The organism is Pantoea phyllosphaerae, from assembly GCF_051025595.1.
Taxonomy (GTDB): domain Bacteria; phylum Pseudomonadota; class Gammaproteobacteria; order Enterobacterales; family Enterobacteriaceae; genus Pantoea.
Window position 1 is genome coordinate 1 of sequence record NZ_JBPFDE010000013.1, and the last position, 114,615, is coordinate 114,615.

Genomic DNA, 114,615 nt, shown 5'->3' on the forward strand with positions numbered 1-114,615 from the left:
ATATTTTTTAAGCCCGGAGGCTTTTGATATCTGCTCTCGAGTGCCCACACAGATTGTCTGATAAATTGTTAAAGAGCATGCCGCGATTATTCAGCGGCGCGGGCTGCGTATATTACGCTTTCCGCTTTATCAGTCAAGCATTTATTTTTGCTTTCCTGACGATTCGAACCTTGTCGAACCTTACTTAACACCGCATTCCGTAAGCCGTTGTGCCGTGTCAGTGGAGGCGCATTATAGGGAGTTCTTCAGGGCTGACAAGCGCTAATTTCAAATTAATTTCTGAGTGCCGATTTTTTCAGCAAAACCACCCTAAACTGCCACTTTTTCCAGCGACGGGAAGCCATAACGCTGTAAAACTGGCGATAATTGCAGCGCTTCGCCGTTGAGATCGGTACAAAACGCGCAGTTCGCCTGAGAGGAGTGTGCGCCAGGCGATTCATGCTCCAGCAGCCAGGCGGTACGACGCGCTATTGCCGCGCCCGAATCAATTAATCGCGTGCCTTCGGGCAAGACCTGCTGCAGCTCTTCGCGCAGTAAAGGAAAGTGCGTGCAGCCCAGCACCACCGTGTCCGGCGGTTCAGCCATACGTAGCCAGGGCTGGACGGTGCGTTGCACATCCTCTAGCGCGATAGTCTGACCATGCAACTTCTGTTCGGCCAGCTCCACCAGCTCCGCCGAGCCCAGCATAGTAATCCGGCATGAGGTGGCAAACTGCGCCACCAGATCGTGCGTATAAGGACGCCGCACCGTCGCGCGCGTCGCCAGCAGCCCGACCACGCCGTTGCGCGTCAGGCGCGCCGCGGGCTTAATCGCCGGCACAACGCCCACAACGGGAAAGCCGAAGCGTGCGCGCAGCGCTGGCAAGGAGACCGTGCTGGCGGTATTACAGGCAATGATGCAAAGCGAAAGTGGATGACGGCTGGCAATCGCGCCGACGATATCGACAACGCGCTCGACAATATACTCTTCGCTCTTCTCCCCATAAGGAAAACCGGCGTTGTCGAAAGCATAAAGATAGTGCAGATCCGGCAGGAGCTGCCGGACCTCATCATAAACGGAGAGCCCACCCACGCCGGAGTCAAACACCAGCACGGTGGGGCGCAGATCAGAAGCTGTAGCTGGCGCTGAGGTAATACTCCGTTCCTGGAGTTCGATAGCCATACGCTGTCTCGTAATCTTTATCAAACAGGTTGGCAATTCTACCACGAACCGTCAGCTGAGATGTGACCGGATACGACGCGGCGAGATCCCACAAACTGACGCCGCCCAGTTTAACACGACGGGTAGGATAGCTGTTGTAGTCGTTATCAAAGCGATCGCCGAGATAGTGATACGTCACCGACCAGTCGAGGTGATAAAGCGTCCAGTCGAGTTGATACTTCACCTGCTGTTTAGCGCGGCGCACCAGCTGTTGATCCGTTTCGCCGTCGCGCGCGTCAACGTAGTCATAGGCGATCTGATGCCCCAGCGGGCCGGTATCAAATGACGCGGTCGCCTCGATGCCTTTAATACGCGCCTTGCTGGTGTTGTAGTAGCGATAGGTATTCGGATCGCTGTCAATCAGGTTATCAATGTCGTTGCGATAACCGGATACCCGCCAGTTAACCGCTCCTGTCAGCCCTTCAAAGCCCCCTTCCCACTGCTTGCTCTTTTCGGGATTGAGGTCCGGGTTGCCATAGCCAGGACTATAAATCTGCGACAGGTTAGGCGCCTTAAAGGCGGTGCCATACGAGGCGAAGACACGGTAGCCTGAAATAAACTCCCAGGACGCGGCGCTTTGCCAGGTGTTGTGCCAGCCGAACTGGTTATTGTCGTCGCCGCGCAGCGCGCCTTCCAGCGTCACGCTGCCAAACTGCTGCTGCCCGGTGAGATAGAGGCCGGTGTTACGCTGCTCATAACCGTCCGCCAGGTAGTTGGTGCCTGGTTCGGTGGTCTCTTTCTGCCAGTCGATACCGCCGCTAATCGCGCCCTGGCCAACCTGCACGGTATTGCCCCACTGCAAATTGTACTGAGTGACGTCGTCAAAGGTCGATGCGGCGCCGTAGCGGCCGTTACGCGGATCGTAGTTGATATCTTTAGTGCGGCTATAGCTGGCGATCAGCTGCGTCGAATAGCTTTCCCGGTTGAAGCGCAGGCCGCTGTCCCAGGTCTGGCTGTAGAGCTGACGCGTATCGGCCACACCGATAACGTTAAAATCCCTGTCGTAGGTCCAGGATCCATCATAGGCGGTGCGGTTGTCGAAACCATAGCCGCGCACAAATCCGCTCAGCTCATCGCTGAACTGGTGCTCGAGGTTGCCATAGAGGGTCTTGCTCATAAACCCGTCTCTGTCGCCCTGCGCCGGGCCATAGTCGTTAGGATAGCCTGCGCCAACGTCGAAGCCGCGGGTATAGGTGTAGTTGCCGGCCAGCGTCAGTTTTGTGGCGTCGCCCAGCATCTGCTGTGTCGAACCTTCCCAGGACTGATAGCCTTTCGAACCAACGCCTGCGGTGAGCGTGGTGCCAGGCTGCGCACGGCCGGTAATAATATTCACTACACCGCCAATAGCGTCCGATCCATAAACCGCCGAGCGCGCGCCGCGGATATATTCGATACGCTGCACCAGCGAAAGCGGGATTTGGCTAAGGTCAGACGACCCGGAGATGCCCGCCTGATTAAGGCGAATGCCGTCAATCAGGATCAGCACGTGGCTGGAATTGGTGCCGCGAATAAACAGCGAGCTGCTCTGTCCCAGGCCGCCGTTCTGCGCCACGTCGACGCCAGGCAGACGACGCATCACATCAGTCAGGCTTTTCGCCTGCCAGCGGTCGATCTCGGCGCGCGTCACCACCGTGGTGGGCGCCAGCACCGAGGAGGCCGGCTGGGCGAAACGGTTGGCGGTAACAACTTGCGTATCATCATTAGCCCGAGCGAAACCAGGTTGCGCCCAGAGAGCAAGCGCCGTTGCGCTAAACGCGAACAGCGAAGCGGAGTATTTTTTCATTGTTATGAGCATCCAAAAGACGAAACAGGATGCCGCAGGTATACGATCGATAGCACGCGATGACCGTACGAGTTGCGACGTCACGCCGGCAGGTCTTCGGGCTGGGAATCATTAAGTGGCGAAGACTTCCCATCCCGCTGGACAGTGTCTGCAAGGCGATCGCCACGACATTCCTTACCGCTGCGCGTCAGCTCCAGATTCGCACTGGATTCCCTATTAACTCAGGCTGAGGCCGGCGCAGGCAGTCTACAGGAGTCGTAATGGAAGTCCAGACAGCCATACTGACCAGCGTGCGCAGGACTGGACAATGCCAGGTGAATGCCTACAATCGCCCGGCAAGTTTGCTATTAACCAGGATCGAACATGACACCCGAACATCTCCCGACCGAACAGTACGACGCGCAACTGGCCGAGAAAGTCAGCCGTTTACAAACGATGATGACGCCATTCGCCGCGCCTGAAGCGGAGGTGTTTCGCTCGCCGGTCAGCCACTATCGGATGCGCGCAGAGTTTCGCCTCTGGCATGATGGCGACGATCTTTACCACATCATTTTCGATCAGGCGACGCGCGAACGCATTCGCGTTGATCGCTTTCCCGCCGCCAGCGAACTGATCAATGCGGTGATGCCAGAGATGATCGCGGCGATCCGCGATAACCGCGTGCTGCGCCATAAGCTGTTTCAGATTGACTACCTCTCGACGATGAGCGATGAGATCGTTATCTCGCTGCTCTACCACCGCAAGCTGGAAGCGGACTGGGTAGACGCGGCAAGCGCCCTGCGCGACGCGCTGCGCGCCAAAGGTTATAAGGCACAGCTGATAGGCCGCGCCACGAAAACCAAAATTTGCCTCGACCGCGACTTTATCGACGAGCGCCTGCCGGTAGCGGGCCGCGAGATGATCTACCGTCAGGTAGAGAACAGCTTTACGCAGCCCAACGCGGCGATGAACATTCAGATGCTAGAGTGGGCGCTGGACGTCACCCGCGGTTCGCGCGGCGACCTGCTGGAACTCTACTGCGGCAACGGCAACTTTTCGCTGGCGCTGGCGCGCAATTTCCGCCGCGTGCTGGCGACCGAAATCGCCAAGCCGTCAGTGGCGGCGGCGCAGTTCAATATCGAGGCCAACCAGATCGATAACGTGCAGATTATCCGTATGGCGGCGGAAGAGTTTACCCAGGCGATGAACGGCGTGCGCAGCTTTAACCGCTTACAGGGCATCGATTTGAAGAGCTATGAGTGCGAAACCATTTTTGTCGATCCGCCGCGTAGCGGGCTGGATGATGAGACGGTAAAAATGGTGCAGGCCTATCCGCACATCCTTTATATCTCATGCAACCCCGAGACGCTGTGCAACAATCTGCAGACGCTGGCGCAGACGCATGAGGTTTCACGCCTGGCGCTGTTCGATCAGTTCCCCTATACGCACCATATGGAGTGCGGCGTGTGGCTGACGCGCAAAGACGGATAACAGCTTGCAGATTAGCGTAAAAAGCAGGTGATGCGGACGGCAGAGTAAAACGTCGGGACAAAAGCGCCGGAACGTTTTGAACAATGCGTAGCGTTGTCCCCTTTGCGGACGCACCTCAGGGATGAGGTGCGTACTACGCGGGCCGAGCGAGCATAAATGCGTTAAGGGACGTGGCGATCCGTCCCCACCGCCTGCGTCGACACGATCAGCAAACGGCAAAACGGGAACCTCAGGTTCCCGTTCTTATTTATTAGTCGTTATTCTTACGACGCTTCATCTTCACGCCGATCCAGAACACCAGCGCCACCATCAGCAGCGTTGGAATAAAGTTGGAGCCGATATCCGGATACTCGGCGCGCACCAGCGCGCTATACACCAGAATGCCCAGCAGGAAAAACGCTGCCGCTAGTCCCGGCATGCCATCCGGCATATTGCGGTTTAAATAGCGCTGATGCAGGCTCCAGACCGCAAGCCCCAGTGCGATAAGCGGAAAGATAGAAAAAGGCACAAAGGCGCTGAACAGCACGGAAAATGAGCCGTTAATCGCTAAACCGGTAATAAAAGCCAGCAGCAGCGTGCCTTTGTCGCGGGAAGACGGTTGTGTCATGGCATTATCCTTATCATTTACTCTTCGGGTTTTTCCAGGGTGACCGCCAGACGCTCCTGCTCGCGGCGATACCAGTAATAGGCGCCTTTAGCGATCATGCGCAGCTGCAGTACCAGGCGATCTTCAAGCTTGCGACGCTGCTCAATATCCACATCCAGCGCTTCCGCGCCTGCGCTAAAGACAATCGTCACCATCGCTTCCGCCTGCGCCTCGGTAAAGCTGCGCGGCATGCGGTTTTCGACTTCAAGGTAGTCCGCCAGTTCGGCGATAAAATGCTGGATTTCACGCGCCACGGCGGCACGAAAGGCGGCAGAGGTGCCGGAACGTTCGCGCAGCAGCAGCCGAAACGCGTTGGGATTATTGCCGATAAATTCCATAAAGGTGGAAACCGACGTTTTAATGATGCTGCCGCCTTTGGCGATGCGCTGACGTGCCTGACGCATTAGCTGACGCAGCATCAGGCCGCTCTCATCGACCATGGTCAGACCAAGCTCATCAACATCTTTAAAATGACGATAAAAAGAGGTGGGCGCAATACCGGCCTCCCTGGCGACCTCACGCAGACTCAAACTGGTAAAGCTGCGCTCGGCGCTGAGCTGGCTAAATGCCGCCTCTATCAGCGTACGCCTTGTACGTTCTTTTTGTTGCGCTCTGACGCCCATTCTCTCTGCCTTGTGACGAGTTAAGAGGGCACTATAACAAAATTTTCAGCGTACACAGGCCAAAGTTTGTGACTGCCTGTGAACCTCACGCTTTGTCAAACCGTGGGGAATTTCACTGTTAGAATTCAGATGTGCGCGGCGAGATGTTAGAATCTCGTTGTAAAAATGTATAGAAAATAGGACGTACTGGTATGCAAAAGTCTTACGATTACGATGCCATCGTGATTGGCTCCGGTCCTGGAGGTGAAGGTGCAGCCATGGGCCTGGTAAAGCAGGGAGCGCGCATCGCAGTGATCGAACGCTACCATAACATCGGCGGCGGTTGTACCCACTGGGGCACCATTCCCTCCAAAGCGCTTCGCCATGCAGTCAGTCGCATTATCGAATTCAACCAAAACCCGCTTTACAGCGACCATACTCGCCTGCTGCGCTCTTCGTTCGCTGACATCCTGAACCACACGGAGAATGTCATCAGCCAGCAGACTGCGATGCGTCAGGGCTTTTATGAGCGCAACCGCTGCGAACTGTTTCAGGGCAACGCCCATTTCATCGATGCTAACACCATCGAAGTCGAGCATTACGATGGTACGCGCGAGCGCCTGACGGCGGAAAAATTCGTTATCGCCTGCGGTTCCCGTCCTTACCATCCGGCGGATGTCGATTTTACCCACCCGCGCATTTATGATTCCGACTCCATTCTTAACCTGCATCATGAACCAGGCCACGTCATTATCTATGGCGCAGGCGTCATCGGCTGCGAGTATGCGTCGATTTTCCGCGGCCTGAACGTCAAGGTCGATCTGATCAACACCCGTGACCGTTTGCTGGCGTTTCTCGATCAGGAGATGTCCGATTCGCTCTCCTATCACTTCTGGAACAGCGGCGTCGTTATCCGCCACAACGAAGAGTTCGAGAAAATCGAAGGCGTTGAAGACGGCGTGATTATGCACCTGAAGTCGGGCAAAAAAGTGAAAGCGGACTGCCTGCTCTATGCCAACGGCCGAACCGGCAACACCGATTCGCTGGCGCTGGAAAATGTTGGACTGGAGGCGGACGGACGCGGCTTGCTGAAGGTAAACAGCATGTATCAGACCGCGCAGCCGCACATCTATGCGGTGGGCGATGTCATCGGCTATCCGAGCCTGGCGTCAGCCGCCTACGATCAGGGCCGCATCGCCGCCCAGGCAATAATCAAAGGCGAAGCCAGCGCGCACCTGGTGGAAGATATCCCTACCGGTATCTATACCATTCCGGAAATCAGCTCGGTGGGCAAAACCGAACAGCAGCTGACGGCGATGAAGGTTCCTTATGAGGTGGGCCGCGCGCAGTTTAAGCATCTGGCACGCGCGCAGATTGTCGGCATGAACGTGGGCAGCCTGAAGATTCTGTTCCACCGCGAAACCAAAGAGATTTTGGGCATTCACTGCTTTGGTGAGCGCGCGGCGGAAATCATTCATATCGGCCAGGCGATTATGGAGCAGAAAAACGGCGGTAATACCATTGAGTACTTCGTGAATACCACCTTCAACTACCCCACCATGGCCGAAGCCTATCGCGTGGCCGCGCTGAACGGCCTAAACCGCCTGTTTTAACGTGGTGTTGAGATAGCCCTGCATATGCGTGCGAATCGCTTCTGCCAGCTGCTCATAGCGGCTGCGCAGAGGCGAACCAGGACGATAAACCAGCGCGATGGTGCGCTGCGGCACAGGCTTATAGCACGGCAGATAGCAGACGCCATCGCGCACGCGCTCCTGCGGCACCGCCAGCGCAGGCAGCAGCGTGATACCGCTTCCGGCCGCCACCATATTGCGTAGCGTCTCCAGGCTTGTGGCGCGGAAATGCGTATCTTCGTCAGCACCCGCTTCAAAGCAGAAACCCATCGCCTGATCGCGCAGGCAGTGACCATCTTCCAGCATCAGCAGCTTTTCCCCCGCCAAATCGGACATGGGCACGCGATCGCGATCGTGCCAGGGATGATCCTGATAGATCGCCAGCTTCATCGGCTCGTCAAACAGCGGCACCTCAATGAAGGCTTCGCTCTCTTTTACCAGCGCCAGAATTGCACAGTCGAGCTTGCCGCTGTCGAGCTGGGCCAGCAGCTGCTGCGTCTGAGCCTCGTGCAGATACATCTCTAGCTTGGGGAAAGTCTGATGCAGCATAGGAATGATTTGCGGCAGCAGATAAGGACCGGTCGTCGGGATCAGGCCAATATGCAGCGGGCCGGACATCGCTTCGCCCTGTTGGCTCGCCATCTCTTTTAAGACTTTAACTTCCCGCAGTACGGTGCGCGCCTGATCGACCAGCAGCAAACCCGCCTGGGTGAACAACACTTTACGGCTGGTTCGCTCCAGCAGCATCACGCCCAGCTCATCTTCCAGCTTGCGGATCTGTCCGCTCAGCGTCGGCTGGCTGACGTGGCACGCATCTGCCGCGCGGCGGAAGTGGCGATGCTCGGCAAGCGAAACCAGGTATTCAAGATCGCGAATGTTCATTGTTATCCTCCAGACCACGATAGCCCGTGGCGATAGATAGGATAGCAATGAACGATTAGCCCTATCAAGCAATGATCAGAATAATGCACGCATCAAATTCAGGCGCTCCTTTTGAGCGTTCTGAGGCCGACGCCCTGCTGCCCTTTTTAACGTTTGAATTCAACGTGCAGGCGTCCATCTCTCTTTACCAGGCTGGCTGCCCGACCAGCCCCAAAACAGACAGATGCTGACTGGGAACAATATGTTGTTTGAAGAGATTGTAATGGGTCAGGATGTTACCTCTGCCAGCCTGCTTGCCGTATCGGGCCGCGCTACGGTGTCGTCGGTTTTTATCGGCGGCAGAGAGAATCTGGAGCAGTACCCGCTATCAGCGTAAACGAATCACTGTGTCAGCCGGAGCGCTGGCCCTCTGATGATGTGCCTAAAATAAAATGAAATTCCGAAGCTAGAGGTTAGCGGGCAATTATTGCCCGCCTTTTTTTGCGCGTGGTTTGCGCGAAACCCTGCCTGACTGATGCAGCAAGAGCGCAGCGTTTCTCACCGATAAAACCTGTCTGAAATAATGGCCCTTCAGAAGAACCTTTCTCTCTTCCCTTAAAGCGTTCCAGCCTGGATAACCGTAATCAGGCATGACCTGATCAGCACCAAAAAACGTATTTAATATTCCATTCCTCTTTCACTCTCTTTCTTACCGTCGTTAACACTCCGCAATTAAATAGCAACTCATAAAAAGCGCCATACGTTTGTTATCGCTACTGCCGTAAAAATAGTAAATATACTATATACCCTGAGAAGATATTTTATTATTGTGCCTTCGCGTTACAGAAACCGCTTTTATATCGGCGGTTTCCCTCTGGAAAATGCAACTATATAACTCTTTAAAGGGAAAAATCATGCGCACATTATCACTCGAAGAAATGAACGCGGTAAGCGGTGCTGACTGGGCTGGTGCACTGATGGGGCTGGTTGATGGAGCGGCTACCGGTATGGCTATTGGGGGTAAATGGGGAGGGGCTGGCGGCCTTCTGGCTGGCGCAGTTTCTCAGCTGGTTGGCATTATTGTGCCTACCATAATGGGCGGCCTGATGGGCTTTGTTGCTGGCGCAGCAACTGACGTTGAAACTGTAGGCGCGCTAATTGCCAATTACCGTGAAACTTTCGGTCCAGGTGATGTCAACCACGGCACCCTTGCTTAAACAATATTAATAATAAAGGGCAAGCTTATCTTATAAAAGTGATAATCTTGCCCTTCTTTATCCATTTAGGCTCGCTGGAGAGGAAATGGCTTTGAGAATATTAACTTTGGCTGAACAGCCCTGTGTTAGCGGAGCGGCAGAAGTTACCACAGAAGTCTGGACATATTTAGACCAGGTTCTGAGCAATACGCTGGATGGCTTTTCTACAGGCATGGCTATTGGCGGCAGATGGGGAGGCGCAGGAGGCATTATTTTTGGTGCTGTCTCTCAATTAGTTGGATTAGCTATTCCAGGCATAATGGGCGGCGTGCTGGGTCTGGTCAGTGGCGTCACCCTGGGGTATGAAGCGACAAGTCAGTTGCTAACTGACTATCGTGAAAAATTTGGCACTGAATAAACCGATTTTATACCTGTAGTCAGGCGCATTAAAGAAAGCGGGAACAGCCAACAGGTTATTACAGCTGGCAACGCATTCGCATTGCCAGCTGACTTATCTTACAAAAGACGTTTTTTTGCCTCTTCGATAGCAAACGCCACCTGCTGAGGCGCAACGCCGCCTTTGGCATTCCGTTTTTCCAGGCAGGAGTGCAGCGCCAGAATGGCGTAAACGTCCTCTTCAATCGCCGCGCTAAACTGCTTTAGCTGCGCCAGCGACAGCGCTTCCAGCGCCACGCCCTGTTTGATCGCTTCCACCACCGCTTCGCCAACGATATGGTGCGCTTCGCGGAAGGGCACGCCCTTCGCCACCAGATAGTCAGCCAGCTCGGTTGAGTTGGCGTAGCCCTGCTCCGCCGCTTCCTGGCAGCGCGGGCGTTTCACCTGAATGCCGTCCAGCACCAGCGCCGACATATGCAGACAGTCGAGCCAGGTATCGAGCGCGTCAAACAGGCCCTCTTTATCTTCCTGCATATCTTTGTTGTAAGCGAGCGGCAGCCCTTTCAGCGTCATCATCATGCCGGTCAGCGCGCCCTGCACGCGGCCGCATTTGCCGCGGATCAGCTCTAGCGCGTCCGGGTTTTTCTTTTGCGGCATTAGCGATGAGCCGGACGTCACCTTGTCGGAGAGCTCAACGAAGCCCGCTTCACCGGTATTGAAAAAGATTAAGTCTTCGGCGAAGCGCGACAGATGCACCATGCCGATAGAGGCGTCAGCCAGCAGCTCCAGCACGTGGTCGCGATCGGACACGGTGTCCAGGCTGTTGCGCGTAGCGGAAGCAAAGCCCAGCCAGCCGGCCAGCTGGTCGCGATCGATGGCGTAGGCGGTGCCCGCCAGCGCGCCGCAGCCGAGCGGGCTGACGTCGAGACGCTTGAGCGTATCCTGCAGGCGGCTTTCATCGCGCGCCAGCATTTCCACATAGGCCAGACACCAGTGCGCGAAGGTTACCGGCTGCGCGCGCTGCAGATGGGTATAGCCCGGCATCACCGCATCCTGATTGGCTTCGGCGGTCGCCGTCAGCGCCTGCTGCAGTTCGCGCGTGGCGCCCAGCAGCGCCTCAACCTGCGCTTTACACCAGAGTTTAAGATCGGTCGCAACCTGATCGTTGCGGCTGCGGCCGGTATGCAGCTTTTTGCCTAGCGCGCCGACTTTCTCGATCAGCTTGCCTTCAACCCAGCTGTGAATATCTTCGGCATCGCTTTGCAGAATCTGTTCCGGATCCGCCTGCACCTCGGCCAGCAGCGCATTCAGCGCCTGCTCCAGCTGCTGCTGCTCGTCGGCGCTCAGTACATTGACCGTCACCAGCGCTTTGGACCAGGCGATAGAGCCGACAATATCCTGCTCCGCCAGACGATAGTCGAAGCGCAGCGAGTCGTTAAACTGTTTGAAACGTTGGTCTGCTGCCTGGGTAAAACGTCCGCCCCAAAGTGCCATGTGAAACTCCTTCAATCCTTAAAGCAGAGGCGGCCCGAAGCCGCCTCTGCGAAATCTGGTCAGGCGAGGCGCGCGCCTCGCCGGTTATTACTTCTTCTGCTCGTTCAGGGCGCGAATGCGCGAAGAGAGCGAGAACAGGCGGATAAAGCCGCCTGCGTGACGGTGATCGTAAACCTCGTCTTCGCCGAAGGTGGCGAACTCTTCTGAGTAGAGGCTGTTGGAAGAGCGCTTCTGGATCGCCGTCGCCTGGCCTTTATAGAGCTGCAGCACCACTTCGCCGTTAACCTCTTCAGCCAGCGACTCGGCAGCAGCCTGGATTGACTTACGCAGCGGCGCGAACCAGCGGCCGTCGTAAACCACATAAGACATCTCATGGCCCAGCTGTTCGCGCCATTTAAAGCTGTCGCGATCCAGCACCAGCTGCTCAACCGCGCGCAGCGCGTTCACCATAATGGTGCCGCCGGGGGTTTCGTAGCAGCCGCGCGACTTAATGCCGACCAGACGGTTTTCCACGATGTCGATACGGCCAACGCCGTGCTTCGCGCCGATAGCGTTAAGCGCTTCCAGACACTGGAACGGGCTCAGTCTTTCACCGTTAACGGCCACCACGCGGCCTTTTTCCACGGTAACGGTGACGTTTTCCGGCTGATCCGGCGCTTCCAGCGGATCCACGGTCCACACCCAGCAATCTTTGTTCGGCGCATTAGCCGGGCTTTCCAGCACGCCGCCTTCGGTCGAGATATGCCAGGCGTTCTCGTCGCGGCTGTAGATTTTTTCCAGCGACGCGGTGGTCGGAATGTTACGCGCTTTCAGATAGTCCAGCAGCGCTTCGCGCGAACGCAGGTTCCATTCACGCCACGGGGCCACCACTTTCAGCTGCGGCGCCAGCGCAGTGTAGGTGGTTTCGAAACGCACCTGATCGTTGCCCTTGCCGGTCGCGCCGTGGCACAGCGCATCCGCGCCGACTTTCAGCGCCAGTTCAACCTGCGCTTTGGCGATAATCGGACGCGCCATTGAAGTGCCCAGCAGATAAGTGCCTTCATAAAGCGCGCCGGTCTGCAGCACCGGGTAAACGTAGTCGCTAATAAATTCTTCACGCAAATCGACCACGTGGCACTCGGAAGCGCCGGACTGCAGCGCTTTCTTCTCCACGCCTTCCAGATCGCTACGCTCCTGGCCGATATCCGCCACGAACGCCACGACCTCACAGCCGCCGTAGTTCTCTTTCAGCCACGGAATGATGGCGGAAGTATCCAGGCCGCCGGAATAGGCCAGTACGATTTTTTTGATATTTTGCGTGCTCATGTCGTTATCCTAAATCTAAGTCGTTAAGCGAGGATCCGGGTGCCGATCGACACGCCGTTAAACAGGTCAGGCAGTTGCTCCGCGTGGCGCCAGCTGGCGATATCCACCGGACGGCCCAGCGTGCGCGCCGCGTCGAGCGCCGCGTGCACTTTTACAATCATGCCATCGGTAATGATGCCTTGCGCGATTAGCTGCTCGGCTTTGGCGGCCGTCATCTCTTCGATGCGCTGGCCTTTGCCGTCGAGGATGCCGCTCACGTCGGAGAGCAGCACCAGATCGGCGCCCAGCGTAGCCGCCAGCGCGGTCGCCGCCTGATCGGCGTTGACGTTCATCAGTGCGCCGCCGTCTGTGATGCCGATAGAGCTGACGATCGGCATATAGCCCGCGGCCAGCAGCGTGTTAACCAGCGCCGGATCGCCCGGCTCGGCGTGGCCAACGTGTCCCAGCTCTTCATCGAACTGCGCCACGTTCACCAGGTCTGCGTCACCCAGGCTCAGCCCGACCGCCTTGATGCCGTGCTTTTTCGCCCAGGCAAGCAGGGTTTTGTTGGCAGTGCCCGCCAGCGCGCCGGTGATAATGTCGATCTGATCGGCAGGCGTCACGCGCAGGCCGTTCTTCTTCTTCACCGGCAGCGACAGCTTTTTCATCAGCTCGTCGACCACGCAGCCGCCGCCGTGAACGATCAGCAGCGGACGCTGATGGGCGCTGCGATAGGCCAGCAGCGCGTCGAACAGGCGCGCCAGCGCCTCTTCGCTGTCGAGCAGCACGCCGCCCAGTTTGATAATTAATGGCGTTGTCATAGGAAATGCGTCCTTGTCCGTTAAATCAGCGACTGCGTTTCAGGGAAGCCGAAGCGAATATTCATACACTGCACCGCCTGTGACGCGGCGCCTTTTAGCAGGTTATCTTCCGCCGCGACGACGATCAGATGCTCGCCCTGCACCGCGAAGCCGATATCACAGAACGGCTGGCCGATAACCGCCTTCAGTGCCGGCACGCCCTGCTCATAGACGCGCACCAGCGGCTTGTCGTGATAGGCGCTGTGGAATGCCGCCGCCACGTCGTCGTGCGTGACGCCCGCCTTCAGGCGGCAGGTAATGGTCGCCAGAATGCCGCGCGGGAAGTTGCCGAGGTGCGGCGTAAAAATCACCGGCGCGCCGAGGTGCGCGACGATCTCCGGGTGATGACGATGATTGAACAGGCCGTAAGGCTGCAGGCTCACTTCGCAGAAGCTGGTGGCGACGCTCGCTTTCCGTCCCGCGCCGCTTACGCCGCTGGTGGCGTTGATCACCGGCCACTGGTCGGCGTTAAGCAGATCGCCTGCGATCAGCGGCTTCAGCGCCAGCTGCGCCGCAGTGGGATAGCAGCCCGGCACCGCCACCAGCTGCGCCTCTTTGACCTGCGCGTGGTTCCACTCCGCCAGGCCGTAGACCGCTTTATCGAGCCAGTCGCCGTGCTGATGGGTAAAGCCATAATAGCGCTGATAAAAATCGTCGTCGTTAACGCGGAACGCGCCAGAGAGATCAAACACCACGCAGCCGGCTTTCAGGAATTCCGGGGCCAGATCGTGACTGACTTCGTGCGCCGTCGCCAGAAACACCACATCGACTTTATCCGCCCACTCGGCCGCGCTGCTCAGCGGCTGCAGCGGCAGATCCACCACGCCTTTCAGCTGCGGATGCAGATCCGACAGAGGCTTTCCAGCATCCGGGCTTTGCGCTGAAACCGCCAAAGCGGTTATGTTCATATGTGGATGGCGATGGATGAAGGTAGCGAGCTCTACGCCAGCGTAACCACTGGCACCAACGATCAGCGTATTCAACATCAGGCTGTAACCCTTTTTACAGTCACACGTTCCGGGTCGCGGCGTTGCCCCGTTGCCCACGATGCCGTTTGCGAAGGATTTCTGCTTCCCAGCCAAGCGGCGTTAATGTATTTTTATTCACTATTAATGCATGAATATTGATACATCCTAACTCAAGGACCGTCAACAGTGAAGACAAAATTACCGCCTTTTATCGAACTCTACCGCCAGCTGATTGCCACTCCGACCATCAGCGCAACCGATGCGGCGCTCGATCAGAGCAATGAAACTTTAATCAATTTGCTGGCAGGCTGGTTTCGCGATCTGGGCTTCAGCGTCGAGGTGCAGCCCGTGCCCGGTACGCGCCATAAATTCAATATGCTGGCGCGCAGCGGCAGCGGCGCTGGCGGCCTGCTGCTGGCGGGTCACACCGACACGGTGCCGTTCGACGACGGGCGCTGGACGCGCGATCCCTTTACCCTGACGGAGCATGACAACAAGCTCTACGGCCTGGGCACCGCCGACATGAAAGGCTTCTTCGCCTTTATTCTCGACACGCTGCGCGACGTGGACGTCAGCAAACTGAGTAAGCCGCTCTATATTCTCGCCACCGCCGATGAAGAAACCACCATGGCAGGCGCTAAGTACTTCTCTGAAACGGCGAGCATTCGCCCGGACTGCGCCATTATCGGCGAGCCGACCTCGCTGAAGCCGGTACGCGCGCACAAAGGCCATCTCTCCCACGTGATTCGCGTGCAGGGCCAGTCGGGCCACTCCAGCGATCCGGCGCGCGGCGTTAACGCTATCGAACTGATGCATGATGCCATCGGTCACCTGATGCAGCTGCGTAACACCCTGAAAGAGCGCTATCACCACGACGGCTTCGCCATTCCCTATCCGACCATGAACTTTGGCCATATTCACGGTGGCGACGCGGCAAACCGCATCTGTGCCTGCTGCGAGCTGCATATGGATATTCGTCCCCTGCCAGGCCTGTCGCTAAATGACCTGGAAGGGCTGTTAAACGACTCGCTGGCGCCGGTCAGCGCACGCTGGCCGGGACGCCTCACCGTCGGCGAGCTGCATCCGCCGATCCCGGGCTACGAATGTCCGGTTAATCACGAGCTGGTCGCCGTAGTGGAGAAACTCCTCGGCACGCCGACTGAGGTGGTGAACTACTGCACCGAGGCGCCGTTCATCCAGGCGCTGTGCCCGACACTGGTGCTGGGCCCGGGATCGATCAACCAGGCGCATCAGCCGGATGAATTTATCGATACCGCATTTATTAAGCCCACTCGCGACTTAATCGCACAGGTTGTTCAGCACTTTTGCCAATGATTCGCAATAAACAGGGCAATTCACTGTTAAGAAAGTAAATTTCCTGATCTCTGCGCGGGATTTGTTGATAAGAATAACTTATCCCGCTTCTTTTAAATTAAAATCTTTGAATTTCCGTCAGTTAGGCGGCTGTTACCGGCCGCTTATGCGCATTGACGCCGCCCGGTTTACGTGGCTAGATAAAAGGCGATGTTATGCCCGGTGGGTGATTACTCATGCAGTTTCTGCGCGATTGCAGGCTGTGGGTGTAGAAGTTTACAAAGACGATAAGGGTGTCAGGGTCACATGAACGAACAATATTCCGCAATGCGAAGTAATGTCAGTATGCTCGGCAAACTGCTCGGGGATACGATCAAGGATGCACTAGGAGAGAACATCCTCGACCGGGTGGAGACCATCCGCAAACTCTCAAAGTCATCCCGCGCAGGAAATGACACGCATCGCAAGGAACTGCTTAACACGCTGCAAAACCTGTCGAACGACGAGCTGCTGCCGGTAGCGCGCGCCTTTAGCCAGTTTCTTAACCTGACCAACGTCGCCGAACAGTATCAGACCATTTCACGCAGCGGTGACGGTGCGAACCATCCCGAACTGCTGAAGACCACCTTTGATCGTCTTAAACAACAGCCCGACGTCAGCGAAAGCGCCATCCGTGAAGCCATTGAATCGCTGTCGCTGGAGCTGGTGCTGACGGCGCATCCGACGGAGATCACCCGCCGCACCCTGATCCACAAGCTGGGCGAGGTCAATAGCTGCCTACAGCAGCTCGATCACAGCGACATCTCCGACTATGAGCGCAATCAGATTATGCGCCGCCTGCGTCAGCTGGTGGCGCAGGCGTGGCACACTGACGAAATCCGCAAGTATCGTCCGACACCGATCGACGAGGCCAAATGGGGTTTCGCCGTGGTAGAGAACAGCCTGTGGGAAGGCGTGCCCGCCTTTCTGCGCGAGCTGAATGAACAGGTTGAAGAGGCGTTCGGCGTGAAGCTGCCGGTGGACTTCGTGCCGGTGAAATTTACCTCATGGATGGGCGGCGATCGCGACGGCAACCCGAACGTGACCGCCACGGTCACGCGCCACGCCATGCAGCTCAGCCGCTGGAAAGCCGCTGACCTCTTTCTGCGCGATATTGGTGTGCTGATCTCTGAACTCTCAATGTCCGAATGCAGCGAAGAGGTGCGCGAGCTGTGCGGCGATCCTGAAGCCATTGAGCCTTATCGCGTCATCCTGAAACGGATGCGCAGCCAGCTGATGAATACCCAGGCTTACCTTGAGCGCCGCCTGAAGGGCGAGCGGCTGCCGCGCCCCGCCGATCTGCTGGTCTCTAACGATCAGCTCTGGACGCCGCTTTACGCTATCTATCAGTCGCTGCAACAGTGCGGCATGGGCATTATTGCCAATGGGCAGCTGCTGGACACGCTGCGCCGCGTGAAATGCTTCGGCGTGCCGCTGGTGCGCATCGATCTGCGCCAGGAGAGCACGCGCCACACCGAAGCGATCGCCGAAGTCACCCGCTATCTGGGTCTTGGCGACTACGAAAGCTGGTCGGAAGCGGATAAACAGGCCTTCCTGGTGCGCGAGCTTAACTCCAAACGTCCGCTGCTGCCGCGCCACTGGGAGCCGAGCGACGAGACGCGCGAAGTGCTGGAAACCTGCCGCGTCGCCGCCGAAGCGCCGCAGGGCTCTATCGCCGCCTACGTTATCTCAATGGCGAAGACGCCGTCCGACGTGCTGGCGGTGCATCTGCTGCTGAAAGAGGCGGGCATCACCTTCGCGATGCCGGTAGCGCCGCTGTTCGAAACCCTCGACGACCTCAACAACGCCAACGACGTCATGAGCCAGCTGCTGAATATCGACTGGTATCGCGGCTTTATTCAGGGCAAGCAGATGGTGATGATTGGCTATTCCGACTCGGCGAAAGACGCCGGCGTGATGGCCGCAAGCTGGGCGCAGTATCAGGCGCAGGACGCGCTGATCAAAACCTGCGAGAAAGCCGGCATCGCCCTGACGCTGTTCCACGGACGTGGTGGCAGCATCGGCCGCGGCGGCGCGCCTGCACACGCGGCGCTGCTCTCTCAGCCGCCGGGCAGCCTGAAAGGCGGCCTGCGCGTGACTGAACAGGGCGAGATGATCCGCTTTAAATATGGCCTGCCGGAAGTCACCATCGCCAGCCTGTCGCTCTACACCGGCGCAATTTTGGAAGCAAACCTGCTGCCGCCGCCGGAACCGAAAAAAGAGTGGCACAGCATTATGGACCAGCTCTCACAGCACTCCTGCGCCATGTATCGCGGCTACGTGCGTGAAAATCCCGACTTCGTACCCTACTTCCGCTCCGCCACGCCGGAACAGGAGCTGGGCAAGCTGCCGCTCGGCTCGCGTCCGGCGAAACGACGCCCGACCGGTGGCGTCGAGTCGCTGCGCGCCATTCCCTGGATTTTCGCCTGGACGCAGAACCGCCTGATGCTGCCCGCCTGGCTCGGCGCAGGCGCGGCGCTGCAAAAAGCGATGGACGAGGGCCATCAGGATCAGCTCGAAGCGATGTGCCGCGACTGGCCATTCTTCTCGACGCGATTAGGCATGCTGGAGATGGTATTCGCCAAAGCTGACCTGTGGCTGGCGGAATATTACGATCAGCGTCTGGTAGACACCACGCTGTGGCCGCTGGGCAAACAGCTGCGCGACCAGCTTGACGCCGACATTAAAGCGGTGCTGACCATCGCCAACGACGCACATCTGATGGCGGATCAGCCCTGGATCGCCGAGTCGATCGCGCTGCGTAACGTCTACACCGATCCGCTCAACGTGCTGCAGGCGGAGCTGCTGCAGCGTTCGCGCGCGCAGGAAGCGCGCGGCGAAGAGGTCGATCCGCGCGTCGAGCAGGCGCTGATGGTGACCATCGCGGGCGTCGCGGCAGGCATGCGTAATACCGGTTAATCCTTCCGACCCTTCCGGGCAGGCAACTGCCCGGCTACCGCGCTTGCTGGCGTTGTGCCTGAGCGCTACTTTGCTCTATTCTTTAGGACCATTCCTCGGTTATCCACATTCTCATTTACAGGAGTTGCCCTTATGGCATCAGGAATTTCTCGCATCTGGATGCGTACCGGCATGTTGCTCGGCGCCGCGTTGCTGGTGCTTAACCTCACCGCGTGCGGCGACAAAGAGGGCGACCAGCGCAAGGCCTTTATCGACTTTCTGCAAAACACCGTCATGCGCAGCGGCGAACATCTGCCGAGCCTGAGCGAAAGCCAGAAGCAGAATTTTGGTAAATTCGCGGGCGACTACGCCATTCTTTACGGCTTCTCCCAGCAGGTGAATAAGGCGATCGATCAGGGCATGCGTCCAGTGGTCGATGAGCTGTCGGCCATCCGCGTGCCGCAGGACTACCTGACACGCCGCGACGCGCTGCGCCAGGCGAACGGCGCGCTGGTGATTGTCACGCAGCAGCTTGAGAGCGCCAAAATGCAGGCGGACAGCAGCAAAGCCTCGCTTAAGCAGGAGGAGGATCTGAAAAAGGTCTATGACGCCGCTTACGACAAAGTGGTCACGCAGCCAGCAAATCAGCTGGTGCCGCTGCTGCCGAAGCTACAGGCGCTAAGCCAGGGCGCGGCGCAGGCGGGCGACTTCCTGCAGCAGCAGGGGCAGCGCGTCAGCTTCAACAATGGTGCCGTTCAGTTCCCGACCCCCGATCAGGTCACGCAATATAATGCGCTGATGAGCACGATCTCCGCCAACGCGCAGGCGTTAACGCAGGCGCAGACCGCCGTTCAGAACGGCTTGCAGTAATCTCTCTTCCGAGACAAGCCGCCGCGCTTGTCTCGGCCTTTCCGCTGTTGCTTCCTTTCAGACTATCGCCAGCCGGAGAAACGCACCGACAGGAGTGTGATCTGGCGCATTTTCGACCAAAAATACTTTGTGATCGCAGTCACATATATGAAACAAACAGAACCGATCTAAATGTGATATCAGTCACATTAACCCCTGTTTTGTGGTGAAAAAATAGTCTTTGTGACTTTTTTACACCGCTATTATGTGATCTGAATCACTAAAACAGCCCCTACCCCCACCTTTATCAGGTGACATGGATCACACTTAAGCCACCCGCTACGCAGCGTCATATTCGCGTGCTAGAGTCCGCCTGCATACAGTAATAGCAACGGCTCGCCGCCGTGCTGGCTTAACAAAAACAAACGCGCTCTCTTATTGCAGCGCGTCTCGATAAGGGGTGGTTTTATGTCCTCATCAGTCAAGGTCAAGGTTCAAAGCTTTGGTCGCTTTCTGAGTAATATGGTGATGCCTAACATCGGTGCGTTTATCGCCTGGGGTATCATCACCGCGCTGTTCATCCCGACCGGATGGATTCCTAACGAGACGCTGGCGAAGCTGGTCGGCCCGATGATCACCTACCTGCTGCCGCTGCTGATCGGTTTCACCGGTGGACGTCTGGTTGGCGGCGATCGCGGCGGCGTGGTCGGCGCGATCACCACCATGGGCGTCATCGTCGGCGCCGATATGCCGATGTTCCTTGGCTCGATGATTGCCGGTCCGCTGGGCGGCTGGGCGATCAAATCTTTCGACCGCGCCGTTGACGGCAAAATCAAAAGCGGCTTCGAAATGCTGGTCAACAACTTCTCCGCCGGCATTATCGGCATGTTGCTGGCGCTGCTGGCGTTTCTGGCTATCGGTCCGCTGGTGGAAGGTCTGTCGCATATCCTCGCCGCAGGCGTTAACCTGATGGTGCAGAACAACCTGCTGCCGCTGACCTCGATTTTCGTTGAACCGGCGAAAATCCTGTTCCTCAACAACGCTATTAACCACGGCATCTTCTCGCCGCTGGGCATTCAGCAGGCAAGCGAAGCGGGCAAGTCGATCTTCTTCCTGATCGAGGCGAACCCGGGCCCGGGCATGGGCGTGCTGGTGGCCTATATGATCTTTGGCCGCGGCAGCGCTAAACAGTCTGCGGGCGGCGCAGCGATCATCCACTTCCTGGGCGGTATTCACGAAATCTACTTCCCGTACGTGCTGATGGCGCCGCGTCTGCTGCTGGCGGTGATTCTGGGCGGCATGACCGGCGTCTTTACCCTGACGCTGCTTAATGGCGGTCTGGTTTCTCCCGCCTCTCCGGGCTCAATTCTGGCGGTACTGGCGATGACGCCAAAAGGCGCCTACTTCGCCAATATTGCGGCGATTGTTGCAGCCTTTGCGGTCTCCTTCGTGATCTCCTCTATCCTGCTGAAAACCAGCAAAGTCAAAGAGGAAGAGGATATTGAAGCGGCGACCAAACGCATGCATGACATGAAAGCGCAGTCGAAAGGCCAGGCCGTCGCGGGCGCGCCGGTCGTCGCCGACGCCAGCAGCGTTGACGTCAGCCACGTGCGTAAAATCATCGTCGCCTGCGACGCCGGTATGGGCTCCAGCGCGATGGGCGCGGGCGTGCTGCGCAAGAAAGTGCAGGATGCGGGCCTCACGAACGTGTCCGTTACCAACAGCGCGATTAACTCGCTGCCGGGCGACGTCGATCTGGTGATTACCCATCGCGACCTCACCGAGCGCGCGATGCGTCAGGCTCCTCAGGCGCAGCATATCTCCCTGAACAACTTCCTCGATAGCGCGCTTTATACCAACCTCACCGATCGCCTGGTCGCGGCGAATCGCAGCGAAGCGCACCGTGAAGTCGTACAGACCGCGCTGGCGGACAGCTACGATACCAGCAACCCGCACCTGTTTAAGCTGGGCGCGGACAACGTCTTCCTCGGCCTGAGCGCCAGCAACAAAGAGCAGGCGATCCGCTTTGCCGGCGAGCAGCTGGTGAAAGGCGGCTACGTTCAGCCGGAATATGTTGAAGCGATGCTGGCGCGCGAAAAACTCACCCCGACCTATCTCGGCGAGTCGATCGCCGTGCCGCACGGTACGGTGGAAGCGAAAGATCGCGTATTGAAAACCGGCGTGGTGTTCTGTCAGTATCCGCAGGGCGTGCTGTTTGGCGACGATGCGGATGACGTTGCCCGCCTGGTTATCGGCATCGCGGCCCGCAACAATGAGCATATCCAGGTGATCACCAGCCTGACCAACGCGCTGGACGACGAGAGCGTGATTGAGAAGCTGGCGCACACCACCAGCGTGCAGGAAGTGCTGGATCTGCTGTCGGGCAGCCCGGCGACTGCTTAAACGTCCTGCGTGAATTTCCCTGGGGCGGGTAAGCCCGTCCCGATTTCCGGGGCGGGCGTGCCCGCCCCATCGTCATTTGATATGGGTCAATATTATGAAAGCGTTACATTTTGGAGCAGGTAATATCGGTCGCGGCTTTATTGGCAAGCTGCTGGCGGATGCAGGCATTGAAATGGTGTTCGCCGATGTTAACCAGGTGGTGCTGGATGCACTGAACGCACGTCATGAATATCCAGTACAGGTGGTTGGCGAGCAGGCGAAAGTGGAAATGGTGAAGGGCGTCAGCGCCGTTAACAGCACCAGCGACGATATTATTGCGCTGGTGGCGAAGGTCGATATGGTGACTACCGCCGTCGGCCCGCAAATCCTGGAGCGCATCGCAGGCAGCGTGGCAAAGGGTCTGGCAAAACGCCATGACGATAACAATACCCAGCCGCTGAATATTATCGCCTGTGAAAATATGGTGCGCGGCACCAGCCAACTGAAGCAGCACGTGCTGAACGCGCTGCCGGAGCAGCATCACGCCTGGGTTGAGCAGCACGTCGGCTTCGTCGACTCTGCCGTGGACCGCATCGTGCCGCCGTCCGAAGCGGGCAGCAACGATCCGCTGGAGGTCACCGTTGAAACCTTTAGCGAGTGGATTGTCGATAAAACCCAGTTCAAAGGCGAGCTGCCGACCATTGCGGGCATGGAGCTGACCGATAATCTGATGGCGTTCGTTGAGCGCAAGCTGTTTACCCTGAATACCGGGCATGCTATTACCGCCTATCTCGGTCAGCTCGCGGGACACCAGACCATTCGCGACGCCATCCTGGATGAGAAAATCCGCGCGGTGGTCAAAGGGGCAATGGAAGAGAGCGGCGCGGTATTAATCAAACGCTACGGTTTTGACGCCGACAAACATGCTGCTTACATTGAAAAAATCCTCGGCCGTTTCGAGAACCCTTACCTGAAAGATGACGTAGAGCGCGTTGGCCGTCAGCCGCTGCGTAAGCTGAGCGCGGGCGATCGCCTCATCAAACCCACGCTGGGCACGCTGGAGTATCAGTTGCCGAACACGCATCTGGTACAGGGCATTGCCGCCGCGATGCACTACCGCAGCGCGCAGGATCCGCAGGCGCAGGAGCTGGAAGCGCTGATTAACGAGAAAGGCCCGCAGGCGACGCTGGCACAGGTATCCGGCCTGGATGCCAACAGCGATGTGGTCGCGGCGGTGGTCAGCGCCTACAACGCGATGGCCTGACAGGCGCGTGTCCATCACGCACAAGCGGTACGGGCACGGCGACGCGGTGCCCGTTGGCGGTATCAGAATTTTGCAGGCGATAATGGAAGAGAAGCAAGCTTTTGAAAACCAGGTGCTTGAACGCCTGAACGCCGGACGCTCGGTGAGAAGCTTTCTGATCGCCGCCGTCGAGCTGTTGGCCGAAGCAGTCAATCTGCTGGTGCTGCAGGTGTTTCGCAAGGACGACTATGCGGTGAAGTATGCGGTTGAGCCGCTGCTGCTGGGCGGCGGCCCGCTCGGCGAGCTGCCGGTGCGCCTTAAGCTTATTTATGGGCTGGGGGTGATCAGCCGCCACGAGTATGAAGATTGCGAGCTGCTGCTGGCGCTGCGCGAAGAGCTGAACCACGATGGAAGTGACTACCGTTTTACCGACGATGAGATCCTTGGCCCGTTCGGCGAGCTGCACTGCGTAGCCGCCTGGCCGCCGAAACCGGATTTTCATCCTGATGACGTCGAGCTGCGCGCCATGCAGCAACAGCGCTATCTGCAAATGGTGCGCTCGACCATGGTGCTCTCGTTAACCGAGCTCATCTCGCGTATCAGCCTGAAACAGGCGTTCAAACGCCCAGGCGCCTGATAATCAGGCGCCCTGCTTTCTCGTCGCGCGCGAATTTGCGCCGCTTTTCGTGTATCCTCTGCCTGTTTTCCACAACGAGTTTTCGCCATGAAAGAGCAAGAAAAAGCCGAGATTAAACGTCTGAGCGACCAACTGGACGCCCTGAATCGCAAAGAGCCGCAACTGCTGGAAGCGGGCGACGCCGAGAAGCTGGGCGCGCTGCTGAAAGAAAAAGAGAAGCTGGTGACCGAGATTGAACGTCTGCGCGACAAGCGGGACGACAAGCTGAGCAAAGAGGCGCAAAAGCTGATGGATCTGCCGTTCAGCCGCGAGATCACCAAAAAAGAGCAGGCCGATATGGGTATGCTGAAGAAAAGCGTGCGCGGCCTGGTGGTCGTGCATCCCATGACCGCACTGGGCCGCGAAATGGGCCTGAAGGTCATGACCGGCTTCGCGAAGAAGCCGTTCTGAGTGCGGGATCAGGCGGCCGCATGATCCTCTTCGCGCTGGCCGACGGCAGCTGACACCTGCTGCGCCAGCGCATCCAGCAGTTCATAACGTCGCCGATACTCTGCGCGCTTCTTGCTGGCGATCTCCTCCAGCGCTTTGCGCGGCAGGCTAAGCGGCAGCTGATAAAGGTCATCTTTGCGCGCCTCGCCGCCCAGCGATGTCCAGAACTCGCTATAGCTGGCGAAGAAATAATCGCTTTTGCTGTGGCGATAGCGCAGGCTGCGGAACACATGCGTGGTATCGCCAACGGCGATAATCTTCTCTGCCGCGCAGCGTTGCGCCAGCATACAGACCACCTCCATAACCAGACGCTTAGGAAACAGCCCGTGCGCCGCTTTCGTCGCCTCGCGGATCACCTCGTTGGAGATATGTTTGCGCGGCCCCTGCAGGCCGCCGATCAGCAGAGTGCGCAGCCCCGCTTCCTTGATCAGCGAAAACGAGAGCGAGGCGATAGCTTCATTCTGATAGCGCAACACCAGCGTTATCTCCCCTTCACGATCGAAACGCCCTGGGCAGGAGAAGAGCTCGAACGTCTCGCTATTTTTCCCGCTCAGCGTCGCCAGTAAATTATCGCCGGGGCTTTGCAGCAGCTGACGTAATTTGCTGTTTTGCAACGCGGCAACCAGCTGATAGTGGTCCAGGATCGCCTGCGCGCGCGCCGCTACGCTGAACCCCGCGCGCAAATAGGGGCGATGCGGCTTCGCGGGTAACAGCCCCTGCACGCTCATCACCTGATACAAATCAGGCAGATGCGATAGCTGGTTTAAATAACGCAGCGTCGTCACGGGGAATGCCACCGTCCGCAGCGCGAACTTGAGGCGGAATTGTTTACTCAACCACAGTTTATTCGGAATATATTTTCCGCTGATTAACTGAAAAAACAGCGAAGCCGACGACTCGGCGGTCGGCGCAGGCGTAGTTATAATGGACATGATGTAACATTCTCTGGTGGAATGTTATTTAGCCTACCCGGATGAAATTCAACGAAAGGTTAATGCCTCGGAAAGATTAAAAGCCAACTATGCGGATGTTTAGCTGCGGTTTAAATAACCCTGTTTAAGCCATAAAAAAACCGGCGAATGACGTCGCCGGTTTTTTACTTATTAACGCACAAACTTATTTAGCAGAGGCGAAACGCGCTGCGGCTTCGTCCCAGTTCACCACGTTCCAGAACGCCTTGATATAGTCAGGACGTTTGTTCTGATACTTCAGGTAGTAGGCGTGTTCCCAGACATCCAGGCCCAGAATCGGGTAGCCTGACGCGCCGGAGATCGCTTCGCCCATCAGCGGGTTGTCCTGGTTAGCGGTAGAGACCACGGCCAGCTTGTCGCCTTTTTTCACCAGCCACGCCCAGCCTGAGCCAAAGCGGGTAGCAGCGGCTTTCTCAAACTCTTCCTGGAATTTCTCAACGCTGCCGAAATCTTTTTCGATAGCCGCTTTCAGGTCGCCCTGCAGCGTGGTGCCGGTTTTCAGGCCTTTCCAGAACAGGCTGTGGTTAGCGTGGCCGCCAGCGTTATTGCGCAGTACGGTTTTTTTGTCTGCCGGAACCTGATCCAGCTTAGTGATCAGCTCGTCAACCGGCAGGTCAGCGAATTCGGTTCCTTCCAGCGCGGCGTTAGCGTTATTAACGTAGGTCTGGTGGTGTTTGGTGTGATGGATTTCCATCGTCTGCTTGTCGAAGTGCGGTTCCAGTGCGTCGTATGCGTAAGGCAGGGATGGCAGTGAATAACTCATGTTCTTCCTCTCCATTTCATATTTGAGCGGCAGCGCCAGATGGCGCGCCACGTAAGCAGTCGAACCATTATAGTTAAATTCATGATCCGGAAAAGGGTAATCAATGCCCCATTAAACATAAGGAATTTACAAATTTGCTATAAACAAGCTGTTGTTTTTACAGCCTGCCGCCGCTGAGCGTCTCTTAGCGCAGGCGCTGCGGATGCGTGTAAACCGTGGCGCGCCCCGGTTTGCTAAAGCCGACCAGCGTCAGGTTGCAGCGCGCCGCCACCTCGACGGCCAGACGCGTCGCTGCCGAAACGGCGAACAGGATTTCGACGCCGCACATGGCGGATTTCTGCACCATCTCATAGCTGGCGCGGCTGGAAACCAGCACTGCACCATCGCCCCACGCCGCGCGGCTGCGGTAGCCGAGCAGCTTATCCAGCGCGACGTGGCGACCTACATCCTCGCAGCCGCCGGCCAGATCGCCGTCCGGACGCAGCCAGGCCGCCGCATGGGTGCAGCCAGTTTTCTGGCCGACAGGCTGAAAAGTCTTTAGCTGGCTCAGGCCACGATCCAACTGTGCCAGCTCGAAGGTCTGCGTAAAAGGTAGCGGCTGCACCGGCTTGCCAATCTGATCCAGCTGCTCGACGCCGCACACGCCGCAGCCGGTACGCCCCGCCAGCGCACGGCGCTGCTCTTTCAGCGCCATAAAACGTCGGCTGGAGAGTTCGATCTGCACCTCAATGCCGTTACAGCCCGGCACCACATCCAGACCAAAAATGTCGCCCGGCGCGTCGATAATGCCTTCCGACAGGGAAAAGCCGATGGCGAACGCCTCCAGATCTTTCGGCGTTGTCATCATTACCACGTGAGAAATGCCGTTATAGACCAGCGCGACCGGCACTTCATCCGCCAGCCAGTCGGGCTGCGCCACGGTCAGATCGGCGCGCTGCCACACCAGCGTTTCGCTGGCACCGGTCTGAGTTGTTAAATTTTCGCCGAGGGTTTGCGGGGTAACGTTCAAGGTGTACGACCTGTTATTAACAAGAAATTAAATTTTCGCGGCCACGATGGGGGTCAGCCGCGCGCTTAAGTTTGCCCTGGTGTCACCGGCAGCGCAAAAAAACCGCTATACAAATTATGCGGCCAAAAGATAGCCAGCGGCACGGCGGCGCGCCCTGGCGAGATAAATGAGAATGATTTCCCATTGCGCTTTAACATCGGTTTTAATAAAAGAATATAATTTTTACCGCCCTCCTGAATAAGATCCGCCGCGTACCTCGCTCTCCAAACAAATTTAAACAGAATTTAAAAAAAGGATTACTAAAGGCTAACTTATTGACCTTAATCAAATAAAATGCAGACAGGCTTGTTATTTTGCATAGCTTCGCAATGGAGCCAATAAAGAAGAAAGATAAATGCAAATTACCAGACGGCGTTTTTTCAAAATCTGCGCTGGCGGAATGGCGGGAACCAGCGCGGCGTTGCTGGGCTTCACCCCGGAATCCGCGCTAGCCAGCGTCAGGGAATATAAGCTCGTACGCGCCAGAGAGACGCGCAACAACTGCACTTACTGCTCTGTCGGCTGCGGCATGCTGATCTACAGCCTCGGCGACGGCGCAAAAAATGCCAGCGCTGCGATCTATCATATCGAAGGCGATCCCGATCATCCGGTCAGCCGCGGCTCGCTCTGCCCGAAAGGCGCGGGCGTGCTTGACTATATTCACAGCGACCAGCGACTGAAATATCCAGAATATCGCGCGCCGGGCAGCGACAAGTGGCAGCGCATCAGCTGGCAGGAGGCTTTTGAGCGCATCGCCCGGCTGATGAAGCAGGATCGCGACGCCCACTTCCAGCAAACTAACGCCGCCGGCGTCACGGTCAACCGGTGGCCTACCACCGCCATGTTCTGCTCCTCGGCCGCCAGCAATGAAACCGGTCTGCTCGACCATAAATTCGCCCGTGCGCTCGGCATCGTGGCGCTGGAGAATCAGGCACGGCTGTGCCACGGACCGACTGTCGCCGCGCTGGCGCCCAGCTTCGGCCGCGGCGCCATGACCAATAACTGGAACGATATCAAAAACGCCAACGTGGTGCTGATCATGGGCGGCAACCCGGCGGAAGCGCATCCGGTCGGCTTTAAGTGGGTGATCGAGGCGAAGACGCGCAATAACGCGCAGGTCATCGTCGTGGATCCGCGCTTCAACCGATCGGCGTCGGTGGCGGATCTCTATGCGCCGGTGCGCGCGGGCAGCGACGTGGTATTTCTGATGGGCGTCATCAACTACCTGCTGCAGCACAATCAGATTCAGCAGCCGTACGTGCGCGCCTTTACCAACGCCGCGCTGATCGTCAGCGAGGGCTATCGCTTCGAAGAGGGGCTGTTCAGCGGCTACGACGCAGAGACGCGCCAGTACGACCGCGCCAGCTGGCACTATGAGCAGGATGAAAACGGCCACGCGCGCCGCGACGATAGCTTTAGCCATCCGCGCTGCGTGCTGAATCTGCTCAAGGCGCACGCCAGCCGCTACACCCCGGAGATGGTGACACGCCTGTGCGGCACGCCCCATGAGACCTTTCTCGCTATCTGCCGTCAGCTGGCGTCCACCAGCGCGCCCAACCGCACCGCTACCATCCTCTACGCGCTGGGCTGGACGCACCACACCAACGGCTCGCAGATTATCCGCACCGCGGCGATGATCCAGCTTCTGCTGGGCAATATCGGCATGCCGGGCGGCGGCATCAACGCGCTGCGCGGCCACTCCAACGTGCAGGGTTATACCGATCTCGGCCTGCTGTCGCAAAGTTTGCCGGGCTATCTGCCGCTGCCGTCGGAAAAGATGGCGACGCTGGCGGACTACCTGCAAAAAGCGACGCCTGTGGCGTCACTGCCGGGCCAGGTCAACTACTGGCAAAACACCGATAAGTTCTTTATCAGCCTGATGAAGAGCTTTTACGGCGACGCTGCCACGGCGGACAACCAGTGGGGCTACGACTGGCTGCCCAAGTGGGATAAAAGCTACGACTGCATGGCGCAGGCGGAGATGATGGAGCAGGGCGAAATAAACGGTGCGCTTATTCAGGGCTTTAACCTGCTTGCCGCCTTCCCCGACAAGAACAAAGCCTGTCGCGCCCTTTCGCGCCTGAAGTATATGGTGGTGATCGATCCACTCAGCACCGAAACCGCCAGCTTCTGGCAGTCTCACGGTGAATTTAACGACGTCGATCCCGCGCAGATCGCGACGGAAGTGTTCCGTCTGCCCTCTTCCTGTTTTGCCGAAGAGGATGGCTCGGTCGCCAACTCGTCGCGCTGGCTGCAGTGGCACTGGGCGGCGGCCGAGCCGCCGGGCGAGGCGCTGCATGACGGAAAAATCCTCGGTAATCTCTTTTTGCGTCTGCGCGAACTCTACCGCGAGGAAGGGGGCGTCGCGCCGGCGCCGCTGATGGCGATGCGCTGGGACTACAGCAATCCCGCCGATCCCTCGCCGGAAGAGGTGGCGCAGGAGAGCAACGGCCGCGCGCTGCAGGACGTTTACGACGCCAGCGGCAAGCTGCTGCTGAAAAAAGGCCAGCAGCTGAACTCCTTCGCCGAACTGCGCAACGACGGCAGCACCGCCAGCGGCTGCTGGATCTATACGGGCAGCTGGACGCCGCAGGGCAACCAGATGGCGCGCCGCGACAACGCCGATCCCTCCGGGCTGGGCGCCGTTTCCGGCTGGGCCTGGGCGTGGCCAGCCAACCGCCGCATCCTCTATAACCGCGCCTCCGCCGATGAACAGGGCAAAGCCTGGGACCCGAACCGTCGTCTGATCGAGTGGGACGGCCAGCGCTGGCAGGGTATCGACGTGCCGGACTATCCGCTGACGCTGGCGCCGCAGCAGCAGGCGGGCCCCTTTATCATGCAGCCAGACGGCATGGGCCATCTCTTCGCGCTCGACAAAATGGCCGACGGCCCCTTCCCCGAGCACTACGAGCCGATGGAGAGCCCGCTGGCGGCTAATCCGCTGCACCCGCAGCAGAGCCATAGCCCGGTGGCGCGCCTTTTTGCGCGCGACGCCGCACAGCTGGGCGAGGCATCCGAATATCCCTGCGTCGCCACCACCTACTCCATTACCGAGTTGTTCCGCCACTGGACGAAACACGCCCTGCTGAACGCCATCGCGCAGCCGGAGCAGTTTGTCGAGATCGGTGCGGAGCTGGCGGCAGAGAAAGGCATTAAGGCGGGCGACAGCGTCAAAGTCTCTTCCCGCCGCGGCTATATCAAAGCCAAAGCGGTGGTGACGCGGCGTCTGCAGCGCCTGCACATCGACGGCAAAGCGGTCGATACCGTCGGCATTCCCTGCCACTGGGGCTTTGAAGGCGCAACGCGCAAAGGCTTCCTCGCCAATACGCTGACGCCGTCAGTAGGCGATGCTAATTCGCAAACGCCGGAGTACAAAGGATTTTTAGTGAAAATAGAAAAGGCGTAACGGAGAACGAACATGGCTTACCCCACACAGGACATTATTCGTCGCTCCGCGACCAGCTCGCTCACGCCCGCGCCGCAGGCGCGCGATCACCGGCAGCAGGTCGCCAAGCTGATCGACGTCACCACCTGCATTGGCTGTAAAGGCTGCCAGGTCGCCTGCTCGGAGTGGAACGATATCCGCGCCGAGGTAGGACACAATATCGGCGTTTACGACAACCCTACCGATCTCGATGCCAAAGCCTGGACGGTAATGCGCTTCTCGGAGGTTGAGGAGAATGGCCGTCTGCAATGGCTAATCCGCAAAGATGGCTGCATGCACTGCGCCGATCCCGGCTGCTTAAAAGCCTGCCCGTCGGCGGGCGCTATCGTGCAGTACGCCAACGGTATCGTCGACTTTCAGTCTGATCACTGCATCGGCTGCGGCTACTGCATTGCGGGATGCCCCTTCAATGTGCCGCGCATCAGCCAGGAGGACAACCGCGCCTATAAGTGCACGCTTTGCGTCGATCGGGTCAACGTCGGGCAGGAGCCCGCCTGCGTCAAAACCTGTCCGACCGGCGCGATTCACTTCGGCAGCAAAGAGGAGATGCAGCAGCTGGCGGCGGAGCGCGTTGCCGAGCTGAAATCGCGCGGCTTTGAAAACGCTGGCCTGTACGATCCAGCAGGCGTTGGCGGCACCCATGTGATGTATGTGCTGCATCACGCCAGTAAGCCGCAGCTCTACCACGGGCTGCCGGAAAACCCAGGCATCAGCCCGACCATGACGTTCTGGAAAGGCGTCTGGAAACCGCTGGCGGCAATAGGCTTCGCCGCCACCTTCGCCGCATCGGTGTTCCACTATGTCGGCGTAGGCCCGAATCGGGTCGACGAGGAGCAGCATAAGAAGGAGGAGGAAGAATGAAAAAAGACGAGCGCATCATACGCTACCGCGCGGCGGAGCGTATCAATCACTGGATTGTCGCCCTCTGTTTCGTGCTACTGGCGCTGAGCGGGCTGGGCTTTCTGTTCCCTTCGTTTAACTGGCTGATGAATGTATTGGGCACCCCGCAGCTGGCACGCATCCTGCATCCCTTTATCGGCGTCACCATGTTCGCCGCTTTTCTGCTGATGTTTTTCCGCTACTGGCATCACAATCTGGTGAATAAAGAGGACCTGCTGTGGGCGCGCAATATCCATAAAATTGCCCTCAATGAAGAGGTCGGCGATACTGGCCGCTATAATTTTGGCCAGAAGTGTGTGTTCTGGGCTGCTATCATCAGCTTAGTGCTGCTTCTGCTCAGCGGCGTGGTGATCTGGCGTCCCTGGTTCGCCGGCGCCTTCAGCATTCCGCTGATCCGCGCGGCGCTGCTGGTGCATTCTCTCTCCGCCGTGGGCCTGATGGTGGTGATTATGGTGCATATTTATGCGGCGCTGTGGGTCAAAGGCACTATTACGGCGATGGTCGAAGGCTGGGTCAGCCCCGCATGGGCGGAAAAGCACCATCCTCGCTGGTATCGCGAGCAGCTTAACCGCTCAACACAACAGGAAAAACGCCCCTGATGAGTATTCGCATCATCCCGCAAGACCAGCTGGAGAAGAGCGAAAAAAACACGGCGGATACTATTCCGCCGTTACTTTTTCCACGGCTGAAGAATCTCTATAGCCGCCGTGCCGCGCGGCTGCGCGAGCTGGCGGCTAAAAACCCGCTGGGCGACTATTTACGTTTCGCCGCCAAAATCGCGCAGGCGCAGGAGATCGTCCTGTACGACCATCCGCTGCACCGCGATCTTTACGATCGCCTGGTGCAGAGCGCCGCTGAGGGTAAACCGCCGCTCGATATTCACAGCCTGCCGCGCGATGCGCACTGGCAGCAGCTACTGCACTCCCTGATCGCCGAGCTGAAACCGGAGATGACCGGCCAGGCGCTGGCGGTGCTGGAAAACCTGGAAAAAACGGCCGCAGGCGAGCTGGAAACCCTGGCCAGCGCACTACTGTCAGGCGAGTTCGCGCTGGTCAGCAGCGACAAAGCGCCTTTTATCTGGGCAGCGCTGTCGGTTTACTGGGCGCAAATGGCGGCGCTGATCCCCGGCAAAGCGCGCGCCGAATATGGCGAGCAGCGCCAGTTCTGCCCCGTGTGTGCCAGCATGCCGGTGGCGAGCGTGGTGCATATCGGTACGCAGCAGGGCCTGCGCTATCTGCACTGTAACCTGTGCGAAAGCGAATGGTATGTGGCGCGCAGCAAGTGCAGCAACTGCGAGCAGACGCGCGATCTCCACTACTGGTCGCTGGACAGCGAACACGCGGCGGTAAAAGCGGAGAGCTGCGGCGACTGTGGTACCTATCTGAAGATGCTCTATCAGGAAAAGGATCCGGCGCTGGAGCCGGTGGCGGACGATCTCGCCTCGCTGGTACTGGATGCGCGCATGGAGCAGGAAGGATTCTCCCGCAGTAGCCTGAACCCTTTTCTTTTCCCGGATGAGAGCTAAACAACCCCTTTGAAGGCGGAGGAGTGCGATGAAACTGATCGGCAGCTATACCAGTCCTTTTGTACGGAAAATATCTGTCATGCTGCTGGAAAAGGGCATCGTGTTTGAATTTGTTAACGATGCGCCTTACAGTCCAGACAGCCACGTCTCACTCCACAATCCGCTGGGCAAGGTACCCGCGCTGGTTGACGACAACCAGCAGGCCTGGTTCGACTCCTCAATTATTGCGCAGTATCTGGAACTGCGTGGCGACACGCCCGCCCTGCTGCCGGACGACGCGCTTGCATCGCTCACTATTCGTCAGCTGGAGAAGCTGGCGGATGGCGTCAGCGACGCCGCGCTGGTCGTTGTGCGTGAGAAGATGCGCGCGCCAGAGCAGCAGTCTGAAGAGGTGCTGACGCGGCATCGCGAGAAGATTCTGCGCAGCCTGGATATGCTGGAAGCGAAGGCGGCTGAAGGGAAATGGCTGAACAGCGGCCAGCTGAATCTGGCGGATATCGCCACTGGCTGCATGATCGGCTACCTTAACTTTCGTCACGTCGTGCCGAACTGGTGCGTGGACCGCCCGGCGCTGGTGAAGCTGGCGGAGAAGCTGTTTCAGCGCGAGAGCTTTGCGCGCACTGCGCCACCGGCTGCGTAGCGCATATCGCAAACGACCATGCTTAGCGCTTAAAGTATAAAGCGCTATCTGAGCGCAGTAGCCTGACGGCAAGCGAACTGAGGCGCAACCTGATTATTTTGCGCTTTTAAGGAAATGAAGGTGGCATGCGCAGCGAAAAACGCTGTTAGCTCTTTTAGCTGACAGCGTCCTCAACACATAAATATCTCCGGACCTTTATCAGAAATCATATTAATAATGCGCAATACAGCCTGATTCGGTTTACTCTCTCCACGCTCCCATTTTGAAACGCTTTCAACGGACATGCCGGTCGTACGCGCCAGAACTGACTGAGAAAGCTTCCAGCGCAAGCGAACCGCCCTAATTTCTTCGCCCGTCATTGGACGAACCTCGGGAATATCCTTAGCTTTGATGCGAGCTTCAATCTTTTTAAGGGTTTCATCTTTGACAACGCCATGCTGGTTATAGCGCTTCGCCATAGCATAGATATTTTTCAAATCATCACTCATCGCAGTTGACCTCTAATAGCTCTTTCTCTTCAAGAAGCGCTTTTATTCTGCTCTCAGCCATTTCTATAAAATCCGACGCGATGCTACAAAAAATGTCTATTTCAGCATCTTCAATTTCTCTACCCTTTTTTTTAGTGAGCGAACTTTTCGCGTAAAGGTAAAAAAAGTACAGGTGCTCGCCGTCATTGAAGAAAACGATTGAGCGCGCGCCATCTCTTTCGCTTACCTTCGGCAGAGCAATGCGTCTTTTATAGGTAAACTTTCCCAGTTGACTGCCCTTCAGCCCGCTAAAAACCTTTCGGGCAGTTTTACAAAGAATTTTATCCGTAATGCCCAGTCGCCTGCGCTCCGCGTCGAACTCAGGCGTTAAATAGACGCCCATATATTCCTCAACATCCTTGTAACCCGTAACGGCTACTATAGTCTTCCTTACGGGTGAGATCAAACATCCTGCAGCGCTTCTCTGAAACAAAAAGGCCGACAGAAATGTCGACCTTTTACGTTTACAACTGGTTTAACGCTAATGACAGGCTTACTGCAGCAGCGAAATATCCGCCACCTGCAGGAACAGCTCGCGCAGCTTCGCCAGCAGCGTCAGACGGTTGACGCGCACCTCAGGGTCGTCGGCGTTAACCATCACCTTGTCGAAGAAGTTATCGACCGCCTCGCGCAGCTGCGCCAGTTCGATCAGCGCATCCTGGTAGCGGCCTTCTGCAAAGTATGGCTGCAGTTTATCGCCGAGCGCAGTGACGAAGGTTGCCAGCTGGATCTCTTCGTTCTCTTTCAGCAGCGACGCCTGCACGCTCTCATTCAGCGTTTCGGTCGATTTTGCCAGGATATTGGAGACGCGCTTGTTCGCCGCCGCCAGCGCTGCCGCTTCGTCGAGCGTGCGGAAGTGCGATACCGCCTTCATACGCGCGTCGAAATCAGCCGGGCGGGTCGGACGGCGCGCCAGCACCGCCTGCAGCGTATCGATGCTGTGGCCCTCTTCCTGATACCAGCTGCGGAAACGGCCCAGCATAAAGTCGATGACCTCATCGACCACGTTGCCGTTGCTCAGCTTGCTGCCGTACAGGCGCACCGCTTCTTCCGTCAGGGTCTGCAGATCGAGCGGCAGGTTCTTCTCAACGATAATGCGCAGCACGCCCAGCGCGGCACGGCGCAGCGCAAAGGGGTCTTTGTCGCCCTTCGGATGCTGGCCGATGCCAAAGATGCCCGCCAGGGTATCCATCTTGTCGGCGATCGCCAGCGCGCAGGCCACCGGGTTGGAAGGCAGATCGTCGCCGGCGTAGCGCGGCTGATACTGCTCGTTGAGCGCCACTGCCACATCCTCGGCTTCGCCGTCGTGACGCGCGTAGTGCATGCCCATCACGCCCTGGGTGTCGGTAAACTCAAACACCATATTGGTCATCAGGTCGCACTTAGAGAGCAGGCCAGCGCGCGTCGCGTGATTCACGTCCGCGCCGATCTGCGCGGCGATCCAGCCCGCCAGCGCCTGAATGCGGTCGGTTTTGTCGCGCAGTGTGCCGAGCTCTTTCTGGAACAGCACCGTTTCAAGGCGCGGCAGATGATCTTCCAGACGCTTTTTGCGGTCAGTATTAAAGAAGAATTCAGCATCCGCCAGACGGGGACGCACCACCTTCTCGTTACCGGCGATAATCTGCTGCGGATCGCTCGATTCGATATTGGTGACGAAAATGAAGTTCGGCAGCAGCTTGCCCGCGTCATCGTAGACCGGGAAATATTTCTGGTCGCCCTTCATGGTGTAGACCAGCGCTTCCGCCGGCACCTTGAGGAATTTCTCTTCGAAGGTCGCCGTCAGCACCACCGGCCACTCCACCAGTGAGGTGACCTCTTCCAGCAGGCTGTCGCTCAGGTCGGCGTTGCCGCCCAGCTGGCGCGCCGCCGCTTCGGCATCGGCTTTGATCTGCGCCTTGCGCACCGCGTAGTCGGCGATAACTTTGCCACGCGTTTCCAGAATCTCTGGATACTGGTCGGCATGGTCGAGGGTAAATTCAGGTTCGCCCATAAAACGGTGACCGCGAATGGTGCGCCCTGACGCAACGCCAAGGAGGGTCGCCGGGATCAGCTCGTCGCCCAGCAGCAGCGTCACGGTGTGCACCGGGCGGACAAACTGCACGTCGCTCGCGCCCCAGCGCATCAGTTTCGGGATCGGCAGTTTGCCGAGCGCGGTGGCGATCATGTTGGGCAGCAGTGACTGGGCGGATTCGCCCTTCACCTGTGCACGGTAAACCAGCCATTCGCCTTTGTCGGTGCTCAGGCGCTCGGCCTGATCGACGGTGATGCCGTTACCGCGCGCCCAGCCTTCCGCCGCTTTGGTCGGCTTGCCGTCGGCATCAAAGGCGGCGGAGACTGCCGGGCCGCGTTTTTCGACTTCGCGATCGGGCTGCGCGGCGCTTAAGCCTGCGATTTTCAGCGCCAGACGGCGCGGGGCGGCGAACCAGCGTACGTCGCCGTGAGCCAGGCCAGCGCTGTCCAGCTCGGCGGTGACCTGTGCAGCAAAGGCTTCGGCCAGGCTGCGCAATGCTTTCGGCGGCAGCTCTTCGGTGCCGATTTCCACCAGAAACGTTTTTTCAGTCATGGCTGCCTCTTACTTGTTGTTATTGCACATCGGGAAGCCCAGCGCCTCGCGGGAGGCGTAGTAGGCTTCAGCCACGGCTTTGGTCAGGGTGCGGATGCGCAGAATATAGCGCTGGCGCTCGGTCACGGAGATCGCCTTGCGCGCGTCCAGCAGGTTAAAGCTGTGCGCAGCTTTCAAGATGCGCTCGTAGGCCGGCAGCGGCAGCGGTTTTTCCAGCGCCAGCAGCTGCTGCGCCTCTTTCTCATACTGCTCGAAGCAGGTAAAGAGAAAGTCGACGTCGGCGTATTCGAAGTTGTAGGTAGACTGCTCAACTTCATTCTGATGGAAAACGTCGCCATAGGTGGTTTTGCCCAGCGGGCCGTCGCTCCAGACCAGATCGTAAACGCTGTCGACGCTCTGGATATACATCGCCAGGCGCTCAAGGCCGTAGGTAATCTCGCCGGTCACCGGCCTGCACTCCAGGCCGCCCACCTGCTGGAAGTAGGTGAACTGCGTCACTTCCATGCCGTTGAGCCATACTTCCCAGCCGAGGCCCCACGCGCCGAGCGTCGGGTTTTCCCAGTTATCTTCCACGAAGCGGATATCATGCACGGTGGGATCGATGCCCAAGGCTTTCAGCGATCCGAGATACAGCTCCTGAATGTTGTCCGGCGACGGCTTGATGATCACCTGGAACTGGTAGTAGTGCTGTAGGCGGTTCGGGTTTTCGCCGTAGCGCCCGTCGGTCGGACGGCGCGACGGTTGCACGTAGGCTACGGCAATCGGCTCAGGTCCGAGTGCGCGCAGGCAGGTCATAGGGTGTGAAGTGCCAGCGCCCACTTCCATGTCCAGCGGCTGAACGATGGTGCAGCCCTGACGCGCCCAGTAATCCTGCAATGTCAGGATCAGGCCCTGAAAGGTTTTGGTATCAAACTTTTGCATGATGATTTCGCACGCGATTCGGGTAGATGAAAAAAGAGTGCGCCAGTATACCCTTTGACCGCGCGATGTGCAGCCGGAAATCCTGCCGCGCGCGGGCGGGCCAGACGGCTCCGAATCCTGCCGTGAAAAGTTGTCGCGTGCATCGCAACTGTCTACCCTTCTTCGCACTATCGTGATGTGCAAGAGGGCCCGATGTCGCACAAGATTTGCTGGATCGACAATTTACGCGCGGTCGCCTGTTTAATGGTGATCGTAATCCATACCACCACCTGGTATATTACCGGCCCGATGGCGGTGACCGGACACTGGTGGGATATCGCCAATCTGCTCAATTCTGCGTCGCGCGTCTGCGTGCCGCTCTTTTTTATGATCTCCGGCTACCTGTTCTTTGGCGAACGCAGCGCGCAGCCGCGCCATCTGTTGCGGCTGGTGCTCTGTCTGCTGTTCTATAGCGCGGTGGCGCTGGCCTACATCACCTGGCTGACGCCCATCAGCGAAGGGCGCTCGCTGCTGAAGATGCTGCAGAAGCCGGTGTTCTATCATCTGTGGTTTTTCTTTGCGCTGATCGGCATCTACCTGCTGTCGCCGCTGATTCAGGTGAAAGCGGTGCGGGCGCGCTATGTAGCACTGCTGGTCATTGTGCTGGCGGTGCTGGCGAACCCGAATACGGTGGATCAGGCGGTGGGGCCGTTTCACTGGCTGCCGGTGAATCTCTACGTCAGCGGCGACAGTATCTATTATCTGCTCTATGCCCTGCTGGGGCGCGCCATCGGCACCATGGAGACGGCAAAGCGCGGCGTGACGCCGCTGGCCGCGGGGCTATTCGCCGCCTGCGTGATCGGCATTACCTTAGGCACGAAACAGGCGCTGATTGCAAACGGCGCCTTCAACGACCGCTGGTATCTCTACTGCGGTCCGCTGGTGTTTATCGCCGCCATCAGCCTGCTGGTGCTGTTCAAGAACGCCCTGAACGCGCGCACGCTGCCGGTGCTCGGCATGCTGTCACGCTACTCGCTGCCGATCTACGGCTTTCACGCGCTTTTTATTCACTTCCTGCGTACCCGCCACTATGACGATATGTCGCGACCGCTGCTCGACATGCCCTGGGTATTCGGCATCACGCTGGCGGGCAGCCTGCTGCTGGCGATGGGCCTGCAGCGCCTCGACAGGCGTCACTGGGTAAGCTGATCGCGCCAGCGCTCGCGGGCGCGCCGCAGCTGGCGCGCCGAAGAGAATCCTGCCGCCAGCGCCGCTTTTTCCGCGCCTTCGCCCTGCTGCTGGCGCTGGCGCGCGATGCCCAGCCGCAGCTGCTCGTGATAGTCGCGCACGCTGATGCCCAGATGCTGACGAAAAAGCCGCGCCAGGTGGCGGCCGCTGACGTGGACGCGCGCGGCGAGATCCTCCAGCGACCAGCCGTGCTCGGGATGGGCGATCATCGCGTCCTGCGCGCGGTGGATCGCCGGATGCAGATGATTGCGGTAGCGTAGCCAGGGCGATAGCTGCGGATCGTCGCCGGAGCGGCGGAACCATACCACCATGTCCCGCGCTACCTCCAGCGCGGTCTGCGCGCCACACAGCCGGTTAATCAGGTGCAGCGAGAGGTCGATTCCGGCGGTGATGCCTGCGCTGGTCCAGATATTGTCGTCGTCGACGAAAACGCGGTTCTCCTTCACCAGCGCGGCAGGCGCGGCGGCTTTCAGCCTTGCGAGCACCTCGTGATGGGTGGTGCACTGCACGCCGTCGAGCAACCCCGCCTGCGCCGCCAGCAGCGCGCCGGAACAGACGCAGATCAGGGAGAGCTGCCGCGCGCGCAGCTGCGGCTGCTGGCGCTGCAGCCAGCGGCGCGCCGCTTCCGCCTGCGGCGTGGCGAACCAGATGGCGGAGTCACAGACGCCCGGCACCACCAGCAGGCAGTCGGGCGGCAGGGTTTCCGGCAGCGGCTCAATACCGGCGATGGTCATCTGCGTGGAGCTGACAACCGATTCCTGCGGGCCGATATAGCGCAGCGCGAAGCGATCTCCCGCCAGCCGCAGCGTCTCCGCCGGTCCGGTCAGATCGAGCGCCATCACGCCAGGCAGGGTAAGAAACAGGACGGTTTGCGGCATTGCGCCACTCCTTGTGATTAAACGCGCGCCAGGCACGCTTCCACGCTCACCACTTCGGCAAAGCGGTTAACCAGTACGGTTTCGGTACGGTGAACCAGTTCGGCGCTGCTGAGGGTGACGCCGTTATGCGTCATCGGGAAGGTCAGCGTCGCCTCAGAGACAAACAGTACCTTAAAACCGAGATCGGACGCCACGCGCGCGGTGGTTTCGCAGCACTGTTCGGTGCGGATACCGCTAATAATCAGGGTATCGACTGAACGTTCCTGTAGCCAGGCGAGCAGGCCCGATTCGGTCAGGGCGTTATGCACCCGCTTCTGCACGCTGAAGGTCGCCTCGTGCTGCAAAAAGTCCATCCGCTTCACCCAGCCGGACGCCAGCGAAAAGGGGCCCTGCGGCGCGACGTGGAACACGTCCACCACCGGTATACCTTTCGCCTGACAGCCTTCGATCAGCGCGCTGATATGGCGCTGAAACGCCGGAACATCGGTTTCCTGCCAGAAGTCGCGGTGTAAAAAAGAGTGCTGAACGTCTATGACCAACAGTGCTGCCTGTGCCATTTTCGGCCTCCTGAGAAATGAATTCCTGCCCATCATGACGGGCATGACGCGCAGGAAGAAGGCCAAATCGGGACAAGATAGCGACAGGGCGGGACAGGCTACTGCATCAGCGGCGCCAGCTGCGCGTAGAGGCGGGCAAAGGTGTCACGCAGCGGCTGATAGCGCTGATGGCGCGCCGCATCGGGCTGATGGCGCTGTACCCGCGTTAAGGGGGGCAGCGTCGTCTGCGGTTCGATCGCCAGCTGCGCCAGCCGCGCCGCGCCCAGCGCCGGACCGACCTCGCCGCCCTGACAGTAGTCAAGCGTCTGGCCGCTGATATCCGCCAGCATCTGCCGCCACAGCGCGCTGCGCGCGCCGCCGCCGATCAGCATAATGCTGGAGGGCGCAACGCCGCACTCGTGCACCGCGTCCATGCCCTGCGCCAGCGCGTAGCCGACGCCTTCCAGCACCGCGCGCGCCAGCTCTGGCCGACCGTGCTGGTGCGTCAGGCCGAAAAAGACGCCTGTCGCCTGCGGGTTGTTGTGCGGCGTGCGCTCGCCGGAGAGGTAGGGCAGAAACCACAGCGGCGGCGCGTTTTCATCGGCGCGTTCCGCTTCCGCCAGCAGCTGCGGCACGTCGGCGCAGCCGGTCAGCGCCGCCGCCCAGTCAAGGCAGGCGGCGGCGCTGAGAATAACCGACATCAGATGCCAGCGCTGCGGCAGCGCATGGCAGAAGCTGTGCACCGCGCGCTGCGGGTTGCTGAGGTAGCCGTCGCTGACCACAAAATAGACGCCGGAGGTGCCGAGCGACAGCATACCCTGCCCCGGCTCGGTCATGCCGACGCCCACCGCGCCCGCGGCGTTGTCGCCGCCGCCCGCCACCAGCGGCACCGGCGGCATGTTCCAGCGCTCAGCTATCTCGCCGCTCAGCGAACCGGTAACACCATTGCCTTCGAACAGTCGCGGCATCTGGTCGCGCGTCAGGCCGCAGGCGTCGAGCATCTGGTCGCTCCAGTCGCGGCGCGCCACGTCCAGCCACATCGTGCCCGCCGCATCAGACATGTCGCTGGCGAAGTCGCCGCTCAGCCGCCAGCGCAGGTAATCTTTCGGCAGCAGCACCTTCGCCACCTGCTGAAAAATGTCGGGCTCATGCTGTTGCACCCACAGCAGTTTGGGCGCGGTAAAGCCGGGCATCATCAGATTGCCGGTGATCTGGCGCGATGCGGGCACGCGCTGCTCCAGCTCGCGGCACTGTTCACCGCTGCGCCCGTCGTTCCATAAAATGGCCGGGCGCAGTACGCGATGCGCGCTGTCCAGCAGCGTCGCGCCGTGCATCTGACCGCTCAGGCCGATGGCCTTCACCTCGCTGAGCGCATGCTGCTGCGCCAGCGTCTGCATTGCCTGGTCGGTCGCCAGCCACCAGCTTTCGGGATCCTGCTCGCTCCAGAGCGCGTGGGGACGCGATACCCGCAGCGGCGCGCTGCTGACCGCCGCTACCTCGCCCTGCGCATTCAGCAGCACCACCTTAACCCCGGACGTGCCTAAATCGATCCCGATATACATGCCTTGCTCCCGCTTATCTCAGAAATCATAAAGATAGTGGTTCACCAGATTCTCCAGCTGCTCCTGGCGACCGCTGTGATGCTGTGGATTGAACTGCTGCTGCTGAGCATGCGCCGCCAGCGAGGCGAGAGAAAACTCTCCTTTCAGGATTTGCTGGCCGAACTCACCATTCCAGCCGCTGTAGCGCTGCGCCACGCGCTGGTCCAGCTCGCCCGCTTCCACCATGCGCGCCGCCACTTTAAGCGCCAGCGCCAGGGTATCCATCGCGCCGATATGGCCGTAAAAGAGGTCATATTTGTCGGTGCTCTGGCGACGCACTTTGGCGTCGAAATTGAGGCCGCCGGTAGTGAAGCCGCCCGCTTTAATAATCTCGTAGAGCACCAGCGCGTTCTCTTCGACGCTGGTCGGGAACTGGTCGGTATCCCAGCCGCACTGAACGTCGCCGCGGTTAGCGTCCACCGAGCCGAAAATACCGAGCGCGATAGCGGTGGCGATCTCATGATGAAACGAATGGCCCGCCAGCGTAGCGTGGTTCGCCTCGACGTTGACCTTGATCTCTTTCTCCAGCCCGAACTGCTTCAGGAAGCCGTACACCGTCGCCACGTCATAATCATACTGATGTTTGGTCGGCTCCTGCGGCTTCGGCTCGATCAGCAGCGTGCCCTGGAAGCCGATTTTATGCTTATGCTCTACCACCATCTGCATAAAGCGGCCAATCTGCTCGCGCTCCTGACGCAGATCGGTATTAAGCAGGGTTTCATAACCTTCACGACCGCCCCACAGCACGTAATTTTCGCCGCCCAGCGTCTGTGTCGCCTGCATGGCACTGCAGACCTGGCTTGCCGCCCAGGCGAAGATTTCGGGATCGGGGCTGGTCGCCGCGCCAGCGCCGTAGCGCGGATGGGTAAAGCAGTTGGCGGTCCCCCACAGCAGCTTCACGCCGCTCTCCTGCTGTTTTTCCAGCAGCTTATCGGTCATTACCGCGAAATTTTCCTGATAGCTGCGCAGCGAATCCCCTTCTGGCGCAACGTCAACGTCGTGAAAGCAGTAGTAAGGCACGTTCAGCTTGTGAAAAAACTCAAACGCCACGTCCGCCTTCAGCTTCGCCAGCTGCAGCGCGTCGCCGCTCTTTTGCCAGGGACGGTCGAATGCGCCGACGCCAAACATATCCGCCCCGTTCCAGCAGAAGGTATGCCAGTAGCAGGCCGCGAAACGCAGGTGTTCGGCCATGGTTTTGCCGAGGATCACCTCGTCAGGATTGTAATGACGAAAAGCCAGTGGATTAGTGCTCTTTACCCCTTCAAAACGAACGCGTTCGATCTGGTCGAAATAGGCGTGCATGTTTCGCTCCTCAGCGTGAAAATCTGGACAGTCGGCCGTGAGCCTTTATATTGCTTGCGCCTTTTCCGCTGGCTCAATTACGATATTTCACACCACGCTTGAGATAATTAATATTTGTGCGCCCGTTCTCAAATTAATAATTCAGCCGGGCTAATTTGTCCTCCACCGCTCTTAAAAGCGTTAAATCTCGATCCCGCTCATAAAAACAGAAATAAACCAAAAAACGTAATCGCCGGATAAAAATCAGTAATTGATGTTGCCGGAAAGCCAGGTCAACAATTCAACCGCCTGGACTCATGCGATAACGACAACCGCCTCAACCTACAGACAGGATGACACCATGAAAATGAAACTTACGCTGTTAGCCGCCTGCGCCGCGCTGGCGCTTTTCAGCCACGCCGGCGCAGCGAAAGAAGTGAAGATCGGCATGGCGATTGACGACCTGCGCCTGGAGCGCTGGCAAAAAGATCGCGACATCTTCGTTAAGCAGGCGGAATCGCAGGGCGCGAAAGTGTTTGTGCAGTCGGCCAACGGCAATGAAGAGACGCAAATGTCGCAAATAGAAAATATGATCAACCGCGGCGTCGATGTGCTGGTGATCATTCCCTATAACGGCCAGGTATTAAGCAACGTCGTCGCTGAAGCGAAACGCGAAGGCATTAAAGTGCTGGCCTATGATCGTATGATAAATAACGCGGATATCGATTTTTATATTTCGTTCGATAATGAAAAAGTCGGCGAACTACAGGCGGAAAGTATTGTTAAGCAGGTGCCAAAAGGAAACTATTTTCTGATGGGCGGATCGCCGGTGGATAATAACGCGCATCTGTTTCGTGCCGGTCAGATGAAGGTGTTAAAACCCTACATCGACAACGGCAGCATTAAAGTCGTCGGCGATCAGTGGGTTGACGCCTGGCTGCCGGAAAACGCGCTGAAAATCATGGAAAACGCCCTGACCGCCAACAGCAATCACATCGACGCTGTCGTCGCCTCCAACGACGCCACGGCAGGCGGCGCGATCCAGGCGCTCAGCGCGCAGGGGCTGGCGGGCAAAGTCGCCATTTCCGGTCAGGATGCCGATCTCGCCGCCATCAAGCGCATCATCAACGGCACGCAAACCATGACGGTGTATAAGCCGATTACCCAGCTCGCCACCGAAGCCGCCAACATCGCCATCGAACTCGGCAACGGCAAAACGCCCGCCAGCAACGGCAAGCTGAATAACGGCCTGAAAGAGGTGCCGTCGCGCCTGCTGACGCCGATCCCGGTCAATAAAGAGAACATCGACAGCACCGTGGTGAAAGACGGTTTCCATAAAAAGAGCGAGCTCTGAGCGCGCGCGGCCGCGAAGAGGAGAGATCGATGCTGCTGGAAATGAACAACATCACCAAGCGTTTCGGCGCGGTGAAGGCGCTGGATAACGTCAGCCTGCGGCTGGACAGCGGCGAAGTGATGTCGCTGTGCGGCGAAAACGGTTCGGGCAAATCCACGCTGATGAAAATTCTGTGCGGGCTCTACCCGCACGGTGAATTCGAGGGCGAGATTCAGTTTGCCGGAGACAAGATTCAGGCGCAGAGCATCCGTGATACCGAACGCCGGGGCATTGTGATTATCCATCAGGAGCTGGCGCTGGTGCGGCAGCTGACGGTCATGGAGAACATCTTTCTTGGCGCGGAGCTGGGCCGCTTCGGCATCGTCGACGACGAAACCATGACGCTGCGCTGTCAGCAGCTGCTGGCGCGGGTCAGGCTCGACGTCTCGCCCAACGCCCGGGTCGGCGATCTGGGCCTGGGGCAGCAGCAGCTGGTCGAAATCGCCCGCGCGCTGAATAAGCAGGTGCGGCTGCTGATCCTCGATGAGCCGACCTCGTCGCTGACCGAGCGTGAAACCGAGGTGCTGCTGAGCATTATCAACAACCTGCGCGATCATGGCATCGCCTGCATCTACATCTCCCACAAGCTGAACGAGGTGAAAGCGATCTCCGATACCATCTGCGTTATCCGCGACGGCAACCCCATCGCCACCCGGCCAGCCGCCGGACTTAGCGAGGATGACATCATTACCATGATGGTGGGACGCGAGCTGACCGCGCTCTATCCGCATCAGCGGCACGCCATCGGCGACACCGTGCTGCGCGTTGAACACCTTACCGCCTGGCATCCGGTTAACCGGCACATATGCCGCGTCAGTGACGTCTCCTTCACTCTGAAGCGCGGCGAGATCCTCGGCATCGCCGGGCTGGTCGGCGCTGGCCGCACCGAGACGGTCCAGTGCCTGTTCGGCGTCTGGCCGGGGCGCTGGCAGGGCGATATCTGGATTAATGATAAGAAAGTGCAGATTCGCGACTGTCAGCAGGCGATGGCCCAGGGCATCGCCATGGTGCCGGAGGATCGCAAAAAAGATGGCATTGTGCCGCTGATGGGCGTCGGCAAAAACATTACCCTCGCGGCGCTGGATCAGTTCAGCCGCCGCTTCGCGCCGCTGGACGAGACGCGCGAGCAGCACGTTATTAATGACGCTATCGCGCGGCTGCGGGTCAAAACCTCGTCGCCGGAGCTGCCGATCGGCCGACTGAGCGGCGGCAACCAGCAGAAGGCGATTATCGCCAAATGTCTGCTGCTGAACCCGCAGATCCTGATCCTCGATGAGCCAACACGCGGTATCGACGTCGGCGCGCGCCAGGAGATCTACCAGCTGATCAACAGCCTGGTGCAGCAGGGGATCGCCGTGATCGTCATCTCATCCGAACTTCCTGAAGTGCTGGGCCTGAGCGATCGCGTTCTGGTGATGCACGAAGGGCGCATCAAAGCCGATCTGATAAACAACAACCTGACACAGGAGCAAGTGATGGAAGCGGCCCTGCGGAGTGAACATTATGCTTAAAACCGAAAGTCGTCAGGGCACGCTGCCGGGCGCGCCGTCGCCGGGAAAATTCTCGCTGCCCAACCTGCAGGTGCTGGTAATGCTGGGCGCCATTCTGGTTATCGCCCTGTTTTTCACCTGGACCACCGACGGGGCGTGGCTCAGCCCGCGCAACGTCTCGAACCTGCTGCGGCAGACCGCGATTACCGGCATTCTGGCGGTCGGCATGGTGTTCGTCATTATTTCGGCAGAGATCGATCTGTCGGTAGGCTCGATGATGGGCCTGCTGGGCGGCGCGGCGGCGATTTTCGACGTCTGGCTCGGCTGGCCGCTGCCGCTGACCATCGCGGTGACGCTGCTGATGGGGCTGCTGCTGGGCACCTGGAACGGCTGGTGGGTCGCCTACCGCAAAGTGCCGTCGTTTATCGTTACGCTGGCTGGCATGCTGGCGTTCCGCGGCATTCTGGTAGGGATCACCAACGGCACCACGGTTGCGCCGACCACACCGGCTATGTCGCAGATCGGGCAGAGCTATCTTCCAGACGGCGTCGGCTTCGGTTTCGGCATCGCCGGTCTGGCGCTGTTTATGCTGTGGCAGTGGCGGCTGCGGCTGCGCCGTCAGCAGCTCGGCCTGACGCAGTCCGCCGCCAGCGGCACCGTGGCGCGCCAGGCGCTTACCGCGGTGCTGGTGCTGGGCGCAATCTGGCTATTGAATGACTACCGCGGCGTGCCGACGCCGGTGCTGCTGCTGGCGCTGCTGCTGCTGGGCGGCATGTTTATGGCGACGCGCACCGCCTTTGGCCGCCGCATTTACGCCATCGGCGGCAATCTGGACGCCGCGCGGCTCTCGGGCATTAACGTGGCGCGCACTAAGCTGGCGGTGTTCGCCATCAACGGCGTGATGGTGGCGATCGCTGGGCTGATCCTCAGCTCGCGCCTCGGCGCTGGCTCGCCGTCGGCGGGCAATATCGCCGAGCTGGACGCCATCGCCGCCTGCGTCATCGGCGGCACCAGCCTGGCGGGCGGCGTGGGGTCGGTCGCGGGCGCGGTCATGGGCGCTTTTATTATGGCCTCGCTGGATAACGGCATGAGCATGATGGACGTGCCCACCTTCTGGCAGTACATCGTCAAAGGGGCAATTCTGCTGCTGGCGGTGTGGATGGATACCGCCACGCGCCGCCGGGTCTGATCGCGTCGGAGATCACAACCTGGCGCAAACAATTTCTGCTGTTCATCCGGCCGTGCTATGCATTGCGCTGGGATTCAGGAGAGCGCGCCACTATGCATGAAAAACGCTATCGCATTACGTTGCTGTTCAATGCCAATAAGGTCTACGACCGTCAGGTGGTAGAGGGTGTCGGCGAGTATTTACAGGCGTCGCAGACCGACTGGGATATTTTTATCGAGGAGGATTTCCGCTGCCGCATCGACAATATCCGCGAATGGCTGGGCGATGGCGTGATTGCCGACTATGACGACAGCTCGATCGAGCAGCTGCTGGCAAACGTCGAGGTGCCGATTGTCGGCGTGGGCGGCTCTTACCATCGCCAGCAGGATTATCCGCCGGTGCACTATATCGCCACCGACAACGCGGCGCTGGTGGAGAGCGCCTTTCTTCATCTCAAAGAGAAGGGCATCAACCGCTTCGCCTTTTACGGACTGCCCGCCTCCAGCGGCAAGCGCTGGGCGCAGGAGCGCGAACACGCCTTTCGTCAGCTGGTGCAGCGCGAACGCTATCAGGGCGTGGTCTATCAGGGCATGCATACCGCGCCGGAAAACTGGCAGCATGCGCAGAACCGGCTGGCCGACTGGCTGCAAACGCTGCCGCAGCAGACCGGCATTATTGCGGTCACCGACGCCCGTGCGCGTCATCTGCTACAGGCCTGCGAATATCTTAAAATTCCGGTGCCGGAAAAGCTGAGCGTGATCGGCATCGACAATGAAGAGCTGACGCGCTACCTGTCGCGCGTCGCGCTCTCGTCGGTGGCGCAGGGCACGCGGCAGATGGGCTATCAGGCCGCCAAACTGCTGCATCGCCTGCTGGACAAACAGCCGCTGCCGCTGCAGCGCATTCTGGTGCCACCCATGAAAGTGATCGCCCGGCGCTCGACCGATTTCCGCTCGCTGCGCGATCCGGCGGTGATTCAGGCTATGCACTATATCCGCTTTAACGCCTGCAAAGGCATCAAGGTCGAGCAGGTGCTGGATGCGATCGGCCTGTCGCGTTCTAATCTGGAGAAACGCTTTCGCGATGAAACCGGCGATACCATTCACGCCATGATCCACCGCGAGAAACTGGAAAAAGCGCGCGAGCTGCTGGCCTCCTCCTCGCTGAACATCAATGAAATTTCACAGATGTGCGGCTACCCTTCGCTGCAATATTTTTATTCGGTGTTTAAGAAAAGCTATGCCAGCACGCCAAAAGAGTACCGACAGCATCACGGCGAAAGCCTGATGTAAAATGGCGGTGGCGTGTTAAAGGCGTCTCTCTTTATCCCTGACGTTGCTCATACTGCTCAATCACCGCCAGCGACAGCCCTACCGCCGGATCGAGACGCGTCTGTAAAAAATGCAGCGTGGTGTTCTGGAAGATGAAGGCTGGCGTACTGGACGCAATCCGTTTGCGCACCGTGTCGCAAAATGTCGGGTGCACATTCCAGGGCGCGTCGATAATAATCGTGGCCGGATTGAGCAGCAGGATAATCTGGCTCATCGCCTTAGCGAGAAAACCGCCCGCCTGCTGCATCACCTCATCCACGACTTTCGGCGCCTCGTCACGCGTCTGCCAGTTTAAACCGGGACATCGCTGAGCCAGCTGCTGCTCTATCGCTGGTTTGCTGAGCAGCGCTTCGGCGCACCCCTGACGTCCGCAGCGACAGCGCGGGCCGTCCGGCTGCACGCTAAGGTGTCCCGCTTCGCCCGCCGTCCAGCTGTTGCCAGTCACCACTTCACCCTGCTGCACCAGCGCGCCGCCCATGCCTTCGGCAATCCGCAGGTAGAAGTGGCTGCCCGCCGCTCTCAGCCCGAGCTGATGCACCGCCAGCAGCGCCGAAGCCTTGACGTTATTCATCACGCGCAGCGGCACGGTGACCTTTTGTCTGACCGGCGTCAGCAGATCGACATCCTGCCAGCCGAGATGGGTCGAAAGGTGCATCCAGCCGCGATCGGGATCGACGATGCCGGGAAAGCCGAGCCCGATGCCCAGCAGCTGCGGATGCTTCTCCACCAGGTCGCCGCACAGGCTCGCCACCTCATCCAGCAGCTTTTTAGGGTTAGCGGTATCGATGCGGCGCGTCTGCTCCACCATCACCTGCGAAAAGTAGTCGCAGACGCGCCAGTAAATGGCGTTGCGCTCCACCATCACGCCCGCGCTTTTCAGCTGTTCCGGGCGCAGGGCGATCTCAATTTTTGGACGTCCGGCAGCGCCTGCGCTAATCGTCCCCAGCTCCTGAAGCAGCGACCTTTCCAGCAGTTCGTCTACGATCAGCGACACCGTATTTTTGCTGAGCGACAAGATGTGGGCTAAATCCTGACGCGACGTTACGCGCAGCCGGCGAAGCTGCGTCATCACGCGCTTCTGGTTGTTAAGTCTGAGTAGTGCAGGGCCTTTACCTGTATTCATTACAGCGTTCACCTGACGGACAACATATCTTTCAGTGTAACAGCGCCAGGATGCCTCTTATCTGGCACTTTTGGGCGCTGTTTCACACAAGTCACAGCAGAGGGCGGCGGAGAAAAATCAGCGGTAAAAAAACCGGGTCGCGCCCGGTTTCTGGTAAGAGAAAATTAATATTCGTCGCCGCGTACCCGGCTACGGTAGCTTTCCCAGTCGAAGCGCACCCACATGCTGTTGCCGAGGCGCATGCGGTCCATCACGCGCTCGCCCAGCAGGCTATTCATACCGGCGGGATCGAGGTTAGAGAGCATGCCGGTTGGGCGTTTCGATGAAGAGCGGCGGTCAACGATCTGGTTGATTATCACCTTTTCATAACGCGACTCGCTCTGCATGCCAATCTCATCAATTACCAGCAGATCGACGCTGCTGAGATCCTGCAGCAGTCGCTCTTCGGTAATATCGCTGCCGCCGCTGAAGGTGCCTTTCATGCTCGACATCAGGTCTGCGACGGTGACGATCAGCACGCTTTTGCCGCGCAGGATCAGATCGTTGCCGATCGCCGCTGCCAGATGGTTTTTGCCGGTGCCGGGACGCCCGGAAAAGACGAAGCTGGCGATGCTGCCCTCAAAATCGTCCGCATACTGGCGCGCCATCATCAGGGCTCTGCGCTGCCCTTCATTCTCGACGCGATAATTATCGAACGAGCAGTTCATATGCAGCTCGCGAATGCCGGAGCGTCCCATCACGCGCTGCATTTTCATCGCGCGGTTCTCACGCACGATAGACTCCGAACGCAGGCGGCCCTGCTCCTGGTTCCAGGCCAGCAGCTCTTCACCGCTGGTGAATTTTGGCTGGACGTTGGCGGGCATCATCTTTTTTAGACGGCTGAACAGATCGGTCGGCGTTTTCATCACTCACCTCGAAACCCATCGGGAATGTTGTAATCAGTATTGCTGATTTGCGTGATATCGCGTTTGGGCTGGCCGCCGCTGGCCGCGCGGTTCATCTGCACGCTGCGCGCCAGCTTTTGCTGCCACTGCACATGGTGGAACAGACGGCCTTCCGCCTGCCAGTAGGCGACGAACGCGGCCAGCTCGGCAGGCGTTACCGGCTCGCTCAGGGCCACGCCCCAGATAGCGGCCTGGCGCTGAAAATCGGCGTCGGGCTGCCAGCCAGCATACATTGCGAACTTACCCGCTGGCGTCGGCAGAGAGGCTGGCAGGTCGTCATATAAGCTGTCGTCCAGCGTTACGTCACTGGGATGCGCCGCCGCCGCCTCCAGCGCGAGCAGATGCGCCAGCCGCTCGGGCGTCACGGCGTAAAACGCCGGCGCGTAGTTATCCAGCACCGCCAGCGTGCCGTTTTCCGCCTGCTGAAGTGCCTGACGCGGATCCTGACGGAAGGCGTCCAGACCAATAAGCGTAGAAGTAAGAATTTTGACTGACATGATGAAACCTGACGTTGACCTGCACGCTGCGCCGGCAGAGCACCGGCGCACAAGTCTTTATTGTACCTTTTTTGGCGTCCTGGATCGCCATAAAAGGCGTCTGTCAGGAGGACCAGGAGGCGGACTCTGCGGAAAGGGCCGTCTGAAGCGGTTCGGCGGCTTCTGCCCGGACGCGCGCCGGGCGGGTTTGCCACAGATAGCGCGCTGAGGCGAGCCAGCAGATGCTGTAGCCCAGCAGCTCGGTGCCTTCTTCGGCGATATTTTTTACGACGCGGTTGTAGCCGTCCAGCATCAGGTGTTGCCACAGCTGATGCATGCCGAAAAGCCGGGAGAACACCAGTACAATCAGCATGCCGCTGGCGGTCATCAGCCAGCAGCGATCCGTCACGAAGGCAACCAGCCCGTCCAGCGTGCTGCGCGGCGACCGCAGCGCCATCGCCAGACAGGCCGCAGCGGTCGCCAGCGCGAACCACACCCAGCTGCCGTGTTCGACGACGTCGAATACAAAGTCCAGCTCGCGGATTAGCATACAGCTGTAGAAACCGCCGATCAGGATCAGCGCGCCGCGCTGCGTGGGACGCCGATATGCCGACCAGAAAAACATCGCCGCGACGGAGGCGAGCATCACTTCCTGCAGCGTCTCCGTAATCGACGTTTCATGCAGGGCGTTGTTCATCCAGTTTACGTCGATATAGATGCCCGACATCATCAGCACAAGGAACAGTGTTGCAAATAAAAAAGCCGCGCATTCACGGCCGAGGATTGAAATTTGTTCGCGCATATTATTACCGATATTATGATTAGCGCGCTTATTATATGGGGTTACCTACCCGCCCTTTCTCATTTTATGCCCCATGTTAAAAACTGGCGCTAACGCCGAGGCTGTAAATAAACTGCTCGCCGCTGCTTTGCGCGTCGTTTTGCGAAAAGGCCGCGAACGCCGCGACGTTGTGATTTAGCGGCATCTGCGCGCCCACGCTGACGTCGACCCAGCTCGCTTCGCGCGCGGTCGGATCGACCGGTGAGCGATCGCGCGACTCCTCAATCAGGCTATCGCCGGGCTGATAGCTATAGCTAAGCTGCGCGTAAGGCGCAATCGCGCCCAGTCGGGTATCGACCCGCCAGCCTAACGTCGCGACATCATCGCGGCTGAAGTTACACTGCGGACAGCTAAGCGGGGCCGTCGCAGGCGCATACTGCGCCACCGGCCCGGTCGTCAGTGACGCGCCCAGCGGCATCTCCCAGCCGGCGCTGTAGCGTGTGCCGGTTGATACCGGCTCGGCGCGCAGCGTAAAGGCGGAGAGGGGCGAATTGAGCGCGGCGTCCAGAAAGTTCATCCCCGCGTCGCTGCCGACGATCAGATGATTTCGGGAAATCTTTTCCGCAAGGATAGTGTCGTAATCGGGACGATCGCGCACGCGCTCGCCCGGCGATGACAGGGTCTCGCCGCTCCAGGCAAACCGGGGCGTCACAGAACAAAAAAGCAACGCACTACTCAGCCCCAGCGCCGCAAGGCGCTGGCTGGCACACTGACTTTTCTGCAACATGAAAAACTCCAGACAAAGCTGAAGAGAACGATCGGCGCTATTCAGGAAACGGTTTTATCACGCCTGCTGTTTAACTATTAACCGGCTAATCGTAAGATCAAGCAACGTCACAAAATTTTCTCTTTATCAGGATAAAGAACATGCAACGATGCGGCTGGGTCACTCAGGACCCGCTTTACCTCGCCTACCACGATCGGGAGTGGGGCATTGCGCAAAACGATAAGCAGGCGCTGTTTGAGATGCTCTGCCTGGAAGGTCAGCAGGCGGGGCTCTCCTGGATTACCGTCCTGAAAAAGCGAGAGCATTATCGCCGCGCTTTTCACGCCTTCGATCCTCAGGCGGTGGGCTTAATGGATGAGGAAGATCTGGCGTGCCTGATGCAGGAGAGCGGCCTGATACGCCATCGCGGCAAGCTCGCCGCCATTATCGGCAACGCACGCGCTTATCTGGCGATGGAAGCAAAAGGTGAAGATTTCGCGCGCTTCGTGTGGAGTTTTGTCGATAACCAGCCGCTTGTGCATCGCTATGCCCACTACAAGGAGGCGCCGACCACTTCAGAGCAGGCTATCGCGCTGTCGAAGGCCTTAAAGCAGCGTGGTTTTAAATTCGTCGGCCCGACAATTTGCCACTCCTTTATGCAGGCCTGCGGGCTAATCAGCGATCATCAAACAGACTGTTTTTGCCATCCTGACAACCTTTTAGGTGTAAACCAGGCAAAATAAGAGTTTCCCTCACTCCTTCTCTCTTTTAAAGCGGCATAATCTCGCCGCTTTAAAGACGTAATGTCTTTGTTTGATTTAGGGAATGAGCATGTATAAAAAATCGTTTTCACTTTGCCTGTTACTGAGCGGCAGTCTGGTACTGTCAGGTTGTACCGTTAATCCATACACCAACGAATCCCAGGCCGGGAAATCTGGCATCGGCGCGGGCCTCGGTGCGCTGATGGGCGCTGGCGTCGGCGTTCTCTCCTCATCGAAGAAAGATCGCGGTAAGGGCGCGCTGATTGGCGCGGCGTCCGGCGCGGCGCTGGGCGGCGGCATCGGCTACTACATGGATGTGCAGGAAGCCAAACTGCGTGAAAAAATGCGCGGCACCGGCGTCAGCGTGACGCGTCAGGGCGACAACATCGTGCTGAATATGCCGAATAACGTCACCTTCGACTCCAGCAGCAGCAGCCTGAAAGCGGCGGGCGCCAATACCCTGACCGGCGTGGCCATGGTGCTGAAAGAGTATCCGAAAACCGCGGTAAACGTCGTGGGTTACACCGACAGCACCGGCTCGCGCGCGCTAAATATGCGTCTGTCGCAGCAGCGCGCTGAGAGCGTCGCTGCTGCGCTGATTACCCAGGGCGTCGCGGCGGATCGTCTGCGCACCCAGGGTCTGGGTCCAGATAATCCGGTCGCCACCAACAGCACCGAAGCAGGCAAGGCGCAAAACCGCCGCGTGGAAATTACGCTTAGCCCGATCGGCTAAGGTGAAAACGCCCCGCACAGGGGCGTTTTCGTCGCAGCACCGTTTTTTGGCCTTTTTACGCGCTTTTTCCAACGAAAAAGAGCGGATGCTACGCAACCTGTAGTGCCAAAACAGACTTTATGTTAGCGTAAAAAAAACGTGTTCAGCGAGTTGTCCAGCATGTCACTAAAAGCCATTGCCCGCGAGTTAGGGCTCTCCGTTACCACGGTTAGCCGGGCGTTAAACGGCTATGAGGATGTGGCGGAGGAGACCCGTAAACGCGTTGAAGCAGAAGCGCAGCGACGCGGCTATCGTCCCAATGCCGCCGCGCGTCGTCTGAAAACCGGCCGCGCCAATGCGGTAGGCCTGGTTTTCCCTGTCAGCACCTCACCCATCAGCGACTGCCGCTTCAGCGAAATGCTGCTGACGCTCGATCAGCGCCTGGCGCAGAAAGAGATCGACCTGGTACTGCTGGTGGACAAGCCCCATGAAGGGCCGCGCTCCCTGATGCGTCTGTTGCGTAGCCGGGTGCTGGATGCGCTCATCGTCACCCATACCCAGCCGCAGGATGAACGCCTGCTCAGCCTGCAGCAGAAAAACTTTCGCTTTATCGCGCTCGGCCGCAGCGATCTGCCCCAGCCTTACGCCTGGCTCGACGTCGATCACCACCACGGCTCGCGGCTGGCGGTCGAAGCCTGCCTCCAGCAGGGAGTGACGCGCATCGCCTGGCTGGGCAGCGACGAAAACACCACCTTTGTTCGCGACCGCCGTCAGGGTTTCCTCGACGCGATGGGCGCCGTTGCGCCGTTCGATATCGTCGCCGTGCCGCCGTCGCGCCGCGTCGGCTATCAGCAAACCGCCGCCTGGCTGGCGCGGGATACCGCGCTCCAGGCGATTATTGCCGACAGCAGCGCGCTGGCGGAGGGCGCAGCGCTGGCGGTGCAGCAGGCTAACCGGCTTCACGGCAGCGAGGCGATTCGCCTCTACGCCTGGGAGGGCCTGCCGCGCGAAGCGATCGTCGAGGCGCCGGTGGTCGCCATCCGTCAGGCCTCGGATCGCGAAACCGGCGACCAGCTTGCCGATCTGGTGGTGCAGATGCTTGACGGCGCGCCGCTGGCAGGACTTCAGCTGTTGCGTCAGCCCTGGCTGGATAGCGCGCTGCGCTGATCGCACTTTTTGCGACGGGCCGCGCCTGTGCTAGTCTCTGCCTGTTTCTCTTTTTGCAGGTACCCACATGAAGAACAGACCGCCTCGCGCCACCATTAGCGATGTCGCTCGCAGCGCGCGAACCGGTAAAACCAGCGTGTCTCGCTATCTCAACGGCGAGCAGCATCTTCTTTCCGCCGATTTAAAGTCCCGCATTGAACAGGCGATCGCCGAGCTCGACTATCGCCCCAGCCAGATGGCGCGCGGGCTAAAGCGCGGCCGCACGCGACTCATCGGGCTGATTATCGCAGACATCACCAACCCCTATTCCGTCGACGTGATGTGCGGCATCGAAGCCGCCTGCCGCGAGCGCGGCTTTACGCTGCTGATGTGCAATACCAACAATGAATTGGATCTGGAGCAGCACTATCTGCAGCTGCTGAGCAGCTATCAGGTAGAGGGCGTGGTGGTGAATGCCGTTGGCATGCGCGAAGAAGCGCTGAACCGCCTGCAGCAGTCGCTGCTGCCGATGGTGCTGATCGACCGAAAAATTCCCGATTTTGCCTGCGATGTCGTCGGCCTGAATAACGCCGAAGCCGCGGAGATTGCTACGCAGCATCTGCTTGATAACGGCTATGAAGCGCTGCTGTTTTTGAGCGAGCCGCTGGGCAGCGTTAATACGCGCCGCGAACGCCTGCAGGCATTCCGTCAGCGCCTTGCCGCCTGGCCGCAGATTGCCCATGAGAACGCCGAGGTGCCGCTGCATCAGCCTGCGGCGCTGGATGCGCTGCTGCTGGACTACGCGCGGCGCCAGCGCGGAAAGCGCGCGGCGGTGATGGTGGCGAACGGCGCCATGACGCTGCAGGTTGCGCGTGCGATGCAGCGCGTCGGCCTGCGCTGGGGCGAAAATATCGGCCTGCTCGGCTTCGACGAGCTGGAGTGGGCCGCGCTGGCTGGCGTCGGCATCACCACGCTCCGCCAGCCCACGTGGCAAATCGGCTATGCGGCGCTGGAGCGGCTGATCGCCCGCATTGATGGCAGTGCCGGGCCCGCCGCCGAACAGGTTTTCTCTGGCGAGCTGGTGGTGCGCGGCTCCAGCCGGCCCCTCGCCTGATCCCCCTTCTTTTCTCTCCCTCGTGCTCGCTTCGTGAGCACGATCATAGTTTCAGCCTCTGCCTCTTTGCTTTGGAACCGGTTCCAACTAACGTTTTCTCTGTAAATTTTGCTTAATGCGCATTCCAGGGGTAACGATGAACGCTGAAATTATTGTGGTGACCGCCGCCTACGGACAACAGCAGGTCGCTTCGCTGGGCGGTCAGCAGGCGCTGCTGCCGCTGATCCAGCAGGCCGGTGCCGACGGCGTCGAAATCCGCCGCGAACTCTTCGACAGCGCGGCGCTCGCCAGCCTGCCTGCGCTGGCCCAGGCTATCGAGCAACATCAGCTGCGCGCCAGCTACTCGGTGCCCGACACGCTGTTTTGTGACGACGGCGCGCTAAATCCCCAGCTGGAGAGCTACCTTAAAGAAGCGCTGCAGCTGAACGCGCAGCGTCTCAAGCTGGCGCTAGGCGGATTCAACGGCGAGCTGCACGGCGCGGATTTACGCGCGCTTGCCGAGCGCTATCCGGTGGAGCTGGCGGTAGAAAACGATCAAACCGATAACGGCAAGCTCGCGCCTTCGCTGCGTTTTTTCCAGGCGGCGGAGCAGGCGAACCTGCCGGTAACGATGACATTCGATATGGGCAACTGGCTCTGGACGCAGGAGAACGCGCAGGTGGCGGCGACGCAGCTTGGGCGCTTCGTGCGCTATATTCACGTCAAGGCGGCCGAGCCGCACGGCGACAGCTATCGCGCGGTGGCGCTGGACGAAGAGAAAGCGGACTGGCGCGACCTGCTGCGCCAGCTGCCAGCCCATGCGCCGCGCGGCATCGAATTCCCGCTGGAAGGCGAGGATCTGCTGGCGGTAACCCGCCGCTACGTGTCGCTGCTGCGCACGCTGTAAGGAGAGAAGATGACTACTCTGCATAACGGCGCGCTGGACGTCGTCACCATCGGCGAGGCGATGGCGATGTTCGTGGCGCGTGAAACCGGCGATCTCGCCGCCGCTGAAACTTTTATCAAGCGGGCGGCGGGCGCGGAGCTTAACGTCGCTATCGGCCTGGCGCGTCTCGGTCTGAAGGTCGGCTGGGTCAGCCGCGTCGGCGACGACAGCTTCGGCCGCTTTATCTGCCAGGTGCTGGAGAGCGAAGGCGTCGATCGCCGTCAGGTGACGAAAGATGCGCGCTACCCCACCGGTTTTCAGCTGAAATCCAAAGTCGACGACGGCTCCGATCCGCTGGTGGAATATTTCCGCAAAGGCTCCGCCGCCAGCCATCTTTCCGTCGAGGATTTTAACAGCGACTACTTCGGCGGCGCGCGCCATCTGCATCTCAGCGGCGTCGCGGCGGCGCTCTCTGACAGCTCGCTGGCGCTGCTGAAACACAGCGCGAAAGAGATGCGCGCACGCGGCAAAACCATCTCTTTCGATCCTAATTTGCGGCCGGTGCTGTGGCGCAGCGAAGAGGAGATGCGCCAGCAGCTCAACCACCTGGCGGAGTACGCCGACTGGGTGCTGCCGGGCGAAAAAGAGGGCTATATCCTGACCGGCTACCGCCAGCCGGAAGCGATCGCCGATTTCTACCTCGATAAAGGGGTGAAAGCGGTGGTGATTAAAACCGGCTGCGACGGTGCCTGGTATAAAACCGCCCAGGGTGAGCAGGGTCAGGTTGAGGCGATCCGCGTCGAGAACGTGGTGGACACCGTTGGCGCGGGCGACGGTTTCGCCGTTGGCGTAATCAGCGCGCTGCTGGAAGGGAAAACGCTGCCGCAGGCGATTAAGCGCGGCAACAGAATCGGTTCGCTGGCGATTCAGGTGATCGGCGACAGCGAAGGGCTGCCCACACGCAGCGAGTTAGGCGATTTCTAAGCCTGCATCCGAACCGCAATATCAGAGGAGAACCGCATGAAAACGCAGACAATCGCGCCGAAACGCTGGTGGTATATCATGCCCATCGTGTTTATCACCTACAGCCTGGCCTATCTGGATCGCGCAAACTTTAGCTTCGCCTCTGCCGCCGGCATCAACGACGACCTGGGCATCACCAAGGGCATGTCCTCGCTGCTGGGCGCGCTCTTCTTTCTCGGCTACTTCTTTTTCCAGATCCCCGGCGCGGTCTATGCCGAACGCCGCAGCGTAAAAAAACTGATTTTCTGGTGCCTGGTGCTGTGGGGCGTCTGCGCGTCGCTAACCGGCGTGGTCAGCAACATCCCGATGCTGGCGGCGATCCGCTTCGCGCTCGGGGTGGTGGAAGCGGCAGTGATGCCCGCGATGCTGATCTATATCAGCAACTGGTTCACCAAATCGGAGCGCTCGCGCGCCAACACCTTTCTGATCCTCGGCAACCCGGTGACGGTGCTCTGGATGTCGGTGGTCTCTGGTTATCTGATCGACGCGTTCGGCTGGCGCGAAATGTTTATCATCGAAGGGATTCCGGCGGTGATCTGGGCCGTTGCCTGGTGGTTTATGGTGCAGGATAAGCCTGAGCAGTCGCGCTGGATGAGCAGCGAAGAGAAAGCCGCGCTCGCCGCCCAGCTGAAAAAAGAGCAGGAGAATATCAAGGCGGTGCGCAACTACAGCGAGGCGTTCCGCAACCGCAACGTTATTCTGCTCTGCATGCAATATTTCGCCTGGAGCATCGGCGTCTACGGTTTCGTGCTGTGGCTGCCGTCGATTCTGCGCAACGGCACGCAGATGGGCATGGTAGAAGCGGGCTGGCTGTCGGCGGTGCCCTATCTGGCAGCGACCATCGCCATGATCGTCGTCTCCTGGGCGTCGGACAAAATGCAGAACCGCAAGCTCTTTGTCTGGCCGCTGCTGCTGATCGGCGCGCTGGCGTTCCTCGGCTCTTATCTGGTCGGCTCTGACAATTTCTGGCTCTCTTACGCGCTGCTGGTAATTGCGGGCGGCGCCATGTATGCGCCTTACGGTCCCTTCTTCGCCATCATTCCGGAAATGCTGCCGCGCAACGTTTCAGGCGGCGCGATGGCGCTGATCAACAGCATGGGCGCGCTGGGTTCGTTCGTCGGTTCCTGGATTGTCGGCTATCTTAATGGAGCGACGGGTAGTCCGGCGGCCTCCTATATCTTTATGGGCGCAGCGCTGCTGGTCTCGGTGTGGCTGACGCTCATCGTCAAGCCCGCCGAAAACAAAACGCCGCCGCTGCACGGCGCGAAACACGCCTGAAAGCGTAAGCGCTGACCCTCTTCTCCGGGCGACCTGCGTGTCGCCCGTCACACGTTTTACAGGGAGCGAACGATGAAACCATCCGTGATTCTGTATAAAAGCCTGCCGGACGATCTGCGCGCCCGGCTCGACGCCCATTTCAGCGTAACCGAAATCAAAGATCTGTCGCCGGAGAGCCAGCAGCAGCACGCTGACGCGCTGGCGCAGGCCGAAGGGCTGATTGGTTCCGGCGGCAAGGTCGATGGCGAACTGCTGGCGAAAATGCCAAAGCTGCGCGCCTGTTCGACCGTATCGGTCGGTTACGATAACTTCGACGTCGAGGCGCTTAACCAGCGTCATGTGCTGCTGATGCATACGCCGACGGTGCTGACCGAAACGGTGGCCGACACCATGATGGCGCTGGTGCTGAGCAGCGCGCGCCGCGTAACCGAGCTGGACGCGTGGGTGAAAGCGGGCCAGTGGAACAAAAGTATCGGGCCGGACAAATTCGGCATCGACGTGCACCACAAGACCCTCGGCATTCTCGGCATGGGCCGCATCGGCATGGCGCTGGCGCAGCGCGCGCACTTCGGCTTCGGCATGAAGGTGCTCTACAACGCGCGCCGCGAACATGAAGAGGCGCAGTCGCGCTTTAGTGCGCAGCGCTGCGACCTGGAGACGCTGCTGAAAGAGAGCGACTTTGTCTGCATCAGCCTGCCGCTGACTGAGCAGACGCACCATATGATCAGCGCGGCGCAGCTAAAGCTGATGAAGCCGAGCGCCATCCTGATCAACGCCGGACGCGGTCCGGTGGTGGACGAAGAGGCGCTGATCGCCGCGCTGAAAGCGGGCACCATCCACGCGGCGGGCCTGGATGTGTTTGAGCAGGAGCCGCTGACCGCATCGCCGCTCTTCTCGCTGCCTAACGTGGTGGCGCTGCCGCACATCGGATCCGCCACGCATGAGACGCGCTACGGCATGGCGCAGGATGCGGTGGAGAACCTGATCGCCGCGTTAACCGGCAAGGTGGAAAAGAACTGCGTTAACCCAGACATTCTCAAGTAATCCGCCCTTCCCATTGCGCCCGCCGCTGGCGGGCGTTATCGTTGATTCCCCATTCGTCACATGTTGTTAACGTCTATATATGTCTTTTTCTCAGTTCGGCGACAAATTTACCCAGCACACCGGCATTTCACGTCTGATGGAAGATATGGGCGCAGGGCTGCGCACGCCCGGCACCATTATGCTCGGCGGCGGCAATCCGGCGCAGATCCCGGCGATGAATGACTATTTTCAGCAGCTGCTGCAGCAGATGCATGACGAGGGCAAGCTGAGCGAAGCGCTCTGCAACTATGACGGCCCGCGCGGCAAGGCCACGCTGCTCAACGCGCTGGCGACGCTGCTCAGCAGCGAGCTGGGCTGGCCCGTGACCGCAAACAATATCGCCCTGACCAACGGCAGCCAGAGCGCCTTTTTCTATCTGTTTAACCTGTTCGCCGGTCACCGCGCCGACGGCAGTAAAAAGCGCGTGCTCTTTCCGCTGGCGCCGGAATACCTGGGCTATGCCGATGCCGGACTGGACGAAGGGCTGTTCGTTTCGGCCAAGCCCAATATTGAGCTGCTGCCGGAAGGCCAGTTTAAGTATCACGTCGATTTTGAACATCTGCCGATGCATGACGATATCGGCCTGATCTGCGTATCGCGCCCCACCAACCCGACCGGCAACGTGGTGACTGACGACGAACTGATGCAGCTTGACGCGCTGGCGCAGCAGCACGATGTGCCGCTGCTGATCGATAACGCCTACGGCGTGCCTTTCCCCGGCATTATTTTCAGCGACGCGCGCCCGCTGTGGAATCCCAATATTATTCTCTGCATGAGCCTGTCTAAGCTCGGCCTGCCCGGCGCGCGCTGCGGCATTATTGTCGCCGACGAAAAGACCATCGGCGCCATCAGCAATATGAACGGCATTATCAGCCTGGCGCCAGGCAGCATTGGCCCCGCTATCGCCGCCGAGATGATCCAGCGCGGCGATCTGCTGCGGCTGTCGGAAGAGGTGATTAAGCCTTTCTATCAGGCCAAGGTGACCGAAACCATTGCCATTCTTCGCCGCTATCTGTCGCAGGAGCGCTGTCTGATCCACAAGCCAGAAGGCGCAATTTTCCTCTGGCTGTGGTTCCGCGATCTGCCGATCAGCACCGAGGCGCTCTACCAGCGGCTTAAGGCGCGCGGCGTTCTGATGGTGCCGGGACACTTTTTCTTTCCCGGTCTGGAGCAGGCGTGGCCGCACACCCACCAGTGCATGCGCATGAACTATGTGCCGGACGCCGGGAAGATTGAGCGCGCGGTGCAGATTCTGGCGGAAGAGGTTGAAAAGGCGTTTGCGGATCAGCGGTAATTCGCGGTCTTAGAGGCGCGCCGGTTCGACCGGCGCTCACTCCTCTTTCGCCTCCAGCAGCGACGCCCGGCACCACTGCGCCAGCTGGCGGATCGCCTGCTCGACCTCTTCATTCCAGCCGAAACCGGCGTTAAGCCGAAAACAGTGATCGTAGCGATCGTCGGTGGCGAAAATATGGCCCGGCGCGATGCCGATGCCGGCGTTGCGCGCCTTGAGAAACAGCGCACGCACGTTGAGCGCGCGGTGCGGCATCTCGACCCACAGCACATAACCGCCCTCGGGATCCGAAACGCGCGTGCCCGCCGGAAACTCGCGCAGCAGCGACTGACGCATCTGCTGAATCTGTCCGGCCAGCTCGCGCCGCAGCTTGCGCAGATGCGCGTCATAGCCGCCGCTGCGCAGCAGCTCGGCAATCGCCGCCTGCGACAGGGTCGAGGTGCCCATGGTCGAGGTGTATTTCAGCGACGCGATCTTGCGCATGTAGTTGACGCTGTGCACCCAGCCAATGCGAATGCCGGGCGCAACGGTTTTGGAAAAGCCGCTGCACAGAATGGCGTTAGGGCTAAAGGCGCGCATCGGAAAAGGCCGCCGTTCGCCGAACGCGGTATCGCCAAAAATATCATCTTCGACGATCACCACATCATTTTCATCGGCCTGGCGGGCGATATAGGCCTTCTGTTCGTTGGGGATCGATTTGCCGAGCGGATTGTTGACGTTGCTGATGGTAAGAAAGGCCTGCACCGCCCTGCGGCGGAACAGCGCGGTAAGCTTTTCGACGTCGACGTAGCCCTCCGGCCCGGCGTCGACCTCAATGACGCGCAGATTAAGATTATGCAGCATCTGCAGCAGCACGAAGTAGCAGGGCGACTCCACCGCCACCACATCGCCGGGCCTGAGCGTGGCGCGCAGCGACAGCGACACCGCCTCAATGCAGCCGTTGGTGATAAGAATATCGTCGGCGCTGATGGTGCAGCCATACTCCACCGCGCGACGCGCGATTTCATGCTTCAGCGGCAGATAGCCGGTGCCTTTAACGGTGTTGCCCAACAGCGCCGGTTTGCTGTATCCCATCTGGCGCATCAGCAGCCCAATCTTTTTCACCGGATAGAGCGAGCTGTCGCCGTTCGCCAGGTCGAGACGAACGCGACACTCCGAGCCGAGGATCGCCAGGTGCATCTCCGTCTGTTCATCCAGCGGTGCCACCAGCCGCGGCTGCGCCAGCGTCGTCGGCGCTACCTCTTTGTGCGCCAGACGCGGCGCGACGAAAAAGCCCGATTTCGGCTTCGCCACCGCAAAACGCTCATCCTCCAGCGTGCGCAGCGTTTTCAGCGCGGTCGTCAGGCTGACGCTGTACTGCGTCGCCAGCGTGCGTACCGAGGGCAACCGGCTGTCGGGCAGCAGCGATCCGCTGCGGATAGCCTGCTTGATCTGCTCGGCTATCTGGCGGTAACGACTGCTCTGACTCTCCTGCTCGTCCGTTTCACCGGGCATCTGTTCCACCCTATATCGTACTGATCTGTGCGTATTCAAGAGAGTACATTCAAAGTACTTTAGGCTGCATCTCTTAATTATTGATGACGCGTGGCCGCTCCGCTTTCGGCGTCCGGCGCCCTGTCGTCTGCCTGCATTTCGGCATTCATTGCTACACCGCTTAATGGCCTGTTTTTCATGGAATCAGTAGGTTCCATGCATTTAAACGAATTTATCAGCCAAAGGAAAACGCGAAAAATGAATAATCTGTCCACCATGATGAGAGAAATCGAAGGCTATCTGACGCCAGCAATCATCGATTCTGCTAAACGGTGCTCTCATCGCCTGCTTGCCGCGCTGCCGGATAGCGAGCAGCTGTCGCGCAATCGCGTTCTGCTTGCCTACGGCGGTGGGAAAGACAGCAGCTATATGGTGACCTATGTGCGTTACATTCAGGGGTTAATCTGGCAGCAGCGCGGTGACACCTTTCTGCTGCGCATCAGCACCAACCGCCACGCCGCCATGAGCGACAGCGTGATGGAGAATATCGACCGCGTTTACCGCGCGCTGGCTATTCACCATGACGCCTTCGTCGAGAGCCTGATCGTCGACGGCCAGCAGATCCGCCCTTTCGAACGTCATCTCTCCCTGCCCGAGCCTGTGCGCCAGCAAAACCGCAGCGACGTGCTGATGAACGGCCACCGCTTTCGCGCTGACGCGCGCTCAACCTTCTGCAACGCCTGCAACCTCAGCATGGTCAACTCGTTTGGCCTGGCGGCGCACTATAACGGCGGCGTGGACATGATTATCACCGGCGATTCGCCCCAGGAGCAGACCGCCTATGTCGCGTGGGCGCGGCACCTGTCGCGCCTGTTCGAGGCGCCAGCGGCGGAGAAAGATCGGGGCTTTCGCGGCTTTTTGCAGACGCTCGATGGCGTCGCCCATCGCTACTCGGCCGCTATCCATGGCGAGGCGGCGGTCACGCCCGCACGCCGCATCATGCATCAGCTGACGCGCGATCCGCTGTTCTTTAATATCTATCAGGACACCGCCTACGAAGCTGGCGCGCACTGGGCGCTGCTCAACGACTTTATGCGTTTCCGCTTCGACCCGCTGATGTTCAGCTTTTCCGAATCGGACTGCGGCAACCCGACGCTGATGGCGCACATTCGCGGCCTGCGCGCGGAAACCCTGCTGCAGCGCAGCTACGCAGAAGGCATCCGCGAATATGTCCGCTTTGCGCTGGGGCTGATGGCGCAGAAAGCCTTTCCGCCGCAGCTGATCGCCGAGATGGCGGCGCGCTATCAGGACGGGGCCGCTATCGAACAGCAGCGCCAGCGCGCGGCACGCTTTGCCGTCGAGGCGTTCGGCCTCGACGAAACCCAGCTGGTTTGCATGATCTATTCGCCCTTTATCGCCCAGGGCAGCCAGCTGCATAGCTGGCTGACGCAGCAGCAGATCGGGCTGGATGAGGTGGCGATTCGCCAGCTGCTTGCCGGCAAGCGCGACGACGCGGCGCTGGCGCAGCGGCTCGGCCAGCTTTCCGGACTGGACATCGATCAGTTACGTCACTGCTGGCAGAGCCGCCAGGTCAGCTCGCTGCTGGAGGGCAAAAGCGCCGATCCGCTGTCGCGCGTGCTGCGCTTCGATCCGCATAAGGCGGTGATTCAGGTAAATCACGGCGTCCTGCAGGATACCGTGACCGAAGTGATCTCCGGGCGCTGATCCCGGTAAGGCGAGGCGATGAGAAAAATTTTCCTGCAAATAGGCGCCACGCGCGATGGCCAGAATCCCTACTGCGAGGTGGCGAAGCGCGACGGCTACTTTACCGTGCTGGCGGAGATGAGCGATTTCATTGACTACCAGTCGCTCAGCCTGACGCTGCCGTTTGATCTGATCGTTCGCCTCGATCGGCCGGAAAATCCCTGGGAAGTGCTGCAGGCCTGCCTGCACGCCGGGCTGCTGGAACATCCGCGCGTGGTGCTGGCCGGGTTTGAAGCCTACAACGCCAGTGCTGGACGCGTGCGGGAAATTCTGGCCGGGCCCGATGCGCCGCGCACCTTCATTCCGCTGGATAAATATGCCCAGCGGATGGCGCTGAAAAAAGCCTGGCCGCGCTTTCCCCAGCCGGAGTTTCGTTTTTTTGCCTCGCCGCTCAGCATTCTCGACGCCCATCAGGCGCTGATCTATCCCTGCGTGATCAAGCCGGTAGACAGCGGCGGCGGCCTGGGGATTTGGCTGGTGGAAGCGCCCGAACGGCTGGCAGGCGTGGTGCAGATGCTGGAAGAGACCATGAACTACGGCGGCCGCAGCTTTAGCGGGTTTATTGTCGAAAGCTGGCTGGACGGCGACGAATATTCGCTGCAGGGCGTGGTGCACGACGGCCATCCGCACGCCCTGACCTGCTGCCAGAAGGTGATCGAGCAACATCGCGACGCCCAGGGCGGCGTCAGTTTTTACGAATCGGGCCACGTCGCTGTTGCCGCCGAGACGCTGCCGCCCCCATTCGTTAGCCTGATGACATTTTGCTGTGAAACCTTTGGCTACCGGCTCGGCGCCTTTCATATCGATTTTATTGTGGTGGAGGGCGTGCCGCACTTTCTTGAAATGGGCTTCCGTCTTTCGGGCATGGGGGTGCCTGGCCTGGTCGAAGAGGCGACCGGCATCGACTGGGTAGCCGTCGCGTTTCGGCTTGAAGCAGGTGGCAAGATGCCCGCGCTTCGCTTCGCCGCGCCGCCGCGCGCCGTCGGCCAGCTGCGTCTGCGCCAGCCAGCACAGCTGCGCCAGGCGGAAAGCTGGATTGCTGAACATCGTCAGGGGGCGCTGCTGCCGCCGCTGACCTTTGCTGGCTTACAGGTGTCGCGGCGCTCGTCGCTCTATGCCGATCTGACGCGCCATGCGGGCATACTCGGCACGCTGCGCCTGTCGGCTGGCGGTCGCGACGACATTCTGGCCGTTTTCAACAGCGTGGTGCGCACGGCATCTCGCCTCTCAGAAGGAAATTTATTGTGTGCAGAATGATTCTGGCGCAGGGCGAGTTCGACGCGGCGCAGGTGCTGGAGGCGGCGCGCGCCATGAGCTGCGGCGAAACCGCCTGCCATGATGGCCCGATCAAAGAGCACCCGAACGGCTGGGGGTGTTTGTGGCTGGACGACAGCGAAATTTGCACGCTGCGCGGCAGCGGCCCCTTTGCCGAGGCGCTGCCCGATATAGATATCGAACGCATCAGAGGCCGTTTTCTGGCGGTGCATGTGCGCCACGCCACGCTGAGTAAAAACCAGGGGCTGGCGTTCGCCCATCCGCTGCTGCGCGACAGCGCAGGCACGCGCTGGTACATGATGCACAACGGCTTTATGCCGAAGGTCTACGCCCGTCTCGGCATGGCGGCCTCCCGCTTCGACTCGGCAGAGTACCTGGAATATCTGGTGGATCGCATCACGCCTGCCGACTTCACGCGCGACTACCTGCGCGACAAGCTGGCGCAGGTCGAGCCGGGCGGCAGCGCGGGCAATGCGATTTTCGTCACGCGCGACCGGGCATGGGCCTGGCAGTGGCATCCCCAGGATACGCCCTGGCCGCACTACTTTACGCTGCACGTTTTGCAGCAGGCGCGCTGTACGTACATTTCATCTGAACCTGTTCCAACCCTGGGCGACGCCGACAGCTGGCGACGTATGGCTAACCATGAACTACGCGAAATTCCTTTGGGGGAGTAAACATCATGGCCATTTTTAATCAGATACGCGTGATCAATCCCAACATGTATGTAGAGCACACCTGGCTGGACGATATTGTTACGGCGCGCGTGCCGCTGCTGGTGCTGCGCAATTTCCTTACCGATGAAGATCGCCAGGAGGTGGTGACCGATTTGCAGCGCTGCCGCGAGCAGATCCGCGTGTCGCACTATCCCAACGGCGCGCTCACCACGCTCGGCCCCTACCTGGCGAAACATACCGCCGCGCCGGAGAACTACTTTACCGAATGGCGCGACATCGCGTCATCGCTGCCGCCGTCGCTCGCCGCGCTGCGCCAGCAGATCTATGAGTGGGTGCGCCACGCGCTAAAGCTGGAGAGCCTGCAAACCGCCCATGAGCCAGGCCTGGGCGACTACGCCGGTTCGATCGTACGTTTCCATGCCGACGGCGTCGCCAATCCGCTGCACAACGACAATATCGTCCGCGACGGGGCCGGAAGCGGCCTGGTGGTGACGCAGATCCTGCACCAGCTGAGCTGCGTGGTCTGCCTGCAGGAGTGCAATGCGGGCGGCGGGCTGCGCATCTTCAATAAAAAATGGTCGCCGGACGATGAGCGTTTCAAAACGCCAGGCGAGCTCGGCTACCAGAGCGGCGTGGTGATGCAGAGCGAAACCTGCGAATTTGCGCCGCGCAGCGGCGATATCTACCTGTTCAACCCCGCCTTTTACCACGAGATCGATCGGGTTGAAGGTAATACCCGCATCACGATGGGCTTCTTTTTTGGCCTGACCGACAAAAAAATGAAACACGCCATCGCGTGGAGCTGACGCCCTGCGCGCAGCCTTGCAAGACGAGGAGAAGAGATGACGACATTTGCCAAAATTACTGAGCTGCTGGATCGGCACGACGCGGACTATCGCGTGGTAGAGCACGAGGCTATCGGCCAGACCGATACCGTCAGCGCGCTGCGCGGCAATGCGCTTAACCAGGCGGCGAAGGCGATGGTGCTGGAGGTGGTGATGCCAGACGGCGCCGACCCGCGCTTTCTGCTGGCGATCGTGCCTGGCGACTGCAAAATCAACTTTAAAAACGCTGCGCGCGCCATCGGCGGTAAAAAGTCGAGCTTCGCCGCACCCGAGAGGGCGCAGTCGCTGACCGCCTGCGTGATGGGCGCGGTGCCGCCGTTTAGTTTTGATGACCGGCTGGCGCTGCGCGTTGATGCGCGCCTGCGCGACGTCGGCACGCTGTGGTTCAACGCTGGCGCGCTGGAAAAATCGATCGCCCTTAACGCAGAGGACTATTGCCGTATCGTAGGTGAAGCCTGTTATGCCGATATTGCCACGCCCGTGGCGGTGAGCGCCTGACGGCAGAGGAAAGGTTATGTCAGTTAAAGATATGTTGCTGGCGCTCTGCGTCGTGGTGGCGTGGGGCGTTAATTTCGTGGTGATTAAGCTCGGCTTGCAGGGCATGCCGCCCTTTTTGCTGGCGGGCCTGCGCTTTTCCCTGGTGGCGTTTCCGGCGATCTTTTTTGTCCCTCGTCCGGCTATCCCGCTGCGCTGGCTGGTGGTCTACGGCATGACCATCAGCTTTGGCCAGTTCGCCTTTCTGTTTCTCGCCATCAAGCTCGGCATGCCCGCCGGGCTCGCCTCGCTGGTGCTGCAGGCGCAGGCCTTTTTCACGCTGCTGCTGGGCGCGCTGCTGCTGGCGGAAAAGCTGCGCTGGAACCATATCGCCGGCGTGCTGATCGCGACGCTGGGGATGTTTATGCTGGCGACGGCGGGCATGGCGGGCCAGTCGGCCGCAGGCATTACGCTGACGACCATGATGCTGACGCTGGCGGCGGCGCTGTCGTGGGGGCTGGGCAACATCACCAATAAGATTATCTTGCGCAATCGCAAGGTGCCGGTGATGTCGCTGGTGGTGTGGAGCGCGCTGGTGCCGGTGCTGCCCTTCTTCGCCTGCTCCTGGCTGTTCGAAGGCGAGGAGGCGATGGTGTTCAGCCTGACGCATATCTCGCTGCAAACGGTGCTGGCGCTGATCTATCTCGCCTTTATCGCCACCATCGTCGGCTACGCCATCTGGGGCAACCTGCTTAGCCGCTATGAAACCTGGCGCGTCGCGCCGCTGTCGCTGCTGGTGCCGGTGATTGGTATTCTCAGCGCGGCGCTGGTGCTGGGGGAACGACTCTCGGCGCAGCAGATGCTGGGCGCAGCGGTGATTATCTTCGGCCTGCTGGTGAATGTCTTCGGCGGCCTGGTGAGCCAGCGTCTGGCGATGCGCACCCATCCTTAACGGCATGGGCTCAGATATAAAAAACGCCGCAAAGGCGGCGTTTTTTTCTCATCGATTCTGATTAGTTCAGAATTTCAATCCGGCGCGGTTTCGCCTCTTCAGGGACGATGCGTTCCAGATCGATGCTCAGCAGGCCATTTTCCAGGCGGGCATCGCGTACCACAATGTGGTCGGCCAGCTGGAATTTACGCTCGAAGTTGCGTTCGGCGATACCCTGATAGAGATATTTGCGCTCGGTCTGCTCTTCGGGGTGCGCACCACGCACGATCAGAACGTTATCGTGAGCGGTAATATCGAGTTCGTTCTGGGCAAAGCCCGCCACCGCGATGGTAATGCGATAGTGGTTTTCGCTGACCAGTTCGACGTTGTACGGAGGATAGCCGCCGTTGCTCTGGTTCTGGTTAGACTCAAGCAGGTTAAACAGACGATCGAAACCGATAGCAGAGCGATAAAGTGGAGCAAGATCAAAATTACGCATGGAATGACTCCTGATAATCAGCAAGTTTTGGCAACCTTCCACCATGGACAGGTTGTAAGACGCCTCGATGACCCTGTCGGCGACAGCGAGCGCGTCCGTAGCTTAAAAGTGGGTATGGCCAGACTGGTTTCAAGAGGCGAAACGCAATTTTTTTCGCCAATTAGCTGAAGTGGCATACACTCAGGGGACCTTTCGTCTGACATAGCGCACCTCGCCGTAGAGTGAGGGCGTCAGCGGACAAGCTAACTCAGCCGGGGCAAACGCCATAGTTGAAGGGATGATGAAAATGAATTTATTGAAGGCATTTCCTCTGGCAGGCGCGCTGGCCTGCTGCACCTTTACGCTTGCAGGTTGTTCCAGCGTGATGTCGCATACCGGCCCGAATCAGGGCTACTATCCGGGCACGCGCGCCAGCGCCGATATCCTGGTCGACGGTAACAGCAGCTGGGCGCTTAAGCCGCTGGCACTGATCGATCTGCCCTTTTCCGCCGTACTGGATACGCTGCTGCTGCCGTGGGACTACGCGCGCAGCGATGACGATAAATCGATCGACTCCCCGCGTGAGCGCATTCTTCAGAGCGAAAAGCTGAACCACACGCAGGAGAATCTGGCGCAGGCTGCCCCCTATCCTGTGGCTACGCCAGCACAGTAAAGAGCTGCCGCCAGCCGTCGACCTCACGCATAAAGGCGATCAGCCGTCCATCCGGCGACCAGACGACCGCGTCGCCGCTCGGCGGCTGGTCGTGACGTTCGGTGAGCGGCTGACAGACGCCGCTTTCGATATCGCAGCGCATCACCTGATTGTCGCTGATAAAGGCGACGGCCCCGCCCTGCGGATGCCAGCTAAACGCCGACTGCACTGACTGCGCCAGCCGCGTCACCTGACGCGGCGCGCCGCCGTTTGGCGACACCGTCCAGAGCTGCACCACATCCTGCTCGTCCGCCATTAAAAAGGCGATGGCGCTGCCGTCTGGCGCACTGCGCAGCCAGTGGCGCGGCTGCTGAGCAAGCCCGCGCGGCGTAAAGGTCAGCCGGCGCTGCCGCACGCCGGCAGGCGGCGCAGGCAGACTGCTCTCCGTCCCCTCCAGCGGTTCGTCGCCTGGTATGGCGTACGCCTCCAGCGCCTCCGGCAGATCGACAACAAAAACCTCCGGCTGTTTGTCGCCCGCGGCGGAGATCGTGTCGCCGATAAAGGCGATAGCCCAGCGCTGCCAGCGGCCGTCCGGCTTCTGATAGCCCCGCGTGCCGATCCAGCCCTCTTCATACGCGCGGTTAATCTCGTCGCTGCCCGGGCGCGGCGTCGCGGTGGTGCGGCTGACCAGCACGCAGAAGTGGCTGCCGCTGTATTCGCGCGGATGCTGTTTGATCGGCGCGACCGCGCGCAGCGGCAGCGCGATGCCGACGTTGCGCAGATCCTCTTTCGGGTCTCGCTCGTGCATCACATGATCGTTGTAGGTGAAGCTGACGCGCGTGCCGTCCGGGCTGTAGAGGTGCACATGCGAGCCGCCGCGCAGCGCGCCGGGCGTAAAGGGCGACGTGATGTCGCAGGCGTCGAGGTTTTGCGCGCGGCCGTTTTGCACGATAACGCCGCGCCGGTGATGAAAGTCGTAGTGCCAGTGCTCGTCAGGCTGTTCCGGGCCATGAATGCAGAGATAGCGCGGCGGCAGATCCGGACTGACGGTGACGACGCCCACATGCGCGCCGTCGGTCGCGCGATAGAGCACCTCGAGCTCGCCGGTTTGCACATTGACGCGCTCAATAGTGTCGCTGGTAAAAGAGGCACCGGACGGACGCAGGTCGAAGGCCAGCCACTGGCTGTCGGCGGTCCAGACGTTGCTGTTGGTCAGCTGATGCTGTCGCGGGCTAAAGGTGATCTGTTTTTCACGCATGGGGCAACCTGACTAAAAAATATTGCCCCACACGCTACGCCAAAAGCGTTAAAGATGCAGCTTCGATTTCGTCTGCGGCGCGGCAACGCCCTCGATCGCCCGCCTGCGCCCAACCAATAGTCCCAGCACACCGCCGAGAATAAGGGCGCCCGCCACAATCAGCAGCCCGTCGTTATAGCTGCCGGTGACGTCCTTGATACGCCCCATGACGGGCGGAAAAGCCAGCCCGGCGATATTTGCCACCGCATTAATCAGCGCCACCGACGCGGCGCCCGCCACGCCGGAGACGGTTTCAGTGGTCACCGCCCAGAATACCGGTGTGATGGCCCAGTTGAGTCCAACCATCAGCACCAGCAGCAGATAAGCCATCCACTGCTGCGGCGCCGCCAGCGCTGCCAGCAGCAGCAGACCTGCCGCCATCAGCGGCAAACCGAGATGGCGCGCCCGCTCGCCGGTGCGATCGGAATGGCGGCCGTTAAAATACATAAAAATACAGGCGAAGAGAAAAGGCACCGCCGACAGCAGGCTCACCGTCAGGTTGCTGCGCTCCGCCGCAACCGCCTTAACGATCATCGGCAGAAACAGCGTAATGCCGATGGTGCCGAACGCCTGCAGCAGCCACAGCAGACTGAGCGTCCAGACGCGCCGGCTTGTTAGCGCCACGCGCCAGTTATGATCGCGTATCGCCGCGTGCTGTTCGTCGCGCGCCAGCGTCTGCTGCAGGTAACTGCGCTGCTCCGCCGTGAGCCAGCGCGCACTGGCGGGCGCATCGTCGAGATAGAACCAGGTGACAATGCCCAGCGCGAACGCCGGGATACCTTCCAGCAAGAAGAGCCAGCGCCAGCCTTCGACGCCCAGCATGCCGTGCAGATTCAGCAGGCTGCCGGAGAGCGGCAGACCAATCACCGACGCCAGCGCCGCGCCGATATAAAACAGCGACATGGCGCGCGCGCGGTCGCTGCGCGGATACCAGCAGCTCAGGTAGAAAATAATGCCGGGCGTAAAGCCCGCTTCCGCCGCGCCGAGTAAAAAGCGCATCACGTAGAGCTGCATCGGCGTCTGCACCAGGCTCATGCCTGCGGCGATGATGCCCCAGCTTACCATGATGCGCGCGATCCAGCGCCGCGCGCCGACGCGCGTCAACAGCACATTGCTCGGCACTTCGAAGATAATGTAGGTGACATAGAAGATACCGGCGGCGATGCCGTACATTTCGGCGGTCATCGCCAGATCGGCGTTCATTTGCAGCGCGGCAACCGAGATATTGGCGCGGTCGATATAGGCAATGAGATACAACACCATGATAAAGGGCATGATGCGCAGGTTCATTTTCTTAATGGTGCTGAGGTGAAGAGAGTTGTTCATCGCAAGGTCCTCAGTTCAGATAGCGCAGCAGCAGAAATTAACTCTTTGATTTTACATATTTAAGCTGTCATACCGCAGCGCGTGGCGACAGGGCATCGCCTGTACAGCTGCGTTCGATCACCAGCGCTGCGACGCTGCGCGACCGACCTTTACTGGCGGATTGATTTCAGCTGATAAGAGTGAGGGTGATTGTAGTACCCAAAAATAATTTTGTACTACAATGAAGATCACAAAACAGACAAGACGAGCCAGATGGCCCGCCTTGAAAGTGAAAAGTGCGACGCAGGACGGCGGAATGCCGCCAGGGAAGGATTAAAGCACCAGCTCTTCGATAGCGTGCGCGACGCCATCTTCCATATTGGTTTTGGTCACAAACTGCGCGATTTGCTTAACGGAGTCGATGGCGTTGCCCATTGCGACGCCCGTGCCGGCGTATTCGATCATCGCCAGGTCGTTCTCCTGATCGCCAATCGCCATCACCTCTTCGCGCGCCAGACCCAGCTTCTCCGCCAGCATTTTAACGCCCTGACCTTTGTTGACGCGGCTATCGAGGATCTCCAGGTAATAGGGCGCGCTCTTGAGAATGGTGTAGTTCTCTTGCGCTCTGGCGGGCAGACGCTGAATCGCGCTATCCAGCAGATCGGGCTTGTCGATCATCATCAGCTTGGGAAAACGCGTGGCGCGGTCCATCTCTTCCACGGCGCGGTAGCGCACGGGAATGCCGGTCAGGCTCGCCTCATGAATGGTGTATTCGCTGAGATCTTTGTTCGGCGTATAAAGCGAGGATTTGTCGAACGCCTGAAAATGCACGCCCAGCTCGCGCGACAGCTGTTCAATGTAGAGGTAATCGTCAAAACCCAGCGTGATTTCCGCCACGCACTCGCCATCTTTCGCCTGCTGCACCAGTGCGCCGTTGTAGCTGATGCAGTACTGACCGTCGTCGACCAGGCCAAGCTCCATCAGGTAGCGCTGGATCCCTACGTATGGGCGCCCGGTCGCCAGCACCACGGCAACGCCTTTTTTATGCGCGCGATCGATTGCCGATTTAACGCCAGCGGTGATCTCGTGCTGCGGGTTAAGCAGCGTGCCGTCCATATCAATTGCAACCAGTTTAATCGCCATAGCTTCCTCGTTGAGTCAGGGTTTGGCTTAAATGCTAGCGCGATTCAGCTCACTGTGACCAGTTTCACGACATTTCAGGCATAAAAAAACCCTTCCGGATGGGAAGGGTTTGCAAACTGGAGCCGGCGTGGGTGACAGAAACCGATCGCAAGGTCGCTGTGCGTCATCCCTGACCGCTCGGCTCACGCAAATACGCGCCTCTTCCTGAGGCGCGCCCGTAAACGGGCCAACGCGCTGCGTTGTTCAAAAACGCTCCCGGCGTTTTTGTCCTTGTCGCGAGACGCTTTGCTCTTCGGTTCCTGTCACCCACGCTTTAGCTTTAGTCGCCGTCTGTTGGCTTAAATATCGATATTCGCCGCTTTCAGGGCGTTCTCTTCGATAAAGGCGCGGCGCGGCTCAACCGCATCACCCATCAGCGTGGTGAAGAGCTGATCGGCGGCGATAGCATCCTTGATGGTCACGCGCAGCATGCGACGGCTGTCCGGATCCATCGTGGTTTCCCACAGCTGCTCGGCGTTCATCTCGCCCAGACCTTTATAACGCTGTACCGACAGACCGCGTCGCGACTCTTTCACCAGCCATTCGATAGCCTGCTCAAAGCTGGCGACCGGCTGACGGCGCTCGCCGCGCTCGATGTAGGCGTCTTCCTCAATCAGGCCGCGCAGCTTCTCGCCCAGCGCGTTGATTTTACGGTACTCCGGTCCCTGAATGAACTCGGCGTCCAGCGTGTAATCGGTGTCGACGCCGTGCGTGCGCACGCGCAGAACCGGTTCAAAAATATTCTCTTCGCGGTTGGCGCGTACCTGTGCAACGTAAGTGCTGCCGTGCGCTTCGCGCTCGCTCAGATAAGCCACCAACTTCTCCAGCCAGGCCTGAACCTCAGCCTCATTGCTCAGCTCGCTCAGCGTTGGGTGATAAACCAGCGCGCGCAGCAGCGCGACCGGATAGCGGCGCTCCATACGCTTGATCATCTTCTGCGTGCTGTTGAATTCCGCGACCAGATTTTCCAGCGGCTCACCGCCCAGCGCCGGTGCGCTGGCGTTGGTATGCAGCGTCGCGCCGTCAAGCGCGATGGCGATCTGATACTGATCCATCGCCTCATCATCTTTGATGTACTGCTCCTGCTTGCCTTTCTTCACCTTGTAAAGCGGCGGCTGCGCAATATAAACGTGGCCACGCTCGATGATTTCCGGCATCTGACGATAGAAGAAGGTCAACAGCAGCGTACGAATGTGCGAGCCGTCGACGTCAGCATCGGTCATGATGATGATGCTGTGATAGCGCAGCTTGTCCGGATTGTATTCGTCGCGACCGATACCGCAGCCCAGCGCGGTGATCAGCGTTGCCACTTCCTGCGAAGAGAGCATCTTGTCGAAACGCGCTTTCTCTACGTTAAGAATTTTGCCCTTCAGCGGCAGAATCGCCTGGTTCTTACGGTTACGGCCCTGTTTGGCCGAGCCGCCTGCGGAGTCACCCTCCACCAGGTAGATTTCAGAGAGCGCCGGATCGCGCTCCTGACAATCCGCCAGCTTGCCCGGCAGACCTGCCAGATCGAGCGCGCCTTTACGGCGCGTCATTTCGCGAGCGCGACGGGCCGCTTCACGGGCGCGGGCGGCGTCGATGATCTTGCCAACGACAATTTTGGCGTCGCTCGGGTTTTCCAGCAGGTATTCGCCCAGCAGTTCGTTCATCTGCTGTTCCACCGCCGATTTCACTTCAGACGAGACCAGCTTGTCTTTGGTCTGCGATGAGAACTTCGGATCAGGCACTTTAACCGACACCACCGCCACCAGGCCTTCGCGGGCGTCGTCGCCGGTGGCGCTGACTTTCGCTTTCTTGCTGTAGCCCTCTTTGTCCATATAGGCGTTCAGGGTACGCGTCATCGCCGCACGGAATCCCGCGAGGTGGGTACCGCCGTCGCGCTGCGGAATGTTGTTGGTGAAGCAGTAGATGTTCTCCTGGAAGCCATCATTCCACTGCAGCGCCACTTCCACGCCAATGCCGTCTTTCTCGGTAGAGAAGTAGAACACATTCGGATGGATAGGGGTTTTGTTCTTATTCAGGTACTCGACGAACGCCTTGATGCCGCCTTCGTAGTGAAAATGATCGGCTTTGCCGTCACGCTTGTCTTCCAGACGGATCGACACGCCGGAGTTCAGGAACGAGAGTTCGCGCAGGCGCTTCGCCAGAATGTCATATTCGAATTCAACGACGTTGGTGAAGGTTTCGTGGCTCGGCCAGAAACGCACGCGGGTGCCGGTCAAATCGGTTTCGCCCGTGACGTTAAGCGGTGCCTCAGGCACGCCGTGCACGTAAGTCTGCTGGTGCACTTTGCCTTCGCGACGAATGGTCAGCTCCAGCTTCTGCGACAGGGCGTTTACAACCGAAACGCCCACGCCGTGCAGACCGCCCGACACTTTATAGGAGTTGTCGTCGAACTTACCGCCTGCGTGCAGCACGGTCATGATCACTTCCGCAGCGGAAACGCCCTCTTCTTCGTGAATGCCGGTGGGAATGCCACGGCCATCATCCTGAACGGAAACGGAATTATCGGCATGAATGGTCACGACGATATCACTACAGTGACCCGCGAGCGCTTCGTCGATTGCGTTATCCACGACCTCGAATACCATGTGGTGCAGACCGGTGCCGTCATCCGTATCGCCGATATACATACCCGGACGTTTGCGTACCGCATCCAGCCCTTTCAGAACTTTGATACTTGAGGAGTCATAAGAATTCGACATCAACGTTTCTCGCTCATTTAATCTTCAGGTTGAACCGCTATTTTACCCTGTTCCACGCGGAACATCTTGCCCTTTTCGTCACTCATATCGATGACATGATCGGTGGCGATAGCGCTGACAAACACCTGAGCCTGCGTGGCTTTCAGTCGTTGCGCCAGCAGGCGCCGACGGCCGTCGTCCAGCTCGGAAGCGAAGTCATCAATCAGGTAAAGACAGCGGCGTCCGCTCTGGCGCGTCAGGAACTCGCCCTGCGCCAGACGCAATGCACACATCAATAGTTTTAACTGGCCGCGCGACAGCAGATCTTCGACCGGCGTGCCGTCGGCGCGAATGCGGAAATCCGCTTTATGCGGGCCGCTGGCGGTGTAGGTCAGCGCGCGGTCGCGCTCGAAATTGCGCTCCAGCAGATCGCCGTAGGCGCTCTCTTTGTCCCAGCCGCGCTGGAAAGAGAAGTTCAGCGCGAACTCCGGCAAAAACTGCCCGCAGGTGGCGACGATCTCCGCCGAAATGGCGTCGCTGTATTCCGCGCGCCACTGGCTGATCTGCTCTGCCAGCGGCACCAGCTCCTGATCCCAGGCGCGGATTTGGCTATAGCGCGTGACCTGGCGCAGCGCGGCGTTGCGCTGCTTCAGCAGGCGCCGCAAATTGCTCCAGGCGTTGAAGAAACCGGGGGTGTTGTGAAAACAGCCCCAGTCGACATAGGCTCTACGGTATTTGGGGCCGCCGTTGAGCAAAGTAAACCCCTCGGGGGTAATTAACTGCATCGGCAGCAGCTGCGCCAGCTCCGCGACTTTATGGCCGTCGCTGCCATCGATACGCACCTTGCTGTCGCCTGCGCGGTTTTTGGTCAGGCCGACCGAAATCTCCCGCTCGCTGCTCTCAATGCGACCGTGCAGCACAAAGGCGGCTTCGTCGTGACGGATCACGCGTCCCGCCTGCAGGCTGCGAAACGCGCGGCCATGACCAAGCGTGTAGATCGCCTCCAGCACGCTGGTTTTGCCGCTGCCGTTCGCGCCCACCAGGAAATTAAACCCCGGCGCCAGCGCCAGATCGGCCTGCTCGATGTTACGAAAGTCTTTGATAAGGAGGCGGGTTAAAGCCATGAATCAGTCCAGCGTGAAGGGCACAAAGAGGTATCGCCTTTGAGCGGCCTGTGGCCAACGGCGAAGCCCGATAACGGCCTCACCACTACCAGGCCGATTCTACCTCACCAGGCCGTCGGCGTCGCAGCCAGTCTGGTTGCGGCCAGCGCGCAGGCCCTGGGAGCATACTGAGGTATGTGACCAGGGACGAGCACTGCCCGCAACCAGAATGGCAAGTAAGCCAGGCCGATATATTCTACAAGCGCATGGGCATCACGACGTAGGCGGCTGCCGGGCTGGCGAGATCTTCAATCTGCACGCTCGACACCGAATCGGTCAGCAGCAGGCGCACATTCTCGCACTTCAGCGCATTCAGCACGTCCAGCACGTAGCTGACGTTAAAGCCGATCTCCAGCTCGCTGCCGCCATAGGTCACGTCGAGCATCTCTTCCGCCTCTTCCTGCTCAGGGTTGTTAGCGGTAATTTTCAGCTGATTTTCGGTGATATAGAGGCGAACGCCACGGAACTTCTCGTTTGAGAGAATAGCCGCACGGGCAAACGCCTGCTTCAGGATGTCGCAGCCCGCTTCCAGTACTTTATCGGGATTTTTTGGCAATACGCGGCGATAGTCGGGGAAGCGACCATCTACCAGCTTCGACGTAAAGATAAAGTCGCCCACGTGCGCGCGGATATTGCTGCTGCCAATCTGCAGCTGCAGCGGCGTTTCGCCGCCGTCCAGCAGACGCACCAGCTCAATGACCCCTTTACGCGGCACGATCACCGAATGATTCGGCAGCGCCTGGCCAATCGGCATCGAGCAGACCGCCAGACGGTGACCGTCGGTGGCGACGGTGCGCAGCTCTTCGCCTTCGGTTTCAAACAGCATACCGTTAAGGTAGTAGCGCACGTCCTGATGCGCCATCGAGAACTGCGTCGCCTCGATCAGACGCTTCAGCGTCGCCTGCGGCAGCGTAAACTCCACTTCGCTCTGCCAGTCGTCCAGATTGGGAAAGTCGCTGGCTGGCAGGGTCGAGAGCGAAAAGCGGCTGCGCCCGGAGCGCACCAGCATGCGTTCGCCTTCCAGCGTGACGTTAATCTCCGCGCCCTCGGGCAGTCCGCGACAGATGTCGAGGAATTTACGCGCCGGGACGGTGGTGGCCCCCGGCTCGTGCGGCTGGGTCAGCGCCACGCGCGCCACCATCTCCATTTCCAGATCGGTGCCGGTCAGCAACAGCGTGCCGTCGTTGACCTGCATCAACAGATTTCCCAGGATCGGCAGCGTCGGGCGCCCGCCTAACGGGCCGCTGACTTGCTGCAGCGGCTTTAGCAACTGCTCACGTTCAACAATAAATTTCATAGCGTCAGGAGGATAAAGTTCGGATGAGATTAGAGAAATCTTCTTTTATGTCGTGGCTCTCTTCACGCAGCTGCTCGATTTTGCGGCAGGCGTGAAGCACCGTGGTATGGTCGCGGCCGCCGAACGCGTCGCCGATCTCCGGCAGACTGTGGTTCGTCAGCTCTTTCGCCATCGCCATCGCCATCTGGCGTGGGCGCGCGACCGAGCGCGAACGGCGCTTGGACAGCAGATCCGCGACCTTAATTTTGTAATACTCGGCCACCGTCTTCTGGATATTGTCGATGGTGACCAGCTTTTCCTGCAGCGCCAGCAGATCGCGCAGCGCTTCGCGCACAAAGTCGATGGTGATGGCGCGGCCGGTAAAGTTGGCGTTGGCGATCACGCGGTTCAGCGCCCCTTCCAGCTCACGAACGTTGGAGCGCAGGCGTTTAGCGATAAAAAAGGCGACCTCACCCGGCAGGCGAATATCGTTCTCATCCGCTTTTTTCATCAGAATCGCCACGCGCGTTTCCAGCTCCGGCGGCTCAATAGCGACCGTCAGGCCCCAGCCGAAGCGCGACTTCAGTCGATCTTCCACGCCGTTAATCTCTTTAGGATAACGGTCTGAGGTCAAAATGATCTGCTGATTGCCTTCCAGCAGCGCGTTGAAGGTGTGGAAAAACTCCTCCTGGGAGCGCTCTTTATTGGCGAAGAACTGAATGTCATCGATAAGCAGCGCATCGACAGAGCGGTAGTAGCGCTTGAACTCCTCAATGGCGTTGTTTTGCAGCGCCTTCACCATGTCCTGCACAAAGCGCTCAGAGTGCATATAGACCACTTTAGCATTCGGCTTGCGCGCGATGATGCCGTTGCCGACCGCGTGCAGCAGGTGGGTTTTGCCCAGGCCGGTGCCGCCATAAAGGAAGAGCGGGTTATAGGCGCCGCCGGGATTGTCCGCCACCTGACGCGCCGCCGCGCGCGCCAACTGGTTGGATTTACCCTCAACGAAGTTATCGAAGTTGTGGCGGTTATTCACATTAGAGCGGTAGGTCACATCGGCCGGCGCCGGAACGTTGTCCCAGCTTGGGCGCAGGATCTGCGCGGGCGCGGGACGGCTCTCGACCGGCGCGGGGGCGCTGACGCTCGCCATCGCCGGCTGGCTCATCGCCGCAGGCTGCTGCTGGACGGAACGCGTCCCGACTTCGAAACGCAGCAAAGGCACGTCCACACCGCAGAATTCGTTCAGCAGCCCGTTGATGTTATTGATGTATTTATCTCGTACCCAGTCGAGCACAAACCGATTTGGTGCATACAAGGCCAGCGTATTGTCGTTTAACTCCGCCTGCAGCGGTCGAATCCACATGCTGAATTCGGTGGCAGGAAGCTCATCCTGCAAACGGGCAAGACACTGTTGCCAGAGCGTAAGTGACACGGCGGACTCCACTTGTACAAAATCGATAAGAAATAGTAGGCGCTAATAAAGAAACGTTCATTTTTGACACAGACGGTAGAAAGCGCCTGCGACCGCTATCAGCGGTTTCCGTCCCTGGGATCGCGACCGGATCGTCAACGGAAGGGCGGATCATAGCGCAAAGCGAGGCAGAGATCTTCACTTTCTACACAGTTTTGATCCTTTTTATCCACAGGCCGTGGACAGGCAAAACAGTTTACGCCTGCTGGCGAAAAAAGCTGCGGGGATCGTCGGAAAAGAGACGCTTTTTCAGGTGGCCTCTCGTTTTTGCGGTGATTTTCATCGGCCCGATCGCAAGAAGATCCCGCGGGATCCTTGCGCTTTAAAGCGGAGACCGTATAATTCTTCCCCCGGCGTTGTCGCGCTATGCCCAATGCCCGGACTCAGCGGGCTGTATCCGGGCTTCCAGGTACCGCGACCAGCGAAGTAAATTGACTCCGGACTGTACAATTATTACAATCCCGCCTCTTTATTAAAGACACATTGAGGCGTCGGTCGTTTTACTGGCCCAAAAACGCGTCACCCAGTGAAATTTTTCAAGTTTAGGTAGAAATCGCCATGAAACGCACTTTTCAACCGTCCGTACTGAAGCGCAACCGTTCTCACGGCTTCCGTGCTCGTATGGCAACCAAAAATGGTCGTCAGGTTCTGGCACGTCGTCGTGCTAAAGGCCGTTCTCGTCTGACCGTTTCTAAGTAATAAAAGCTAACCCTCGTGGTTAAGCTCGCATTTCCCAGGGAGTTACGTTTGTTAACTCCCACTCATTTCACTTTCGTCTTCCAGCAGCCACAACGGGCTGGCACGCCGCAAATTACCATCCTCGGCCGCCTTAATTCGCTGGGGCATCCCCGCATCGGTCTTACCGTCGCTAAAAAGCACGTCAAGCGCGCACACGAACGCAACCGGATCAAACGTTTGACCCGTGAAAGTTTTCGTCTGCTTCAGCATGAACTGCCGGCGATGGATTTCGTCGTTGTGGCGAAAAAGGGGATTGCCGATCTCGACAACCGTATGTTGGCGGAAGCGTTGGAGAAGTTATGGCGTCGTCACTGTCGCCTGGCGCGCGGCTCCTGATCGTCCTGATCCGCGTCTATCAGCGCGGCATCAGCCCCTTGCTGGGACCACACTGTCGGTTTCAGCCAACCTGCTCTCATTATGGAATTGAGGCGTTACGCAGGTTTGGCCTGATAAAAGGCAGTTGGTTGACATTCAAACGCGTATTAAAATGCCACCCTTTGAACCCGGGTGGTGACGATCCTGTGCCGCCAAAAAACCTTTGATACCAGAGAACATTAACGATGGATTCGCAACGCAATCTTTTTCTCATCGCTTTTCTGTTCGTGTCTTTCATGATCTGGCAAGCCTGGCAGACGGACCACGCTCCGCAGCCGCAGCAGACCCAGACCACGCAAAACACCAACAGCGCAGCAGGTGATGCCGCCAGCCAGGGCGTACCGGCCAGCGGCCAGGGCAAAACGATCACCGTTAAGACTGATGTCCTGTCATTGAATATCAACACCCGCGGTGGCGATGTCGAGCAAGCTCAGCTGCTGACCTACCCGGACAAACTGGGTTCCGACCAGCCTTTCCAGCTGCTGGAGACCACGCCATCCTTCGTTTATCAGGCACAGAGCGGGCTCACTGGCCGCAACGGTCCGGATAACCCGAACAACGGCGCGCGTCCGCTGTTCACCGCCGCACAGGATCACTTCGAAATGGCCGACGGCCAGACCGAACTGCGCGTGCCGATGACCTACACCGCAGAAAACGGTGTGGTTTACACCAAAACCTTCGTTTTCAAACGCGGCGAATTCGCGGTGGATGTGGACTATAACGTCAACAACACCACGCAGCAGCCGCTGGAAGTGTCGCTCTTCGGCCAGCTGAAGCAGACCATCGATCTGCCTAAGCACCGCGATACCGGCAGCAACAACTTTGCGTTGCACACCTTCCGCGGCGCGGCCTACTCCACCAGCGAAGAGAAGTACGAAAAGTACAAATTCGACACCATCGCGGATAACGAAAACCTCAACGCCACCACCAGCAACGGCTGGGTTGCGATGCTGCAGCAGTACTTCGCTACCGCCTGGGTGCCGCGCACCGCTGGCAACAATTCGCTCTATACCAGCAACCTGGGCAACGGTATTGCGGCTATCGGCTACAAATCCGCACCGGTCACCGTGGCGGCGGGTCAGCAGCAGAATCTGGGCGCAACGCTGTGGGTCGGCCCGGAAATTCAGGACAAGATGGCTGCCGTCGCGCCACATCTTGACCTGACCGTCGACTACGGCTGGCTGTGGTTTATCTCTCAGCCGCTGTTTAAGCTGCTGAAGTTTATCCACAGCTTTATCGGCAACTGGGGCTTCTCCATCATCGTCATCACCTTCATCGTGCGCGGCATCATGTACCCGCTGACGAAGGCGCAGTACACCTCGATGGCGAAGATGCGCATGCTGCAGCCGAAGATTCAGGCGATGCGTGAGCGCCTGGGCGACGACAAGCAGAAGCAGAGCCAGGAGATGATGGCGCTCTATAAAGCGGAGAAGGTCAACCCGCTGGGCGGCTGTCTGCCGCTGGTGATTCAGATGCCGATCTTCCTTGCGCTTTACTACATGCTGTCTGGTTCAGTGGAGCTGCGCCACGCGCCGTTTATCCTCTGGATCCATGACCTGTCGGCGCAGGACCCCTACTACATCCTGCCGATTCTGATGGGCATCACCATGTTCTTCATTCAGAAGATGTCACCGACCACCGTGACCGATCCGATGCAGCAGAAGATCATGACCTATATGCCGGTTATCTTTACCGTCTTCTTCCTGTGGTTCCCGTCAGGTCTGGTGCTGTACTACATCGTCAGCAACCTGGTAACCATTCTCCAGCAGCAGCTGATTTATCGCGGCCTGGAAAAACGCGGTCTGCACAGCCGCGACAAGAAGAAGGCGTAACGCGCTTACGCTCGTCTGACAATCTGGTTTACCCTGAGGCGGTCAATAAGACCGCCTTATTTTTTAGCGAGAGAAAATTCCATGAGCCACAGCGATACTATCGTCGCCCAGGCGACGCCTCCCGGACGCGGCGGCGTCGGTATTTTGCGTATCTCCGGCGCGCGCGCCGCCGAGGTGGCACAGCAGGTGCTCGGCAAGCTGCCGAAGGCGCGCTACGCTGATTATCTGCCGTTTAAAGATGCCGACGGCAGCGTGCTGGACCAGGGCATTGCGCTGTGGTTTCCCGGCCCGAACTCCTTTACCGGCGAAGATGTGCTGGAGCTACAGGGCCACGGCGGCCCGGTGATCCTCGATCTGCTGCTGAAGCGCATCGTGGCGCTGCCTGGCGTACGCATCGCCCAGCCGGGCGAGTTTTCCGAGCGCGCCTTTCTCAATGACAAGCTCGACCTTGCGCAGGCTGAGGCAATCGCCGATCTGATTGACGCCAGCTCCGAACAGGCGGCGCGTTCTGCGGTCAACTCGCTGCAGGGCGCCTTTTCGACCCGCATCAACCAGCTGGTTGAGGCGCTGACCCACCTGCGCATCTACGTCGAAGCGGCTATCGACTTCCCCGATGAAGAGATCGACTTTCTCTCCGACGGTAAAATCGAAGCGCAGCTGGATGAGGTAATCGTCGATCTCGACGCCGTACGCGCCGAAGCGCGTCAGGGCAGCCTGCTGCGCGAAGGCATGAAAGTGGTGATCGCGGGGCGGCCAAATGCGGGTAAATCAAGCCTGCTGAATGCGCTGGCAGGACGCGAAGCGGCAATCGTGACCGATATCGCCGGCACCACGCGCGACGTGCTGCGCGAACATATTCATATCGACGGCATGCCCCTGCATATTATCGACACTGCCGGGCTGCGCGAGGCCAGCGACGAGGTCGAGCGTATCGGCATTGAGCGCGCCTGGCAGGAGATCGAGCAGGCGGACCGCGTGCTGTTTATGGTAGACGGCACCACCACCGACGCCACGGAGGCGGCGCAGATCTGGCCCGACTTCGTTTCGCGCCTGCCTGCGGCGTTGCCGATTACCGTTGTACGCAACAAGGCGGATGTCACTGGCGAAACGCTGGGCCTGACAGAAGTAAATCATCACTCACTTATTCGTCTTTCGGCGCGCACCGGCGCGGGCGTCGATGCGCTGCGCGACCATCTGAAACAGTCAATGGGCTTTTCCGGCAATATGGAAGGCGGCTTCCTCGCGCGTCGGCGTCATCTTCAGGCGCTGGAGTTAGCAGCGACTCACTTACAGCAGGGCAAGGCGCAGCTGCTAGGCGCATGGGCGGGCGAACTGCTGGCGGAAGAGCTGCGGCTGGCGCAGCAGGCGCTGAGCGAGATCACCGGCGAGTTTACCTCCGATGATTTGCTGGGACGGATATTTTCCAGTTTCTGTATTGGGAAGTGATCGCAGTCTGCGCTTGCGCCCTGCTCTTCAGTCAAACCCGGCCTTTTGTTATTTGGCGACGAAGCGCCGTTGGGGTATAAACGTTAAACACCGGTCTTCCCGGATACGCCTTCACTATGGCATGTCTCAGGCGGCTGCTTCCGCCTGATCAAGGAGAGTAGAATGCATACACCGCTCGACAACACCGCGCTCGACCAACTGTTTAACGAAGCCCGCACCCATAGCTACTGGCAGGATAAACCCCTTGAGGCTGGCATTCTGGAGCAGCTCTACGCGCTGACCGCCCTTGGCCCGACTTCGGCCAACTGCTCGCCAGGCCGCTTTGTGTTTGTGACCTCGCAGGAAGGCAAAGCGAAGCTGAAGCCGGCGCTCTCGTCTGGCAATGTGGAAAAGACCATGACCGCGCCGGTGACGGTTATCGTCGCCCACGATATGGCGTTTTACGATCGACTGCCGCAGCTATTTCCGCACGCCGATGCGCGCAGCTGGTTTACCGGCAGCCCTGAGCTGGTAAAAGAGACCGCCTTTCGCAACAGCAGCCTGCAGGCAGGCTATCTCATCCTGGCGGCGCGCTCGCTCGGGCTGGATGCCGGTCCGATGTCTGGTTTTGATCCGTCGAAAGTTAACGAGGCATTCTTCGCCGACAGCAGCTGGCAGGTGAACATGTTGATTAACCTCGGCTATGGCGATAGCGAGAAGCTGCATCCGCGCCTGCCGCGCCTGCGTTTTGAACAGGCGTGCAAACTGGCCTGACGATATTCCGCCGCTGCGCAGGCGCGTAGCGGCCTCTCTTTTCCCGCCGCTTTTTATCAGCCGATTCTGAATATGCGTCATTCTGTTGCATGCCAGATGCAATGTGCTCAGAAAATTCTTACAATGCGCTCCTGATGATTAAGTGACCATTTTCACGGAGCGACAGATGGCGGGTCATTTTGTACGTTGGATGGGCGATCGCGGCATTGTCGCCGACGCCATGCGCATGCCGCAGGATGTCATCGATCAGGCGCGACAGCTGCCTGACAGATACCGCGGTCGCTTTTTGCTTGCTCGTCTGATGCTGGCGCAGCTGATGCTGCGCGTCTACGGTATCAGCACCCTTCCTGCTCTTGTTACCCACAGCAACGGCCGTCCCGCCTTTGCCGATCGCGATTTGCCCGATTTCAGCATCGCCTATGCCGGCAATATGGTCGGCGTGCTGCTGGCTGAAGAGGGCGGACGCGCCGGGCTGGATATGGAGATCGTCCGCGCCCACAGCCGCCAGACGCAGGAGCAGCTGATGCAGTCGCTTACGTCAGGCGAGCGCGCCTGGATCAATGCGCAGCAGGATTTTATGGAAGCGGTGACGCAAATCTGGACCCTGCGCCAGAGCATTCTTAAGCTGACCGGCGAAGGCAACGATAATATGGCCTCGCTGCGGCTGCAGCCCGCGGCAGGCCGTCTGCGTTCAACGAGTTATCCCGATATTCAGGCTGTGTGCGACGCCGAGCCGACGCTGGTGTGGTCATGCGCGCTGTCGTCCGCGACCCAGCGTTTGCACCTGTGGGAAATTGACGCCTCGCGCGAGTGGCATGCGCTGCGCGACGTAGAGATGAGCAAGCCTAATATCGGACCGCACACGCTGCGTCTGACCAGCTCACCGCGAGAGCGCAGTCTCCATTCTGAGGTATAAAAAAGCCGCTTAAGCGGCCCTTCAGACGGCTAACAAAGCCGGCAAGCGGGTGAGACGGACCGAGGAGCAAAGCGTCCCGCGCCATGGATGGCGCGGGCCGAGCTGGCAGGGATGCCGCTTTTTGCGTCTTTGCGATCGGTCCGTCTCACCCGCGTTGGCACTCTGCCCCATCAACTCAAAGGTCGCGTAAGCGACCTTCTTCTTAATGCGCGTCGATAAAGGCGATTTTCAACACAAACAGCAGCGCCACCACCACGACACAGGGGCTAATTTCGCGCCAGCGGCCGGTGCCAAGCTTCATCACGCAGTAGGCGATAAAGCCCAGTGCGATACCCTCGGTAATGGAGAAGCTGAACGGCATCATCGCCGCGGTCACGAAAGCCGGCACCGCTTCGGTGAGATCGTCCCAGCGCACGCGAGACAGGCTGGCGGTCATTAGCACGCCGACGTAGATCAGCGCGCCTGCGGCCGCATAGCCCGGCACCATCGCCGCCAGCGGCGACAGGAACATCACCAGCAGAAAAAGCACGCCGGTCACCACCGCCATCAGGCCGGTGCGGCCGCCGATCGCCACGCCGGACGAACTCTCGATGTAAGCGGTCACTGACGAGGTACCCGCCAGCGCGCCGGTGACGGAGCTGAAGCTATCGACAAACAGCGCCTGCTTCATACGCGGAAACGTGCCGGTCTCATCGGTCAGACCCGCTTTATCGGTTACGCCAATCAGGGTGCCGGAAGAGTCGAACAGGTTAACCAGCATAAAGGAGAAGATAACGCCCGCCATGCCGATATTGAATGCGCCTTTGATATCCACCTGCCCGACCACGCTACCGATCGCAGGCGGCGCGGAGAAAAGGCCGACAAACTTCACATCGCCCAGCGCCCAGCCGATAGCCGTGGTGATCACCATCGAGATCAGCACCGCCGCATGGATATTGCGCGACGCCAGAATGGCGATGATAAAGAAGCCGAGCGCGCCGAGCAGTACGCTGTGCGAGGTAAGATTGCCGACAGCAGCGATGGTATCGGGATTCGCAACGATAATGCCGGCGTTCTTCAGCCCCATCATGGCGATAAACAAACCGATACCGGCGGTGATGCCGACGCGCAGGCTCAGCGGGATATTGGCAATCATCCAGTAGCGCACGCGCAGCAGCGTCAGGATCAGCAGCCCCAGCGCGCCCCAGAAAATCGCGCCCATGCCTACCTGCCACGAATAGCCCATTGCGCCCACGACCACGAAGGCGAAAAAGGCGTTGAGCCCCATCGCTGGCGCCAGCGCCACCGGCAGATTGGCGAACAGGCCCATCAAAATACTGCCGAATGCAGCGATAAGGCAGGTGGTAACGAATACCGCCTGGGTATCCATGCCTGCCACGCCAAGAATCTGCGGATTAACAAAGACGATGTAGACCATCGTCAGGAAAGTGGTGATACCGGCAATAACTTCGGTGCGCACCGTGGTGCCATGTTCCTGTAGCTTAAAAACGCGCTGCAAAAGGCCTTGTTTACTCATGCCAACGATCCTGATGAAAAGAAGTCGGCGCGTATCCTGACCGCTTTGCAGCGGCAATACAATGATTTTTCGCAACCGTTTCCGGGATCGCAATCTGCGTCGATTAGGTTAAAGTGTGTGCTCTCTCGAAAACAGAAGGAGTGCGACAGATGGCAGTAGAGTGCGTGTTTTTTGACTGTGACGGCACCCTGGTGGACAGCGAATTGCTCTGTACCCAGGCGTACGTCAACACCTTTGCCCGCTACGGAATTAGCTGCTCGTTGCAGGAGATGTTCGAAAAGTACAAAGGCGTTCAGCTCTACGACATTATTCGCGACGTCGGAGAAACGCATCACACCACGCTGCCGCAGGCGACGTTTGAAACCGACTATCGCGCCGAGGTGGCGCGCCTGTTTGACGCGTCGCTGACGGAAATTCCCGGCGCGAAAGCGCTGGTGGAGAAACTCACCGTGCCGATGTGCGTCGTCTCCAACGGCACGGTAAAGAAGATGCAGCACTCGCTGGGGCTGACCGGCATGCTGCCCTGGTTTCGCGATCGCCTCTACAGCGGCTACGACATTTCGCGCTGGAAGCCCGATCCTGCGCTGATGCATTACGCCGCCGAACAGATGCAGGTGCCTGTCGAGCGCTGCATTCTGGTGGACGATTCCGAAGCGGGCGCCCGCGCGGGCGTCGCGGCGGGCATCCCGGTGTTTTACTACTGCGCGGACGCGCACAATCCTGAAATCGATCACCCACTGGTGACGCGCTTTACCGATATGGCCGCGCTGCCCGCGCTGTGGCGCGCGCGCGGCTGGCAGCTGGTCACCGACTGACCCTTTACGCTTTAGCCAATCGCGCCCAGCGAATCGTCGTTGCCCTGCTTTTTCGGCAGCAAAAAGAGCGTGGCGACGATATCCAGCAGGTAGATTAGCGCCAGCAGCGTGATCGCCGCGGTAAATGAAATTTTCGTCGCCAGCAGGCCGATCACCAGCGGGCCGAAGCCGCCGACGCCGCGCCCGAGGTTGAACAAGACGTTCTGCGCCGTGGCGCGCGCCTGGGGCGGGAAGGTGTCGGAGATCAGCGCGCCGTAGCCGCCAATCATGCCATTGACGAACATGCCCATCAGCGCGCCGGTAAACAGCATCACGGTGGGATCGCGCAGCTGCGCGTAGATCACCACCATCGCCACGGCGCCGAACTGATAAAGCAGGAAAATCTTCCAGCGCGCAAAGCGGTCAGCCAGCACGCCGAACAGCCAGATGCCGAAGGTCATGCCGACCACGGTGACCGCGGTCCATAATCCCGATTTGGTCAGGCTGAAGCCGAAGTTAGCGGAGAGATAGCTCGGCATCCAGATCATCAACCCGTAATAGCCGAAGTTCTGCACCGATGTCAGAATAAAGATGCCGAGGCTCGCTTTCGCCGTGGCGCGATCCTGCACCAGCATTTTCAGGCGCGCGGCGAACGACAGCGACGGCGTCAGCGTAGCCTGTCGGGTAAAGGCCTCCGGCTCGCCCATGCTGCGCCGCAGCATAAAAGAGAGCAGCGCAGGCAGCAGACCCACCAGAAACATGCCGCGCCAGCCGATAACGCCCAGCAGCGGCGGCGTGATAAAGGCCGCCAGCAGCACGCCAAGCTGCCAGCCAATGCCGACCCACGCCGAGGCGCGGTTGCGCTTTTCCGCCGGCCAGGCTTCAGCGATCAGCGCCATGCCGATGCCGAACTCGCCGCCCAGCCCCATGCCCGCCAGCGTGCGGTACGCCAGCAGATCCCAGTAGCCCTGCGCCACCGCGCACAGTCCGGTGAAAATCGAGAACATCAGAATGGTGACGGTGAGGATGCGAATGCGGCCAAAACGATCGCTGAGATGGCCGAAGAGAATACCGCCCACCACCGCGCCAACCAGCGTCCAGGTAACCAGCGAGCCCGCCTGCGATGGATCCAGCGCCAGCGACAGGCTAATCGCCGGCAGCATAAACCCCAGGATCAGCAGATCGAATCCATCCATCGCGTAACCGCTGACCGCGGCCAGCATCGCCTTTGCAGGCGTCACGCTCTGCTTACTGCGGGAAAGAGACATGAATCAGCACCTTGATAGAGAAAAAAGTGCGCCAAGTATATAAAGGAAACGGTTGCGTGGAACAGCAAAAGCGGCTCGCCGTGCGCCAGCCAGCGCACGGCAGAGGATCATCAGGAGGGTTTGTTGGAGCCGTCGTCGCCGGAGAGCAGCTCATCCAGCTTATCGCCGCCGACGTGGCGGAAATCCTGACCTTTTACGAAGTAGAAAATGATTTCGCAGATGTTCTGACAGCGGTCGCCGATACGCTCAATGGCGCGGGCGCAGAACAGCGCGGTCAGCACGCTCGGAATAGTACGCGGATCTTCCATCATGTAGGTCATCAGCTGACGCACGATGCCCTCGTACTCTTTGTCGACCTTCTTGTCTTCGCGGTAGATCTGAATCGCTTCGGTAAGATCCATGCGCGCGAAGGCGTCCAGCACGTCGTGCAGCATCTCCACGGTATGACGGCCCAGCGACTCCAGGCTGACCAGCAGCGGCATATGCTGCTGACCGAATTTCTCCAGCGCGGTGCGGCTGATTTTTTCCGCCACGTCGCCGATGCGCTCCAGCTCGGAGATGGTTTTGATGATCGCCATCACCAGGCGCAGGTCGCTGGCGGTGGGCTGGCGTTTGGCGATGATGCGCACGCAGGCCTCATCAATCTCCACTTCCATCATGTTGACCTTCTGGTCGCCGTCGATCACGCGCTGCGCCAGCTCGCCGTCAAGATTGTGCATCGCGGTGATGGCGTCGGTGAGCTGCTGCTCTACCATGCCGCCCATAATCATCACCTGGGTGCGAATGTGCTCCAGCTCCGCATTGAACTGACCGGAGATATGCTTGTTCAGATTGAGGTTATCCATGTTTATCTCCTGAAATCAGCCGTAGCGGCCGGTAATGTAATCTTCGGTCTGTTTCTGCGCCGGCTTGGTGAACAGCCTGTCAGTATCGCTGAACTCAATTAGCTCGCCCAGATACATAAAGGCGGTATGGTCGGAACAGCGCGCCGCCTGCTGCATATTATGCGTCACGATGACCACGGTATAGTCCTGCTTCAGTTCGGTGATCAGCTCTTCGATACGGCCGGTGGAGATGGGGTCCAGCGCCGAACAGGGCTCGTCCAGCAGCAGCACTTCCGGGCGAATCGCGATACCGCGCGCGATGCACAGACGCTGCTGCTGGCCGCCCGAAAGACTGTATCCGCTCTGATGCAGCTTGTCTTTGGTTTCATTCCACAGCGCCGCTTTGCTCAGCGCCCACTGCACGCGCTCGTCCATATCGGCACGCGACAGCTTTTCGAACAGACGCACGCCAAAGGCGATATTGTCGTAGATCGACATCGGAAACGGCGTCGGTTTCTGGAACACCATGCCGACGCGCGCGCGCAGCAGAGCGATATCCTGGCTGGAGGCCAGGATGTTGTCGCCATCCAGCAAAATGTCGCCTTCGGCGCGCTGCTCCGGATAGAGCGAGTACATTTTGTTGAAGGTGCGCAGCAGGGTTGATTTGCCGCAGCCTGACGGACCGATAAACGCGGTGACCTGGTTTTTCGCGATATCCAGGTTGATGTTCTTCAGCGCGTGAAATTTGCCGTAGTAGAAGTTCAGGTTACGCACCTGAATTTTACCGCTGTTGGAAGTCGCGATACTCATTGCTCGTCTCTCTTAAACGGCGCCGCGCCAGGCAGCGCCGAAGGTTAACCGTGTTTGCTCTTGGTGAAAATTACGCGCGCCAGAATATTCAGCAGCAGCACGCAGAGCGTGATAATCAGCACGCCCGCCCAGGCCAGGCTCTGCCACTCGGCAAAGGGGCTCATCGCGAACTTAAAGATGGTGACCGGCAGGTTCGCCAGCGGCTGCATCATGTCGGTGGACCAGAACTGGTTCGACAGGGCGGTAAACAGCAGCGGCGCCGTTTCCCCCGCGATACGGGCGATCGCCAGCAGCACGCCGGTCAGGATGCCCGATACCGACGCCTTCAGCGTAATCGCGGAGATCATCTTCCATTTGGGCGTGCCGAGCGCGTAGGCCGCTTCGCGCATGCTGTCTGGTACCAGCCGCAGCATATTTTCAGTGGTGCGGATAACGATGGGGATCTGCAGCAGCGCCAGCGCGATCACGCCCGCCCAGCCGGAGAAGTGATGCATCTGCGCCACCACGATGGTGTATACGAACAGGCCCACCACGATCGACGGCGCCGAGAGCAGAATATCGTTGATAAAGCGGATGACTTCCGCCAGTGCCGACTTGCGGCCATATTCCGCCAGATAGACGCCCGCCAGGATGCCCAGCGGCGTGCCGATCACCGTCGACCACAAAATCAGCAGACCGCTGCCCGCCAGGGCGTTGGCCAGACCGCCGCCAGCGGTATTCGGCGGCGGCGTCGATTCGGTGAACAGCGACCAGCTCAGCCCGTCGACGCCGCGCGTGACGGTGGTGAAGAGGATCCATATCAGCCAGAACAGGCCAAAGGCCATGGTCAGCAGCGACAGCGTCAGGGCGATCTTATTCTTGGTGCTGCGCCAGGCCTGCATTTTGCGACGCGACGCGTCCAGTTCGGCGCGAGCCTGCAGTTCAATCGTCGTCATGAGCGCGCTCCTTCACTTTTCGCCAGGCGCAGGATCATCAGCTTGGAAATGGCCAGCACGATAAAGGTGATAACAAACAGGATCAGCCCCAGCTCCATCAGCGCGGCGACATGCACGCCCGACTCAGCTTCGGCGAACTCATTTGCCAGCGCAGAGGTGATGCTGTTGCCCGGCATAAACAGCGAGGCGCTGTCGAGCTGGTAGGTGTTGCCGATGATAAAAGTCACCGCCATGGTTTCGCCCAGTGCGCGCCCCAGGCCGAGCATCACGCCGCCAATCACGCCGTTTTTGGTGAACGGCAGCACGATGCGCCAGATCACTTCCCAGGTGGTGCAGCCGATGCCGTAGGCAGACTCTTTCATCATTACCGGCGTCTGCTCGAACACGTCGCGCATCACTGAGGCAATGTAAGGAATGATCATGATCGCCAGAATGACGCCCGCCGCCAGGATGCCGATGCCGAAGGCCGGGCCAGAAAAGAGCGCGCCGACAAAGGGGATATTCGACATGATTTCGCCGACCGGCGTCTGGAAATATTCGGCAAACAGCGGCGCGAAGATAAACAGGCCCCACATGCCGTAAACGATGCTGGGGATTGCCGCCAGCAGCTCAATGGCGGTGCCGAGCGGACGGCGCAGCCAGCCCGGCGAGAGCTCTGTCAGAAACAGCGCGATGCCGAAGCTCACCGGCACGGCGATAATCAGCGCAATCAGCGAGGTCACGAGGGTGCCGTAGATAGGCACCAGCGCGCCAAATTCTTCGTTCGGCGCATCCCAGGTTTTGTTCCACAGAAAGGAAAAGCCAAATTTCTGGATGCTTGGCCAGGAGGAGAAAATCAGGGAGACGATAATGCCGCCCAACAGCAACAGGACAATCAGCGCAGCCAGTTTAACCAGCGCGCCGAAAATCATGTCACCTTGCTTACCGGGGGCTTTGAATGCCGGCTTCGTTGCAGCCATAGAAGTCTCATTCTTCAGAGGTTGTCAGGGCGGCGCAGGGCCGCCCTTCTCGATCTGGCCGGACGCGCGTCCGACCGGAGTTGTTCGCTTACTGGTAAAGCGCTTTGCCAGAACTGTCTTTGATATTGGCTTTCCAGGCGTCGCGGATCTGCTGAGTTACGCTGTCCGGCAGGGTGGCGTAATCCAGGCTGGTTGCGGTTTTGTCGCCATTTTTGTACGCCCAGTCGAAGAACTTCAGCACTTCACTGCCCTTCTCGGCGTTAGCCTGATCTTTGTAGATCAGAATGAAGGTGGTTGAGGTGATCGGCCAGGCGTCGTTGCCTTTCTGGAAGGTCAGGTCCTGAGCAAAGGATTTGCTCCAGTCTGCGCCTTTCGCCGCGTTAGAGAAGCTGGTTTCGCTGGGTGCGACCGGCTTGCCGTCCGCATCGACCAGTTTGGTGTAGGTCAGGTTGTTCTGCCTGGCATAGGCGTATTCGACATAGCCGATTGAACCCGGCAGACGCTGTACGAACGCCGCGACGCCGTCGTTGCCTTTGCCACCCAGGCCAGCTGGCCAGTTAACGGTGTTGCCTTTACCGATTTTGCTGTTCCACTCTTCGTTGACCTTCGCCAGGTAGCTGGTGAAGACGAATGAGGTGCCAGAACCATCTGCGCGGCGCACCACGTTGATGTTGGTATCGGGCAGTTTCACGCCAGGGTTCAGCCTGGTGATGGCCGCGTCGTTCCACTTTTTAATTTTGCCCAGATAGATGTCGCCAACGGTTTTGCCGTCGAGGGTCAGTTCGCCTGACTTCACACCCGGGATATTGACGGCCAGTACGACGCCGCCAATGACGGTCGGGAACTGAAACAGGCCGTTTTTCTGCAGGTCTTCATCTTTCATCGGCGCATCTGATGCGCCAAAATCCACGGTTTTTGCGATGATCTGCTTCACGCCGCCGGATGAACCAATGCCCTGGTAGTTGATTTTGCTACCGGTGGCTTGCTGATATTCTGCTGCCCACTTGGCATAAACCGGCGCCGGGAAAGTCCCGCCCGCGCCCGTCAGATCGGTGGCTGCAAAGGCAGAAACCGCGCTTACGGCGAGAGTGGCGGTAAGGATTCGGGCTACGGTGCTACGCATCAGTGTCATGTTCCCTCCAGGGGAGTTAATCTCAGGCTTGAGGCCGTTGTAATTGGAGTCAGTGATTGCTGCAGGAGGGAAAATAGGACAGTTTGATGACAGTGAAATGTAGAAAATGTGACAGATTTATGACAGAACGCAGGGGGAAAAGGGAGTGAAAAAGCATGACGGGCAGTTTAACACGCGTTCTCCTCCGTGCCCGTCATTTGTGCGGAAAACTGACCGCTATTCTGCTGCCATCGCCATACGAATCACCCCTGCGGATTCGCTTTGCGGTAATGCCAGCACGTTGCGCCATAAATCCTTATACAGATTGCAGGCGATCTTTTCTTTGCCTGTCCCTTTGCGCGGATCGCCTAGTATTTCCAGATCCTGGCCATATTTCGGCACCATCATTTGTATGACTTTTCGCGCACTCTGCTGCGCCTGTTGTTGCTCTTCGCGGGTTACGCTGTGTCGGTTGGGGCCCCAGGCAGCACGCATCATCGCGACATCAGCACTCATCCGCTGTCTGGTTATACTTTCAGGAATGATTTTCGTGGGGTTAATCCCGCCCTTAACGTCAGGAAAAAGGAACCGGTAGCAGGCATCATCACTGACCCGCTGGACGGCCTCAATCTGAGCAACATTAACCTGCATAACCGCCACAACCCGATCATCCGGTGCCAGTGCCAGACGACTTTTCTGGATGGCCAGAATTTGCGGCTGAATATAGTCAATAACCTGCTGCTCGCTTTTACCTGCTTTGATCATGGCCGCAGACTGGGCACGCATTTGCTCGAACTTCTCGGGCTCCTGCTCTTTCAATACTTGCCAGGTTGGCATGGTTGCTATGGCAGCATCCAGCTGCTGTTCCACATTCTGGTTAGCCTGATTTTTAAGGTAATGCGCATCCAGTACGTTCCAGACCACAATTGCCGTTAGGGTCAGCACGACAGCACCGACTCGCCCAACCCAGCCCTTTTTGCGTATCAGCGCAACTACCGCTGTAATAACGGCGCCCGCATAGCCAGCCAGAAGTACATGCGTCCAGTTCATAGTGCTTATCCTTGTGTTTTTAGTACTGCCAGAGAATCGTGATGGTTTGAGGTGCTAAAACGAGCACGCAGGTTTGCCCTGAGTTGGCGGGCTTTCGGCATATAAAAAATCCCGGCCAGATGACCGGGAGGGCATTATTTTAAACAAAATCAGAAGCGGTAACCAACCCCAATGTTAAAGCCGTTTATTGCCACGTTTTCATTATATTTTACACGTGTGTTTTCGTATCCGGCGGATACGAACAGAGAGGCTGTCGGGTTGATAATTGCCCCTGTGCCACAGGCAAAACACCTTTTATTATCGCCAATACTTTAAGCATATCGTGACGTGTAGATAACCCGCTCTTTTACTCTTGTATTAGCAGCCCCGCAGGCACATACAGGCTGGCATAATCATTAATATAATACGAAGGCCCCGCCAGGAAAGAGTAATATCTAAACGTTCTAGCCGCTCGTTTCGTCAGGATATTGAACGCGAAAAGAATAATCATCACCTTACTTCCTGCACATCTGTGCAGGGGTTAGCTTCCTGCTCTTAAGCACGGTATAACCGATGCTCCAGGCAACACTATCTATGTTTATAACAAAATTCCTTGCTGTGAAAACGGATTATGCAGAGGAATATCTCAGCGCCCAAAACGCAGATTCTGCTTCACTTCTTCTAATGGTGAGGCATTTACCGTGATGATAATTTGTTGTTCCTTTTGCATCAGCCGATCCGGTCATGCTGGCTTTTGCGCGCGTCAGCATAGATATAAACCATGATAAAAAATAACCTTTTCAAACATAATCCCAGCAGTATAAAACTCATTAACGCCACAAAAAATCACATCAAAAATAAAATGAGCGATAGTCGACTAGCGAGTAGAACGTCGCCATTCAGGGAAAGGGTTTATCACTACACCATATTTACATGCATAATTAGTAAATAATAAAAAACCCGGCTAACTCGCCGGGCCTGGTATTCATTTAATATAACGACACGCTTTACTCTACCGTCACTGACTTCGCCAGGTTACGCGGCTGATCCACGTCGGTGCCTTTAATCAGCGCGACGTGATAAGAGAGCAGCTGCAGCGGCACGGTGTAGAAAATGGGCGCGATCACCTCCTCCACGTGCGGCAGGGAGATAATCTTCATGCCGTCGCTGTCGCTGAAGCCGGCGTCCTGATCGGCAAACACGTACAGCAAGCCGCCGCGCGCGCGCACCTCTTCAATATTGGACTTCAGCTTTTCCAGCAGTTCGTTGTTCGGCGCCACCACGATCACCGGCATATCGGCATCGATCAGCGCCAGCGGACCGTGCTTCAGCTCGCCAGCGGCATAGGCTTCCGCGTGAATATAGGAGATCTCTTTCAGCTTGAGCGCCCCTTCCATCGCGATCGGATACTGATCGCCGCGGCCGAGGAACAGCGCATGATGCTTGTCAGAGAAATCTTCCGCCAGCAGTTCAATACGCTTGTCCTGCGCCAGCATCTGCTCGATGCGGCTTGGCAGCGCCTGCAGGCCGTGCACGATTTCATGCTCGGTGTCTGCCGACATACCGCGCAGGCGGCCTACTTTCGCCACCAGCATCAGCAGCACGGTCAGCTGCGTGGTAAAAGCCTTGGTCGAGGCAACGCCGATTTCGGTGCCCGCTTTGGTCATCAGCGCCAGATCTGACTCGCGCACCAGCGAGGAGCCCGCGACGTTACAGATCGCCAGCGAACCGAGGTAGCCCAGCTCTTTGGTCAGGCGCAGCGCCGCCAGCGTATCGGCGGTTTCGCCAGACTGCGACAGGGTGATCAGCAGGCTGTTTTTGCGCACGGCAGATTTGCGGTAGCGGAATTCAGAGGCGATCTCGACGTCGCAGGGAATGTTTGCCAGCGACTCGAACCAGTAGCGCGCCACCATACCGGAGTTGTACGAGGTACCGCAAGCGATGATCTGAATATGCTCGACCTGGCTCAGCAGCGCTTCGGCGTGCGGCCCCAGCTCGCTGAGATCGACTTCGCCATGGCTGAAACGACCGGTTAAGGTGTTTTTAATCGCCATCGGCTGTTCGTAAATCTCTTTCTGCATATAGTGGCGATACAGACCTTTATCACCCGCGTCATACTGCACGCTCGATTCAATCTCAGCGCGCTGCACCGCGTTGCCCGCACGATCGACGATAGTGACGTCGCGACGGCTAATCTCAGCGATGTCGCCCTCTTCCAGATAGATGAAGCGGCGCGTCACCGGCAGCAGCGCCAGCTGATCGGAAGCGATGAAGTTCTCGCCGACGCCGCGACCAATCACCAGTGGACTGCCCGAACGTGCGGCCACCAGCAGCGACGGATCGCGGCTGTCCATGATCACCATGCCATAGGCGCCGCGCAGCTGAGGAATGACGCGCAGCACCACCTCGCGCAGCGTGCCGCCCTGTTTCTGCTCCCAGTGCACCAGATGCGCCACCACTTCGGTGTCGGTTTCAGATACGAAGCGATAACCGCGAGCGATCAGCGCTTCACGCAGTGGTTCATGGTTTTCGATAATGCCGTTATGCACCACGACGATCTGCCCGGAGACATGCGGATGCGCGTTGGCCTCCGACGGTTCGCCGTGCGTTGCCCAGCGCGTATGCGCAATGCCGGTGCCGCCGATCAGCGGCTGCTGCTCAGCAGCCTCCGCCAGCATCTGCACTTTGCCGACGCGACGCAGTCGCGTCACATGGCCCTGACGATCAACCACGGCCAGACCGGCCGAATCATAACCGCGATACTCGAGGCGACGCAGGCCTTCCAGCAGAATCTCTGCGATATCGCGCTGCGCTACTGCACCTACAATTCCACACATAAATGTTATTCCTGACCTGATGGCTTTCGACCATCTTTCGTTGTCATACGACCTGATAACCGGCTTTGCCGGGCTCCCCGAGCCTTGTAGAGAGTGGGGATTATTATTGTGTTACTGCGGCGGCCAGCACGCGGCTGGCCGCTAAAAATTACTTTTTCTTCGCCGGACGCTGCCAGTCCGCTTTGCTGTTCTGCTCTTTGCGGTTGTAAACCAGCGCCGCTTCGGTAACGTCTTTCATTACCGTGGTGCCCGCCGCGATAGTCGCGCCCGCCGCCACGCTGACCGGCGCCACCAGCTGCGTATCGGAGCCGACAAAGACGTTATCGCCGATAAGGGTTTTAGACTTGTTCGCGCCATCGTAATTGCAGGTGATGGTGCCTGCGCCGATGTTGACGTTGGCGCCAATCTCCGCGTCGCCGAGATAGCTCAGATGTCCCGCCTTCGAACCTTTGCCCAGCGTCGCCTTCTTCATTTCGACGAAGTTCCCGACGTGGGCGGCCTGCGCCAGTTCGCTGCCTGGACGCAGACGGGCGAAAGGCCCAACGGTGCAGTCGGCGGCGAGGCGTGCATCCTCGATCACTGACCAGGGGCTGATTTCGCAGTCATCGCCAATGACGCTGTTTTTAATGATGCAGCCCGCGCCGATTTTCACGCGGTCGCCAAGGCTGACCTCACCTTCGATAATGACATTAATGTCAATCTCGACGTCACGACCGTGGCGCAAAACGCCACGCAGATCAAACCGCGCCGGATCGCGCAGCATCACGCCCGCCAGCAGCAGTTTTTCCGCCTGTTCGCTCTGATAAACCCGCTCCAGCGTCGCCAGCTGCAGGCGGTTGTTAACGCCGTCGGTCTCGCTGACGCGCCCCGGGTGCACCGCGTTAATCTGTTGCCCTTCCTGATGCGCCAGCGCAATGATGTCGGTGATGTAGTATTCGCCCTGCGCGTTGTTATTGGTGAGCTGCGCCAGCCAGCGCTTCAGATCGCCACCGTTGGCGATCAGGATGCCGGTATTGATTTCGGTGATCTTCAGCTGCTCGGGCGTGGCGTCTTTCTGCTCGACAATGCCGACGATAGCGCTGTTTTCGCGCACGATGCGCCCGTAGCCGCTGGGATTATCCAGCACCACCGTCAGCAGGCCGATGCCGCCTTCAGGTTTGGCGTCGCGCAGACGCTGCAGCGTCTCTTGAGAGATCAGCGGCACGTCGCCGTAGAGCATCAGAATATCTTCGTCGTCAGCGAATGCGGGAGCAGCCTGCTGCATGGCGTGGCCGGTACCGAGCTGTTCCGCCTGCAGCACCCAGTTGAGTGAGGGCTCGCTCAGCGTCGCCTTCAGCCGGTCACCGCCGTGGCCGTAGACCAGATGAATATGGCGCGCACCGAGGCCAGTGGCGGCGTCGATCACGTGCTGTACCATGGGTTTGCCTGCAAGGGTATGCAGAACTTTGGGCAGATCGGAATACATACGGGTTCCCTTGCCGGCAGCAAGGATCACCACGCTCATTGCGCTGTTAGACATAACCATCCTGACAGAGTTTTTGACATGCGAAAGTTAAACGGTTTACCCCTGAGATTACTACATTTTTCTCAGGTCGAAATTAGGCGCGCGCAGGTTGAAGTGCGGGCAAAAAAAATGCCAGCCCAAAGGGCTGGCATTTCGTGACGCATAAAGCCTGATTACATCGCTTTTTTGGTCAGCTCGATCACGCGCAGTTTAGCAATGGCTTTCGCCAGCTCCGCAGAAGCCTGAGCGTAGTCCACGTCGCCGTGGCTGCTGTTCATATGCTCTTCTGCTTTGCGTTTCGCTTCCAGCGCACGCGCCTCGTCCAGGTCGGTACCGCGAATTGCGGTATCGGCCAGAACGGTGGTGCTGCCCGGCTGCACTTCCAGCACGCCGCCAGAGAGGTAGATAAACTCCTCTTCGCCGTGCTGCTTCACGATACGGATCATTCCAGGCTTGATGGCAGTCAGCAGCGGCGCGTGACCAGGGAAAATACCCAGCTCGCCTTCGCTACCTGACACCTGAATTTTCTGCACCAGGCCAGAGAACAGCTGTTTCTCTGCGCTGACGACGTCCAGGTGATAAGTCATAGCCATATCTGTCCTCCCGGGAAACCGTTATTACAGTTTCTTCGCTTTTTCCACGGCTTCTTCGATAGCGCCGACCATGTAGAAAGCCTGCTCCGGCAGATGGTCGAACTCGCCGTCCATAATGCCTTTAAAGCCACGGATAGTGTCTTTCAGCGTAACGTATTTACCTGGCGCACCGGTGAAGACTTCAGCAACGAAGAACGGCTGAGACAGGAAGCGCTGAATCTTACGCGCGCGTGCCACCAGCAGTTTGTCGTCTTCAGACAGCTCGTCCATACCGAGGATGGCGATGATGTCTTTCAGTTCCTGGTAACGCTGCAGCAGAGACTGCACGCCGCGCGCAACGTCGTAGTGCTCCTGGCCAACCACCAGCGGATCCAGCTGACGGCTGGTGGAATCCAGCGGGTCAACGGCCGGGTAGATACCCAGAGAGGCGATCTGACGGCTCAGCGTAACGGTTGAGTCCAGGTGGGCGAAGGTGGTCGCCGGAGACGGGTCAGTCAAGTCATCCGCAGGGACGTAAACGGCCTGTACGGAGGTGATTGAACCGGTCTTGGTGGAGGTAATACGCTCCTGCAGCACGCCCATCTCTTCAGCCAGGGTCGGCTGGTAGCCTACCGCTGACGGCATACGACCCAGCAGTGCGGAAACTTCCGTACCGGCCAGGGTGTAACGATAGATGTTGTCGATGAACAGCAGAACATCGCGGCCTTCGTCACGGAATTTTTCCGCCATGGTCAGACCGGTCAGTGCCACGCGCAGACGGTTACCCGGCGGCTCGTTCATCTGGCCATACACCAGCGCAACTTTGTCGATTACGTTGGAGTCGGTCATTTCGTGGTAGAAGTCGTTACCCTCACGAGTACGCTCGCCCACGCCGGCAAATACCGAGTAACCTGAGTGCTCAGCCGCGATGTTACGGATCAGCTCCATCATGTTTACGGTTTTACCTACGCCCGCGCCGCCGAACAGGCCGACTTTACCGCCCTTGGCGAACGGACACATCAGGTCGATAACCTTGATGCCGGTTTCCAGCAGTTCCTGCGAGTTGGACTGGTCTTCATAAGAAGGCGCCGCGCGGTGAATAGAGGAGATCTCTACTGCACTGCCGTCTTCTTCTTTGATGTCGCCTTTCATGTCGATCGGCTCGCCCAGCACGTTCATGATACGGCCGAGGGTGGCTTTGCCCACCGGAACCTGGATCGGTTTTTTCAGGTCAGCAACTTCCAGACCGCGCTTCAGGCCGTCAGAAGAACCCATGGCGATGGTACGAACCACGCCGCCGCCCAGCTGCTGCTGAACTTCCAGCACCAGACGAGCATCACCATTCTTAACCTCAAGGGCGTTGTACACTTGCGGTACCGCGTCCTGAGGGAATTCGACGTCAACTACGGCGCCGATAATCTGGACAATCTTTCCAGCTGCCATCTTGAATCCTCTACCTAATTCTTACCTGGTTAAACCGCGGAGGCTCCCGAGACGATCTCGGTGAGTTCCTGGGTGATGCTGGCCTGACGAGCTTTGTTGTATACCAACTGCAGCTCTTTGATCAGATTTCCGCCGTTGTCGGTTGCGGCTTTCATCGCCACCATACGCGCGGCCTGTTCGCTGGCCAGGTTTTCCACCACACCCTGATAAACCTGCGATTCGACATAACGACGCAGCAGGGTATCCAGCAGCGCTTTCGGATCGGGCTCGTACAGGTAATCCCAGGTCTTCGCCTTCATCTCTTCTTCACCTTCCGCTGGCGGTAACGGCAGCAGTTGGGTAATGGTCGGAGTCTGAGACATGGTGTTATTGAACTTGTTGCTGACGACATACAGCTTGTCGATGCGACCTTCGTCGTAAGCCTGCAGCATCACTTTTACCGGGCCGATCAGATCGGACAGGGCAGGTTTATCGCCCATGCCGGTGACCTGAGCCACGATGTTGCCGCCTACGGAGCCGAAGAACGCCAGACCTTTGGAACCGATGATCGACAGATCGCTCTGCACGCCTTTATCGGACCAGGCCTTCATATCTGCCAGCAATTTTTTGAACAGGTTAATGTTCAAACCACCACAAAGCCCGCGGTCAGTCGAAACGACCAGGTAGCCGACGCGCTTAACGTCGCGCTCTTCCAGGTAAGGGTGCTTGTATTCCAGATTTCCTAACGCAAGGTGACCAATCACTTTGCGCATGGTATCTGCATACGGACGGCTGGCCGCCATGCGTTCCTGCGTTTTACGCATTTTGGAGGCGGCGACCATTTCCATCGCTTTGGTGATCTTCTGCGTGTTTTTCACGCTTCCAATCTTGTTACGTATCTCTTTTGCGCCGGCCATTAGCTTCTCCTCAAAGCCTTGCGGCCTGCCTTTTCAGACAGGCCGCCAGACATTACCAGGACTGGGTTGCTTTAAACGTGTCGAGCAGGCCTTTCAGCTTCGCTTCGATATCGTTGTTGTAGTTACCAGTTTGGTTGATTTCCTGCATCAGCTCGGCGTGGTCGCGGTCTGCGAACGCCAGCAGGGCAGCTTCGAAGCTAAGGATTTTCGCCAGTTCAACGTCGTTCAGGTAGCCGCGCTCGGCAGCAAACAGCACCAGACCCTGCTGCGCAACGGACATCGGCGCATACTGTTTCTGTTTCAGCAGCTCGGTCACTTTCTGACCGTGGCTCAGCTGTTTGCGGGTCGCGTCATCCAGATCGGAAGCGAACTGCGAGAACGCCGCCAGCTCACGATACTGTGCCAGTGCGGTACGGATGCCGCCGGACAGTTTCTTGATGATCTTGGTCTGAGCAGCACCACCAACACGCGATACGGAGATACCTGGGTTAACCGCCGGACGAATACCGGAGTTGAACAGGTTCGATTCCAGGAAGATCTGACCATCGGTAATCGAGATTACGTTGGTCGGAACGAACGCGGAAACGTCGCCCGCCTGAGTTTCGATGATCGGCAGCGCGGTCAGTGAACCGGTTTTACCTTTAACTTCGCCGTTGGTGAAACGCTCAACGTAGTCAGCGCTGACGCGTGACGCGCGCTCCAGCAGACGAGAGTGGAGATAGAACACGTCGCCCGGGAACGCTTCACGGCCCGGCGGACGGCGCAGCAGCAGAGAAATCTGACGGTAAGCGACAGCCTGCTTGGACAGGTCATCGTATACGATCAGGGCATCTTCGCCGCGGTCGCGGAAGTATTCGCCCATGGCGCAGCCGGAGTAGGGCGCCAGGTACTGCAGTGCAGCGGATTCAGACGCGGACGCAACCACCACGATGGTGTTCGACAGTGCGCCGTGCTCTTCCAGCTTGCGCACCACGTTAGCGATGGTAGAAGCTTTCTGACCGATCGCGACGTACACGCATTTGATGCCGGAGTCGCGCTGGTTGATGATCGCGTCGATCGCCAGTGCGGTTTTACCGGTCTGACGGTCGCCGATGATCAGCTCACGCTGGCCACGACCGATTGGAATCATCGCATCGACAGATTTGTAACCGGTCTGAACCGGCTCGTCGACTGACTGACGGTCGATAACGCCCGGTGCGATCACTTCAACCGGCGAGAAGCCGTCGTTGTCGATCGCGCCTTTGCCGTCGATTGGCGCACCCAGGGTGTTCACCACGCGGCCCAGCAGGCCACGACCGACCGGCACTTCCAGAATACGACCGGTACACTTAACCTTCATGCCTTCGGCGAGGTCAGCGTACGGGCCCATGACCACGGCGCCGACTGAGTCGCGCTCAAGGTTCAGGGCGATAGCATAACGGTTGCCCGGCAGGGCGATCATCTCACCCTGCATAACATCGGCCAGGCCGTGTACGCGGATGATACCGTCGCTTACAGAAACGATTGTACCTTCGTTGTGAGCTTCGCTCACGACATTGAACTGAGCAATGCGCTGCTTGATCAGTTCGCTGATTTCGGTGGAATTCAGTTGCATATGCTCCAGTCCCCTTAAGACTGCAAGGCGTCTGCCAGACGCTCGAGACGGCCGCGCACGCTGCCATCAATCACCAGATCACCCGCACGGATGATCACGCCTGCCATGACAGACTTATCAATTTTGCAATTCAGCTTAACTTTGCGTGACAGACGTTTTTCCATCGCGGCGCTGATGTTAGTCAGCTGGCTGTCACTCAGCGTAACGGCAGAAATCACATCCACTTCCGCAGTCGCCTCATAGGCGTCACGCAGGTGAATGAACTGCTCGAGTACAGCTGGAAGCGCGGTCAAACGTCCGTTCTCTGCCATCACCTTAATCAGGTTCTGGCCGTGTTCATCTAATTGATCGCCGCAGACGGCAATGAAAGAAGCCGATAACGCTTCCGGCGCCAGCGCGCCAGAGAGAAGATCGGCCATTTGCTCATTGCGTGCTACGGTCGCGGCAAACGCCAGCATGTTTTGCCAGCGCTCGATGCTTTGATGCTCAACAGCAAAGTCAAAAGCTGCTTTGGCGTAGGGGCGAGCTACAGTAATCAGTTCAGACATCAGCCCCTCCCTCCTTACAGTTCAGCGACCAGTTTATCAACGATGTCGCTGTTAGCAGCTTCATCCACGGAACGTTCGATGATCTTCTCGGCGCCAGCCATTGCCAGCAACGCGACTTGCTTACGCAGCTCTTCGCGAGCACGTTTACGCTCGGCGTCGATTTCAGCCTGCGCCTGCGTCACGATGCGGTTACGTTCGTTCTCGGCTTCAGTTTTCGCTTCGTCCAGAATCTGAGTACGGCGTTTGTTCGCCTGCTCGATAATGACCTGAGCTTCTTCTTTAGCTTTTTTCAGCTGGTCGGTCACATTGGCCTGCGCGAGATCCAAATCTTTCTTCGCGCGTTCAGCAGAAGCAAGGCCTTCAGCAATTTCTTTCTGGCGCTTTTCGATGGCAGCCATAATCGGCGGCCATACGTACTTCATGCAGAACGCGACGAACAGGATAAACGCGATGGCCTGGCCGAGGATTGTTGCGTTAATGTTCACAGCACAATGCCTCTAATTAAGTTGTTAACTTTTCTGCCGATATCTTCACGATAAGCGGCAGAACCGTTCATCATCGCACCCGGTGCCATGATGAACCAGGAGCGACAGGCTTTAGGCGACAGCAAACATCACATAGAGACCCAGACCAACAGCGATCATCGGGATTGCATCCACCAGACCCATTACAACAAAGAACTGCGTACGCAGCAGAGGGATCAGATCCGGCTGGCGCGCGGCGCCTTCCAGGAATTTACCTCCGAGGATGCCGATACCGATCGCAGCACCGATTGCCGCCAGGCCCATCATCACAGCGGCAGCCATGTACAGCAGATCCATATTCAGGTTTTCCATGACAGTCTCCAGTTTGTTTCAGTTAAACGCTTAGTGTTGAGAAAAAAATCAATGTTCTTCAGATGCCATCGACAGATAGACAATCGTGAGGACCATGAAAATGAAAGCCTGCAACGAGATGATCAGGATGTGGAAAATGGCCCACGGCACATTCAGCACCCACTGCGACCACCACGGCAACAGACCGGCAATAAGGATAAAGATCAGCTCACCCGCATACATGTTGCCGAACAGACGCAGACCGAGTGAAACCGGTTTGGACAGCAGGCTAACACCTTCAAGGATCAGGTTGATGGGGATGAAGATCGGGTGATTAAAAGGCTGCAGCGTCAGCTCTTTCGCGAAGCCGCCTACACCTTTCATTTTGATGCTGTAGAACAGAATCAAAATAAATACGCCCAACGCCATAGACAGCGTGATGTTCACGTCTGCGGACGGCACGACGCGCAGCGCCGGCAGGCCCAGCCAGTGCTCGCCGATGTACGGCAGCAGGTCGATAGGCAGCAGATCCATGAAGTTCATCAGGAAGACCCAGACGAAAATCGTCAGAGCCAGCGGGGCGATAAGTTTGCTTTTACCGTGGTACATGTCGCGCACGTTGCTATCAACGAAGCCGACAACCAGTTCGATAGCAGCCTGCATTTTCCCTGGCACGCCGCTGGTAGCGCTCTTCGCCACTTTGCGGAACAACACCAGGAAAATGAATCCCAGCACCAGAGAGAAAAACATAGAATCGATATTTAATACCCAAAACGTCGCGGGAGCGTCGTGAGCATTCACTAACTCGAAGGTACGCAGGTCCAACTGAAGATGCGTCAGATGGTGACCGATGTACTCTTGAGGAGTTTGAGTTTCTCCTGCAGCCATGATGCCTTTTACCCTTTGTTGTTAATTACCGCCGGTGCCAACATCTGAACCACCAGCACCGATAACCAGGTTATCCCGAGCGGCCAGAAAACCACCCTGAAAACACCCAACGCCACAATGAGCAACGCGATAGTTGCGATGACCTTGCCGATTTCGCCGAGAGCGAAACTCCACGCAACCCGCCCGGAAGCCGGGGATTGCCCTTGCAGGCGCCAGGCTAAAAACATGAACAACACGTTCGGCAGCCAGGCTGCCGCTCCACCAGCCAGCGCAGAGACGCCCCAGGTGACATCTTTCAGGGCAAAGAGAGCGCCGATGATGAGCACAGTCACCAGCTGGATAACCAGCACGGTTCGGGCGAATTTTACACTGTAAAGAGACACTGACATGGCGCTGTTACTCCCCTGCCCCATAAGGGGTATGTCGCGTGTCGTATAAGACTGCCTTTACTCACTCGAGTCAAGCAGCAAAAGCCGTGCAAATTATACGGGCCGCACCTGCGATTTCAATCCGTAAGTAGCCAAAAGGTGAACAATTATTTAAATTTCTTTCCGAACGGCTATTTTTCCAAAGATTGCCAGGCGAAATTATGGACCTGCGCCGTGCTAATTTGGCTTCAGGCTTGCATTTAAAGCGTGCTTTAGATCACATTCTAAACACTGCCCGCCTGCTCAAATTTGCTGACGAGCAAGAGTGACGTCTATTAAATCGCCATTAAAACCTTTAAAAACAGCCGGATAATATTTTCGTCACCTCAAGCTCACCTTATTTTCGATAAAAACAGCTGATTGACATCACAGAGTGCGGCAAGAACGTTAAATTGATATTACGCACGCGGCGTTATTACCCCGATATATTTTCCAGCGTGATTATCTGCGCGCCCTGCAGAAGCGGTAGAAGTGATCTTCCTGATAAACAAATGTGAATTAATCGTTAAATGTAACAGAGCTTTTCGGATAATTTCCGGCAAGCCTGTTAACGTAATTTTGCTGCCGTCGCGTTTAAAATCGCCGTGTGCTGAGATATCAACTGGCGATTTTATGAGCAGCGCATTGAGTAAGCCAAATGCCTTTGAACGCCTTAATCCCTACGCTGTTTAGGGCTATTCGCGTCCGATGATCACCAGGTGACGCTCGCCGTCCAGCTCGGGGACCTGTAGCGCTTCGACAGCAACCAGACGAAAGCCGGCCGGCAGGCTGGCAATTTCATCGTCGGGACGCACCCCTTTCAGCGCATAAAATTGTCCCTGCGCGGAAGGCAGATGATGGCACCAGTTCACCATATCCTGCAGCGAGGCGAACGCGCGGCTGATGACGCCGTCGAACGGCGGCTCGGAGGGAAACGCCTCTACCCTGCTCTGCACCGGCGTGATGTTAGACAAGCCCAGCTCATGCTGAACCTGACGCAGGAAACGCACGCGCTTGCCCAGGCTGTCGAGCAGCGTAAAGCGCGCCTGCGGCAGTACAATTGCGAGCGGAATGCCGGGCAGACCCGGTCCGGTGCCCACGTCGATAAAGCGTTCGCCCTTCAGATGAGGCGCTACCACGATACTGTCGAGGATATGGCGCACCAGCATCTGCTGCGGATCGCGCACTGACGTCAGGTTATAGGCTTTGTTCCACTTATCCAGCAGGCCGACATAGGCGACCAGCTGCTCTTTTTGTTGATCGGAGAGGGAAATACCGGCTGCCTTTAGCAGCGAAGCGAGTTTTGTGATCACAGCATAAATCCAGTCAGCGGGGGCGAGCGGCCTCGCCCCGTTTCAGGTCAGGCGCTTTTGCGCAGCAGCCCTTGTTTTTTCAGGTAAATCAACAAAATTGAAATCGCCGCCGGCGTGATGCCGGAGATACGCGACGCCTGTCCGATCGAAGAAGGCTTATGATCGTTAAGCTTGGCGATGACTTCGTTCGACAGGCCGTTGACCTGGCGATAATCCAGCTCGGCCGGCAGCAGCGTATTTTCATTGCGCAGTTGACGATCGATCTCTTCCTGCTGACGCGCGATGTAGCCTTCGTACTTCACCTGAATCTCAACCTGCTCGGCCGCCTGCGCGTCAGACAGCGACGGGCCGAAGCTCGGCAGCGCGGTAAGCTGAGCGTAGGTCAGCTCAGGACGACGCAGCAGATCTTCTCCGCTCGCCTCTTTGGTGATCGCGCTATTAAGCAGCGTGTTCACTTCGGCGACGTTTTCCGACTTCGGATGGACCCAGATATCACGCAGACGCTGACGCTCCTGCTCAATCGCCTCCAGCTTCTGGTTGAAGCGCGCCCAGCGGGCATCATCCACCAGACCCAGCTCGCGGCCGGTTTCGGTCAGACGGAGATCGGCGTTATCTTCGCGCAGCATCAGACGATATTCAGCGCGCGAGGTAAACATGCGATACGGCTCTTTGGTGCCGAGCGTGCAGAGATCGTCCACCAGCACGCCGAGGTAGGCCTGATCGCGACGCGGGGCCCAGCCCTCTTTGTCGGCGGAGTGGCGTCCAGCGTTAAGGCCTGCCAGCAGTCCCTGCGCCGCCGCCTCTTCGTAGCCGGTGGTGCCGTTGATCTGGCCAGCGAAGAACAGCCCGTGAATATATTTGCTCTCCAGCGTCGGCTTGAGATCGCGCGGATCGAAAAAGTCATACTCGATCGCATAGCCCGGGCGAACGATTTTCGCGTTCTCCAGCCCCTTCATAGAGCGCACGATCTGCATCTGTACGTCAAACGGCAGGCTGGTAGAGATGCCATTCGGGTAAATTTCGTTGCTGGTCAGCCCTTCAGGCTCCAGGAAGATCTGATGCGCATTGCGATCGGCGAAGCGCATCACTTTGTCTTCGATCGACGGGCAGTAGCGCGGACCGATCCCTTCGATGATCCCGGCATACATCGGGCTGCGATCGAGGTTATTGCGGATCACCTCGTGGGTCTGCTCGTTGGTATAGGTGATCCAGCAGGGAACCTGCTGCGGATGCTGCGAGGCATCCCCCATGAACGAGAAGACCGGCATCGGGTTGTCGCCATGCTGCGGGCTGAGCACGGAAAAATCGATGGTGCGCGCGTCGATGCGCGGCGGCGTACCGGTCTTCAGACGGCTGACGCGCAGCGGCAGCGCGCGCAGGCGCTTCGCCAGCGGAACAGACGGCGGATCGCCCGCGCGACCGCCGCTGTAGTTATCCAGCCCGATATGAATTTTGCCGTCAAGGAAGGTTCCCACGGTAAGCACCACGGCTTTGGCGCGGAACTTCAGCCCCATCTGCGTAACGGCACCCACGACGCGATCGTTTTCAACGATAAGATCGTCCACCGCCTGCTGGAAGATCATCAGGTTAGGCTGGTTTTCCAGCGCGGTGCGTACCGCCTGGCGATACAGCACGCGATCCGCCTGCGCGCGGGTGGCGCGCACCGCCGGGCCTTTGCTGCTGTTTAGTATCCTAAACTGGATGCCCGCTTTGTCGATTGCCGTGGCCATCAGGCCGCCTAAGGCATCCACTTCCTTAACCAGATGACCTTTTCCAATGCCACCAATCGCCGGGTTGCAGGACATTTGTCCAAGCGTATCAATGTTATGGGTGAGTAATAGCGTCTGCTGACCCATTCGGGCAGCGGCCATCGCGGCTTCTGTGCCCGCATGACCACCACCGATTACGATGACGTCAAAAGGATCTGGATAAAACATGAAGTGGTACCTCGTTGATGAACTGGCAGGGATCGTTGCCCTGGGCGGTGGATTCTACTGAAATTCCGCCGAGGGTGAAAGCGGCGGGATCTGCGGGTTTAAAAGAAAGGATCTTTATTCTGTATATGATCTTTCTGTTAGATCTCTTTATTAGGATCGCGACGACCTGTGGATAAGCATGAAAAGCAATCGCTTATCAGGCAGATAGCGAGGATCCTTTGCTGTGAATGATCGGTGATCCTGATCCGTATAAGCTGGGATCAAAATAGCGAGTTATGCACAGCTCATAAAAGCATCAGCGGTTGTTATCTGGATAACTACCGGTTTTACGCAGTATTCCGGCATGGTTATCCACAAAAAAAACGAGCGAGGTCGGATAAAAACAGACGTTTTAGCTGGGGATCCTGTGAAATACCCGATCCCCTGCGGCAAAGGATCCGCTCAGAGATGAGCTATCCACCCGCTGAGCCAGGCCTCGGCCGGATCTTCGGGGATCTCATGCTCCAGCACGTCGATTTCCAGCCGCTCGCCGATGCGCTGCGCACCACGAGCGATCAGCTGCGCATCCAGTGAACGAATCGCGCCGCAGAAGAGATCGTATTCACGGTTGCCAAGGCCGACAGCCCCGAACCGCAATGCCGACAGATCGGGCTGGGTCTCGGCAATCGCTTCATATAAAGGCTGCAGATTATCCGGCAGTTCGCCTGCGCCATGGGTAGAACTCACCACCAGCCAGATCCCCTGCTGCGGCAGCTCATCCAGCGTCGGGCCGTGCAGCAGCTGGGTGGAAAACCCCGCTTCCTGCAGTTTCTCTTCCAGATGTTCGGCCACATATTCGGCGCTGCCCAGCGTGCTGCCACTGATTAAAGTAATGTCGGCCATGATGCTCTCCCGGAATAAAGGCGAGCATTGTACGCTGTGATCAAGCCGTGATCCACCTGTGGAAAACAGGGTTAATAGAAATGAGGATGCGAACGCAGCCGCTGGTGCTGGCGGCGATCGCAGGGGATAAGATTGTGCACAGAAAAAAAAGATCAGGGCTTGATGGTGCGCATGATCGGGTTTTGCAGCGAGATCAGGGTTTCAGTGGACTGGATTTCGTCAATAGTCTGGATCTTGTTGATCAGCACCTGCTGCAGCGCGTCGATAGATCGGCACATCACCTTAATAAAGATGCTGTAGTGGCCCGTGGTGTACCAGGCCTCAACCACCTCGTCGAGCGCCTCCAGCTTGCTGAGCGCGGCAGGATAGTCGCGCGCGCTCTTCAGGATGATGCCAATGAAGCAGCAGACGTCGAACCCCAGCTGACGCGGATCGATCTCGACGCGGGTGCCGAGAATAATGCCGGCCTGTTTCATCTTCTCCACGCGAACATGGATGGTGCCCGGACTGACGTTGAACTGTTTCGCCAGTTCGGCGTAAGCGGTGCGGGCATTGTCCAGCAACGCATTCAGGATCCCGCGATCCAGGTTGTCCAGTTGCAGTGATTCGGCCATATCATCCTCATGTCAGCTCTTCTTCTTTGAACAGAGGAGAATGTGCAGCAAAAAGCGACGGCAGGCAATCTCCAGCAGCGGCGTTTGCCGCTGCTGTCAGGATTAACGCTTACGCCACAGCGTGACCTGCGCCAGCGAATGCTGATACTTGCGCGCGGTTTCGCGGATCACGAAAGGCTGCTCCTGCGGCGCGCCAACCGGCTCAAACTCCGCCGCCAGCAGCCGCTGTAGCGCCTGCAGCGTCGTGAGCGCCTCGCCGTTTTCGCGGATGCCGCCCAGCCAGTTCTCTTTCGGCGTGAAGGCTTCCAGCCAGGTATAAGGCGAGGAGAGCAGCAGCAGACCGCCGGCGCGTATCATCGGCGCGATATCCTGCAGAAAGCGCTGTGGCTGACGCAGGCGATCGATCAGGTTTGCGGCCAGCACCAGATCGTACTGAGCAGGCTGCGGTTTGAGGTTGCAGGCGTCGCCCTGTACGAACTGAATGCGCCGCGCCTGTTCGACGTCGAGAGCGAAATCTTTCAGGCGCACCTGGCGATACGCCACCAGATCGCCCTCTTCCGGCACCACATAGCGGAAATCCTCGCCCGAGGCGAGCTGCAGCGCGACGTCGATAAAGCGTGCCGAATAATCCATCCCGATCACCCGTTCGAAATGGCGTGCCAGTTCGAAGCTGGCGCGGCCGGTGGCGCAGCCAATATCAAGCGCGCTGCCGTGCGACGCGCAGTGGGGCAGCGCCAGCGCCACCAGCGATTCGGCGTAGTTGTCGACGCCGAAATAGCGCGGGCCGTACTGAAAGTCAAGATACTGCGACACCATCTCATCGGTTTCGTAGGGGTTGAGCGTCATCGATTCTTTATGGGAGGAGACGACGTAGCGGAAGCCCGCATGCTGGAAAAAGTGGCGACGGAAGGCGTAGCGTGATGACTTCAGCGCCTCGTTGCCGGTGGAGATCCAGCTGCCGCCCTTGATGATCGAATGCTTGCCGTCGAAGGTCGGCGTCGAGAAGTCATCGTAGAGCGGATGCACGCGGAAGCCTTCAAAGCCGTTGATCGGCGTGGTGGTCCACTGCCAGACGTTGCCCACGATGTCGAAAAAGTCGCCCTGGGCGAAGCGATCGACGGCGCAGGATGAGGCCCAGTAGGCAAGGTTAAGATTGCCCGGCGCCTGCTGCCACTCCGGCTGATCGCCCTCGACCTGCTCGCGCAGCTGCATCCATTCCGCCTCGCACGGCAGCTGCACTGACGCGCCCGTCTGCTCGGCTTTCCAGCGGCAAAACGCGGCGGCTTCCAGCTGATTAACCTCAACTGGCCAGTCCCAGGGCATCGCGACCTCTTCGGTCATCAGGCGCAGTTTCAACGCGTCCGGCTGCTGCGCGTCGCCAACCCAGAAAGTTGGCATCTGCGCCTCGGCAAAGCTGCGCCAGCCCCAGCCTTCGTCATCCCAGTAGTGGCGCTGCTGGTAGCCGCCCGCCGCAACAAATGCGAAAAACTCGGCATTGCTGACCAGCATTTTGCTGGCTTTGAACGGCTGGAGTTCGGTCGTCAGGCTGCCGTATTCGTTATCCCAGCCGTAGGTATCGTCGCTTTTCCCCTGTGTCACGACGCCGCCTGGCATGGCGATCAGGCTGTTGGCGGGTACCGCGTCGCGCAGGTGACGCGCCTCCTGACAGGCTGGCCACTGCGGCTGCGACGTAACCCATTCGATGGGCAGCTGGCGCATCAGCACGCTGGAGGTTTCCAGATGAATACGTTCATGCTCAATACCCATCAGGATCACCCACGCCGGGCTTTCCCAGTCTATCGGCAACGTCAGCGGCATGGTTTCGATAAAGCGCGTCACCAGGCTTTTCACTTTGCCGCGGTAATCCCGCACCTCCTGCACGCTGGGCCAGGCGTAGTGGCTCTCATCGAGATCGTCCCAGCTCATCTCATCCACGCCGATCGCCATCATCGCCTCGATGCGGTCGTCCACGCGCGCGTCGATGTAGCGGCCTGCCATCAGCTTATTGATATAGAAAGAGGCGGTGTGGCCGAAATAGAAAATTAAAGGATGGCGCAGCGAGATGGCTTTGGTAAACCAGGCGCGATCGTCGGCAAGACAATCGAACAGGCTTTCATAGAGTTCCCAGGTTTGCGTGTAGTAAGCCAGCAGCTCGGCGCGTTTCTCTGCCACGCTGCTGCCGGAAAGGTGTACCGTACGGGTCGGCGCCGGTAATGCCTGATGTTGTTGTTCGATAGTCACAGTGAACTCCGTTAGCTGAATAAACACAGCGGGTCATTCACTATAGCAAATAGGG

At 58.7% G+C, this 114,615-nt stretch carries 103 protein-coding genes, 1 pseudogene and 1 riboswitch; of the genes and pseudogenes, 46 read left to right on the forward strand and 58 right to left on the reverse strand.

Annotation, left to right across the window (positions count from 1 at the left end; genetic code table 11):
* Positions 1-309: 309 nt before the first annotated feature.
* Positions 310-1,161, reverse strand: coding sequence for a glutamate racemase (gene murI, locus ACR6A7_RS16295; protein WP_434126094.1), 852 nt, complete (start codon positions 1,159-1,161; stop codon positions 310-312).
* The gene (btuB, locus tag ACR6A7_RS16300) at positions 1,106-2,983 is read right to left on the reverse strand and encodes a TonB-dependent vitamin B12 receptor BtuB (RefSeq protein ID WP_434126096.1); all 1,878 of its coding nucleotides are present in this window, start codon (positions 2,981-2,983) and stop codon (positions 1,106-1,108) included. Before btuB ends, murI begins: the two co-directional genes overlap by 56 nt.
* Before the next feature lie 70 nt (positions 2,984-3,053).
* Positions 3,054-3,234, reverse strand: a riboswitch (cobalamin riboswitch).
* A 112-nt stretch (positions 3,235-3,346) separates the two neighbouring features.
* Here btuB and trmA point away from each other — a divergent pair.
* A complete protein-coding gene (gene trmA / locus ACR6A7_RS16305) occupies positions 3,347-4,453 on the forward strand; it encodes a tRNA (uridine(54)-C5)-methyltransferase TrmA (RefSeq protein WP_434126098.1) in 1,107 nt (368 codons plus the stop codon).
* 250 nt (positions 4,454-4,703) lie between these two features.
* Here the strand turns inward: trmA and ACR6A7_RS16310 are convergent, their stop codons facing one another.
* Together ACR6A7_RS16310 and fabR are read right to left on the reverse strand one after the other, a co-directional pair.
* Complete coding sequence (locus ACR6A7_RS16310) at positions 4,704-5,060, reverse strand: YijD family membrane protein (RefSeq protein WP_434126100.1); 357 nt, start codon at positions 5,058-5,060, stop codon at positions 4,704-4,706.
* Between the two features lie 17 nt (positions 5,061-5,077).
* Complete coding sequence (gene fabR / locus ACR6A7_RS16315) at positions 5,078-5,722, reverse strand: HTH-type transcriptional repressor FabR (protein WP_434126101.1); 645 nt, start codon at positions 5,720-5,722, stop codon at positions 5,078-5,080.
* A 191-nt stretch (positions 5,723-5,913) separates the two neighbouring features.
* On the opposite strand from fabR, the gene sthA reads away from it, so the two are divergent.
* Entirely contained in the window at positions 5,914-7,314 is a 1,401-nt protein-coding gene (sthA, locus tag ACR6A7_RS16320; RefSeq protein ID WP_033755573.1) for a Si-specific NAD(P)(+) transhydrogenase, read from the forward strand.
* Here sthA and oxyR read toward each other — a convergent pair.
* Positions 7,297-8,214 carry a DNA-binding transcriptional regulator OxyR gene (gene oxyR / locus ACR6A7_RS16325; protein ID WP_434126103.1) on the reverse strand — a complete coding sequence of 306 codons (918 nt, stop codon included), beginning with the start codon at positions 8,212-8,214 and terminating at the stop codon, positions 7,297-7,299. The two genes, sthA and oxyR, sit on opposite strands and share 18 nt — an antisense overlap.
* A gap of 262 nt (positions 8,215-8,476) precedes the next feature.
* Here oxyR and ACR6A7_RS21140 point away from each other — a divergent pair, with 262 nt between their 5' ends.
* From ACR6A7_RS21140 to ACR6A7_RS16335, 3 genes are all read left to right on the forward strand, one after another.
* Positions 8,477-8,590 carry a thioredoxin domain-containing protein gene (locus ACR6A7_RS21140; protein WP_491565905.1) on the forward strand — a complete coding sequence of 38 codons (114 nt, stop codon included), beginning with the start codon at positions 8,477-8,479 and terminating at the stop codon, positions 8,588-8,590.
* A gap of 517 nt (positions 8,591-9,107) precedes the next feature.
* A complete protein-coding gene (locus ACR6A7_RS16330; protein ID WP_434126105.1) occupies positions 9,108-9,410 on the forward strand; it encodes a DUF5862 family protein in 303 nt (100 codons plus the stop codon).
* Positions 9,411-9,495: 85 nt separating this feature from the next.
* Complete coding sequence (locus ACR6A7_RS16335) at positions 9,496-9,807, forward strand: DUF5862 family protein (RefSeq protein WP_434126107.1); 312 nt, start codon at positions 9,496-9,498, stop codon at positions 9,805-9,807.
* Between the two features lie 98 nt (positions 9,808-9,905).
* On the opposite strand, the gene argH is transcribed toward ACR6A7_RS16335, so the two are convergent.
* From argH to argC, 4 genes are all read right to left on the reverse strand, one after another.
* The gene (gene argH, locus ACR6A7_RS16340; protein WP_434126108.1) at positions 9,906-11,279 is read right to left on the reverse strand and encodes an argininosuccinate lyase; all 1,374 of its coding nucleotides are present in this window, start codon (positions 11,277-11,279) and stop codon (positions 9,906-9,908) included.
* A gap of 87 nt (positions 11,280-11,366) precedes the next feature.
* On the reverse strand, positions 11,367-12,584 hold the full coding sequence (locus ACR6A7_RS16345; RefSeq protein WP_434126109.1) for an argininosuccinate synthase: 1,218 nt from the start codon (positions 12,582-12,584) through the stop codon (positions 11,367-11,369).
* Between the two features lie 23 nt (positions 12,585-12,607).
* Entirely contained in the window at positions 12,608-13,384 is a 777-nt protein-coding gene (gene argB / locus ACR6A7_RS16350) for an acetylglutamate kinase (RefSeq protein ID WP_434126110.1), read from the reverse strand.
* Between the two features lie 20 nt (positions 13,385-13,404).
* Positions 13,405-14,409, reverse strand: coding sequence for an N-acetyl-gamma-glutamyl-phosphate reductase (argC, locus tag ACR6A7_RS16355; RefSeq protein ID WP_434126111.1), 1,005 nt, complete (start codon positions 14,407-14,409; stop codon positions 13,405-13,407).
* 168 nt (positions 14,410-14,577) lie between these two features.
* Between argC and argE the strand changes: the two genes are divergently transcribed.
* The 7 genes from argE (at position 14,578) to ACR6A7_RS16390 (ending at position 24,203) form a co-directional block, all read left to right on the forward strand.
* On the forward strand, positions 14,578-15,726 hold the full coding sequence (gene argE / locus ACR6A7_RS16360) for an acetylornithine deacetylase (protein WP_434126112.1): 1,149 nt from the start codon (positions 14,578-14,580) through the stop codon (positions 15,724-15,726).
* A 285-nt stretch (positions 15,727-16,011) separates the two neighbouring features.
* Positions 16,012-18,663: a phosphoenolpyruvate carboxylase gene (ppc, locus tag ACR6A7_RS16365; protein WP_434126114.1), complete on the forward strand. Its 2,652-nt coding sequence runs from the start codon at positions 16,012-16,014 to the stop codon at positions 18,661-18,663.
* 132 nt (positions 18,664-18,795) lie between these two features.
* Positions 18,796-19,512, forward strand: a complete 717-nt coding sequence (locus ACR6A7_RS16370) for a DUF3053 domain-containing protein (RefSeq protein ID WP_434126115.1) — start codon at positions 18,796-18,798, stop codon at positions 19,510-19,512.
* Between the two features lie 447 nt (positions 19,513-19,959).
* Positions 19,960-21,894, forward strand: coding sequence for a PTS mannitol transporter subunit IICBA (locus ACR6A7_RS16375; RefSeq protein ID WP_434126117.1), 1,935 nt, complete (start codon positions 19,960-19,962; stop codon positions 21,892-21,894).
* A 94-nt stretch (positions 21,895-21,988) separates the two neighbouring features.
* Entirely contained in the window at positions 21,989-23,137 is a 1,149-nt protein-coding gene (mtlD, locus tag ACR6A7_RS16380; protein ID WP_434126118.1) for a mannitol-1-phosphate 5-dehydrogenase, read from the forward strand.
* 82 nt (positions 23,138-23,219) lie between these two features.
* A complete protein-coding gene (locus tag ACR6A7_RS16385) occupies positions 23,220-23,753 on the forward strand; it encodes an MltR family transcriptional regulator (RefSeq protein ID WP_434126236.1) in 534 nt (177 codons plus the stop codon).
* A gap of 87 nt (positions 23,754-23,840) precedes the next feature.
* Entirely contained in the window at positions 23,841-24,203 is a 363-nt protein-coding gene (locus ACR6A7_RS16390; RefSeq protein WP_434126120.1) for a YibL family ribosome-associated protein, read from the forward strand.
* Positions 24,204-24,211: 8 nt separating this feature from the next.
* On the opposite strand, the gene ACR6A7_RS16395 is transcribed toward ACR6A7_RS16390, so the two are convergent.
* The 3 genes from ACR6A7_RS16395 to fdhD form a co-directional block, all read right to left on the reverse strand.
* Positions 24,212-25,174 carry a VirK/YbjX family protein gene (locus ACR6A7_RS16395; protein ID WP_434126121.1) on the reverse strand — a complete coding sequence of 321 codons (963 nt, stop codon included), beginning with the start codon at positions 25,172-25,174 and terminating at the stop codon, positions 24,212-24,214.
* Between the two features lie 184 nt (positions 25,175-25,358).
* Complete coding sequence (gene sodA, locus ACR6A7_RS16400) at positions 25,359-25,976, reverse strand: superoxide dismutase [Mn] (RefSeq protein WP_033755547.1); 618 nt, start codon at positions 25,974-25,976, stop codon at positions 25,359-25,361.
* 184 nt (positions 25,977-26,160) lie between these two features.
* Positions 26,161-26,985 (reverse strand): formate dehydrogenase accessory sulfurtransferase FdhD, encoded by an 825-nt coding sequence (gene fdhD, locus ACR6A7_RS16405; RefSeq protein WP_434126123.1) that lies wholly within the window; start codon positions 26,983-26,985, stop codon positions 26,161-26,163.
* Positions 26,986-27,379: 394 nt separating this feature from the next.
* On the opposite strand from fdhD, the gene fdnG reads away from it, so the two are divergent.
* Genes fdnG through ACR6A7_RS16430 form a run of 5 tightly spaced genes read left to right on the forward strand, consistent with a single transcriptional unit; the run spans position 27,380 to position 33,534 of the window.
* Positions 27,380-30,430 carry a formate dehydrogenase-N subunit alpha gene (fdnG, locus tag ACR6A7_RS16410; protein WP_434126125.1) on the forward strand — a complete coding sequence of 1,017 codons (3,051 nt, stop codon included), beginning with the start codon at positions 27,380-27,382 and terminating at the stop codon, positions 30,428-30,430.
* A 12-nt stretch (positions 30,431-30,442) separates the two neighbouring features.
* Positions 30,443-31,330, forward strand: coding sequence for a formate dehydrogenase subunit beta (gene fdxH, locus ACR6A7_RS16415; protein WP_434126126.1), 888 nt, complete (start codon positions 30,443-30,445; stop codon positions 31,328-31,330).
* On the forward strand, positions 31,327-31,968 hold the full coding sequence (gene fdoI, locus ACR6A7_RS16420; RefSeq protein WP_434126128.1) for a formate dehydrogenase cytochrome b556 subunit: 642 nt from the start codon (positions 31,327-31,329) through the stop codon (positions 31,966-31,968). The genes fdxH and fdoI overlap by 4 nt, the downstream gene beginning before the upstream one ends.
* On the forward strand, positions 31,968-32,894 hold the full coding sequence (gene fdhE, locus ACR6A7_RS16425; RefSeq protein WP_434126130.1) for a formate dehydrogenase accessory protein FdhE: 927 nt from the start codon (positions 31,968-31,970) through the stop codon (positions 32,892-32,894). Before fdoI ends, fdhE begins: the two co-directional genes overlap by 1 nt.
* 28 nt (positions 32,895-32,922) lie before the next feature.
* Positions 32,923-33,534 (forward strand): glutathione S-transferase, encoded by a 612-nt coding sequence (locus tag ACR6A7_RS16430; protein ID WP_434126132.1) that lies wholly within the window; start codon positions 32,923-32,925, stop codon positions 33,532-33,534.
* A 170-nt stretch (positions 33,535-33,704) separates the two neighbouring features.
* Here ACR6A7_RS16430 and ACR6A7_RS16435 read toward each other — a convergent pair whose 3' ends face one another.
* The 4 genes from ACR6A7_RS16435 to glyQ all read right to left on the reverse strand — a co-directional run bounded on the left by ACR6A7_RS16435 (position 33,705) and on the right by glyQ (position 37,545).
* Positions 33,705-34,022, reverse strand: a complete 318-nt coding sequence (locus ACR6A7_RS16435) for a helix-turn-helix domain-containing protein (RefSeq protein ID WP_434126134.1) — start codon at positions 34,020-34,022, stop codon at positions 33,705-33,707.
* Entirely contained in the window at positions 34,015-34,404 is a 390-nt protein-coding gene (locus ACR6A7_RS16440) for a type II toxin-antitoxin system RelE/ParE family toxin (protein ID WP_434126135.1), read from the reverse strand. Before ACR6A7_RS16440 ends, ACR6A7_RS16435 begins: the two co-directional genes overlap by 8 nt.
* Positions 34,405-34,554: 150 nt before the next feature.
* Positions 34,555-36,624, reverse strand: a complete 2,070-nt coding sequence (gene glyS / locus ACR6A7_RS16445) for a glycine--tRNA ligase subunit beta (RefSeq protein ID WP_434126137.1) — start codon at positions 36,622-36,624, stop codon at positions 34,555-34,557.
* A gap of 9 nt (positions 36,625-36,633) precedes the next feature.
* The gene (gene glyQ, locus ACR6A7_RS16450) at positions 36,634-37,545 is read right to left on the reverse strand and encodes a glycine--tRNA ligase subunit alpha (protein WP_434126138.1); all 912 of its coding nucleotides are present in this window, start codon (positions 37,543-37,545) and stop codon (positions 36,634-36,636) included.
* A gap of 192 nt (positions 37,546-37,737) precedes the next feature.
* Here glyQ and ACR6A7_RS16455 point away from each other — a divergent pair, with 192 nt between their 5' ends.
* Complete coding sequence (locus tag ACR6A7_RS16455; RefSeq protein WP_434126140.1) at positions 37,738-38,733, forward strand: acyltransferase; 996 nt, start codon at positions 37,738-37,740, stop codon at positions 38,731-38,733.
* Here the strand turns inward: ACR6A7_RS16455 and ACR6A7_RS16460 are convergent.
* The 4 genes from ACR6A7_RS16460 to xylA form a co-directional block, all read right to left on the reverse strand.
* Positions 38,718-39,650 carry a GlxA family transcriptional regulator gene (locus tag ACR6A7_RS16460; protein ID WP_434126142.1) on the reverse strand — a complete coding sequence of 311 codons (933 nt, stop codon included), beginning with the start codon at positions 39,648-39,650 and terminating at the stop codon, positions 38,718-38,720. The two genes, ACR6A7_RS16455 and ACR6A7_RS16460, sit on opposite strands and share 16 nt — an antisense overlap.
* Positions 39,651-39,667: 17 nt before the next feature.
* Positions 39,668-40,207: an isochorismatase family protein gene (locus ACR6A7_RS16465; RefSeq protein ID WP_434126143.1), complete on the reverse strand. Its 540-nt coding sequence runs from the start codon at positions 40,205-40,207 to the stop codon at positions 39,668-39,670.
* Positions 40,208-40,305: 98 nt separating this feature from the next.
* Positions 40,306-41,748, reverse strand: coding sequence for a xylulokinase (gene xylB / locus ACR6A7_RS16470; protein WP_434126144.1), 1,443 nt, complete (start codon positions 41,746-41,748; stop codon positions 40,306-40,308).
* 18 nt (positions 41,749-41,766) lie between these two features.
* On the reverse strand, positions 41,767-43,089 hold the full coding sequence (gene xylA, locus ACR6A7_RS16475) for a xylose isomerase (RefSeq protein ID WP_434126146.1): 1,323 nt from the start codon (positions 43,087-43,089) through the stop codon (positions 41,767-41,769).
* Positions 43,090-43,429: 340 nt separating this feature from the next.
* Between xylA and xylF the strand changes: the two genes are divergently transcribed.
* From xylF to xylR, 4 genes are all read left to right on the forward strand, one after another.
* The gene (gene xylF, locus ACR6A7_RS16480) at positions 43,430-44,422 is read left to right on the forward strand and encodes a D-xylose ABC transporter substrate-binding protein (protein ID WP_434126147.1); all 993 of its coding nucleotides are present in this window, start codon (positions 43,430-43,432) and stop codon (positions 44,420-44,422) included.
* Positions 44,423-44,451: 29 nt separating this feature from the next.
* Positions 44,452-45,972 (forward strand): xylose ABC transporter ATP-binding protein, encoded by a 1,521-nt coding sequence (locus ACR6A7_RS16485; RefSeq protein ID WP_434126148.1) that lies wholly within the window; start codon positions 44,452-44,454, stop codon positions 45,970-45,972.
* On the forward strand, positions 45,965-47,140 hold the full coding sequence (gene xylH, locus ACR6A7_RS16490; protein ID WP_434126149.1) for a xylose ABC transporter permease XylH: 1,176 nt from the start codon (positions 45,965-45,967) through the stop codon (positions 47,138-47,140). Before ACR6A7_RS16485 ends, xylH begins: the two co-directional genes overlap by 8 nt.
* A 92-nt stretch (positions 47,141-47,232) precedes the next feature.
* Complete coding sequence (gene xylR / locus ACR6A7_RS16495) at positions 47,233-48,411, forward strand: D-xylose utilization transcriptional activator XylR (protein ID WP_434126150.1); 1,179 nt, start codon at positions 47,233-47,235, stop codon at positions 48,409-48,411.
* 31 nt (positions 48,412-48,442) lie between these two features.
* Here xylR and ACR6A7_RS16500 read toward each other — a convergent pair whose 3' ends face one another.
* From ACR6A7_RS16500 to ACR6A7_RS16520, 5 genes are all read right to left on the reverse strand, one after another.
* Complete coding sequence (locus tag ACR6A7_RS16500) at positions 48,443-49,519, reverse strand: ROK family protein (RefSeq protein WP_434126151.1); 1,077 nt, start codon at positions 49,517-49,519, stop codon at positions 48,443-48,445.
* 218 nt (positions 49,520-49,737) lie between these two features.
* A complete protein-coding gene (gene dnaC, locus ACR6A7_RS16505; RefSeq protein ID WP_434126153.1) occupies positions 49,738-50,478 on the reverse strand; it encodes a replicative helicase loader DnaC in 741 nt (246 codons plus the stop codon).
* On the reverse strand, positions 50,478-51,014 hold the full coding sequence (gene dnaT / locus ACR6A7_RS16510; RefSeq protein WP_277268681.1) for a primosomal protein DnaT: 537 nt from the start codon (positions 51,012-51,014) through the stop codon (positions 50,478-50,480). The genes dnaC and dnaT overlap by 1 nt, the downstream gene beginning before the upstream one ends.
* Before the next feature lie 103 nt (positions 51,015-51,117).
* Positions 51,118-51,795, reverse strand: a complete 678-nt coding sequence (locus ACR6A7_RS16515; protein ID WP_434126154.1) for a hypothetical protein — start codon at positions 51,793-51,795, stop codon at positions 51,118-51,120.
* 76 nt (positions 51,796-51,871) lie between these two features.
* Positions 51,872-52,561, reverse strand: a complete 690-nt coding sequence (locus tag ACR6A7_RS16520; protein ID WP_434126155.1) for an autotransporter — start codon at positions 52,559-52,561, stop codon at positions 51,872-51,874.
* Between the two features lie 140 nt (positions 52,562-52,701).
* Between ACR6A7_RS16520 and ACR6A7_RS16525 the strand changes: the two genes are divergently transcribed.
* The 9 genes from ACR6A7_RS16525 (at position 52,702) to ACR6A7_RS16565 (ending at position 61,816) form a co-directional block, all read left to right on the forward strand.
* Entirely contained in the window at positions 52,702-53,283 is a 582-nt protein-coding gene (locus ACR6A7_RS16525; protein ID WP_434126157.1) for a DNA-3-methyladenine glycosylase I, read from the forward strand.
* Positions 53,284-53,371: 88 nt separating this feature from the next.
* Complete coding sequence (locus tag ACR6A7_RS16530; RefSeq protein WP_033793031.1) at positions 53,372-54,034, forward strand: OmpA family lipoprotein; 663 nt, start codon at positions 53,372-53,374, stop codon at positions 54,032-54,034.
* A gap of 159 nt (positions 54,035-54,193) precedes the next feature.
* Positions 54,194-55,180 carry a LacI family DNA-binding transcriptional regulator gene (locus tag ACR6A7_RS16535; RefSeq protein ID WP_434126159.1) on the forward strand — a complete coding sequence of 329 codons (987 nt, stop codon included), beginning with the start codon at positions 54,194-54,196 and terminating at the stop codon, positions 55,178-55,180.
* Between the two features lie 67 nt (positions 55,181-55,247).
* Positions 55,248-56,273, forward strand: coding sequence for a LacI family DNA-binding transcriptional regulator (locus ACR6A7_RS16540; RefSeq protein ID WP_434126161.1), 1,026 nt, complete (start codon positions 55,248-55,250; stop codon positions 56,271-56,273).
* Positions 56,274-56,409: 136 nt separating this feature from the next.
* The gene (locus ACR6A7_RS16545) at positions 56,410-57,159 is read left to right on the forward strand and encodes a sugar phosphate isomerase/epimerase family protein (protein ID WP_434126163.1); all 750 of its coding nucleotides are present in this window, start codon (positions 56,410-56,412) and stop codon (positions 57,157-57,159) included.
* 9 nt (positions 57,160-57,168) lie between these two features.
* Positions 57,169-58,122 (forward strand): sugar kinase, encoded by a 954-nt coding sequence (locus tag ACR6A7_RS16550; RefSeq protein ID WP_434126164.1) that lies wholly within the window; start codon positions 57,169-57,171, stop codon positions 58,120-58,122.
* Between the two features lie 36 nt (positions 58,123-58,158).
* The gene (locus ACR6A7_RS16555; RefSeq protein WP_434126165.1) at positions 58,159-59,439 is read left to right on the forward strand and encodes an MFS transporter; all 1,281 of its coding nucleotides are present in this window, start codon (positions 58,159-58,161) and stop codon (positions 59,437-59,439) included.
* Between the two features lie 72 nt (positions 59,440-59,511).
* Complete coding sequence (gene ghrB / locus ACR6A7_RS16560) at positions 59,512-60,483, forward strand: glyoxylate/hydroxypyruvate reductase GhrB (RefSeq protein ID WP_434126167.1); 972 nt, start codon at positions 59,512-59,514, stop codon at positions 60,481-60,483.
* A 79-nt stretch (positions 60,484-60,562) separates the two neighbouring features.
* Positions 60,563-61,816 (forward strand): valine--pyruvate transaminase, encoded by a 1,254-nt coding sequence (locus tag ACR6A7_RS16565; RefSeq protein ID WP_434126169.1) that lies wholly within the window; start codon positions 60,563-60,565, stop codon positions 61,814-61,816.
* Positions 61,817-61,852: 36 nt separating this feature from the next.
* Here the strand turns inward: ACR6A7_RS16565 and ACR6A7_RS16570 are convergent, their stop codons facing one another.
* On the reverse strand, positions 61,853-63,307 hold the full coding sequence (locus ACR6A7_RS16570) for an aminotransferase-like domain-containing protein (RefSeq protein ID WP_434126170.1): 1,455 nt from the start codon (positions 63,305-63,307) through the stop codon (positions 61,853-61,855).
* Positions 63,308-63,544: 237 nt separating this feature from the next.
* Between ACR6A7_RS16570 and ACR6A7_RS16575 the strand changes: the two genes are divergently transcribed.
* The 6 genes from ACR6A7_RS16575 to ACR6A7_RS16600 are packed head-to-tail and all read left to right on the forward strand — an operon-like array spanning position 63,545 to position 69,273.
* Positions 63,545-65,011, forward strand: coding sequence for a hypothetical protein (locus ACR6A7_RS16575; RefSeq protein WP_434126171.1), 1,467 nt, complete (start codon positions 63,545-63,547; stop codon positions 65,009-65,011).
* A gap of 18 nt (positions 65,012-65,029) precedes the next feature.
* The gene (locus tag ACR6A7_RS16580) at positions 65,030-66,307 is read left to right on the forward strand and encodes an ATP-grasp domain-containing protein (RefSeq protein ID WP_434126172.1); all 1,278 of its coding nucleotides are present in this window, start codon (positions 65,030-65,032) and stop codon (positions 66,305-66,307) included.
* On the forward strand, positions 66,304-67,002 hold the full coding sequence (locus ACR6A7_RS16585; RefSeq protein WP_434126237.1) for a class II glutamine amidotransferase: 699 nt from the start codon (positions 66,304-66,306) through the stop codon (positions 67,000-67,002). Before ACR6A7_RS16580 ends, ACR6A7_RS16585 begins: the two co-directional genes overlap by 4 nt.
* A 5-nt stretch (positions 67,003-67,007) precedes the next feature.
* Positions 67,008-67,808, forward strand: coding sequence for a 2OG-Fe(II)-dependent halogenase WelO5 family protein (locus tag ACR6A7_RS16590; protein ID WP_434126173.1), 801 nt, complete (start codon positions 67,008-67,010; stop codon positions 67,806-67,808).
* A 36-nt stretch (positions 67,809-67,844) separates the two neighbouring features.
* Positions 67,845-68,345, forward strand: a complete 501-nt coding sequence (locus tag ACR6A7_RS16595) for a YbaK/EbsC family protein (protein ID WP_434126174.1) — start codon at positions 67,845-67,847, stop codon at positions 68,343-68,345.
* Between the two features lie 16 nt (positions 68,346-68,361).
* Complete coding sequence (locus ACR6A7_RS16600) at positions 68,362-69,273, forward strand: EamA family transporter (RefSeq protein WP_434126176.1); 912 nt, start codon at positions 68,362-68,364, stop codon at positions 69,271-69,273.
* 61 nt (positions 69,274-69,334) lie between these two features.
* Here ACR6A7_RS16600 and ibpA read toward each other — a convergent pair whose 3' ends face one another.
* Positions 69,335-69,751 carry a small heat shock chaperone IbpA gene (ibpA, locus tag ACR6A7_RS16605; protein ID WP_033755460.1) on the reverse strand — a complete coding sequence of 139 codons (417 nt, stop codon included), beginning with the start codon at positions 69,749-69,751 and terminating at the stop codon, positions 69,335-69,337.
* A gap of 286 nt (positions 69,752-70,037) precedes the next feature.
* Here ibpA and ACR6A7_RS16610 point away from each other — a divergent pair, with 286 nt between their 5' ends.
* Complete coding sequence (locus ACR6A7_RS16610) at positions 70,038-70,403, forward strand: YceK/YidQ family lipoprotein (protein ID WP_434126177.1); 366 nt, start codon at positions 70,038-70,040, stop codon at positions 70,401-70,403.
* Here ACR6A7_RS16610 and ACR6A7_RS16615 read toward each other — a convergent pair.
* The 7 genes from ACR6A7_RS16615 to dnaA all read right to left on the reverse strand — a co-directional run bounded on the left by ACR6A7_RS16615 (position 70,387) and on the right by dnaA (position 80,724).
* A complete protein-coding gene (locus tag ACR6A7_RS16615) occupies positions 70,387-71,640 on the reverse strand; it encodes a YidR family protein (protein ID WP_434126178.1) in 1,254 nt (417 codons plus the stop codon). The two genes, ACR6A7_RS16610 and ACR6A7_RS16615, sit on opposite strands and share 17 nt — an antisense overlap.
* Before the next feature lie 48 nt (positions 71,641-71,688).
* Positions 71,689-73,005, reverse strand: coding sequence for an MFS transporter (locus ACR6A7_RS16620; RefSeq protein WP_434126179.1), 1,317 nt, complete (start codon positions 73,003-73,005; stop codon positions 71,689-71,691).
* Between the two features lie 312 nt (positions 73,006-73,317).
* Positions 73,318-74,127 carry a sugar-phosphatase gene (yidA, locus tag ACR6A7_RS16625; RefSeq protein ID WP_434126181.1) on the reverse strand — a complete coding sequence of 270 codons (810 nt, stop codon included), beginning with the start codon at positions 74,125-74,127 and terminating at the stop codon, positions 73,318-73,320.
* 338 nt (positions 74,128-74,465) lie between these two features.
* Positions 74,466-76,874, reverse strand: a complete 2,409-nt coding sequence (gene gyrB, locus ACR6A7_RS16630) for a DNA topoisomerase (ATP-hydrolyzing) subunit B (protein WP_434126182.1) — start codon at positions 76,872-76,874, stop codon at positions 74,466-74,468.
* Positions 76,875-76,891: 17 nt separating this feature from the next.
* Complete coding sequence (gene recF, locus ACR6A7_RS16635; RefSeq protein ID WP_434126183.1) at positions 76,892-77,977, reverse strand: DNA replication/repair protein RecF; 1,086 nt, start codon at positions 77,975-77,977, stop codon at positions 76,892-76,894.
* A gap of 235 nt (positions 77,978-78,212) precedes the next feature.
* Positions 78,213-79,313: a DNA polymerase III subunit beta gene (gene dnaN / locus ACR6A7_RS16640; RefSeq protein ID WP_434126185.1), complete on the reverse strand. Its 1,101-nt coding sequence runs from the start codon at positions 79,311-79,313 to the stop codon at positions 78,213-78,215.
* Between the two features lie 4 nt (positions 79,314-79,317).
* On the reverse strand, positions 79,318-80,724 hold the full coding sequence (dnaA, locus tag ACR6A7_RS16645; protein ID WP_033755444.1) for a chromosomal replication initiator protein DnaA: 1,407 nt from the start codon (positions 80,722-80,724) through the stop codon (positions 79,318-79,320).
* A 597-nt stretch (positions 80,725-81,321) separates the two neighbouring features.
* Between dnaA and rpmH the strand changes: the two genes are divergently transcribed.
* The 7 genes and pseudogenes from rpmH (at position 81,322) to ACR6A7_RS16680 (ending at position 86,823) form a co-directional block, all read left to right on the forward strand.
* Positions 81,322-81,462 (forward strand): 50S ribosomal protein L34, encoded by a 141-nt coding sequence (gene rpmH, locus ACR6A7_RS16650; protein WP_003849659.1) that lies wholly within the window; start codon positions 81,322-81,324, stop codon positions 81,460-81,462.
* A gap of 15 nt (positions 81,463-81,477) precedes the next feature.
* A complete protein-coding gene (gene rnpA / locus ACR6A7_RS16655; RefSeq protein WP_033755442.1) occupies positions 81,478-81,837 on the forward strand; it encodes a ribonuclease P protein component in 360 nt (119 codons plus the stop codon).
* Positions 81,801-82,059 (forward strand): annotated as a pseudogene (yidD, locus tag ACR6A7_RS16660) (membrane protein insertion efficiency factor YidD). The gene rnpA and the pseudogene yidD overlap by 37 nt, the downstream one beginning before the upstream one ends.
* Positions 82,060-82,061: 2 nt before the next feature.
* Positions 82,062-83,708, forward strand: coding sequence for a membrane protein insertase YidC (yidC, locus tag ACR6A7_RS16665; RefSeq protein WP_434126187.1), 1,647 nt, complete (start codon positions 82,062-82,064; stop codon positions 83,706-83,708).
* A gap of 81 nt (positions 83,709-83,789) precedes the next feature.
* The gene (gene mnmE, locus ACR6A7_RS16670) at positions 83,790-85,154 is read left to right on the forward strand and encodes a tRNA uridine-5-carboxymethylaminomethyl(34) synthesis GTPase MnmE (RefSeq protein ID WP_084884316.1); all 1,365 of its coding nucleotides are present in this window, start codon (positions 83,790-83,792) and stop codon (positions 85,152-85,154) included.
* 162 nt (positions 85,155-85,316) lie between these two features.
* Complete coding sequence (locus ACR6A7_RS16675; protein ID WP_434126188.1) at positions 85,317-85,907, forward strand: malonic semialdehyde reductase; 591 nt, start codon at positions 85,317-85,319, stop codon at positions 85,905-85,907.
* A gap of 166 nt (positions 85,908-86,073) precedes the next feature.
* Positions 86,074-86,823 (forward strand): 4'-phosphopantetheinyl transferase family protein, encoded by a 750-nt coding sequence (locus tag ACR6A7_RS16680; protein WP_434126189.1) that lies wholly within the window; start codon positions 86,074-86,076, stop codon positions 86,821-86,823.
* A gap of 202 nt (positions 86,824-87,025) precedes the next feature.
* On the opposite strand, the gene ACR6A7_RS16685 is transcribed toward ACR6A7_RS16680, so the two are convergent.
* Positions 87,026-88,339, reverse strand: a complete 1,314-nt coding sequence (locus ACR6A7_RS16685) for an NCS2 family permease (protein WP_434126190.1) — start codon at positions 88,337-88,339, stop codon at positions 87,026-87,028.
* A gap of 149 nt (positions 88,340-88,488) precedes the next feature.
* Here ACR6A7_RS16685 and yieH point away from each other — a divergent pair, with 149 nt between their 5' ends.
* Complete coding sequence (gene yieH, locus ACR6A7_RS16690) at positions 88,489-89,154, forward strand: 6-phosphogluconate phosphatase (RefSeq protein ID WP_434126192.1); 666 nt, start codon at positions 88,489-88,491, stop codon at positions 89,152-89,154.
* 11 nt (positions 89,155-89,165) lie between these two features.
* Here the strand turns inward: yieH and ACR6A7_RS16695 are convergent, their stop codons facing one another.
* The 23 genes from ACR6A7_RS16695 to ovoA form a co-directional block, all read right to left on the reverse strand.
* Positions 89,166-90,401: an MFS transporter gene (locus ACR6A7_RS16695; RefSeq protein ID WP_434126194.1), complete on the reverse strand. Its 1,236-nt coding sequence runs from the start codon at positions 90,399-90,401 to the stop codon at positions 89,166-89,168.
* Between the two features lie 110 nt (positions 90,402-90,511).
* Positions 90,512-91,246, reverse strand: a complete 735-nt coding sequence (phoU, locus tag ACR6A7_RS16700; protein WP_033755423.1) for a phosphate signaling complex protein PhoU — start codon at positions 91,244-91,246, stop codon at positions 90,512-90,514.
* A 15-nt stretch (positions 91,247-91,261) separates the two neighbouring features.
* Positions 91,262-92,035, reverse strand: a complete 774-nt coding sequence (gene pstB, locus ACR6A7_RS16705; RefSeq protein ID WP_120457711.1) for a phosphate ABC transporter ATP-binding protein PstB — start codon at positions 92,033-92,035, stop codon at positions 91,262-91,264.
* A gap of 44 nt (positions 92,036-92,079) precedes the next feature.
* Positions 92,080-92,970, reverse strand: coding sequence for a phosphate ABC transporter permease PstA (pstA, locus tag ACR6A7_RS16710; protein WP_434126195.1), 891 nt, complete (start codon positions 92,968-92,970; stop codon positions 92,080-92,082).
* A complete protein-coding gene (gene pstC, locus ACR6A7_RS16715) occupies positions 92,967-93,929 on the reverse strand; it encodes a phosphate ABC transporter permease PstC (RefSeq protein WP_434126197.1) in 963 nt (320 codons plus the stop codon). Before pstC ends, pstA begins: the two co-directional genes overlap by 4 nt.
* Before the next feature lie 88 nt (positions 93,930-94,017).
* On the reverse strand, positions 94,018-95,061 hold the full coding sequence (pstS, locus tag ACR6A7_RS16720) for a phosphate ABC transporter substrate-binding protein PstS (protein ID WP_434126199.1): 1,044 nt from the start codon (positions 95,059-95,061) through the stop codon (positions 94,018-94,020).
* A 216-nt stretch (positions 95,062-95,277) separates the two neighbouring features.
* Positions 95,278-96,090, reverse strand: coding sequence for a cytochrome c-type biogenesis protein (locus tag ACR6A7_RS16725; RefSeq protein ID WP_434126201.1), 813 nt, complete (start codon positions 96,088-96,090; stop codon positions 95,278-95,280).
* 986 nt (positions 96,091-97,076) lie between these two features.
* A complete protein-coding gene (gene glmS, locus ACR6A7_RS16730) occupies positions 97,077-98,906 on the reverse strand; it encodes a glutamine--fructose-6-phosphate transaminase (isomerizing) (RefSeq protein ID WP_434126203.1) in 1,830 nt (609 codons plus the stop codon).
* A gap of 148 nt (positions 98,907-99,054) precedes the next feature.
* The gene (glmU, locus tag ACR6A7_RS16735; protein ID WP_434126205.1) at positions 99,055-100,425 is read right to left on the reverse strand and encodes a bifunctional UDP-N-acetylglucosamine diphosphorylase/glucosamine-1-phosphate N-acetyltransferase GlmU; all 1,371 of its coding nucleotides are present in this window, start codon (positions 100,423-100,425) and stop codon (positions 99,055-99,057) included.
* Between the two features lie 158 nt (positions 100,426-100,583).
* Positions 100,584-101,003 (reverse strand): F0F1 ATP synthase subunit epsilon, encoded by a 420-nt coding sequence (locus tag ACR6A7_RS16740; RefSeq protein WP_033755408.1) that lies wholly within the window; start codon positions 101,001-101,003, stop codon positions 100,584-100,586.
* A 24-nt stretch (positions 101,004-101,027) separates the two neighbouring features.
* Complete coding sequence (gene atpD / locus ACR6A7_RS16745) at positions 101,028-102,425, reverse strand: F0F1 ATP synthase subunit beta (RefSeq protein ID WP_434126207.1); 1,398 nt, start codon at positions 102,423-102,425, stop codon at positions 101,028-101,030.
* A 29-nt stretch (positions 102,426-102,454) separates the two neighbouring features.
* A complete protein-coding gene (gene atpG / locus ACR6A7_RS16750) occupies positions 102,455-103,321 on the reverse strand; it encodes a F0F1 ATP synthase subunit gamma (RefSeq protein WP_033755402.1) in 867 nt (288 codons plus the stop codon).
* 52 nt (positions 103,322-103,373) lie between these two features.
* Positions 103,374-104,915, reverse strand: a complete 1,542-nt coding sequence (atpA, locus tag ACR6A7_RS16755) for a F0F1 ATP synthase subunit alpha (RefSeq protein ID WP_120457695.1) — start codon at positions 104,913-104,915, stop codon at positions 103,374-103,376.
* A 14-nt stretch (positions 104,916-104,929) separates the two neighbouring features.
* Entirely contained in the window at positions 104,930-105,463 is a 534-nt protein-coding gene (gene atpH, locus ACR6A7_RS16760) for a F0F1 ATP synthase subunit delta (RefSeq protein WP_434126209.1), read from the reverse strand.
* 14 nt (positions 105,464-105,477) lie between these two features.
* A complete protein-coding gene (gene atpF / locus ACR6A7_RS16765) occupies positions 105,478-105,948 on the reverse strand; it encodes a F0F1 ATP synthase subunit B (RefSeq protein WP_033792955.1) in 471 nt (156 codons plus the stop codon).
* Positions 105,949-106,059: 111 nt separating this feature from the next.
* Positions 106,060-106,299: a F0F1 ATP synthase subunit C gene (atpE, locus tag ACR6A7_RS16770; protein WP_003849523.1), complete on the reverse strand. Its 240-nt coding sequence runs from the start codon at positions 106,297-106,299 to the stop codon at positions 106,060-106,062.
* 48 nt (positions 106,300-106,347) lie between these two features.
* Positions 106,348-107,166, reverse strand: a complete 819-nt coding sequence (gene atpB, locus ACR6A7_RS16775; RefSeq protein ID WP_434126213.1) for a F0F1 ATP synthase subunit A — start codon at positions 107,164-107,166, stop codon at positions 106,348-106,350.
* 8 nt (positions 107,167-107,174) lie between these two features.
* Entirely contained in the window at positions 107,175-107,555 is a 381-nt protein-coding gene (gene atpI / locus ACR6A7_RS16780; protein ID WP_434126214.1) for a F0F1 ATP synthase subunit I, read from the reverse strand.
* Between the two features lie 713 nt (positions 107,556-108,268).
* On the reverse strand, positions 108,269-108,886 hold the full coding sequence (gene rsmG, locus ACR6A7_RS16785; RefSeq protein WP_434126215.1) for a 16S rRNA (guanine(527)-N(7))-methyltransferase RsmG: 618 nt from the start codon (positions 108,884-108,886) through the stop codon (positions 108,269-108,271).
* A 47-nt stretch (positions 108,887-108,933) separates the two neighbouring features.
* The gene (mnmG, locus tag ACR6A7_RS16790; RefSeq protein WP_434126217.1) at positions 108,934-110,823 is read right to left on the reverse strand and encodes a tRNA uridine-5-carboxymethylaminomethyl(34) synthesis enzyme MnmG; all 1,890 of its coding nucleotides are present in this window, start codon (positions 110,821-110,823) and stop codon (positions 108,934-108,936) included.
* 441 nt (positions 110,824-111,264) lie between these two features.
* Positions 111,265-111,705: an FMN-binding protein MioC gene (gene mioC, locus ACR6A7_RS16795; RefSeq protein ID WP_434126218.1), complete on the reverse strand. Its 441-nt coding sequence runs from the start codon at positions 111,703-111,705 to the stop codon at positions 111,265-111,267.
* Positions 111,706-111,857: 152 nt separating this feature from the next.
* Positions 111,858-112,319 (reverse strand): transcriptional regulator AsnC, encoded by a 462-nt coding sequence (asnC, locus tag ACR6A7_RS16800; protein WP_033755376.1) that lies wholly within the window; start codon positions 112,317-112,319, stop codon positions 111,858-111,860.
* A gap of 102 nt (positions 112,320-112,421) precedes the next feature.
* Positions 112,422-114,560 (reverse strand): 5-histidylcysteine sulfoxide synthase, encoded by a 2,139-nt coding sequence (ovoA, locus tag ACR6A7_RS16805; RefSeq protein ID WP_434126219.1) that lies wholly within the window; start codon positions 114,558-114,560, stop codon positions 112,422-112,424.
* Between the last annotated feature and the right edge of the window lie 55 nt (positions 114,561-114,615).

What these genes read in the sequence shown, in the direction of transcription:
- ACR6A7_RS16455 (WP_434126140.1), top strand. Translation starts at nt 37,738, where the DNA reads ATGTCGCACAAGATTTGCTGGATCGACAATTTACGCGCGGTCGCCTGT.
- pstS (WP_434126199.1), bottom strand. Translation starts at nt 95,061, where the DNA reads ATGACACTGATGCGTAGCACCGTAGCCCGAATCCTTACCGCCACTCTC.
- atpI (WP_434126214.1), bottom strand. Translation starts at nt 107,555, where the DNA reads ATGTCAGTGTCTCTTTACAGTGTAAAATTCGCCCGAACCGTGCTGGTT.
- ppc (WP_434126114.1), top strand. Translation starts at nt 16,012, where the DNA reads ATGAACGAACAATATTCCGCAATGCGAAGTAATGTCAGTATGCTCGGC.
- atpB (WP_434126213.1), bottom strand. Translation starts at nt 107,166, where the DNA reads ATGGCTGCAGGAGAAACTCAAACTCCTCAAGAGTACATCGGTCACCAT.
- dnaT (WP_277268681.1), bottom strand. Translation starts at nt 51,014, where the DNA reads ATGTCAGTCAAAATTCTTACTTCTACGCTTATTGGTCTGGACGCCTTC.
- ACR6A7_RS16465 (WP_434126143.1), bottom strand. Translation starts at nt 40,207, where the DNA reads ATGGCACAGGCAGCACTGTTGGTCATAGACGTTCAGCACTCTTTTTTA.
- yidA (WP_434126181.1), bottom strand. Translation starts at nt 74,127, where the DNA reads ATGGCGATTAAACTGGTTGCAATTGATATGGACGGCACGCTGCTTAAC.
- fdhE (WP_434126130.1), top strand. Translation starts at nt 31,968, where the DNA reads ATGAGTATTCGCATCATCCCGCAAGACCAGCTGGAGAAGAGCGAAAAA.
- sthA (WP_033755573.1), top strand. Translation starts at nt 5,914, where the DNA reads ATGCAAAAGTCTTACGATTACGATGCCATCGTGATTGGCTCCGGTCCT.
- dnaN (WP_434126185.1), bottom strand. Translation starts at nt 79,313, where the DNA reads ATGAAATTTATTGTTGAACGTGAGCAGTTGCTAAAGCCGCTGCAGCAA.
- rpmH (WP_003849659.1), top strand. Translation starts at nt 81,322, where the DNA reads ATGAAACGCACTTTTCAACCGTCCGTACTGAAGCGCAACCGTTCTCAC.
- recF (WP_434126183.1), bottom strand. Translation starts at nt 77,977, where the DNA reads ATGGCTTTAACCCGCCTCCTTATCAAAGACTTTCGTAACATCGAGCAG.
- dnaC (WP_434126153.1), bottom strand. Translation starts at nt 50,478, where the DNA reads ATGAAAACGCCGACCGATCTGTTCAGCCGTCTAAAAAAGATGATGCCC.
- ACR6A7_RS16515 (WP_434126154.1), bottom strand. Translation starts at nt 51,795, where the DNA reads ATGCGCGAACAAATTTCAATCCTCGGCCGTGAATGCGCGGCTTTTTTA.
- ACR6A7_RS16585 (WP_434126237.1), top strand. Translation starts at nt 66,304, where the DNA reads ATGATTCTGGCGCAGGGCGAGTTCGACGCGGCGCAGGTGCTGGAGGCG.
- ACR6A7_RS16395 (WP_434126121.1), bottom strand. Translation starts at nt 25,174, where the DNA reads ATGTCCATTATAACTACGCCTGCGCCGACCGCCGAGTCGTCGGCTTCG.
- ACR6A7_RS16310 (WP_434126100.1), bottom strand. Translation starts at nt 5,060, where the DNA reads ATGACACAACCGTCTTCCCGCGACAAAGGCACGCTGCTGCTGGCTTTT.
- ACR6A7_RS16685 (WP_434126190.1), bottom strand. Translation starts at nt 88,339, where the DNA reads ATGAGTAAACAAGGCCTTTTGCAGCGCGTTTTTAAGCTACAGGAACAT.
- argH (WP_434126108.1), bottom strand. Translation starts at nt 11,279, where the DNA reads ATGGCACTTTGGGGCGGACGTTTTACCCAGGCAGCAGACCAACGTTTC.
- argC (WP_434126111.1), bottom strand. Translation starts at nt 14,409, where the DNA reads ATGTTGAATACGCTGATCGTTGGTGCCAGTGGTTACGCTGGCGTAGAG.
- ACR6A7_RS16375 (WP_434126117.1), top strand. Translation starts at nt 19,960, where the DNA reads ATGTCCTCATCAGTCAAGGTCAAGGTTCAAAGCTTTGGTCGCTTTCTG.
- fdoI (WP_434126128.1), top strand. Translation starts at nt 31,327, where the DNA reads ATGAAAAAAGACGAGCGCATCATACGCTACCGCGCGGCGGAGCGTATC.
- ACR6A7_RS16440 (WP_434126135.1), bottom strand. Translation starts at nt 34,404, where the DNA reads ATGGGCGTCTATTTAACGCCTGAGTTCGACGCGGAGCGCAGGCGACTG.
- ibpA (WP_033755460.1), bottom strand. Translation starts at nt 69,751, where the DNA reads ATGCGTAATTTTGATCTTGCTCCACTTTATCGCTCTGCTATCGGTTTC.
- phoU (WP_033755423.1), bottom strand. Translation starts at nt 91,246, where the DNA reads ATGGATAACCTCAATCTGAACAAGCATATCTCCGGTCAGTTCAATGCG.
- btuB (WP_434126096.1), bottom strand. Translation starts at nt 2,983, where the DNA reads ATGAAAAAATACTCCGCTTCGCTGTTCGCGTTTAGCGCAACGGCGCTT.
- xylH (WP_434126149.1), top strand. Translation starts at nt 45,965, where the DNA reads ATGCTTAAAACCGAAAGTCGTCAGGGCACGCTGCCGGGCGCGCCGTCG.
- ACR6A7_RS21140 (WP_491565905.1), top strand. Translation starts at nt 8,477, where the DNA reads ATGGGTCAGGATGTTACCTCTGCCAGCCTGCTTGCCGTATCGGGCCGC.
- pstA (WP_434126195.1), bottom strand. Translation starts at nt 92,970, where the DNA reads ATGACGACGATTGAACTGCAGGCTCGCGCCGAACTGGACGCGTCGCGT.
- ACR6A7_RS16610 (WP_434126177.1), top strand. Translation starts at nt 70,038, where the DNA reads ATGAATTTATTGAAGGCATTTCCTCTGGCAGGCGCGCTGGCCTGCTGC.
- ACR6A7_RS16615 (WP_434126178.1), bottom strand. Translation starts at nt 71,640, where the DNA reads ATGCGTGAAAAACAGATCACCTTTAGCCCGCGACAGCATCAGCTGACC.
- ACR6A7_RS16525 (WP_434126157.1), top strand. Translation starts at nt 52,702, where the DNA reads ATGCAACGATGCGGCTGGGTCACTCAGGACCCGCTTTACCTCGCCTAC.
- glyS (WP_434126137.1), bottom strand. Translation starts at nt 36,624, where the DNA reads ATGACTGAAAAAACGTTTCTGGTGGAAATCGGCACCGAAGAGCTGCCG.
- glmU (WP_434126205.1), bottom strand. Translation starts at nt 100,425, where the DNA reads ATGTCTAACAGCGCAATGAGCGTGGTGATCCTTGCTGCCGGCAAGGGA.
- fdnG (WP_434126125.1), top strand. Translation starts at nt 27,380, where the DNA reads ATGCAAATTACCAGACGGCGTTTTTTCAAAATCTGCGCTGGCGGAATG.
- pstB (WP_120457711.1), bottom strand. Translation starts at nt 92,035, where the DNA reads ATGAGTATCGCGACTTCCAACAGCGGTAAAATTCAGGTGCGTAACCTG.
- xylR (WP_434126150.1), top strand. Translation starts at nt 47,233, where the DNA reads ATGCATGAAAAACGCTATCGCATTACGTTGCTGTTCAATGCCAATAAG.
- ACR6A7_RS16595 (WP_434126174.1), top strand. Translation starts at nt 67,845, where the DNA reads ATGACGACATTTGCCAAAATTACTGAGCTGCTGGATCGGCACGACGCG.
- fdxH (WP_434126126.1), top strand. Translation starts at nt 30,443, where the DNA reads ATGGCTTACCCCACACAGGACATTATTCGTCGCTCCGCGACCAGCTCG.
- ACR6A7_RS16580 (WP_434126172.1), top strand. Translation starts at nt 65,030, where the DNA reads ATGAGAAAAATTTTCCTGCAAATAGGCGCCACGCGCGATGGCCAGAAT.
- gyrB (WP_434126182.1), bottom strand. Translation starts at nt 76,874, where the DNA reads ATGTCGAATTCTTATGACTCCTCAAGTATCAAAGTTCTGAAAGGGCTG.
- ACR6A7_RS16330 (WP_434126105.1), top strand. Translation starts at nt 9,108, where the DNA reads ATGCGCACATTATCACTCGAAGAAATGAACGCGGTAAGCGGTGCTGAC.
- ACR6A7_RS16345 (WP_434126109.1), bottom strand. Translation starts at nt 12,584, where the DNA reads ATGAGCACGCAAAATATCAAAAAAATCGTACTGGCCTATTCCGGCGGC.
- sodA (WP_033755547.1), bottom strand. Translation starts at nt 25,976, where the DNA reads ATGAGTTATTCACTGCCATCCCTGCCTTACGCATACGACGCACTGGAA.
- glyQ (WP_434126138.1), bottom strand. Translation starts at nt 37,545, where the DNA reads ATGCAAAAGTTTGATACCAAAACCTTTCAGGGCCTGATCCTGACATTG.
- glmS (WP_434126203.1), bottom strand. Translation starts at nt 98,906, where the DNA reads ATGTGTGGAATTGTAGGTGCAGTAGCGCAGCGCGATATCGCAGAGATT.
- mioC (WP_434126218.1), bottom strand. Translation starts at nt 111,705, where the DNA reads ATGGCCGACATTACTTTAATCAGTGGCAGCACGCTGGGCAGCGCCGAA.
- asnC (WP_033755376.1), bottom strand. Translation starts at nt 112,319, where the DNA reads ATGGCCGAATCACTGCAACTGGACAACCTGGATCGCGGGATCCTGAAT.
- ACR6A7_RS16695 (WP_434126194.1), bottom strand. Translation starts at nt 90,401, where the DNA reads ATGTCTCTTTCCCGCAGTAAGCAGAGCGTGACGCCTGCAAAGGCGATG.
- mnmG (WP_434126217.1), bottom strand. Translation starts at nt 110,823, where the DNA reads ATGTTTTATCCAGATCCTTTTGACGTCATCGTAATCGGTGGTGGTCAT.
- xylA (WP_434126146.1), bottom strand. Translation starts at nt 43,089, where the DNA reads ATGCACGCCTATTTCGACCAGATCGAACGCGTTCGTTTTGAAGGGGTA.
- pstC (WP_434126197.1), bottom strand. Translation starts at nt 93,929, where the DNA reads ATGGCTGCAACGAAGCCGGCATTCAAAGCCCCCGGTAAGCAAGGTGAC.
- ACR6A7_RS16435 (WP_434126134.1), bottom strand. Translation starts at nt 34,022, where the DNA reads ATGAGTGATGATTTGAAAAATATCTATGCTATGGCGAAGCGCTATAAC.
- ACR6A7_RS16540 (WP_434126161.1), top strand. Translation starts at nt 55,248, where the DNA reads ATGAAGAACAGACCGCCTCGCGCCACCATTAGCGATGTCGCTCGCAGC.
- mnmE (WP_084884316.1), top strand. Translation starts at nt 83,790, where the DNA reads ATGAGCCACAGCGATACTATCGTCGCCCAGGCGACGCCTCCCGGACGC.
- ACR6A7_RS16520 (WP_434126155.1), bottom strand. Translation starts at nt 52,561, where the DNA reads ATGTTGCAGAAAAGTCAGTGTGCCAGCCAGCGCCTTGCGGCGCTGGGG.
- ghrB (WP_434126167.1), top strand. Translation starts at nt 59,512, where the DNA reads ATGAAACCATCCGTGATTCTGTATAAAAGCCTGCCGGACGATCTGCGC.
- ACR6A7_RS16740 (WP_033755408.1), bottom strand. Translation starts at nt 101,003, where the DNA reads ATGGCTATGACTTATCACCTGGACGTCGTCAGCGCAGAGAAACAGCTG.
- ACR6A7_RS16565 (WP_434126169.1), top strand. Translation starts at nt 60,563, where the DNA reads ATGTCTTTTTCTCAGTTCGGCGACAAATTTACCCAGCACACCGGCATT.
- oxyR (WP_434126103.1), bottom strand. Translation starts at nt 8,214, where the DNA reads ATGAACATTCGCGATCTTGAATACCTGGTTTCGCTTGCCGAGCATCGC.
- atpH (WP_434126209.1), bottom strand. Translation starts at nt 105,463, where the DNA reads ATGTCTGAACTGATTACTGTAGCTCGCCCCTACGCCAAAGCAGCTTTT.
- trmA (WP_434126098.1), top strand. Translation starts at nt 3,347, where the DNA reads ATGACACCCGAACATCTCCCGACCGAACAGTACGACGCGCAACTGGCC.
- ACR6A7_RS16485 (WP_434126148.1), top strand. Translation starts at nt 44,452, where the DNA reads ATGCTGCTGGAAATGAACAACATCACCAAGCGTTTCGGCGCGGTGAAG.
- xylF (WP_434126147.1), top strand. Translation starts at nt 43,430, where the DNA reads ATGAAAATGAAACTTACGCTGTTAGCCGCCTGCGCCGCGCTGGCGCTT.
- xylB (WP_434126144.1), bottom strand. Translation starts at nt 41,748, where the DNA reads ATGTATATCGGGATCGATTTAGGCACGTCCGGGGTTAAGGTGGTGCTG.
- ACR6A7_RS16390 (WP_434126120.1), top strand. Translation starts at nt 23,841, where the DNA reads ATGAAAGAGCAAGAAAAAGCCGAGATTAAACGTCTGAGCGACCAACTG.
- ACR6A7_RS16385 (WP_434126236.1), top strand. Translation starts at nt 23,220, where the DNA reads ATGGAAGAGAAGCAAGCTTTTGAAAACCAGGTGCTTGAACGCCTGAAC.
- ACR6A7_RS16430 (WP_434126132.1), top strand. Translation starts at nt 32,923, where the DNA reads ATGAAACTGATCGGCAGCTATACCAGTCCTTTTGTACGGAAAATATCT.
- yidC (WP_434126187.1), top strand. Translation starts at nt 82,062, where the DNA reads ATGGATTCGCAACGCAATCTTTTTCTCATCGCTTTTCTGTTCGTGTCT.
- atpD (WP_434126207.1), bottom strand. Translation starts at nt 102,425, where the DNA reads ATGGCAGCTGGAAAGATTGTCCAGATTATCGGCGCCGTAGTTGACGTC.
- fabR (WP_434126101.1), bottom strand. Translation starts at nt 5,722, where the DNA reads ATGGGCGTCAGAGCGCAACAAAAAGAACGTACAAGGCGTACGCTGATA.
- atpA (WP_120457695.1), bottom strand. Translation starts at nt 104,915, where the DNA reads ATGCAACTGAATTCCACCGAAATCAGCGAACTGATCAAGCAGCGCATT.
- ACR6A7_RS16460 (WP_434126142.1), bottom strand. Translation starts at nt 39,650, where the DNA reads ATGCCGCAAACCGTCCTGTTTCTTACCCTGCCTGGCGTGATGGCGCTC.
- atpE (WP_003849523.1), bottom strand. Translation starts at nt 106,299, where the DNA reads ATGGAAAACCTGAATATGGATCTGCTGTACATGGCTGCCGCTGTGATG.
- yieH (WP_434126192.1), top strand. Translation starts at nt 88,489, where the DNA reads ATGGCAGTAGAGTGCGTGTTTTTTGACTGTGACGGCACCCTGGTGGAC.
- ACR6A7_RS16335 (WP_434126107.1), top strand. Translation starts at nt 9,496, where the DNA reads ATGGCTTTGAGAATATTAACTTTGGCTGAACAGCCCTGTGTTAGCGGA.
- argB (WP_434126110.1), bottom strand. Translation starts at nt 13,384, where the DNA reads ATGACAACGCCATTAATTATCAAACTGGGCGGCGTGCTGCTCGACAGC.
- ACR6A7_RS16500 (WP_434126151.1), bottom strand. Translation starts at nt 49,519, where the DNA reads ATGACGCAGCTTCGCCGGCTGCGCGTAACGTCGCGTCAGGATTTAGCC.
- mtlD (WP_434126118.1), top strand. Translation starts at nt 21,989, where the DNA reads ATGAAAGCGTTACATTTTGGAGCAGGTAATATCGGTCGCGGCTTTATT.
- ACR6A7_RS16570 (WP_434126170.1), bottom strand. Translation starts at nt 63,307, where the DNA reads ATGCCCGGTGAAACGGACGAGCAGGAGAGTCAGAGCAGTCGTTACCGC.
- murI (WP_434126094.1), bottom strand. Translation starts at nt 1,161, where the DNA reads ATGGCTATCGAACTCCAGGAACGGAGTATTACCTCAGCGCCAGCTACA.
- ACR6A7_RS16555 (WP_434126165.1), top strand. Translation starts at nt 58,159, where the DNA reads ATGAAAACGCAGACAATCGCGCCGAAACGCTGGTGGTATATCATGCCC.
- ACR6A7_RS16675 (WP_434126188.1), top strand. Translation starts at nt 85,317, where the DNA reads ATGCATACACCGCTCGACAACACCGCGCTCGACCAACTGTTTAACGAA.
- ACR6A7_RS16725 (WP_434126201.1), bottom strand. Translation starts at nt 96,090, where the DNA reads ATGAACTGGACGCATGTACTTCTGGCTGGCTATGCGGGCGCCGTTATT.
- ACR6A7_RS16680 (WP_434126189.1), top strand. Translation starts at nt 86,074, where the DNA reads ATGGCGGGTCATTTTGTACGTTGGATGGGCGATCGCGGCATTGTCGCC.
- ACR6A7_RS16550 (WP_434126164.1), top strand. Translation starts at nt 57,169, where the DNA reads ATGACTACTCTGCATAACGGCGCGCTGGACGTCGTCACCATCGGCGAG.
- ACR6A7_RS16535 (WP_434126159.1), top strand. Translation starts at nt 54,194, where the DNA reads ATGTCACTAAAAGCCATTGCCCGCGAGTTAGGGCTCTCCGTTACCACG.
- ACR6A7_RS16620 (WP_434126179.1), bottom strand. Translation starts at nt 73,005, where the DNA reads ATGAACAACTCTCTTCACCTCAGCACCATTAAGAAAATGAACCTGCGC.
- ACR6A7_RS16600 (WP_434126176.1), top strand. Translation starts at nt 68,362, where the DNA reads ATGTCAGTTAAAGATATGTTGCTGGCGCTCTGCGTCGTGGTGGCGTGG.
- ACR6A7_RS16370 (WP_434126115.1), top strand. Translation starts at nt 18,796, where the DNA reads ATGGCATCAGGAATTTCTCGCATCTGGATGCGTACCGGCATGTTGCTC.
- ACR6A7_RS16545 (WP_434126163.1), top strand. Translation starts at nt 56,410, where the DNA reads ATGAACGCTGAAATTATTGTGGTGACCGCCGCCTACGGACAACAGCAG.
- ACR6A7_RS16590 (WP_434126173.1), top strand. Translation starts at nt 67,008, where the DNA reads ATGGCCATTTTTAATCAGATACGCGTGATCAATCCCAACATGTATGTA.
- atpG (WP_033755402.1), bottom strand. Translation starts at nt 103,321, where the DNA reads ATGGCCGGCGCAAAAGAGATACGTAACAAGATTGGAAGCGTGAAAAAC.
- ACR6A7_RS16530 (WP_033793031.1), top strand. Translation starts at nt 53,372, where the DNA reads ATGTATAAAAAATCGTTTTCACTTTGCCTGTTACTGAGCGGCAGTCTG.
- ACR6A7_RS16575 (WP_434126171.1), top strand. Translation starts at nt 63,545, where the DNA reads ATGAATAATCTGTCCACCATGATGAGAGAAATCGAAGGCTATCTGACG.